The sequence below is a fragment of the Xanthomonas sp. WHRI 10207 genome, assembly GCF_040202975.1.
Lineage (GTDB): Bacteria > Pseudomonadota > Gammaproteobacteria > Xanthomonadales > Xanthomonadaceae > Xanthomonas.
This window is the reverse complement of the sequence record NZ_JBEGDX010000001.1, coordinates 115344-229613: the sequence shown is the minus strand read 5'-3', so window position 1 is coordinate 229613 and position 114270 is coordinate 115344. Positions and strand designations below refer to the sequence as shown.

The window sequence follows — 114270 nt, the reverse complement described above, 5'->3', positions numbered from 1 at the left end:
CGGAATGATGCGTACGCGTCGTAGGAGCGCACCTGGGCGCGACCGGGCTTTGCCGATAAACGCCCGCGCAGGAGCGCACCTGGGCGCTGTGAAGCTTTGCCGATAAACGCCAGATCGCGCCCGGGTGCGCTCCTACGGGTGGCGCTGCGCTGCTTCAACGCTATAGCGCGCGGGTGACTTCGCCGCACAGGCCGATGTCGGCCAGCACCGCCTGCGCCTGACTCAGCTGCAGGTCGGACACGCACACCTGCAGCACGCCGAAGGCCGGCAATTCGCCGGCGCCGCCCAGCAGCGATTCGCCGAACACGAAGGCGGTGATGCCGGCATCTTCCAGCGCGTGCTTGGCCAGATGCGCATCGATGATGTGACTGGCGCGATAGGCGATCTGCATCAGCCGCGCTCCGCGCGTTCGCGTTCTGCGCCGTTGCGCCATTCGCGTAGCGCCGGCAGCGCATCCAGGGCGGCCAGGTAATCGCCAGCAGCCTCGAACAGCGGTACGCCATAGCTGGCAAAGCGCAGCGCCACCGGGGCGTACATCGCATCGACAATGCCGAATTCGCCGCACAGGAAGTTGCCGGCATGGCCGTGCTCGGCACGCAGGCTGGCCCACAGGGCCTGGATGCGGGTGATGTCGCGCTCGGCCGCTGCATCCCACTGCGCCGGGCCGGGGGGACGGGCCAGATCCATCGGCAGCTGCGTGCGCAGGGCGGCAAAGCCCGAATGCATTTCGGCCGCAGCCGCGCGTGCCTGGGCCCGCACCGCCAGATCCGCCGGCCAGCCGCGGCCGTCGAGCCAGCGCTCGTTGATGTATTCGCAAATCGCCAGCGAATCCCAGACATGCAGGGTGTCGTCCCACAACACCGGCACCCTGCGAGTGGGCGAATAACCGGCGATGCGCGCCTGGAACTGCGGCGTGTCCAGCGGCAGGCAGACTTCCTCGAACGGCACCTGGAAATGCCGCAATAGCAGCCACGGCCGCAACGACCAGGAAGACAGGGTTTTGTCGCCGATCACCAGACGGGGCAAGGGCATGCGCAGCTCGCTGCAGAGGGTCGGCGCAGCGTACGCGTCGGGGCCGGCCACCGCCAGCCGTGGCCGATCGGGTGCTGCCAGCGCCCTTCACGCACGCTCGCGATGGCACCACCGCCTGCCACCGCTTCCTTCGATAAGGTCTTGAGACTGGCCCTTGACCACCGGATGTCGCTGCTGGCCAGCCGCGCGGAGCCCACTGACGGCGCCGACGGCGGTAAAAACATCGCAAAACGCGCCGCACTGCCCCACCGCCTACCCCTAACCGGTGCCACCGCCTAAACTTGCGGTTTACTTATTGCCGATGCCCCGCATGTCCGAGATTCCAGCCACCGACGCCACCGCCCCGGCGGAGAAGAAAGACTTCATCCGCCAGATCGTTCGCGAGGACCTGGCCAGCGGCAAGCACACGGTCATTCGCACCCGCTTCCCGCCCGAGCCCAATGGCTACCTGCACATCGGCCACGCCAAGGCGATCTGCCTGGACTTCGGCCTGGCGGCCGAATTCGGCGGGCTGTGCAATCTGCGCCTGGACGACACCAACCCGGCCAAGGAAGACCCCGAGTTTGCGGCCGCCATCCAGGACGACGTGCGCTGGCTGGGCTACGAATGGGCGCAGCTGCGCCACGCGTCGGACTACTTCGATGTGTATTACCTGGCTGCGCAGAAGCTGATCCGCGACGGCCACGCGTTCGTTTGCGATCTCAGCGCAGAGCAGGTGCGCGAATACCGCGGCACCTTGACCGAGCCGGGCCGCAATTCGCCGTATCGTGAGCGCAGCGTCGAAGAAAACCTGGACCTGTTCGGCCGCATGCGCGCCGGCGAATTCCCCGATGGCGCACGCACGCTGCGCGCCAAGATCGACATGGCCAGCGGCAATATCAATCTGCGCGACCCGGCGCTGTACCGCATCAAGCATGTGGAGCATCAGAACACCGGCAACGCCTGGCCGATCTATCCGATGTACGACTTTGCGCATTCGCTGGGCGATGCAGTGGAAGGCATCACCCACTCGCTGTGCACGCTGGAATTCGAAGACCACCGCCCGCTGTACGACTGGTGCGTGGACAAGGTGGACCTGGCCGGGCATCCGGCGCTGCTGCAGCCGCTGCTGGACAAGGGCCTGCCGCGCGAAGCCGCCAAGCCGCGTCAGATCGAGTTTTCGCGCCTCAACATCAACTACACGGTGATGAGCAAGCGCAAGCTCACCGCGCTGGTGGAAGAACAGTTGGTGGATGGCTGGGACGACCCACGCATGTACACGCTGCAGGGCCTGCGTCGTCGCGGCTATACGCCAGCGGCGATGCGCCTGTTTGTGGACCGCGTGGGCATCAGCAAGCAGAACTCGCTGATCGACTTCTCGGTACTGGAAGGCTGCCTGCGCGAAGATCTGGATACCACCGCAGCGCGCCGCATGGCGGTGATCGACCCGCTCAAGCTGGTGCTGACCAACCTGCCCGACGGCCATACCGAGACACTGCAGTTTTCCAATCATCCCAAGGACGAGAGCTTCGGCACACGTGAGGTGCCGTTCGCACGCGAGCTGTGGATCGATCGCGAAGATTTTGCCGAAGTCCCGCCCAAGGGCTGGAAGCGGTTGGTGCCGGGCGGCGAAATCCGTCTGCGTGGCGCCGGCATCGCGCGCGTGGATGAGGTGATCAAGAACGACGCCGGGCAGATCGTCGAGCTGCGCGGCTGGCTGGATCCGGAATCGCGCCCGGGCATGGAAGGCGCGAACCGCAAGGTCAAGGGCACCATCCATTGGGTCAGCGCAGTGCATGCGGTGGAAGCGGAAATCCGCCTGTACGACCGTCTGTTTTCGGTGGAAAAACCCGACGACGAATCCGAAGGCAAGACCTACCGCGACTATCTCAACCCCGAGTCCAAGCGCAGCGTGCGCGGCTATGTGGAACCGTCGGCGACGCAGGCGGCACCGGAGCAGGCATTCCAGTTCGAACGCACCGGTTACTTTGTTGCCGACCGCCGCGATCACAGCGCGGCCACGCCGGTGTTCAACCGCAGCGTGACCTTGCGCGATACCTGGGCCAAGTAAGTGCGGCAGCCACTTCGGCGATGCTTGCGGCAACGCAGGCGTCGCCGAGTGGTTGGAGCGGCCAATAAAACGTAGCGAGCAATCGTGATGGTGGATGCGGACGGCGCACTCATAAGCGGTGTGTACGAGTGGTCCATGCCGCACCGGGCACTGGCCTCGCCCGCCTTGCGGCTGCACAGGAGTGTTGCTAGCTGCTCTGAATGTGCGCATGCAAGCGTTCACCCACGTTGTTCGAACAGCCAGCGTGCGGCCATCCGGCTGCTGATCGCTGCGGTGTCGTAGTCGCAATGCCCACCCGTGCACGCGGCGGCCAATCGTCCGGCGCGACGTCGGCAATCGAACGATCGCTGAGGGAATGCCAGATCGCATAGGGCACGCTGTTTACGGGCGTACCGCTTTGACGGCTTCATCGCGAAACAGCCATCTCAGGGCGGCAGGCATGCGTGATCGGCGAGCTTGATCAACGCCACGCTGCACTGCACGCTGCGGTGGATGGCATGAAGGAGACGCACGATGCGTGAGCGCATGATGATGGGCGTTGCCTGCGGCATCGGTGCGGGCGCGTTGTGGGGACTGGTGTTTCTGGCGCCGCAGTTGTTGTCGGCGTTTACCCCGCTGCAATTGGCGGTGGCGCGCTACCTGTCGTATGGCGCGGTCGCCGCGCTGGTGCTGGCACCGCGTGCACGACAAACCGCCGCCCGGTTGGGCCGCGCCGAGTGGTGGGCGCTGGTTCGTCTGAGCCTGATGGGCAATCTAATTTATTACGTCTTGCTGGGCAGCGCCGTGCAGTGGGCCGGTAGCGCGGCGACGGCGCTGATCATCGGGTTGCTGCCGGTGGTGGTCACCATCATCGGTACGCGCGCTGCCGGCGCGGTGCAACTGCGGCGGCTTGCCGCGCCGTGCGCGCTGTGCGTCATCGGCGTGGCGCTGGTCGCGCTGGACACCGTGCAGGACGACTCCGGGCAACAGGCGAGCGACCGCCTCACCCGCATTGCCGGCTTGCTGTGCGCAGTTGGTGCACTGGTCTCGTGGTCGGCATATTCGATCGCCAATGCGCGCTGGTTGCGTCGCCGTCCCGACCTCTCCGGTGGCGACTGGTCGCTGCTGACCGGTGTGGTCACCGGCGCACTGGCCGCGTTGCTGGCGCCGGCGGCGATGATTGGCAGCGCAGCGCATGCAACGATCGATTGGGCCAGTTTCTGGGGTGTTTCGCTGCTGCTGGGCATCCTGGCATCGGTGATCGGCAATGCCTTGTGGAACCGCGCCAGCCGCGTGCTGCCACTGACCCTGGTCGGGCAGATGATCGTGTTCGAAACCGTGTTTGCGCTGCTGTACGGGTTTGCCTGGGAAATGCGCCTGCCCACGCCACTGGAGCTGGCCGCGATCGCCTGCTTGCTGGTCGGCGTGCTGTGGTGCGCAGCGCTGCATGCGGAAGCGAATTGACGCAACCGGCCTGCGCGCGCATCGGCCTAGATTGCACGCTGTCTTCAATGGAACACCACCATGTGCCTCCCACGACAAGGCAAGCGAGCGCTCTACGGAGCGGTCTTTTCTCTTTCGATCGGCTTGGCGGGCTGCTCGCAGCCGCAGCAAACCGTACAAGCGGTCACTCCGGCCGACGTGCTGTGCATGTTCGTCCCCAACCCGCCCGACGCCGAGCTGCCCAACGCCGACCGCGATGAAAGCATGCAGCAGTTAGCGCTTGCCAACCGTTGCAGCTCTGCGCTGCGTCGGCGCCGATGATGAGGTCGCAAGAACCGGCAGTCCCCACCAGCGAATGGCGATTGCCTGTGACGGCGCCCGCCACTGCGATGACCAACGCGCGTTTCACCACTGCATATCGGCGCGCGCTTCTACGGTCGGCTCGCTCGCGCGCGCGTCGTGACCGGCAAATGGCGCAGTGCGTCACCCGGCCAGGCACTCTGCGATGCGTCAGGTGTCATACGGACCACATTCGCGGCGGCCAGGGCTTACCATGAAACTCACTTACCGTGATCGGAGCAGCCACATGTCCCGTGCCTTGTCCTGGTGTCTGAGCAGTCTGTTCCTGATCGCATCCCTGGTTCTGATGGGCTGTGTGACTGCCCCGCCCACCGAAGCGGCAACCCGTCCGGCGGTGTCGCCGATCAAGCTCGCCCAGGTGAATACCACCTGCCGCACCGATGCCGACTGCATGGTCAAGGACGTGGGCAGCTGTTGCGGCAAGTTGCCGGCCTGCGTCAACGTCAACAGCCCTACCAACCCCAAAGCCGTTGCGGCGCAATGCCAGGCTAGCGGGATGGTGGGTGTCTGCGGCTTCCGCCCGATCGACGCCTGCCAGTGCGTTTCCGGCCAATGTGCCGCAACGCGGGCAACGACCGATACACTGAGACCTTGATTCGTCTCAGCAACCGGTCCACTGATGCTCTACGCGCAAGTCCACCTCACCCTGCCCGCCTGGATTCATGAGTTTGTAGACGCCAGCCGCGCCTATCCCGGCGACGACGACAAGGTGGCGCTGGCCATCGCGCTGTCGCGGATGAACGTGGAAGCGCGCAGCGGCGGCCCGTTTGGCGCTGTCGTGTTCGGCCCGGATCATCACATCATCGCGGCTGCGGTCAACCGCGTGGTGCCGCAAAACACCTCGCTGGCGCATGCAGAGAACATGGCCTACATGCTCGCGCAGCAGCGCCTGCAGACGCCACGCTTGAACGACGTGCTGTCGCCGGTAACGCTGGCCACTTCTGCGCAGCCATGTTGCCAGTGCTATGGAGCCACGGTATGGGCCGGTATCGACCGCCTGTTGATCGGCGCACGCGCAGAAGACGTGATGGCACTGACCGAATTCGATGAAGGCCCGCTGCCTGCCGACTGGGTGGGCGAGCTCACCCGCCGCGGCATCGAGGTGGTCCGCGATGTGCAACGCGAACAGGCTTGTGCGGTGCTGCGTAGCTACGGCGAGGGCGGCGGTGATCATTATTGACCTGTCCTTGCGAGTGCTGCGATGAGCGGACTGCTGTGTTATTGCCGCCAAGGCTTCGAGCCAGAACTGGCGGCCGAACTGAGTGCGCGCGCCTCGTTTATCGGCATCGCCGGCTATGCGCGTACGCAGCGCAACGATGGCTATGTGCTGTTCGTCTGCGATGAGGCCGCGCAACTGGCTGCAAAGCTGCACTGGCGCGAGCTGATCTTTGCGCGACAGAAACTGGTGGTACTGGCCGAGCTCAAGGGCATCGACCCCAAAGACCGCATAACCCCGATCCTGGCCGCACTGGAAGGGCAGCAGCGCTTTGGCGATCTGTGGGTGGAGCACCCGGATTCGGATGCTGGCAAACCGCTGGCGGGCCTGGCGCGCAGCTTCGGCAATGCGTTGCGCCCGGCACTGCGCAAGGCCGGCCTGCTCACCGACAAGCCGCAACCGCGACTGCCGCGCTTGCATGTGTGTTTTCTCGATGGCGACCACGCACTGCTGGCGGTAGCCGATGCCGACGACAGTGCGCCATGGCCACTGGGCATTCCGCGCCTGAAGTTGCTGCCGGAAGCGCCATCGCGCTCGGCACTGAAGCTCGACGAAGCGCTGCTCACCCTGCTCACGCCCGAGGAACGCGAGCGCCTGGTCAAGCCCGGCATGCGCGCGGCCGATCTGGGCGCCGCTCCCGGCGGCTGGACCTGGGTGCTCACCCGCCAGCATGTGCATGTGACCAGCGTCGACAACGGCCCGCTACGCGAGCATGTGCTGGAAACCGGTCTGGTCGAACATCTGCGCGCCGACGGCTTTCACTGGAAGCCGGCGCAACCGCTCGACTGGATGGTCTGCGACATGGTCGAGCAACCGCGCCGCGTGGCCGAACGCATGGCCACCTGGGTGCGCGAAGGCTGGTGCCGCCACACCATCTTCAACCTCAAGCTACCGATGAAAAAGCGCTGGGACGAGACGCGGCTGTGCCTGGACCTGTTCGAACAGCAGGCAGAAAAATCGCTGACCGTGCGTGCCAAGCAGCTGTATCACGATCGCGAAGAGATCACCGTGCTGGCGATGCGTGACTGAGCTGGGATTGGGGAGTCGGGATTGGGGAGTGGTAGAAGCGGTTGATCGGCGCGTTGCCGGCACATGTTCGCCATGAATTCCAGCAATCGTTGCGCGATGAGCTCTGTGCCTAGCGTGCACAGGTGTTGGAATGGAATTGGAGCAGCGGTGGCTGGTGGTGGATCTTGAAGGCTGTTGGCAGCTTCCAGCCCCATGCTTCGGCCGCATATTCCTGCGGCTTGTTGCCTCACTATGTCGGCGGCCTGTCGACCGCCGACACCTGCCGACTTACAGCACGATGCGCTTGCTGCCTTCACGCGCGGAGCGGTAGATCGCATCGACGATACGGATATCCCGCAAGCCTTCTTCGCCTGGCGCACGCAACGGCGTGCCATTGATGATCGCCAAGGCGTCTTCGTCCATCTGCAATGCCTGCTGATGCGGCACTTTGACATCGAAGACGCGGCCGTCGCTGGCCTTGCCGGTGACGCCTTGATAGCTCTGAAACGGCGACAGCTCATACCAGCCACGCTCGCAGTCGGCGCGCAGCACGTTCATGTTGGCACCGAAGCTGGTCTTGCATGCCGCACGCACGGCATTGGGAAATTCCAGCGTGAAATCCATATGTTCGTCGACCTCGTCGAACAACTCGGGACGGTCGGTCCAGCGCTTGGCGGTCACCGCCAGCGGCTCGGCGCCCACGGTGTAACGCGCGGCATTGAGCGGATATACGCCCATGTCGTACATCGCACCGCCGCCGAATTCCGAGCGTAGCCGCCACGGGCGATCGGCCTTGGTCGTATCGCGATAGCCGTTGTAACCGGCCTCGGCACGCACGCGTTGCATCGCGCCGAACGGCTTCTCGCCTGCCATCGCAATCAGACGCCGCGTATTGGGTTCGTGCTGCATGCGGTAGCCGATCGTCAATGCAACCTTGTTACGTTTGCAGGCGGCAATCATCGCCTCGCATTCGCCCGCATGCATTGCCATCGGCTTTTCGCACCACACGTGCTTACCGGCCGCCGCCGCACGCAATGCAAGCGGTGCATGCATGTGAGTCGGCGTGACGATGTAGACCACATCGATGTCGTCGTTGTCGGCGATACGGTCGAAGTTGTCGTAGTTGTAGACGTTGCGATCGGCAATGCCGTACTTGGACTGCCACTGCCCAATCTTCGACGGCGTGCCGGTCACGATGCCCGCCAGCTTGCAGTGTTTGGTCAAAGCCAGGCCCGGCGCGAGTTGCTCGCTGGCATAACTCCCCAACCCTGCCAGTGCAACATTGAGCGGTTTTCCCGGCTTCTTTTTCGGCAACGCCCATGCAGGTGCGCCAAGCAGGATGCCGGCACTGCCGAAGGCGGCAAGCAAGCGGCGACGTGTCAAGGATTCCACGGACATGCAAACCTCCTTCTTAGAGAGAATAGCGACCAGCGTTTGCCAAGCGGCATCGTGCAGACGGCATTGGCGCAGCGGACATTGCGATGCACGCGCGACATGGCACGCATCAGCCACATCGGCTCGACGACACGCCGTCATGTATCGGCTGCTCCGATCCACTACTGCCCGCGCACCTTACTTGATCGCACGTGATCATCGCCATGGTCGCGCTGCACGGTCTGGCACACTGCCGACGATCATCTCTGGAGGATTTCGCATGACCGCTGCTGCCCGCCATCGTTTCCTGCCACTGGCGCTGTTGTTGTCCAGCTCGCTCGCCAGCGCTGCCGATCCGCCGTTCGTTACGCGCGACCTGATCGGAGATGGCGCATTCACGCATAACGCCGAGGGCCCGGCAGCAGGCCCGGACGGCGCGCTGTATGCGGTGAATCTGGGCAAGGACGGCACCATTGCACACATCGCGTTGCAAACAGACGGCAGCGCAATTGCCGAGGTGTTTGTCACCTTGCCTGCCGGCAGCACCGGCAACGGCATTCGCTTTCGTGATGGCGCGATGTACGTGGCCGATTACACCAGCCACAAGATCTTGCGAGTGAATCTGCAGACGCGCGCGGTGAGCACCTTCGCCTCGCTGCCCGATTCCGATGGTCCCAACGATCTGGCACTGGCACCCGATGGCAGTTTCTATGCCAGCGACCCGAACTGGAAAGACAACAGCGGCCGCTTGTGGCACATCAGTCGCGATGGCGCAGTGCGGCTGCTGGAATCGGGCATGACCACGCCGAATGGACTGGACGTCAGCCCGGACGGCACGCACCTCTACGTCAACGAAAGCATGTCGCGCAAGGTGTGGGTGTACGACCGCCTGGACGATGGCAGCGTGCGCAACAAACGTCTGCTGATCGCGTTCCCCGATTTCGGTATGGACGGTATGCGCTGCGATGCCGACGGCAATCTTTATATCGCCCGTTACGATGCCGGACAGATCGCGGTGGTGTCGCCGGCAGGCAAGTTGCTGCGCACGGTCGCGCTGAAAGGCCGCAAGGCCAGCAACGTCGCCTTCGGTGGCAGCGATGGCAAACAGGTGTTTGTTACCTTGCAGGATCGCGGCGCAGTTGAAACGTTCAGATCCGATCGCCCCGGGCGCGAAACCGGACGCTGAAACTGCTGCGCGCGTCGCATTGGTTCTCAGGCCGCGCAACAGCATCCTGGCATCCTGCAGGTCACCCGCGGAGGACTCCCCCATGCAACCCATCGAACTCAAGGACGCGGCCGCCTTTGGCAGCGAATTCCTGCGATTGACCCTGTTGCAGGGGTTTCAGTCGCTGACCAAACGCGACCTGGAACTGTTGATCTTCGTGCTGCTGGAGCGCGATGGCGCCATCTCGCGCAATAGCTCCAACGCCCTTGTCGCACTGCAGTTACGTGTCACCTCGGCCAAGGTCAAGGCCTTGCGTCGCGATGGCTATGCGCGCTGGCGCGCGTTGGTGCCCGAAGAAGGCGACGCGGCGATGCAGCGCATCGTGGCCAACGTGCTCACCGAAGACAATCTGCGCTCCGGTGCCAAACACGTCAGCGAACGCAGCCGCAAAGAAGGGTTCCTGGCGGTGCGGATCGAACATCCCGACGACGCACAGCAATTCGAGCAAGCCATTCTCGATGTCGGCGCGTTGCCGGTATACGAACGCAATCGCGAAGTGGTGGCGGTGCGCTTCGACACGCTGCTGAAAATCGCCGAACGCTGGGGCTATCTGCAGCAGGATCCGCAGGCGGCGGTACGCGAATTGCAGAAGCTCACGCCCACCGCCGAAGAAGTGGCGGATTTGCTGAAAAAGGACATTGCGCAGCTGCGCTGGGACGATGTGCGTCGCGCACTCAACAGTCTGGGCGCCAAGGCAGTGGCCAGCACCGCCGAAGGCGGCTTGAAGGGCTTGCTCAAGATCGTGTTTCCCTTCATCCCCGGCTGAGTGACCTGCAAGGCGACGGCAACGTGCCGTCGCCCCGCCAGATCCAGCGTTGATGCCGACGCCGCTGCGCCCAGCTTGCGCAAAGGATCTGGCGATGCGCCACATCCCACCCGCATGCCACCCACCGCAAGCTGCCCGCACCCTCTATCCTTGCCGGCTGTTCCACATCAGGGGGATCTGATGACCATCCGCCGTATCGCCACACTCACCGCACTGCTGCTCGTTTGCGGCATCGCCTCCGCCCAGCAGGCACCTACGCCGGCCAGCAGCATGCCGCTGATCGATGTGCCCAACGTCATCCGCACCCAACCGCTGTCCAGCGGCGAAGTCACGCACCAGACCCAACTGGAACGCCCGCGCGGCGAATCGAGCGTGATCGTGCGCTCGATCCAGCCCAGCAGCGTGGTCGGGAGCTACCGCATCGATTTCCAGGCGATGGACGTGGATGGCGATGGCCGCATCAGCCGTGCCGAAGCCCAGGCCAACCCCGCGCTGGCCGATGAATTCGATGCGCTCGACACCCGCCACAGCGGCTATCTGACCCGCGAGCAGCTGGCCGGCTGGCTGACCCAGTAATCACGTCGCACACCTCCGCGGCACGCAGGCGCACCGGTATTACGCGGGCGCGCACCGCACTTCAGTTTTTGAGGCCCGTCCCCCTTGCAGCGCCCGCTTCGGTCGGCTAGATTGTATTTAACGGATACAATTTGGATGGATCGATGACCGCTCGCCTGGCACTTGCCAAAGACCTCGGCTACCAACTGCAACTGGCCGCCTTGGCGTCCAGCCATGCCGCCCGCCAGGAACTGGCCGAGCTGCATCTCACCCCGGCACGCGTCACTGCGTTGATCCACATCCGCGACCAGCCCGGTTGCGACCAGACCGAACTCGGCAACCGCCTGCTGGTCAACCGCGCCGCCGGCATGAAGATCGCCAACGCGCTGGCCGAGCAAGGCCTGATCGAACGCCTGGCCGGCCGCGACCGTCGCAGTAAAGGCCTGTATCTGACCGAGCAAGGCCACCGCACGCTCGAGGTGGCACAGGCCTGCCTGGCGCGCGCCGTCGCGCGTACCTGCACCGGCCTGCAGGCCGCCGAGCAACAAACCCTGCTCCGCCTGCTCTGCAAATTGAACGCCAGCGCCACGCTGGAGCGGACAACCGTGGCAGAGACCGCGTTGGCCGAAGACCTCTGAACCCGCAGCCCCCGACTTGAAGGAGACGCCGCTTGAACGAGCATGACGTGGTATCGGTTCGCATCGAAAACCGCATTGCCTGGGTGAAGTTTGCACGCCCGGACAAGCGCAACGCGATGAGCCCGGCGCTCAACCGCCGCATGATGGATGTACTGGACGAGCTGGAATTCGACGACAGCGTCGGCGTGCTGGTGCTCGGCGGCGAAGGCACTGCCTGGTCGGCCGGTATGGATCTGAAAGAGTACTTCCGCGAAACCGAAGCACAGGGCCTGCGCGGCGTGCGCCGTTCACAACGCGAGTCCTACGGCTGGTTCCGGCGCCTGCGTTGGTATCAAAAGCCCACCATCGCGATGGTCAACGGCTGGTGCTTCGGCGGCGGCTTCGGCCCCTTGTTCGCCTGCGATCTGGCTATTGCCGCCGATGAAGCGCAGTTCGGCCTGTCGGAGATCAACTGGGGCATCCTGCCGGGCGGCGGCGTGACCAAGGTGGCGGTCGAACTGCTGTCCATGCGCGATGCGATGTGGATGACGCTGACCGGCGAAATGGTCGACGGCAAGAAAGCGGCCGAATGGCGCCTGGTCAACGAAAGCGTGCCGCTGGAGCGACTGGAAGCACGCACGCGCGAGGTGGCCGAGTTGTTGCTGCGCAAGAACCCGATCGCGCTGAAATACGCCAAAGACGCCGTGCGCCGCGTGGGCACCATGACCTACGACGAAGCCGAAGATTATCTGGTGCGCATGCAGGAAGCGGCCAACTCGTTCGACAACAACGCCCGCAAGGAAGGCATCCGTCAATTCATCGACGAGAAAAGTTACAAGCCTGGCCTGGGCGAATACGACCTCAAGAAAAACAGCGCCTAAGCACGTCCTACGGCGCCTGAAGCGATGCGTGCAACCCACGCATCGCTGGCGCTGCCAGTGGTTTTCTGCACCGAGGAGGGAGTATGGAAGCCTTATCCGCAACACTGCGCGGGATTGCCGCGCGTGGGCCGTTGGGCCTGTTCATCGACGGCCAGTGGCGCGCAAGCACCGGCGATCGCCATGTCGATGTGATCGCCCCGCATACCGAAGAACGCCTGCTGCGCTACACCGAACCATCGCACGCAGATACCGAAGCCGCGGTGGCTGCGGCGCGTGCCGCCTTCGACACCGGCCCCTGGCCGCAGCTGTCGCCACCCGAGCGCGGGGTGATACTCAAGCGCGTCGCCTACCAGCTGCGCGCACGCATGCCGGAGCTGGCTGAAGCCTGGACCGGCCAGGTTGGCGCCACCATCGGTTTCAGCCGACGCGCCTCGCAACAGGCGCCCGGCCTGTTCGACTACTACGGCGATCTGATCGCCATGCATCCGTTCGTCGAGCCGCGCGCACGCTCCAGTGGCGGCCGCGTGCATGTGGTGCAGGAACCGGTCGGTGTGGTCGTGGCGATCACGCCCTGGAACGCGCCACTGGTCTTGCTCTGTTACAAGGTCGCCGCTGCGCTGGCTGCCGGATGCACGGTGGTGGCCAAGCCCTCGCCGGAGACCCCGATCGATGCGTACATCCTGGCCGAATGCATCAGCGCCGCAGGCGTGCCCGATGGCGTGTTCAATCTGTTGCCGGCCGGTCGCGAGGTCGGCGAACAGCTGATCCGGCACCCGCTGGTCGACAAGGTCAGCTTCACCGGCTCCACCCAGGCCGGGCGACTGATCGGCGTGGCCTGCGCCGAACGCCTGGCGCGGGTCGGCCTGGAGCTGGGCGGCAAGTCGGCCGCCATCGTGCTCGAAGACGCCGACCTCGCCAAAGTGCTGCCCAGCCTGGTGCCCTACTCCATGCCGATCACCGGGCAGGTATGTTTCGCGCTGACCCGCGTACTGGTGCCGGCGCAGCGGCGCGACGAAGTCTTGCAGGCATATTGCGCGGCACTGAGCGCAGTTAAGCTCGGCGACCCGTTCGCCGCCGACACCGGCATGGGTCCGCTGGCGCTCGGCCGGCAACTGGAACGCGTGCAGTCCTACATCGCACAGGGCAGCGCCGAAGGTGCGCAACTGGTGATGGGCGGCAACCGCCCGACGCATTTGCCGCGTGGATTCTTCATCGAGCCGACGGTGTTCGCCAACGTCACGCCGGACATGACCATTGCCCGCGAAGAAATCTTCGGCCCGGTGGTGAGCTTCATCGACTATCACGATGAGGCCGACATGATCGCCAAGGCCAATGCAAGCGACTACGGCTTGCACGGCACCGTCTATAGCGAGGATGTTGATCGCGCGTATCGCATTGCACGACGCGTGCGCAGCGGCAGCCATTCGATCAATGGCATGTGGGTGGATATCGAGATGCCGTTTGGCGGGGTCAAGCATTCCGGAATTGGTCGCGAAGGCGGCATCGAAGGACTGCATGCATTTCTCGAAACCAAGACCGTCTATCTCGGTTGAGTTTTACGTCATCGGCTACGCGGCGAGCATGCCTGCGTCGCCGCAATGCAACGTGCCGTACACCACGGCACGTCATCTCCGCTGGTGTGTTGGCAACGTGTCTGTGAACGCCTAATGCGTGGTTGCGCGCACGCGTCAACCTTCCTGCCATCTCCGTCGCACTCACGCACGTCACTCCCCCATTCTGCATTCGGAAAGACAGCGCCATGACCATGCCGACCGACTCGATTTCCTTCCATGCCCGCCTCACACCGCACCGGCTTGCCGCGCGCGACCTGTTGCTGGAGCAGGAATGGACATATGCCGAACTGGACACCTTGATCGGCCAACTGGCCGCCCTGCTGCAGATGCGCGGCTGTGTCGACGGCGAACGGCTGGCCGTGCTCGCCCGCAATTCGGTCTGGCAGGTCGCGCTGCACTTCGCCTGTGCGCGGGTCGGCGCGATCTATGTGCCGCTCAACTGGCGGCTGAGCGGCACCGAGCTGGACACCTTGCTGCAGCGTGCGCAGCCGCATCTGTTGCTGGGCGACGATGTCGCTGCCGGACGCGCGCATGCCGAAGCGCTATCGAGCTTCATCGACAGTGCCAAGGTGCTGGCACCCGCCGAAACGCCCTACATCCCGCCCGAGCGCGTGAGCCTGATCCTGTTCACCTCGGGCACGTCCGGCCAACCCAAGGGCGTGATGTTGAATGAGCAAAACCTGCAGCAGGTGGCCCACAACTTCGGCGTGACCACACGTGTGGATGGCAACAGCAGTTTCCTGTGCGAAGCGCCGATGTTCCACATCATCGGCCTGGCGACCAATGTGCGGCCGGCGCTGGCGCTGGGCGGGTCGATCCGGGTGTCGAGCGGCTTCGAACCGAAGCGTACCTTGAGCTGGCTCGGCAACCCGGCGCTGGGCATTACTCACTACGTCGGCGTGCCGCAGATGATGCAGGCGTTCCGCAGCCAGCCCGGTTTCGATCCGTCAACGCTGCGTCACCTCACCGCGCTGGTCAGCGGCGGCGCGCCGCATGCCAGCGACGATCTGCTCGGTTGGCTGGACGATGGCATCCCCATGGTCTGCGGCTTCGGCATGAGCGAAGCCGGCACGGTGTTCGGCATGTCGGTGGATTGCGACGTGATTCGTTGCAAGCTCGGTGCGGCGGGGATTTCGTCGCCGGGCGTGCAAACGCGGGTGGTGGATGGCGATGGCAACGACTGCCCGGCGGGCATGCCTGGCGAACTGTTGTTGCGCGGCCCCAACCTCAGCCCCGGCTATTGGCGCGACCCGCAGGCCACTGCGGAGATGCGCGACGCACAGGGCTGGTTCCGCACCGGCGATATCGTCAAGCGTGATGCCGACGGCTTTTTCTGGGTGGTGGACCGCAAGAAGGACATGTTCATTTCCGGCGGCGAAAACGTGTATCCCGCCGAGATCGAAGCGGTACTGGCGGATCACCCGGACATCCGCGAATGCGCCGTGGTCGGCATCGCCGACCCACAATGGGGCGAGGTGGGCTACCTGGCGATCGTGCCAACCGCTGAGGCGACGGATCTGGAGCAGATCCGCAACTATCTGGTCGAGCGCCTGGCCAAGTACAAGGTCCCCAAACACCTACGCCTGGTCGAGGCCCTGCCACGTACGGCAACCGGCAAGCTGCAGAAGGCGCGGTTGAAGGATGCCTTGGCCAACGACGCCTGAGAGCGGTGGCAACCGTGCGGCGTGGGCGTGGGCGTGCGTATTGCCGCCACACTTGGACTTTGCTTACTCGGATCACCGCGATGAATACCGCTCGAGTACTCCGGCGCGAGACCAGCCGGGCACCATGCAGCGTTCAATCCAGCGCGCCTCGCATCCCTGCGCACTCCGCGAATACGGCCGAACAGTGCAATTACCCAAGCCAGTACTGCATCGCATCCGCCCCGGGCGACGATGCAGCTCCCGCTTGTGGGATTCCATCGTCGGTTATGCAGACGCATCCAGCAGAATATCGTGCTCGCCAATCTGGTCGTCCACCCAGACCGCGCCTTGCTGGGCCATGAGCGCCAGCTGGTGTTCCAGCTCACGCATCAACAACCGCACACCGGGTTTGAGGATGGCGCTGCTGTCGCGATAGATCACGCCACCTGCGCGCGCCTGCGACGGCTGCTGCAGCTGGAAGGCCCGCAACTCGCCGCGTGCGATGTCGCCGGCCACCATCATGCTTGGCATCACCGCAATGCTGTCGGTGCCGAGCAGAATCTCGCGCGTGAAGCTTGCAGAGCTGGAACGCAGTTGATCGCGTGTGGCCAGCCCATGTTCGCGCATGACCTGCGCCACGTCGCGCTCCACATGCTGACTCAGCGTCGGCAATACCTGTCGGTACGCGGCCGCTTCGGCGATGCGCACCGGGCCATTGGCAAACAAGGGATGGTCGCTCCGCGCCACCAGCGCAATCGGATCCTGGTACAGCACCTTGCGGACCAAGGCATCGTAGCGGGCCAGCGGATACAACCGGCCAACGACCAGATCCACCTCGTTTCCGGCGAGCTTGGGCAGCAATTCATCGGTACGGCCATGCAGCAGGCGCACACGCAGCGTGGGCTCGGCACGGTACAAGGCAGCCAGCACCGACGGTAGCAGGCCGCTCGCTGCCACCGGCAACGCGCCGACGGTGATGGTGAGCGCATCGTCCTGCAGCAGCCCTTCGAAGGTGTCCTGTGCGCGGCGCAGCTGGCCGAGCACGACGTGCGCGGTCTGCACCAGCACCTCGCCCATCGCATTGGGACGCACGCCACGCGAATGGCGTTCGAACAGGGGCGCACCGACGATCTCTTCGATCTCCTGCAAGGCACGCGTGAGTGCAGGCTGGGTGACATTCAATACGCGTGAGGCGCGGAGCAGGCTTTTTTGCCGATCCAGCGCCTCGATGACACGTAGATGCCGGACCTTGATGCGGTGTTCGAAGAACACGGAGGACATGGTCATAGGGGGTGGGCCTTACGTTGGAAAGTCGGGTGGCAACGCCCGGCCAGCGACCGGGACGCGCAGCTCAGCGTGCCTCGGGCACACGCCGGGTCTGCATGAAGTCTTCGAACGACTCGCCGCGCATGATGGCGTAGACCTGCAGATTGGTCGTGCGCACCACGCGGGCGAACTTTTCGATCACAAAAAAATTGGCGCCGTACTGCACCAGTCCGAGCCAGTCGCGCGCACGGATCAGCGCTTTCTCGTGTTCGGTGAGCTCGGCTTCCTGCATCAACACTTCCGCGTCCTGCAAAAAACGATCGCGCCACGGGGCGCGGATCATATGCCAGAAAAAACGATTGAGGCGCAGCGCGCGGTTGCTGGTGCGCAGATCGAACAGGTAGGTGCCGTCGATCTTGTCCATGCCGTGTACTTGCGGATTCATATGCAGGCCCTCATGCCGCGTTGGCAGTGCGTGCCAGCAGCTCTGCCGAGCGCGGCGCATCGGCGCGTTCTTCGCCCGGCTCGTACAGCACCACGGTCATCGCGGTCGTCGTCATCAGGTAGTAGTTCTGATGCAGTTTGCGGATCGGCCCATCCAACGCACCGCGCATGGCCAGCCACATGATCTGCTCCACGCTCTCGGCACCACCCAGACGCACATAGTCGGTATGGGTCAGATCGGTCAGCGTTTCCGGCGCGTGCTGAAAGCGGTCCAGAAACTCCATGTCCCAGTCCGTGTTGTTGAAACCGGTGCGCTCGCCATGGATCTGGTGCGACAACCCGCCGGTGCCGACCACCACCACTCTGAGATCTTCCGGGTATGACTCGATCGCACGGCGCACCGCCTGGCCCAGGCGAAAACAGCGGCGCGCGGTCGGCAGCGGGTACTGCAGGACGTTGATCGCAATCGGCACCACCGTGCCCGGCCAGTCCGGCACATGCGGCCACAGCAGCGGCAACGGCGCCGCACAGCCGTGGTCGATCGGCTTGTCCTGAAATACGGTCAGGTCGAATTCGTCGTTGACCAGGCATTCGGCGATATGCGCCTGCAGCTGTACATCGCCACGGATCGGAGGCAGGTTGCGCAGCCCTGCGCCCTCGTCGGCGACCGGAAAGCGCTCACCCACGCCCAGGGCGAAGGTCGGATAGAGATCGAAGAAGAAGGTCGTGCAGTGGTCGTTGTAAAAAAACACCAGCACGTCGGCCCGTTGTTCGGCCAGCCACTCGGCCACCGGCGTGTAGCCGTCGAACAACGGCTTCCACACTGGATCCTGTTGTTTGCCCTTGTCGTAGGCCACCCCGATGGTGGGAACGTGCGAGGTTCCGATGCCGCCGATGATGCTAGCCATGCTTTGCTCCTGCTGCGCACCACTGCCAGGAGAGGCAGAGCGCACGTCATTGATTGAGTCAGGATCGACGATGCAATGGATCCCAACACGGACGACCAACCACTGCGGATCTCCAAAACGGTATCCTTGGGATCCAAAGTGCCATCAAGCGATCTCATCCGCAAGGTTTTTATACAAGTAATTGCTAGTTTCCCCTTCGAAGGAACGTGCGCTGCGGTACGGCGCGAGAGAATGGAGCCAATGGCGAACAACCACCGATTGCAAGCGGTCCAGCAGCTACGCGAATTGATCCTGTGCGGCGCCTTTGCCCCGGGCGAGCGCATCACCGAGGCGGCCCTGGCCGAGCGCCTGGCCATCTCGCGCACGCCTATTCGCCAGGCATTGCCGGCGTTGTGCCAGGAGGGTCTGCTGGTGCAGGTCGGCAACCGCGGCTATGCGGTACGGCGTTTCAGCCAACAGGAAAGCCTGGATGCACTGGAGGTGCGCGCACTGATGGAGGGCATGGCGGCACGCACGGTGGCCGAACAGGGCGCGTCGGCCGCATTGCTGTCCACCCTGCACGCCTGTCTGTGCGAAGGCGACCGGCTGTTTGCCAAGCGCAGCCTCGATGCCGGCGATGAGCAGACCTACGGCGCGATCAATGCCCGTTTCCATCGCGCCATCGTGGTGGCGGCGAACAAACCGATCCTCACCGAGACGGTAGACCGCTGCACGCTGGTGCCGTTCGTCAGCCCGGTCAACGTGGTGTTCGGTCAGCGCTCGGCCACCCTGGCTTACGACGATCTTTATTACGGCCACCGGCAGCATGGCGCGATTGTCTCTGCCATCGAACAACGCGATGGCGCGCGGGCGGAGTTACTGTTCCGCGAACATGCCAATACGCAACGGCACAGCATGGGCATGTGATGCCTCGGGGTGCGCGGGACCGCGCGCCGAGCAGTGGCAATGGCGTCGATGCGCGTGGAGCGGATGTCGGCCGTACCTGCGACGCAGGACCACGCATAGAGCAAGACATGGCTACATTCGACCCTGCACGCTGACCAAGACGGTCGGCGTGCAGGGCAGCTTGCCTGCGCTATAGCGAGTGCACGAACATCAGGTTGAAGGTGTTTCCGGCCACCGAGTTCTTGACCTCGACCGGCAGGTAGACATTGAAATTGAGCACGTTCTTCGGGTCCAACCGCCACGAGAGCCCTGGCCCCATGTAGAACTGCGTGCGTTTGCTGTCGGGCACGCGCTGGCCATTGGTCCGGTTGTCTTGCAGCTGACGTAGGTAGAAGCCGTTGACACCGACCCGCAGCTGCTCGGTCACCTTGACCGAGCTGGCAAAATTCAGCCACGCCAGATCGCCTGCCTGGCCGTTGCGGAACTGGAAACCGGGAATTGGCGGCACTCCACCGGCACGGTCGGTGCGGAAGTTGTACATGTAATGCAGCCGCATGCTGACCTCCCAGTTATCGGTGGGCTGTACCGTGAATGCCCAATGCGGCGAGAACGACCAGTAGCCGGTGCTCTGGTTGATCGCGATGTCGCGATCGAACTTGCCCACCGGTGCAAATGCCACCAGGGCGAAGCGCTGAAACAGCAAGATCCGGTCGTTGCGCATCACCGGCGGCATCTGCAACGCCGCCCCGACCGCAATATCGCCAACGCCGAATCCGTTGTCGCTCAACCGCACCGGGCTGTCTGCGGCAAACGAGGCATTCTGGTTGACCAACGGCACGATGGCATCGACGGAAATCGTGCCGCCCAACCATTTGTAGGGCGTCACGTAGATGAGCTGGGTCAGCGCTGCCGAGCTGCTGATCTTTGGATCACGAAACGCCGGCGAATCGTTGCCTTGCGCATCCAGCACGGCATTCAGGTGCGCATGGCGCAGATATTCGATCACCGTCCACCCAGGTTGGGTGGAGCCAAAACCATCGAAAAAGCTGGTGCCCCCCAGGTTGATGCCTTGCGGCACCGGAACTGTGTCAGGCACCGCCTGTGCGAAGGCCGCCGCCGGCGCCAGCGCACCCAGGAGCAGAGTCAAGCTGCCGGCGCGCAGGCGATGCGACCGGAGCGATGAGCGACGACGACCAACAGACGAACATGCGCGTTCCACTAGGCGATTCTCCAACGAAGATGGGCGATTGAGGCAACGCGACTGGGGGGAGAGCAGTGTCGAGATGTCGCCTGTAAGGGCCGGCGGCATCGTTGAACAGACAGACAGCGATCAATCTCGGTCAGGGCGCCTCGACGCGCAGCAGCAATGCGCCGAGGCGTTGCTTGAACAACCATTGGTTGTCCTGGTGCACCAGCACATCGTCGAAGGTGCCGATCAGTGCAGGCGCCTGCGCCGTCCAGGGGACAGACGCGTCGGCCTGCGGTGCGCTATAGAGCAGCACATGGCTATGCGCATGGGCCAGCGTGCTCGATTGGACGCTGACCAGCGTATTGAGCATCAAATGACAGGTGTTGCGTGGCGCGCGAGCGCGGAAGGCCTCCAAGATCGCTTCGCGTCCATGCACGGGCACGTCCGGCGCGCTCGGTCGTGCAAAGACGCCGTCGGCAGTAAACAGCGCAGCCAACGCCTGGTGCTCATGGCGGTCGTTATGCAGGGCGAACCGGCGAATCAGTTGTTCGCACGCAACGATGATCGAAATATCTGCAGACACGCAGCAGCCTCCCTTGGCGGTGGAATGACACAGATAAAGCGCTAGCGATACTTCAGCGCAGGACAATGACCGAGACGACCGAACTGCCGCCGCCTGCGGTACGGCCGATCACGTGCTCAGCCACTCGCGCAGCGCGGTGCTGACTGCAGCGGGCGCTTCCACCGGCGCCATATGCCCGCAATCTTCGAATACGACCAGGCGCGCCTGCGGAATCTGCCGCGCCATGTCCTGATGCCGTACCAGCGGGCTCCAGGCATCCTGGCGCCCGACCCCTAGCAAGGTGGGGCAGCGAATCTGCGCAAGCACCGGCGCGGCATCCGGGCGCTCCAACAACGCGTTGACCTGGCCAGCGAAACTCTGCGCGCTTTGCCGCTGCACCATTGCGCTGAGGTCTTGCATCAAACCGGTATCGGCGCTGCGTGCGGGGTGCAGCATCGGGGGTAACCAGGCCAGCGCCAGCGCATGCATGCCTTGCGTCTGCGCCAGATCCACCAGCGCTTGGCGCTCCTCGCGTTCGCCATCGCGACGCGGTGCAATACCGGTATCGAGCAGTGCCAGCTGCGTCACCCGCTCGGGCGCCTGACGCATGATTTCCAGCGCAACCCGCCCGCCCATCGAATGCCCGACCAACGCAAACTGTGGCGGTGCGCCAGCCAGCACGTGGGCCGCCATCTGCCCGATGCTGTCGAATCCGGGGAAATCCAGCACCTGCACATCGGCCAGATCCGCCAGCGCGTCGCGCTGCGGTTGCCAGATGGCGGCGTCGCAGAGCAGGCCGCAGAGCAGCAGCAAGGTGGGTCTGGAGGTGTGCGAAACGGAAGTCATGGCGCGACTGTAGCCACGCCGGCCGCGTGCGTCGTATGGAAGATGCGGCCTACGCTATAAGCCCAGAGACATAGAACGTCAGCTATGCCTGCCAGCCACAGCGCAGGCCGGCAGACGCAAGGTGGCTTACGCGCCGCCGGAGGCGCGCTTCCACAGCACATCGACCAGCGGCGGCAACCTGCCGGCGAGGCCAAGCGCGGCACCGCGCAACAGGGTCAGGTGCATTTCGTCGTTGGAGAACACCGTATTGATCGCATCGAAGCCATAGGCGGCCACGGTATTGTCGCTGCGGCGGGTGCGCGCCCAGCGTTGCAGGCGATGCGGCGCGGCCCAGTCCGCACGTTTGGCGAGCGCACTGCGCACTTCCTCGCGCAGCGCAGCGACATCGCGCAGGCCCAGGTTGACGCCCTGCCCCGCCAACGGATGCACCACATGCGCAGCGTCGCCCAGGGTCAGCACGCGGCCACTGACGTACTGCTCCACCAACTGCCGTTGCAGCGGGAATGCAGCGCGTGCGGATGTCACACGCACCTCGCCCAGACGCGCGGCAAAGGCTTGGGTCAGCTCTCGCGAGAACGCCGCATCGTCGAGCGCCAGCACGCGCTCGGCCTCGCGATCGGGCAAGGTCCAGACAATCGAACTGCGGCCTTCGGCAAACGGCAGGAATGCCAGCGGCCCGGTGGTCAGAAAGCGCTGCCAGGCCGTGGCCTGGTGCGGCTGTTCGGTCTCCACGAAGGCAACCACGCCGCGTTGTGCGTAGGCGTGCCGCGACACTGGCAAGCCGGTCAAGTCGCGCAAGGTGGACGACGCGCCGTCGGCGGCGATGGCAATCGCCGCTTCCAGCCGACTGCCATCGTCCAGACGCAGGCGCACGCTGTTGGTGTCCTGCTCCAGTTCGGCCACACGCGCCGGGCAGTGCACTTCGATCCCCGCGCTATGCACGGCCGCCCACAGGCGATCGACCAGCAGCGCATGCTCGACGATCCAGCCGAGTTGTTCGCGGCCCAAGGTGTCGGCGTCGAAGCGCAGCTCGCCGCCACCGCCGGCATCCCAGACCCGCATGCGCCGATACGGCTGCACGCGCCCGGTGCGCACGCTGGCCCACACGCCAAGACTGTCGAGCAGCGCGGCGTTGTCGGCGGCGAAGGCATAGACACGCAGGTCGGGCTGATCGGCATGCCAGCGCGCGGACTCGCGCCCTTCCACCAGCGCAACGCTCAAACCCGCGTCGGCCAGCGCCAGCGCGCAGGCAGCACCGACCACGCCACCGCCGACGATCACCGCATCGCGCGTACCGCGGCGGCTCATGCGATCCCCCGGCACAGCTGCGGCACATCGCCACGGAACCCCATCGCCCCGCCGACCAGCATCGATTGCAGCGGCGCGGCCTGCGAGGTCGCGAGCAATCCCAGGCTGCGCAGCGGCCGCAGCAACGGTGCCGGATTGCCGGTCAGCCGCGCCAGCCCGCTGGAGAAGCCGATCGTCTGCTCGCGGTCCGCGCGTCGACGCGCCACATAGTCGGCCAGCAGCGCGCCGGCCCCGGCATCGCTGCGATCGTGTTCGATCAGCTCTGCCAAGGTGAGCGCGTCGCGCAATCCCAGATTGAAGCCCTGCGCACCGATGGGGTGCAGCGTCTGCGCGGCGTTGCCGAGCAACACCACGCGCTCGGCGATCAGGTTGTTGGCCAGCACCTGCACCAGCGGATATGCACTGCGTTCGCCGCTGGCGACAAAGCGCCCGGCGCGCCAGCCGGCCGCGCGCTGCAGCCGGGCCAGCCAGCCAGCCTCGTCGAGCGCGGCGACCGCATCGGCCTCGGCGCGCGCCACACAGTGGATTGCGCCGTAATGACGGTCGCCCCGCGGCAACAGCGCGGTCGGCCCGTGCTCGCCGAAGCGCTCCCACGCGGTGCCATCCGGCGGCCGGGAGGCGCGCACGCGCGCCACGAACAAGGTCTGCAGGAAATCGTGCGTGTCGGTCTCGATATGCAGCAGTTCGCGCACTGCGCTGTGGCTGCCATCGGCACCGACCACCAGCCTGGCACGGACGCGCTGCTCGCCGTCGTCGGTCGCCAGCCGTAGCGTGCGCACGCCATCCTGCACCGGTTCCACGCCGATGCAGCGCGCCGGGCGATACCGGCGCAGCCGCGTCAATTCGTCCAGGCGTGCCTGCAGGGCGTCGCCGAAGTCGCGAGCCACCACCACTTGCCCAAAGCTGTCGCGCCCGTAGTCGGCGGCGTCCAGTTGCACGCGCCCGAAATCGCCGGCGCGGCTGACGTGGATGCGCCGGATCGGCCCGGGCGGGCTACGCAACTTGGCCATCACGCCCAGCACGCCCAAGGCGTTGACGGTGGCGGCGGCGAAACTCAGATTGCGTTGATCGAACACGGCCGGCGGCGTGCCGGCTGGCGTGGCTTCCACCAGCCCGACATCCAGGCCGAGGCGGTCCAGCGCAATCGCCAGGCTGGAGCCGACCAGGCCGCCGCCAACGATCAAAACGTCATGTGGATGTGTCATTCGCCCATGATAAGCCCTCGCCCGCAGCACATCGTGCGCGCCGGATGAGACACGTTGACGCGTCCAGCCGGTCTGCCGTTGTCATGCCTGCCGATGCCGGGCGCAGCGCAGGCCAGGCAGTGGCGCGGGCACGCCAGGTTCCACGCTACACTCCTGCACCTGTAATCCGGCAACCCCAGCGCATGACTTCTCGCTCGCACGACACCCTGATTTTGAGCCTGCTCGCCGTCCTGATGGCGGCCACACGGATCAATCACTTCGCGCCGGTCCCGGACGCGTCCTGGGCGGTGTTTTTCATCGGCGGGTTTCATCTGGCTGCACGCAGCAAACTGGCGTTCCCGCTGCTGATGGGCCTGGCGGTCGCGGTGGACTGGCTGGTCATCACCCAGCAGGGCATGAGCTTCTGGCAACACTACTGCGTGTCGCCGGCGTACTGGTGCCTGATCCCGGCGTACTTCGCGCTGTGGGCCGGTGGTATATGGCTGCGCCGGCACTATCACGGGGCCCAATGGACTGCGCTGGTCGCGCTGGTTCCTGCCCTGCTCATCGCCGTGGCGCTGTGTCAGCTGATCGCCCAGGGCAGCTTTTACTGGATCAGCGCCAGCGTGAGCGAACCCACCCTCGCCGGCTGGTTCAAGAACTACAGCGACTGGCTCTGGCCGTACCTGCGCAGCGCCGCGCTGTACGTCGCGGCCGCAGCCGTCATCCAGGTGGTTGCCGAGCGTCTGGCTGCGCCCCATCGCCAGCGCCAGGCCGGCTGAGCCATGGGCAACCGGCTCTCACGTATCTATACGCGCACCGGCGACGACGGCAGCACCGGGTTGGGCGATGGCAGCCGGACCGGCAAGGACGCCTTGCGCGTCAACGCCTACGGCACCGTGGATGAGGCCAATTCGGCGCTCGGCGTGCTGCTGGCCGCGCCCGGCGTGCCCACCGCGATTGCCGAGCTGCTGACCACCGTGCAGCACCAGCTGTTCGACCTAGGCGGCGAGCTCTGCATCCCCGGCCATGCCGCCATCGAGGCGGCCGACATCCAGGCCCTGGAACGCCACCTGGACCACTTCAACGACAGCTTGCCGCCGCTGCAGGAGTTCATCTTGCCGGCCGGTGGCGAAGCGGCCGCGCGCTGCCACCTGGCGCGCACCATCGTGCGCCGGGCCGAGCGCGAGACCGTTGCGCTGTCGCGCCAGGAGTCGGTGCGCAGCGAGGCGATCGGCTATCTCAATCGGCTCTCGGACCTGCTGTTCGTACTGGCCCGCGTGCTGGCACGCGTGGATGGTCAGCAGGAAGTGCTGTGGCGGCACGACCGCCGGCGCGGTTGAGCATGTGCCTGGCGCGGCGGACAGGCTAAAGTCATCTCATGTTGGTCTTTACCCATCCCGCCTGTCTCGGTCACGACGCCGGCCCTGAGCACCCCGAAAGCCCTGCCCGCCTGGAGGCGGTCGTCGACGCCCTGCGTGCGGCCTTTCCGGACCTGGACTGGCGCGAGGCGCCGCTGGCCAAGCTGGGCGACCTGTGCCGCGTGCACGAGCGCGAGCAGGTGGACGCGGTCCTGGAGACCGCGTTCGAAGGCTATCGCCAGCTGGATGTGGACACCCGCATGGTGCCGGCCTCGCGCGCGGCCGCCCTGCGCGCCGCCGGCGCCGGCATCGCCGCCGTGGACGCGGTGATGCAGGACCTCACCCGTACCGCCTTTTGCGCTGTCCGCCCGCCCGGCCATCACGCCACCGCGCAGGTGTCGATGGGGTTCTGCCTGTTCAACAACATCGCCGTGGCCGCCGCCCATGCACGCGACCGGCATGGCCTGGAGCGAATCACCATCGTCGATTTCGACGTGCACCACGGCAACGGCACCCAGGCGATCTTCGAACGCGACCCGACCGTGCAGTATCTGAGCACGCATCAGTCCGGGCTCTACCCGCACTCGGGCAGCGTCCATGAGCGCGGCGTTGGCAATATCCACAATCTGTTGCTACCGCCCGGCAGCGATGGCTTGCGCTTCCGCAACGTGTGGGAAGACGAGATGCTGCCGCTGATCGACGCCTTCCGCCCGCAGCTGATCCTGATTTCGGCCGGCTTCGATGCGCATCTGCGCGATCCGCTGGCCGATCTGATGCTGGACGACGATGATTTCGCCTGGCTGACCGGCGCGCTACGCACCCTGGCCGAGCGGCATGCGCGTGGCCGGGTGGTGTCCATGCTGGAAGGCGGTTATGACCTGCAGGCCTTGCGCGAAAGCAGTGTTGCCCACGTCGCCGCACTGCGCTGACCCACAGCGGCACGCCGGTCGCGCCACGGTTTGCGATGAACCTCGTCCTCTTCACGCTGGCGCTCTTCATTGCCCCTATGCGGGGTATGCGGCAAGCTAGTCGCCATTTTACTGGTTGAATCCACGCGTGCGCCGAGTTCTCCGCCTGCTGCCCCTGCCCTTGAGCATCGCCATCTGCCTTCCGGCCATGGCTGCCGACAAGCCGTTGAATTGGGGACTGTGCCCGGCCGTGGACCCGCTGCCTGGTTTCGATGGCGCGCCCGCTGCCGACCCCAAGGCCGCCGAAGTGCGCCAGCAGCTGCCAACCGACATCGAAGGCGACCAGCTGTCCGGCACCAGCACTACCCCGCAGTACCAGGGCAACGTGGCGCTCAAGCGCGGCGACCAGTTCCTGGGCGCGGACAACCTGCGCATGGATACCGAGACCGGCAATTACATCGCCGAGGGCAATGTCCGCTACCAGGACACCTCCTTCCGCATGGTCGCCGACCGCGCCGAGGGCAATCAGGACACCGATGCCCACAAGGTCTCCAACATCCAGTATCAGATGGTGGACCGCCGCGGCAATGGCGTGGCGGAATCGGTGGACCTGCAAGGCCAGGTCGGCCAGATGCATCGCTCGACCTACACCACCTGCGATCCCTCGCAGCCGATCTGGCGGGTGCGCGCGCCCGAGATCGACGTCGACAACGAAGAAGGCTTCGGCACCGCGCGTAACGCCGTGCTGCAGATCGGCAAGGTGCCGGTGCTGTACTTCCCGTGGTTCAAGTTCCCGATCGACGACCGTCGCCAGACCGGCCTGCTATTTCCGCAGTTCGGCCTGTCCGGGCGTAACGGGTTCGACTACCTGCAGCCGATCTACCTGAATCTGGCGCCCAATTACGACGCCACCTTGTTGCCACGCTATATGAGCAAGCGTGGCTTCATGTTCGGCACCGAGTTCCGGTATCTGTACGACGGCGGTCGCGGCGAAATCACCGGCAACTACCTGCCCAACGACAAGTTGCGCGAGAAGGACCGTGGTAGCGTTTTCTATAGCGGCTACCACAACGTCAACAGCCATTGGCAGGCCCGCAGCAGCATTTCCTGGGTCAGCGACACGCGCTATGTGGAAGACTTCACCAGCCGCTTGAACGGCATGGGCTCGGCGTCCAGCCTGCAGAGCACCATCGGGATCTACGGTACCGGCGAAACCTGGACCGCCGGCCTGATGGCCGACCGCTGGCAGCTGACCGACTACACCCTGGACGAGCGAGCCCTGCCCTATAACCGGCAGCCGCGTGCCTTTTTCACCTGGGAAAAGCCGTTCGGCATTTTCGAAGCCGGTGTCTATGCCGAGGCGGTGCGGTTTACGCATGACGACTCATACCAGGTGAACTTCGTCCCGAACACCAACGGCAATAACAACAACAACGGCGACGAATACGTCCGGACCAATATCCGTAACTTTGACTATGGCAGCGGCTCGCGCCTGGACGTCAAACCCTATATCTCGATGCCGTTGTCGGGTGCGGCCTGGTTCGTGACCCCGACGGTGGCCTGGCGTTACACCGCCTACCAGTTGGACTCGACCTTGGCCAACACGGCGCCACTGACCGGCGACCGTTCGCCCACGCGCAGCCTGCCCATTGCTTCGCTGGACGCCGGCTTGTACTTCGATCGCGAGACCTCGCTGTTCGGCACCAACTATCTCAATACGCTGGAACCGCGCATGTACTACCTGTACGTGCCCTACCGCGACCAGGACGACCTGCCGGTCTTCGACACCCGTCCGTTTACCTTCAGCTATGGCCAGCTGTTCCGCGACAGCCGCTATACCGGCGCCGACCGTCAGAACGATGCCAACCAGCTGACACTGGCGGTGACGTCGCGTTGGCTGCGCCAGGACGACGGCCGCGAGAAATTGTCGCTGAGCGCTGGCCAGATCCTGTACTTCAACGACTCGCTGGTCACCATCAACAACAGCACCAATTCCGCTGCCGGCAGCGAACAGCCCATCGAGCAGGGTAAGTCCGCCTGGGTGGCCGATGCCAACTACATGATCAACGACCGCTGGTCGATGGGCGCCACCTATCAGTGGAACCCGAACTCGCGCAAGGAAGATCTTGCCAGCCTGCGCACCCGCTATTTGCTCAACAACGACGGCATCATCAACCTGGCCTACCGCTACCGTCGCAACCTCATCGACAACAGCGACCAGCTCAAGCAAGCCGACTTCTCGTTCCTGTATCCGATCAATCCCACCTGGAGTGCGGTCGGTCGCTACTACTACTCGCTGCTGGACCGCACACCGCTGGAAATCATCGGCGGCGTGCAGTGGGACAGCTGCTGCCTGGCAGTGCGCGCGCTGGTACGCCGGTTCGTGCGTAACCGCGACGGCGAGATGGACAACTCCATCCAGTTCGAGTTCGTGCTCAAGGGCTTGAGCTCGTTTGGCCAGAACACGGACCGCACTTTGCGCCGTGCTATTCTCGGCTATTACCGCGACGACCTGTACCTGGTCCCGCCCAGCAACACCACGACCAATCCGGACGATTACGATCCGAACCTGATTCCATGACCAAGCCTTTCTCTGTTCTTCTTGCCTCGTTGCTGGTAATCACCAGCACGGTCTCGCCGGTGGCATCGGCGCAGCAATCCCAGCCGCTGGATCGTATCGCCGCTATCGTGGACGAGGACGTGGTGCTGCAGAGCGAGCTTGATCGCGCTGTGCGCAACGTCAAGTCGCAGTACGCCGGTCGTGAAAACCAGCTGCCGCCGGACGATGTCTTGCAGCGGCAGGTGCTCGAGCGCCTGGTACTGGTCAAGCTGCAGATCGGCCGTGCCGACGGCAGCGGCATCCGCGTCAGCGACGAGGAACTCAACCGCGCCGTTGCCAGCATCGCCCAGCAGAACGGCACCACCGTGGATGGCTTGCGCCAGAAGCTAGCCGCCGACGGCATGGCCTACGGCGATTTCCGCGCCTCGGTGCGCGACGAAATCATCGTGCAGCGCCTGCGCCAGAGCTTTGCGCAGAGCCGTATCAGCGTGAGCGAAGGCGAGGTGGATACCGCACTGGCCCAGCAGGCCACGACCGGTAGCCAGTACCACCTGGCGCATATTCTGGTGGGCTTGCCGGAAGGCGCGAACGCCGACCAGATCGCCACCGGTCAAAAGAAGGTCGATGGCGTCAAGGCCTTGATCGACAAGGGCGAGTTGGACTTCTCCGCCGCAGCGGTGCGTTATTCGGATAGCCCGAATGCACTGGAAGGCGGCGACCTGGGCTGGCGCAGCCTGGACGAAATCCCCAACGCATTTGCTCAGCTGATCCGCGACATGCAGCCTGGCCAGGTGGCCGGCCCGCTGCGTGGTCCAAGCGGTTTCCAGCTGCTCAAGCTGGTGGAAATGCGCGACGCCAATGCCGGCGGCGAAAAGAAGATGGTCACCGAGTACAACGCGCGCCACATCCTGGTCCGCATCGGTGACAACCAGACCGACGCGCAGGCCAAGGCCAAGATCGACACGCTGCGCGCCCGCGTTGCCGGCGGCGCTGATTTCCAGGCGACTGCCAAGGAGTCCTCCGAGGACACCAACAGCCGCGGTCAGGGTGGCGACCTGGGTTGGTTCCCTGCCGATGCGTTCGGCCCGGATTTCGGCAAGCAGGTTGAGGGCTTGGCCGATGGCGCCGTGTCCGAGCCGTTCCGCACGCAAGCCGGTTGGCATGTCGTGCAGCGCGTCGGCAGCCGCCAGACCGACGTCAGTGCCGAAAACCAACGTGCGCAGGTCCGTGAAACGATCGGCCGTCGCAAGCTGGAAGAGGAATACAACCGCTACCTGCAGGAACTGCGTGGCGAGGCCTATGTGAGCTACCGCACCGGCGATCGCGCCGACGGCAATGCCACCGCCGAGCCGACCAAGAGCGCAGAACCCGCTGCCCCGACCCCGCCGCCGGCACAGCCGGCGCGCTGAGTCGATGATGGTCCCGTCGCTCGCGCTGGTGCCAGGCGAGCCGGCCGGGATCGGGCCGGAGCTGTGCATCCGGCTCGCCCAGCAGCTGCGCTCCGATGCACAGCTGGTTGCATATGCCGATCCCGACACCCTGAACAGCGCCGCAAAGGCGCTGTCTTTGTCTGTGCGCCTGCTCGACCCCGATCAGCCGGCACGCATGCCGGGCGACCTACCGCTGTTTCCGATTCGCCAGCCCGTCCCGACCCGCTTCGGCATTGCCGACCCGGCCAATGCAGCGGCCGTCATTGCCGGCCTGCGTACCGCTGCCGGCGACTGTCTTGCCGGCCGACGGCAAGGCATCGTGACCGGCCCGGTGCACAAGGCAGTCATCAACGCCGGCGGGATCGCCTACACCGGCACCACCGAATTGCTGGCCGAACAGGCCGACTGCCCGGTGGTGATGATGCTGGCCAACAGCATCGTGCGCGTGGCACTGGTGACTACACACCTGCCGCTGCGTGCAGTGGCCGATGCGATCACCGCCGACGCCGTTGCGCGCTGCCTGCGCATCACCCACGCCGCGATGCGTCGCGACTTCGGCCTGGAGCACCCACGTATCGCCGTGCTCGGCCTCAATCCCCACGCGGGAGAAGACGGCCACCTGGGCCGCGAAGAACTGGACATCATCATCCCGTTGCTGGAGCAGCTGCGCGGTGAAGGCATGCAGCTGATCGGCCCGTTGCCGGCGGACACTGCCTTCCTGCCACAGAAACTGAGCGGCTTCGACGCGGTGGTGGCGATGTACCACGACCAGGGCCTGCCGGTGCTCAAGTACAGCGGTTTCGAGCAGGCGGTGAACATCACCCTTGGCCTGCCCTACCCGCGCGTGGCGGTGGATCACGGCACCGCACTGGAACTGGCCGGACGCGGCATCGCCGATCCATCCAGCCTGATGGCGGCAACCGCGTTGTGCGCACGCTTGGCGGCACGCGGCTGAGCGCGCGCCCCACCTGCGCGATCGCCGCAGGTTATGAGCGTCCTACCTTACTGTTACAGCCTGGACGCGCAGCACCGACACCGCGTGCAGCCGCCGGCTCCGTTAAACTGCGCGCATGAATTATTCCTTCAGCGCACCGGCCAAGAAGTCGCTTGGCCAGCACTTTCTTGCCGACCGGTATTACATCGACCGGATCGTCCAGGCGGTGGACCCGCGCGCCGGCCAACACCTGGTCGAAATCGGCCCCGGTCAGGGCGCGATCACCTTCCCGCTGCTACGCAAGCATGGCGCGTTGACGGTGATCGAGTTCGATCGCGACCTGATCGCACCGTTGACTGAGGCCGCTGCACCGATCGGCGAACTGAGCATCATCCATCGCGACGTACTCAGCGTGGATTTCACCGAACTGGCCAACGGCACGCCGATCCGGTTGGTCGGCAACCTGCCTTACAACATCTCTTCGCCGATCCTGTTCCATGCGCTGGACCATGCCGCTGCGGTGGCCGACATGCACTTCATGCTGCAGAAGGAAGTGGTCGACCGCATGGCCGCCGGTCCCGGCAGCAAGGTCTACGGCCGGCTCAGCGTGATGCTGCAAGCGTACTGCGAGGTCACCGCGCTGTTCGTTGTGCCACCTGGCGCGTTCCGGCCGCCACCGAAGGTGGACTCGGCAGTGGTGCGGCTGGTGCCGCGCGACCCGGCCACGGTGATGATCAACGACCGCCGCCGCTTCGCCGATGTGGTGCGCGCCGGCTTCGGGCAGCGCCGCAAGACCCTGCGCAATGCCATGTCCACCGTCTGCGAACCCGCGCATTTCGAGGCAGCCGGCGTGCGTCCGGATGCCCGCGCCGAACAACTCGAGGTCGCCGATTTCATTCGGCTGGCCAATGTCGAGCTGGCTTGAGCGCCGCTCCCACACCGTTTTATTTAGACTTTTCCCATGCAAGATGATCCGCGCTATCGGGTCGAGGTCGAGGTGTCGCCGCGCTTCCTCGCTCATCAATCGACCCCGGAAGAAGGCCGCTATGCCTTCGCCTACAGCATCCGCATCCATAACGCGGGCGCCGTGCCTGCACGCCTGATCGCGCGCCATTGGCAGATCACCGACGCCAACGGCCGCACCGAGCAGGTGGATGGCGAAGGCGTGGTCGGCGAGCAGCCATGGCTGCGCCCCGGCGAAGCCTTCCATTACACCTCCGGTGTGCTGCTGGAAACCGAGCAGGGACAGATGCAAGGTCACTACGACATGGTGGCCGACGATGGCACCGAATTCACCGCCCCGATCGCCGCCTTCGTGCTGAGCGTACCCAGGACGCTGCACTGATGACTGCTGGATTGATGGAGCGCACGCGATGAGCGTCTGGGCAATTGGCGACCTGCAAGGGTGCTACGACATTACCCAGCGGTTGCTGGAAAAGATCAATTTCGACCCCGCACAGGACACGCTGTGGTTCTGCGGCGATCTGGTCAACCGCGGCGGGCAATCGCTGGAAACGCTGCGGCTGGTGCATTCGCTGCGCGCGCACAGCGTGGTGGTGCTGGGCAATCACGATCTGTCGCTGCTGGCGATCGGTGCGCGCTCGGAGGAAGAGCAGCGCAAGGTCAATCCGGATCTGCAGCGCGTGGTGCTGGCCGAGGACCGCGACGTGCTGCTGGACTGGCTGCGCATGCAGAAGCTGGCCCACGTGGACCGCGAGCTGGGCTGGATGATGGTCCACGCCGGGCTGGCGCCGAAGTGGACCACGCAGCTGGCCGAAAAGCATGCGCATGAAGTCGAACAGCAGCTGCAAGGCGGCGGCTATCGCAAGCTGTTGCGCAACATGTACGGCGATCAGCCGGGATGGTCGCCAGGCCTGAGCGGGTACGACCGCAGCCGCGCGATCATCAACCTGTTCACGCGCATGCGCTATTGCACGCCGCGCGGCCGCATCGCCACCGACGACAAGGGCACGCCGGGCACGCAGGCACAAGGACTCTACCCGTGGTTCGAGGTACCGGGCCGGGTCGAGCGCGATCTCAAGATCGTGTGCGGGCATTGGTCCGCGCTGGGGTTGACGATTACCCAGGGCGTGCATGCCATCGATACCGGTGCGGTGTGGGGCGGCAAGCTCACCGCCCTGCAACTGGATACCGACGAATTGCGCGTGGTGCAGGTTCCGGGACGCGAAGTCACTGCCCCGACCGCACCTGCCGCGAATGCTCCACGGCGTCCACGCGAAGGTCAGGGCCGCCCGCGCGGGCGTGGCCGCGGTCGTGGCAATGGTGGCGGCAATGGTGGCGGCAATGGCGGTGGCGGCAACAACGCGGGAAATGCAGGTAGCGGCACTGCCGCACCGGCCAAGCCACAGGGTGGCGTCGTTCCTGAGTAAGAGCGACTCACCAACCGGCTGCGCCCCCATGCGGGCGCAGCCGTTGCTCGGACCGGCATGTGCCACGCGTACGCTGCGCTCAGGTGCGCCGTGCAAGGCCAACGGGCAACCGCTCGCTAGGTTTTTCTTTAGCGGCGCTTAGTTGTATGGAATCGGGTGCGCTGATCGCGCGCTGCGTCCTTGCCGGCTTAGCGACGCAGGTAATCCACAAAGGAAAACGCAAACGCATGGCGGTCATCGGCCGCATGCGTCTGGCGATGCGCTGGCACCCATACCGCCGGGTCGATCGGTGGGAAGTGCGTGTCGGCCCCATCCACCGCGGTGTCGACCTCGGTCACCGCCAGCACGTCGGCACGCGCCATCGTCAGGCGATACACCTCGCCGCCGCCGATCACGCATAACTCCTGCGCGCCCTCCTGCTCGGCACGTTCGATCGCCTGATCGACCGACGCCACCGCCTGCATGCCCTCGAACGGCACTTGCCCCGAGCGCGTCAGCACCAGGTTCAAGCGCCCCGGCAATGCGCGCCCGAGCGATTGCGCTGTCTTGCGCCCCATCAGGATCGGCTTGCCCATCGTCAACGCCTTGAAGCGCTTGAGATCGTCCGGCAGTTTCCACGGCAGATCGTTATCGCGACCAATGGCGTTGTTGCGGTCCAGCGCCACGACGAGCGAAAGCTTCAACATCACTGGACCTTCTTGTTTTCAGCCATGGAACCGCACAGGAGTTTGATCCCGGAGATGGCATCCAGCACGTCCTGCTGCAGTGGCGCTGCGCCCGGCCTGTCGAATTTGATCCAGGCAAACGAGGTACCCAAGGGCACCAGCCACTGCGTCAGCCGCGTGCCATCGGCACGCGAAGCATCGGTACGGTAAGTCTGCTGCGCATCGAGCTCGACCCACTCGGCCTTTTCACGTGTCAGCTTCTTGTCCAACTGAAACGTCACGGCGGCCAATCGCTCCATGCCCTTGGCCGAATTCAGTTGGCCGATTGCCTGTGGGCAACTCATTTCAATCGTGACCGGCCCAATCGCACCGGGCTGCACGTTGGTCAGCGTGATGATCGCGCTGGCGTCGACATTCGGATGCGTCGGATTGGATGGCGCGATCGTCGCAGTCACACCATCGGGCAGCTGCAGGCGACCGGCCGGACCACGCACGGTTTCGGCGAACGCCACTGCATTCGTCGACGCCAGCCCGATCAAACCGATGAAAACCAGCAAACGCCTCTGCATACGTTCCTCCTTGATGACGTGATTACTAGACCGCCACCGGCGCCTTGATCGCCGGATGCGGGTCATAGCCTTCGATTGCGATGTCCTCGAAGCGGAACGCGAACAGGTCGGTGACATCGGGATTCAGGCGCAAGGTCGGCAATGCGCGCGGGGTGCGCGTCAGCTGCTCACGTGCCTGTTCGAAGTGATTCGAATACAGATGCGCATCGCCCAGCGTGTGCACAAAATCGCCCACGCCCAGGCCGGTGGCCTGCGCCACCAGATGGGTCAGCAGCGCATAACTGGCGATATTGAACGGCACGCCCAGAAAGATGTCGCCGCTGCGCTGGTAGAGCTGGCAACTGAGTTTGCCGTCGACCACGTAGAACTGGAACAGGCTGTGGCATGGCATCAATGCCATCTGCGACAACTCGCCGACATTCCAGGCGCTGATCACCAGCCGGCGCGAATCCGGGTTACGTTTGATCTCATCGACCAGCCACTGCATCTGGTCGATCTCTACGCCGTCCGGGCCGGTCCAACGCCGCCACTGCTTGCCATACACCGGGCCAAGGTCGCCATTGTCATCGGCCCATTCGTCCCAGATGCGGACCTGGTTGTCTTTCAGATACCCGATGTTGGTATCGCCCTGCAGAAACCACAGCAGCTCGTGGATGATCGAGCGCAGATGCAGCTTCTTGGTGGTGACCAGCGGAAAACCGGCATTGAGATCGAAGCGCATCTGCCAGCCGAACACGCTGCGCGTGCCGGTACCGGTGCGGTCGGACTTTTCGGCACCGTGTTCCAGCACATGCTGCAGCAGATCCAGATACGGCTTCACTTCGCCGCCTCCACCGTTACGGCGGTCGGCACCACCGGCTGCAACACCGGTGCACGGCGCGACATCGCCAGCAAGACCAGCCCCACCGCTATCAACGGCAAGCTCAGAATCTGGCCCATCGTCAGCCAGTTGAAGGCCAGATAGCCGATCGGTGCATCCGGCACACGCACGAATTCCACGATGAAGCGGAACACGCCATACAGCAGCGCAAACAGCCCCGACACCGCATAGCGTGCGCGCGGCTTCATCGAGAATGCCCACAACACGACGAACATCACCACGCCTTCCAACGCGGCTTCGTACAGCTGCGACGGATGGCGCGCGAACCGATCCAATGCGCCGGCGGCGTATTGCGCGTGAATCTGCGCTGGCGCGATATCGGCCAGTTCCGGCGCATGCGGGAAGATCACGCCCCAGCCGGCCTGTGTGAACTTGCCCCACAACTCGCCGCCGACAAAATTGCCGAGCCTCCCGAAACCAAGGCCCAACGGCACCAGCGGCGCGACAAAATCCATCACGTCGAAGAAGTGCAGGCGATGCTTGCGCGCCCACAGCCAGCAGGCGATCAACACGCCCAGCAGTCCGCCGTGGAAGCTCATGCCGCCTTCCCACACCTTGAACAGGATCAGCGGATTGGCCAGGAAGGTCTCGAACCCATAAAACAGCATGTAGCCGATGCGCCCGCCCAGCACCACGCCGAGCATGCCGTAGAACAACAGATCGGAAAAACCGTCCATGTCCACGCCGGGCAGACGGCCGCGCAGGATGCGCGAGCGGCCCAGCGCCCAGGCCGAGAAGAAGGCGGCCAGATACATCAAGCCGTACCAGTGCACCTGCACCGGGCCAAGCGAGAAGGCGATGGGGTCGATGGCGTGCAGATAGATCATGCGGACCGCGTATCACAAAAAAGCGAGGCGTCTATTCTGACACCTCGCACGCCTTCAGCCTAAGAGCTGGGGCCGATCGGGCAGCTCGTCTTCATGCTGCATCTCCGCGCCACGCGGGAAATGCTCGACCAGCAGCTCGGTCACCGCTTCGATCCCCGCCAGGACGGCCACCTCGTACTGGCGCTCGCGCAGGAACTGCTGCATGCGCCGGCACACTTCCGCCCACTGCGCCTCCGGCACCTGGCTGCGCAAGCCGCGGTCGGCAACCACTTCGATGGCGTGGTCGGCCAGCAACAGATAGATCAGCACTCCGTTATTGGCTTCGGTGTCCCAGGTGCGCAGCTGCGCGAACGCCTGATCGGCGCGCTGACGAGCGGTGTGGGCGCTCCACAGCGCCCCGAGCGGCAGGTCCGCTTCGACCGCCACCATGATCTGGCCGGTATGACTGCGCTCACTGGCGGCCACCGCCGCGGTGATCGCATCCATGCAACTGGTCGGAAACCTGCGTTGCGCCGACGGCGCGAAAAGATGCCTGAGCCACCGCATTACCAACTCCCCGAGGCGCCACCGCCTCCCGATGATCCACCGCCGCCGCCCCAGCCGCCGCCGCCAAAACCACCACGGCCACCACCCCCGAATCCTCCGAATCCACCACCGCCCCAGCCACCGCCGCCGACAAAGCGCCCCGGCGAGCCAGAGACCAGGCCCGCCAGCAGACCGATGACGGCTGCACCGGCGCTGGCGAACAGCAACGAGGTAAACAGCAAGGCGGCGCCCCCGGCCGCGACGCCGGTCAGCACGGCGCGCAGCGGACGCGGCAGGGCGCCGAGGATGCCGCGCGCCACCATCGCGACCACAAAGCCGATAAACAGCGCCATGATCCAACCGCCCCCACCTACCCCATTGCCGACGCCACCATCGGCGTGACCGCTGACCGGTTCCGGGAGAGCTTCTCCTTCAATCAGGCCCGCCAGCGTCGCGGTCGCATCGCGGATACCGCCGCCGTAGTCGCCCTCGCGGAACCTCGGCGCCAGGTACTCCTGGATGATCCGGTTGGCCACGATGTCGGGGATGGCGCCTTCCAGGCCATAACCGGGCTGGATGCGCACGCGGCGATCGTCCTTGGCCACCAGCAGCAGCACGCCGTCGTCCACGCCCTTGCGCCCGATCTTCCATTGATCGAACACGCGCTGGGTGTACTGCTCGATCGTCTCCGGTTGGGTGGTCGCAACGATCAGGATCTGCAGCTGCGCGCCCTTGCGTTGCTGCAATGCCAGCGCCTGCTGCTCAAGTTGCTGGAGCTGCGCCGCATCCAAGGTGCCGGTGACATCGACCACCGGCGAGCGCAGTGGAGGGATGGCAGCAAGATCCTGCGCCAGCACCGAGGCGGGCAGCAGCAGTAGCGCCATGATCCAAAACACCCACATGTGCGTTTTCCGCATTACCAACTCCTAGCTGATAAGTACTGACAGTGAATCAGCAATGACACTTAGCTTGGCTCACACAACGTAGCGAGCAGTCGTCAGGTGGATATGGACGGCACGCTCAGAACCGGAGTGTACGAGTGGCACATGCCGCACCAAGCACCGGCCGCGCCCGCCTGGCGGTGAGCACAGTCGTTGTGCTGGCCGCTCTTGGCTTTCCCTTCTCCCTGCGGGGAAGGTGCCCCGAAGAGATAAATGAAGGAACGAGCGAAGCTACGTGCAGTGTCGTTACACGACGGCTTCGTCCCTCACACCCACCCCGCTCCTGAGGGAGAGGGGCTTGATGCCGCGCATTTGAACGTTGGTTGATCACGCAGGCGATAGGTTGCTTGCCATCGCACACGTAACGATTACCTCGACATGCCGTGCAGCACACCGCGCAGTAGTTGAGACTGCGCAGGTGCATGTATCTACTGTGCCGGCTGCGGCTGTGGCGGTTGTTGCTGCGGCGCTTGCTGATTGCCGAAGTCCACTTGCGGCGCGCGCGAAATCTGCGCTTCGTTCTCCACGCTGAAATTCGGCTTGGGCTGGTAGCCGAAGATCTTGGCAGTGATCACCTGCGGAAACGAGCGGATATAGGTGTTGTAGTCCTGCACGGTCTGGATATAACGGCCGCGGGCCACGGTGATGCGATTTTCGGTGCCTTCCAGCTGCACCTGCAGATCGCGGAACGACTGGTCGGACTTGAGCTGCGGGTAGTTTTCGCTGACCACCAGCAACCGCGACAGCGCACTGCCCAGTTCGCCCTGCGCCTGCTGAAAACTCTTGAGCGAGGCTTCGTCATCGGCATTGACCTGAATCTGCCCGACGCGTGCGCGCGCATTGGTGACTTCGGTCAGCACCTGACGCTCCTGCTGCGCATAGCCCTGCACGGTGCGTACCAGGTTGGGAATCAGGTCGGCACGACGCTGGTACTGGTTAAGGACTTCCGACCAACCGGCTTTGACGCCTTCTTCTTTTTGCTGGATCGCGTTATACCCGCAACCCGACAGCGAGGCTGTCAGGATCAGCAACACCACAGCGCGCATCAGGACAGACATGCAGGCGATTCCGTTGAAAGAGAGCCGCAGCATGCCACGCGCCAAGTCAAACCCGCATGCACATGCGCCTGCCAGGCGTGCGAGGGGTAGTGCGCCCCGAAACGACCGGCAGTCCCTGATGAGCAACCACGTCGATCTGCGGTCCGTGGCGACGGCGCTCGCACCCTGAGGCGAGCCCGTCGACGCATGGCGCCGCGTATTGACAGGCCATGCGTGCCGCGCGAGCTCACGCCCCGCTCCACCCTGAGTGCACCAAACGCAAGGTGCGAATGTCGTGTGCTGGAGCAACACGTGGGGCTTGGTCGAGGAAGACATGTCCAGCGCAGCCGAGCGCAGCAGCGCGCGGCTGCCGACGCAGGAGATCGCCTTGCGTCGGGGTGTCTGCGTGCCTGCGTGCCTGCGTGCCTGCGTGCCTGCGTGCCTGCGTGATCAATCAGGATGTGGCGCGCAACCGGATGACCGTCAAGATCGCACCCGTTTCAAAACACCCGCGGCAGCAGAATCAACCCCCAGCACAACAGCACATTGATCAGCAGCAGAAACACCGCTGCCGATCCCATGTCCTTGGCGCGACCGGCGAGCACGTGGTGCTCGGGGCCATAGCGTTCGATCACCGCTTCGATGGCCGAATTCAACAGCTCGGCGGCCAACACGATCAACAACGGCGCGATCAGCGCGATGCGTTCCAGCGGCGACTGACCGAGCCAGATGCCCAATGGAGCCATCACCACGGCCAGGCAGACTTCCAGCCGGAATGAAGATTCATGCAGCCAGGCTGCACGTAAGCCCTGCCACGACCAGATCGCGGCCTTGAGCATGCGGCGCGGTCCGCGCGGCACGTGTCCCAATTGATCGGCCATGCGTCAGTGCTTCCGGCCGCAAGGGCACGTCAGGGGACAAGAAGAACGCATGGCATGATCGCTGCTGGGGAAAGTGCGAATCTTGCACCGTGACGCTGCGCATCGCCAGCCACGGCCCGGTTTGCCCTCAGCTCGCAGACTGCTGCACCATGGGCAGCCCGCTCTCTCGCTGCAGGTTTCCGTATGACTCGACGCGTCTTGCGCACACTGCTGTGCACCCTCGCACTGCTCTCCAGCCAGGCCATCGCGCAGGCCCATCAGGCCCCACACACCGCGCCTACGGTGCCCGCGCAGGTGTCCAATGCGGCCTGGGAAGACGATATGCAGCGCTTTGCCGCCAGCGATGCGCGCCAGCCGCCGCCCAAGCATGGCATCGTGTTTGTCGGTAGTTCGTCGATCCGCTTCTGGGACACGCTGGCGCAGGATTTCCCCGGCAAACCGGTGATCAATCGCGGCTTCGGCGGCTCGGAGGTGCGTGACAGCACCTGGTACGCCGACCGCATCGTGATTCCGTATGCGCCACGCCAGGTGCTGCTGTATGCCGGCGATAACGATCTCAACAGCGGCCGCACGCCCGAGCAGGTCCGCGATGACGTAGTGGCGTTCGTGGCGCGCATTCGGCGCGACCTGCCCGATACGCGCATCAGTTATCTGTCGATCAAACCCAGTCCCTCGCGTGCGCAGTTGCTGCCGTCGGTCATCGCCGCCAATCGCCTGATCAAGGACGCACTTGCGCCGCTGCCGCGCGTGGATTTTGTGGATGTCTACACGCCCATGCTCGATGCCAATGGCAAGCCGCGCCCTGCGCTGTTTCGCGAGGACATGCTGCACATGACTGCAGACGGCTATGCCCTCTGGCGCAAGGCCGTGGCGCCGGTGTTGGAGCAAAAATAAGGATCAGCGAAGCGATCTGGTGGAACAGCTCACGCCGACGCTATCGAACGGCGACAACGCGCCTGGCAAGCACCACCCGACCTACGCCACCACCACCGCCACCGAGGTCCCTAGACCTGCCTCGCTGTGCAGCTCGATCCGCCAACCGAAGCGGTCGCAAAGACGCCGTACGATCGACAAGCCCAGCCCGGTGCCCTGCGGGCGCGTAGGGTCGGCACGAAAAAACGGCTCGAACGCACGCGCACGCGCCTCTTCGCTCATGCCGATGCCGGTATCGCGCACCACGATGCGATCCTGGCTGACTTCCACTTCGATGCTGCCGGTGTCGGTGTAGGCGCAGGCGTTGCGCAGCAAATTGCTGAGCACCACCCGCATCACCCGCGGCGGCGCGAACATCTGCAGGCTGCCGTCGCCGATCATCCGCAGCGATACCGGCTTGTCGCCAAGTAACTCGCGGGCGCTTTCGACCTCTTCGCCCGCCAGTTCGGCCGCATCGAAGGTCTCGCTTTGCGGATCGATCTCCGCTTCGCGCGCCAGGATCAGGAACGCATCGATCACCGCTTCCATGTCGCGGCCAGCGCGCTGGATGCGGCGCAGGCTGCGCTGCGTGCGTTGCGACAGCTCCTCGTCGGCCAGCGCCATGTCGCTGGCCACACGGATCACCGTCAGCGGCGTGCGTAATTCATGACTGGCATCGCGGGTGAAGTTGCGCTCGCGCGCGACGTGGTCGCTGACCTTTTGCCCGAGCGTGTGCAAAGCCGCAGCCAATTGCCGCGTTTCGCCCTGCAGTTCCGCAGGCAGCCGCTCGGGTGCCAGTTCGTCCACATCGGGGTTGCGTGGATCCCACTGCGAAACGCGCCGCGCCAGCCAGCTGATCGGCGACACCAGGCGCTTGGAAAGCCGGTAAGTAAACCAGGACACCCCGTAGATTCCCAACAACACCACGATCGCCGGCACCACGCCAAACCACAGCGTCAGGTGGGCCGCGCGCGCGCGCGGAAACACCAGATACAACCGGCCTTCGGGGCGTTGATCGACATACACCAGCGCATCGGCTGCGGCCACTTCGCTAAAGCCGGGCGACAACCGCTGCAGCACGCGCGGCGCGGTGTCGCGGCCCGTACCGGCTGGCGAGAAATACCCTTGAATATTGCGCGTATCCGGCGGCGGATGATCCGGCGCGCTGCGCTGCATGCGCCAGAAGTGCACGGCCTCATCGGCGAGCACGGTGCGCACCAGGCTGTACTTGATCACGAAGGAAATCAGATACCCGCCCAGCACAATCGCCAAGCTCGCCAGCGCGACCTGCAGCAGGAAGGCGAGACGTATTTTTCGCGGGAGCCCGTGTGGCATTGCTGCATCCAGGGGAGAGCGCCGGATTATAGGCAACGCTTCCGTGAGTCCGTCGTGCAGCCAAACGGCAGCACGGGAGAACGAGCGGCGCGTGTGCGCCTACAGGATCGGCCGGCAGCCAGTCGGCAGCCGGCCGGCGACATCAGGCCATCGGTTGGGCGATGTCGGCAATGCGATAGCCGGCGCTCTGCACGGTGTGCAGCAGCGGGCGGTCGAACGGCTTGTCGATGATCTTGCGCAGGTTGTACAGATGGCTGCGCAGGGTGTCCGAATCCGGCAGCCCATTGCCCCAGATCTCGCGCTCGATTTCCTGGCGTGTCACCACGCGCGGCGATTCGCGCATCAGGATGGTGAGCAGGCGCAGGCCGATCGGCGAGAGCTGCAGCTCGGTGCCGGCACGGGTGGCGCGCATGCTGACCGGGTCGAGCACCAGGTCGGCGACCTTGAGCACTTCCGAGCCCACCTGACGACGCTCGCGGCGGATCAGCGCACGCAGGCGCGCTTCCAGTTCCTGAATCGCGAAAGGCTTTGTCAGGTAATCGTCGGCGCCAAAACCCAGGCCGGTGAGCTTGTCGTCCAGCGTGTCGCGGGCGGTCAGCATCAGCACCGGAGTGGACTTGCGTGCGTCGTTACGCAGACGGCGGCACACTTCGATCCCGTCCAGGCGTGGCAGCATGAGGTCCAGCACGACCACGTCGTAGCTGTTCTCGGCGGCCAGACGGTAACCGTCCAGTCCGTCCTGCGCATAGTCGACCTCGAAGCCACGGCCTTCCAGGTACTCGCCGATCATTTCGGAGATATTGCGGTTGTCTTCAACGACCAGCACGAGGCCGGACGTTTCCTTGGTCTGACGCATGGACTTTCCTCGGTCTTCAGCTTTGTGAAACATGCCGGATCGGCGGTGGAAAGCATGTGAAGACCAAATAACGTTACATGACGCGCCTGGTTCAGCGCGCCAGCAGCGGGCGCAGCGCGGGCCACACCGTTTCCAGCACCTTGGGCTGCGCCGCCGCGGTCGGATGCAGGCCGTCGGCCTGCATCAAGCCGGGCTGCAATGCGACCTTCTCCAGGAAGAACGGCACCAACGCGGTTTTGTACTGTTTAGACAGGTCGGCGTAGGCAGCTTTAAGGCGCTCGCGATAGGCCGGGCCGTAGTTCGGCGGCACATCGATGCCCAGCAACAGTACCTTGGCGCCGGCCTGCTGGCTAAGCTGGATCATCTTTTCCAGGTTGCCCTTGAGCTGGGCCGGGGTCAGCCCGCGCAGGGCATCGTTACCACCCAATTCGATCACCACGACGCCGGGGTGGTGCTTTTGCAGCAGGCCAGGCAACCGGGTCAGCGCGCCCGATGTGGTCTCGCCGCTGATGCTGGCATTGACGACCGGCGGTGGCGTCGCCATGTCACGTTTCAGGCGTTGGTCGAGCAAGGTGACCCAGCCGGACTGCACCGGGATGTTGTGCGCAGCGCTGAGGCTGTCGCCGACCACCAGGATCGGTGCGGTCGCAGCCGGACTTTTGGCAGAGGCAATTCCCGGCGCAAGCAGGGACAGTGTCAGCAGCCACAGGGCCAGCGCGCCATATCGCAGTGTTCTTTCACGCATTCGGAGATTCCTCATCGACAGTCTGGCCCCCCGCTCCAGCACCCGCACCGCCATCGACGTCCGCGAGGTCGGCAAATCCGTCAGTGGACCGGAGGGAACACTTCACATCCTCGACAACGTCAGCTTGACGGTCAGTGAAGGCGACAGCATCGCCATCGTTGGGGCGTCCGGTTCGGGCAAGACCACCCTGCTCGGCCTGCTCGCCGGGCTGGACCTGCCCACCCGCGGCAGCATTGCGCTGTCTGGCCAGGACCTGGGCCAGCTCGACGAAGAAGCGCGCGCAGCCTTGCGCGCCCGCGAGGTCGGCTTCGTGTTCCAGAGCTTTCATCTATTGCCGGCGCTCACCGCCGAGGAAAACATCGCGCTGCCACTGGAACTGGCCGGGCGCGAAGATCCGGCGCGAGTGCGTGAAGTGCTGGAGGCGGTCGGCCTGAGCGCACGTGCGCGGCATTACCCGCGCCAGCTGTCCGGCGGCGAGCAGCAGCGCGTGGCGCTGGCGCGCGCGTTCGTGGCCAAGCCGCGCATTCTGTTTGCCGACGAGCCCACCGGTAGCCTGGACCAAACCACCGGCGCGCAGATCAGCGACCTGTTGTTCGCGCTCAACGCCACCAGCGACACCACCCTGGTGCTGGTGACCCACGACATGACCCTGGCGCAGCGCTGCCATCACATCTACCGCATCGACAGCGGCCGTTTGCACGCACAGACCGGCCCGACCGCATGAACGTACTGCGGCAGGCCGCACGTGCGGTACGGCGGGAATTCCTGGCAGGCGACCTGCTGACCGTGTTCGCCGCGTTGGTACTGGGCGTGGCGGTGATGACTGCGGTCGGGACCCTGGTGGACCGGGTGACCCTGGCGCTGACCTCCAGCGCGGCCGAAGTGCTGGGCGGCGATCTGGGTGTCACCGGACGCCAGGAGATCCCTGCCAACTTCACCGACGAGGCGCAGCGACGTGGGCTGCAAAGCACGCGCATGGTCAGCTTCCCGAGCGTGTTGTTTCATGGCGAGGCCAGCCAGATGGCCAATATCCGCGGCGTCGGCGCCGGCTACCCGCTGCGCGGTCAGTTGCTGGTCTCAAAAGGCGCTAGCGACCCGGAAGGCACTCCCGCCACCGCACCGCCGCCGGGCCAGGCCTATGCCGACCCGCGCCTGCTGGAAGCCCTGGGCCTGCGCGTAGGCGAACAGCTGGAGTTCGGCGCCGGCCATCTGACCATTACCGGCGTGCTGCGCGCCGAGCCGGATGCCTCAGGCGAATTGATGCAGCTGTCGCCGCCGCTGCTGGTCAACCGCACCGACATCGAGGGCGCCGGTCTGCTGGGGCCGGGCAGTCGCGCCTCGTACCGGTTGATGTTTGCCGGTGCGCCGAACGCGATCGCCGACCTGCGCACGTGGCTCAAGCCCCGCGCCAGCGAGTACCGCCTGGTCGGCATCGAAGACACCCAGCGCGGCATGCGCGCCGCGTTCGATCGCGCCGGGCGTTTCCTGGCCCTGTCGGCATTGCTGGCGGTGTTGTTGTCCGGCGTGGCCACCGCACTGGCAGCCAATCGCTTTGCGATGCGGCGCATTGACACCGTGGCGGTGCTGCGCTGCCTGGGCGCAAAACAGCGCGACATCCTGGCGATGCTGTCGCTGCAATTGCTGTTGACCGCCATCCCGGCCTGCCTGGTCGGCATTGGCTTGGGCATGCTGGCGCAGGAAGGCCTGGTGCAGGCGCTGGGCAGCCTGATCCCGAACCGGCTGCCGCTGCCGCAGGCCACCCCTGCGCTGGCAGGTGCAGGCATCGGCCTGGTGCTGCTGCTGGGCTTCGGCCTGCCGCCACTGCTACGGCTGCGCAACGTGCCGCCGATGCGCGTGCTCAACCGCAGCTTTGCCGCGGTGCCGCCGAGTTCGTTGCTGGTGTATGCGGCCGCGTTGGCCGCCACGCTGGCGCTCACCGTATACGCAACCGGCAACCTGGTGCTGGCCGGCTGGGTGTTGGGCGGCCTGGCCGCGCTGGCGGTGGTAGCGATGCTGCTGGGGCTGGGATTGCTGACGTTGCTGCGGCCAATCCAGCACCGCCTGCGCGGGGCCTGGAAGTTGGGCCTGGCCTCGCTGACGCGCCGACGCGGGTTGAGCGTGGTGCAGTTGGTCGGCCTGTCGCTGTCGCTGTGCGCGCTGTTGCTGCTGGCGGTGGTCGGCCCGGGCCTGCTTGGTCAATGGCGCGACCGCTTGCCTGCGGACACGCCCAACTATTTCCTGATGAACATCCAGCCCGAGCAGACCGAGCCGGTACTACAGACTTTGCGCGGCCTGGGCGTGGACAACGCGGCGGTGGAGCCGTTTTCCACCGGGCGGCTGATCGCGATCAACGACAAGCCGCCGGTGCGCGGCGATCGCGACCCGCAGGACGATGGCGATGGCGACAACCGCCCGGTCAATTTTTCCTGGCGGCATGCGTTTCCGCCGGCTAATACCTTGCTGCAAGGCAAATTCTGGAGCGCCGACAGCACCCAGGCCGAGGCATCGGTGGAAGAAGGCTGGGCACAGCGCTATCAGCTCAAGCTCGGCGACCGCATCACCTTGTTGCTGGGCGAACAACAGCGCAGCTTCACTGTCACCAGCATCCGCAAGGCCGATTGGGATTCGTTCCGGGTCAACTTCTTCCTGCTGCTCAACCAGGGCGCGGTAGGCGATGCGCCGTACAACCTGATTTCCGCCTTTCATCTGCCACCCGGCAATGCACCCAAGCTGGCATCGCTGAGCCGCGACTACCCCAATATTTCGGTGTTGGATATCGACGCGATTCTCGGCCGCGTGCGCGAGGTGATCGACCAGGTGGCGCAAGCCGTGCAACTGGTGATGGGCTTCAGCCTGCTGGCCGGTGTGCTGGTACTGCTGGCCGCGTTGCAGGCCACGGCAGGCGAGCGCCGCTACGACAGCGCGGTGCTGCGCACCTTGGGTGCGCGGCGCGGTCAGCTCCGTGGCGCGGTGTTGGTGGAATTCGGCGCATTGGGGCTGCTGGCCGCGGGCCTTGCGGTGACGGCTGCCGCCGTCATCGGCGCGGTGGTCGGGCAGCAGGCGTTCGACATCGCACTTGCGCCGGATTGGCCGCGGTTGCTGCTGGGCGGCGCATTCGGGCTGGCGTTGAGCCTGTTGGCGGGCTGGTCGGGCACCCGGCGCATTCTGTCCACGCCACCTGCGTTGGCGCTGCGCACGGAGTAACGCCGGCGATAGACGCGGCCGAGTGTTGGCCAATGGCCGCGTGCTGCGACGCGAGATGCGCTGCATGACCCACTGTCATGCAGCGCTGCGCCTTACGACGCGATCGGCAGCGCCCGTTTCGCAACGCATATACCTGCAGCGCATAAGCACCTTGCCAATCGTACGTTCGCAGCGGCGGCACGACTGCCTAGAGTGACCAGTCCGGCCGCCGTTCGGGCGGCCTTTAGCTGTCGTCGAGGTGCCACCGTCATGGCCAGCGTGAGTTCTGCAGCGCGCGTGCAATCGCCGCGCAACGATGCCGCCGCCGTGCAGACGTCCGGTGTGCGAATCGTGCCATTCGATGCGCCACTGGGTGCTGAAGTCCTGGGGCTGGATCTGTCGCAGCCGCTGGATGCCGCCACCTTTGCGCGCATCCATCAGGCGCATCTGGACCATCACGTATTGGTGTTCCGCGATCAACGCATCACGCCCGCGCAGCAGGTGGATTTCAGCCGCCGTTTCGGGCCGTTGCAGATCCATGTGCTGCGCAACTTTCAGCTGCGCGGGCATCCGGAAGTGCTGGTGGTGTCCAACATCAAGGAGAACGGCGAACCGATCGGGCTGGGCGATGCCGGGCATTACTGGCACTCGGACCTGTCTTACAAGGAAACGCCCAGCCTGGGCTCGCTGCTGCATGCGCAGGAACTGCCCAGCGACGGCGGCGACACACTGTTCGCCAATCAGCATCTGGCCTGGCAAACGCTGCCCGAGCCGCTCAAGCGCCGCGTGCAGGACCTGCGTGCCGAACATAGTTATCTCGCCAAGTACGAAGCGCTGCGCGCACGCAACCCGTGGCGCCCGGCGCTGACGCCCGAACAGATTGCCGAAGTCAAACCGGTGCAGCACCCCATCGTGCGCACGCACCCGGAAACCGGGCAAAAAGCGCTGTTTGTCAGCGAACACTTCACCACCCGTGTCGTCGGCTTACCCGACGAGGAAAGTGCTGCGTTGCTGCAGACCTTGTTCGAACACAGTACCCGCGATGCATTGGTCTACCGGCATCAATGGCAGGCGCACGACATGGTGTTCTGGGACAACCGCTCGGTGATGCATCTGGCTGCAGGCACGCCCGACCACCTGCGCCGCCGGCTCAACCGCACCACCATCGAAGGCGACGCGCCGTTCTGAGCGTGCGCCTGTCCCCTCCTCCCCCTTTCGACTGGAGCGCCGCATGCGTTTGACCGTCACTTCTCACGCACCTTCGCAGCGCCGCACAGTCTCAAGGCGCGTCGCGGTGTTGCTGCTGGCAGCACTGCCGTTGCTGCTGAGCGCCACCGCGCAGGCAGAAGGAAAGCTGCGCATCGCCAAGCAGTTCGGCATCGTCTACCTGCTGCTGGATGTGGCACAGGACCAGAAGCTGATCGAGCAGCAAGGCAAGGCTGCTGGCGTGGACATCGATGTGCAGTTCCTGCAGTTGTCCGGCGGCGCGGCGGTCAACGATGCCCTGCTCACCGGTTCGATCGATATCGCAGGCGCAGGCGTCGGGCCGTTGTTCACCATCTGGGACCGCACGCGTGGTCGGCAGAATGTGCGTGGTGTGGCCTCGCTGGGCAATTTTCCGTACTACCTGATCAGCAACAACCCGCGCATCAAGAGCATCGGCGACTTCACGCCGCAGGACCGTATTGCGGTGCCCGCCACCGGCGTGTCGGTGCAATCGCGCTTTCTGCAGCATGCCTCGCAACAACGCTGGGGCGACAAGGGCACCCATCAGCTGGATCCGTTGCAGGTGGCATTGCCGCACCCGGATGCCGCCGCAGCGATCATCCGTGGCCGCACCGAAATCACCGCACATTTCGCCAGCCCGCCGTTTCAGGAACAGGAACTGGCGCGCAACCCGGCCGCGCATATCGTGACCAGCTCCTATGACATCGAAGGCGGACCGTCGTCGGCCACGGTGTTGTACGCCACCGAAAAATTCCGCCGCGATAATCCCAAGACCTATCGCGCCTTTGTCGCCGCACTGGATCAAGCGGCGAAATTCGTCACCGCGCATCCGGAACAGGCGGCGGATATCTTCTTGCGTCGCAATGGTTCAAGCATTGATCGCGCGCTTGTCTTGCAGATTCTCAAGGACCCCAAGGTGCAGTTCACCGTGGCGCCGCAGAACACGCTGAAGCTGGGCAAGTTCATGCAGCACAGCGGTGCGATCAAGCAGGCGCCTGCCAAGGTGGGCGATTACTTCTTCGATGATCCGCTGATTGCAGGCGGGAGCTGAGCGATGAGCACACCGTTGCTGCAAGTCGATCATGTCAGCCTGGAATATGCGTCCGTGCAGCGCGTGGTGCGCGCGACGCATCGGGTGCGCTTTGATGTGCATGAAGCCGATCGTTTTGTTCTGCTGGGGCCGTCGGGATGCGGCAAGTCCACCTTGCTCAAGGCGGTGGCCGGCTTCGTCAGTCCGCGCGAAGGACAGATCCGTCTGGACGGGCGCGCAGTGACCGGACCAGGGCCGGATCGAGTGGTGGTATTCCAGGAGTTCGATCAACTGGCACCGTGGAAGACCGTGCGCGAGAACGTGATCTTCGGCCTGCGCGCAGCGCGCAAGCTCAGCCGCGCAGAAGCGCGCGAGCGTGCCGACGAAAGTCTGTCGCAGGTCGGGTTGAGTGCGTTTGCCGAGGCCTACCCGCACACCTTGTCCGGTGGCATGAAGCAACGCGTTGCCATTGCACGTGCACTGGCGATGCGTCCGCGTGTGCTGTTGATGGACGAGCCGTTCGCTGCGCTTGACGCGCTGACGCGCTCGCGCATGCAGGAGCAGGTGCTGGAACTGTGGGAGCAATTGCGCTTCACCCTGTTGTTTGTCACCCACTCCATCGAAGAAGCGCTGGTGGTCGGCAACCGTGTGTTGCTGCTGTCGCCGCATCCCGGTCAGGTACGCGCCGAACTCAACGCGCACGCATTTGGCCCGCACAGCGCCGGCAGCGTGGCGTTTCAACAGACCGCGCAACGCATTCACCGCTTGCTGTTCGACCTGCCCGACGCCACGCTCGACAACGACAAGGTGGCGCCTTTGCGTCGCCCGCCCATGCGTCAACGCGAGGCGCTGCCATGAGCCGCAGTCCTGCCGCCAGGCTGCCGCGGCTCCCGCCGGTGCGCGCCGAGTACGAGCTGGCCGTCCAGCCGCTGGACCCCGCGCTGATTGCCACGGCGGCGCCCGCGCGCTGGCAGGCGCCGCCATGGCTGCGCAAGGCGCTGGTGCTGGCGGTGCTGGTAGCGGTGTGGGAAATCGCCGCGCGCGTGGTCGGCGACGATCTGATGTTGCCCAGCGCATGGCAGACCGCACGCGCGTTTTTTGAGGGGTTGCTGTCGGGCGAATTGCTGCGCCGCGTAGGTGCGTCGCTAAAGGTGCTGGCGCAGGGCTATGTGCTCGGCGTGGTGCTGGCTTTCGTGTTGACCGCCCTGGCCGCCTCCACACGCTGGGGCCGCGATGTGCTGGGCACGCTGACGGCGATGTTCAACCCGCTGCCCGCCATCGCGCTGCTGCCGCTGGCCTTGCTGTGGTTCGGGCTGGGCACCGGTAGCCTGGTGTTCGTGCTGGTGCATTCAGTGCTGTGGCCGCTGGCGCTGACCACCTACGCCGGCTTCCAGGCGGTGCCTGAGACCTTGCGCATGGCCGGCCGCAACTACGGCTTGCGTGGTCCACGCTATGTGGCGCAGTTGCTGATCCCGGCCGCGCTGCCGGCGATCCTGTCGGGCCTGAAGATCGGCTGGGCATTCGCCTGGCGCACCCTGATCGCAGCGGAGCTGGTGTTCGGCGCCACCTCCGGCCAGGGCGGCCTGGGCTGGTACATCTTCCAGAACCGCAACGAGCTGTACACCGACAAGGTGTTCGCCGGCCTGGCCATGGTGATCGTACTGGGCCTGCTGGTGGAAGGCGTGGTGTTCCAGGCCATCGAACGGCTCACCGTGCGTCGCTGGGGTATGCAGCGCTAGCAGGGTGAGCGTGGGAGCCGCGACGTAAGGCGAGTCGTTTTGCATGGCCCTGCTGCAGACCAGCGTTTCGCACAGGCCTCCGGCCGCCTTAGCCTGCGCCCGGCGCATCGAAACGGTCGCGTGCGCTTAACGGCGCTGGCTTATGCTGCCGGCCCCTTTCCTGCCGTCCGCCGTCATGCCCACGACCGCCTTCACTGCGTACCTGTACCCAATCCTGCTGCTGCTCGTCAGCAACGTGTTCATGACCTTCGCCTGGTACGGGCATCTGAAGTACAAAAGCACGCCGCTGATGATCGCGATCCTGGTCAGCTGGGGTATCGCGTTTTTCGAATACTGCCTGCAGGTTCCGGGTAACCGCATGGGCAGCGCGGTGTATTCGGCGCCGCAGCTCAAGGGCATGCAGGAAGTGATCACGTTGCTGGTATTCGCCGGTTTCTCGACCTTCTACCTGGGCCAGTCGCTGAAGTGGAATCACTGGGCCGCGTTCGGCCTGATCCTGGTAGCGGCGTTTTTGATGTTCAAGGAATAACGTCTGCCTTGCCCGTAGGAGCGCACCCGGGCGCGACGGGCATTACCAGGAAACCCGCATCGCGCCCGGGTGCGCTCCTACGATAGCCGGTGGTTAGTTCGCAGGTTCCACCCACTGCGCAAAGACCGCGTCGAGTTGCGCGTCCTTGACCGGCTTGCCCTTCTGCACGGTGTTGGCCTGTTCGAACATCGGCATGATCATAGCCATGCCATCGGGTTTGGTTTTCAGATGCAGGCCCGGTGGCGTGTCCAGGAAGGTGGCCCAGCGCGTGCGCACTTTGGCCCAGTAGCCTTGCGTGCCCTTCCAGTAGGCGTAGGCCGGAGCAAAGTCGACCTCGCTGGTCTTGCGGTAATCGTTGAAGCCGAACTCACGTGCGATGGCCTGCTGGCTCCCATCGGGCTTGCGCAGCACCTTGGTGTTGAACTGTTCGTGCGTCCAGCCGTTAGGCGTGAGCGTGTGGCGATTGATCACCGACAGCGCGTTGTAGTCGCTGCGCTTGGTGTATTCGCGGCGCGGTAACGGGCGCCAGCTCAGATCGCTGGTCCAGGTCGGGTGACCATCGGCGTAGTCCCAGCGTCCGGTGCCGCAATAACGCGGCGCATCGCTTACCTCGAACACGCATTGCGTCCATGCACCTGCAGTCGTCGTCGCCGGCACTGCGCGCACCCGCCAGGTCTGGTCGGAGCTGAATTCAAAACGCTGCGGCGCTTCGTAGACCCAATCCTGCCGCCAGTGCTTGGTCACATGCTTGGTCTTTTCATCCACCAGCAAATGTTGCAACACGATCTTGTGTGGCGTGTCTTCCACCACGATCACCACTTCGTTGGCAGCGCTGCGCATCGCCGATGCGCGCTCGTAACCGGGCTTGAGCAACACGGTTTCGTCGAAGGCGAAATCCACCGCGTATTCGCCCTGCATCGCCAAAATGCTCTGGCGATCGCGTTCGGGCTCTGCGGCCGCAGTGGCGACCACCGGTAACAGGCTCAGCATCACTGCAGGGAAACACGGAAACAATCGGCTCATCGGAATTCTCGGTCGTGGTCGTGGGAACGTCAGCGGCGCAAGCGCAGCAGCGACGTGGTCATGTCGGTGGGATCGGTACCGCGTGAGGTGGCCTGCGCAGCGCGCGAGGCGGCAGCGCGTGCGCAGCAACAATCGTCCACTGCCACACGTCCGTCGATGCCTTCTTCGCGGGCCAGGCGCGCGGCGACGTCCGCACCCAGCGCAGACACGGTCGCAAGATTGGCGGCCAGCGACTGCTGGCGGTTGGCGATGGACTGCAGGCGCAGTGCGCTCAAGCGCCAGCTCTCACCGCGCAGGCGTCCGGCCAGACGACGCCATAAGCGTTCGCCGACGCCCAGGCCGTGCGTCTCCGCCGGCAGTGGCGGCAAGCGCGAGACCAGGCGATCCCAACTCAAAAAATCGCTGTCCGGCAACAGATACAGCCGCCAGCAACATTGGCCGTCGGCGCCGAAGAACCAGATGCTTTCGCGCACGCCATCGCTGTCCACCTGGCGCGAGGCGGCGGCATCGACGGCGTGCTGCCAGCCATCGAGTTCATTGCCCAGCGCGGGACGGTACAGGCATAGCACCGTGCCCAGCGCCGATAACTGCGGTGCGCGCGGCAGTGCGGCGCGGTCGGCACGTGCAGCCGAGGACAACGGGAGTGAGCGGGCGATAGGCATGGCGGCTACCAACTCACCGCCAGGCTGACCGACGCCGTGCGTCCGGCGCCGGTGAAACGATCCAGCACCGTGCTACTGCCCAGCGTGCCATTGGGTAGCGCATTCCAGTCCACGTAGCGGCGGTCGGCCAAATTAAAAATGCCTGCAGTGACCTTGGCGCCGGGTGCGAATTGCCAATGGCCCATCAAGTCCAGCGTCACGTAGCCGGCCGGCGTGTAATAGCTGGCAAGCTGCGGCCGGCGCTTGCGTGCGACAAAGGTGCCGATCAATTCCGCACCCCAAGTATCGCTGTCGAAAGCGACGCCCAGCGTGCCGCGCAACGGGTCGACCGAATTGAGTGGCGTGTCGTCGGTGAGGTTGTCGCCTTCCGAATAGGCCACCGCGCTGTTCAACGACCAACCCTGCCAGCCGGCCAGCGCGCCCAAATCCAGCCCGCCACGCGCTTCGGCGCCCTTGATCACTACATCGTCCACATTGCGCGACTGGAACAGCAGTAAACCCTCCGCGTTGACGCCAGCCGGCGCATACGATTCGATGAAGTTGCGGTAGTCGGTGTAGTACACGCTCACCCCAAGATAGCCGACGGCATCGTTGAGGCGCAGCCCCAGCTCGCCGCCGCGACTGGTCTCCGATTTCAACTCCGGGTTGGCGATGGCGGTGTAGCGCGCCTGCAGATTGGTAAAGCCGATATTGACATCGTTGTACGGCGGCGCGCGAAAGCCGTGCGCATAGTTGGCATACGCCGACCAGGCTTGCGAGAACCGCCACACCGCGCCGAATTTCGGCGACACCTGCGTCTGGTCGATGGTTGCCACCGCCACGCCGGGATTGTCTTCGCGAAAGATGTCATCCAGCTGCGGCGCCAGACGGAAATAATCCACGCGCACACCCGGGGTCAGCGACAACCTGCCATCCAGCAGATCGATTTCGTCCTGCGCATACAGACCGAGCTTGGTGGTTTCGCTCTTGGGGAAATCACGCACCGGGAACACGTCCTGGCCAACGCGGTTGGTGATCGCGCCACTGGCCAGATTGACCGAATACCCATCGCGCTTGGCGCGCGTGTCGGTCCAGGTGCCGTCCAGGCCGTAGGTGATGTCGTGGGTCAGCGCCGCGGTTTCGATGCGCTTGTGCGCATTGACCAGCAACCCGTACACGCGCTGATCGAAAGTGTGTTCGTTGTGGCGACGCGTGTTGTTGCCACGCAATTCATCGGTGCGTTGCAGGCTGTCGCTGTCCTGGCGATAGAACTGCCATTGCAGATCGTCGGCGAGCACCGCGTCCAGCGCGTCCAGCTCATGCCGCAACGACACCCGCGCACGGGTCTGATGATCGCGGCCGTCCTGCGACAGGATGCGCAGCGATGGCGTGGTCACACGCGGGTCGATGCCGCTCAACGCTTCGATGCTGCCATAGTCCTCGTTACCTTCGACAGTGAGCTTGAAACGCTGCTGCGCGTTCGGTGCGTACACCAGTTTGGCCAGCACGCTGCGCCCGTCGATGGTCTGCGGATTGGCGGCGGTGCGTGTGAAATCGCGACTGCGGTTATCGCCCTGGTTTTGCGCTTCTTGCCCCTGGCGATGCGCTACGGCCACCATGCCGCTCCAGCGCTCGCCACCGAATGCGGCAGTGGCACCGGCAAACAGGCCGTTCCAGTCGCCTTCGTAACCGAACTTCAGCCCGACATAGCTGCGCTTATCGGCGCTCAGATAATCCGACGGGTCCTTGGTGACAAAGGCCACCACGCCACCCAGCGCATCGGAGCCATACAGCGAGCTGGCCGGCCCACGGACGACCTCTACCCGCTTGAGCGTTTCGAGGTCGACAAAATTGCGGTTGGCATTGAGATAGCTGCCGAAGGCGAAGGTGTCCGACACCGGCACGTTGTCCACCAGGATCGCGACGCGGTTGCCATCCAGTCCACGAATGCGAATGCCGCTGGCGCCGGCAAAGCGACCGCTGTTGCTGGTCACCGACACCCCGGGCGTGTAGCGGAACAGGTCCTTGAGTTCGCGCACCAGCTGGTTATCCAGTTGTTCGCGGTCGATCACATCCACCGTGGCCGGCACATCGATCAGTGCGCGCTGGGTGCGCGTGGCGGTGACCTGCAGGCGATCGAAGTCGTGCACCTCGCGCGCAGCATCGCCGCCGGCGTCTGAGTCGGCAGCGTGGGCACACAACGGAACAGCAGGCAGCGCAAGCGACAGCGCGACCACCAGCGGATGCAGGCGAATCATCTAGGAACCTTTGTGGGAGCCCCCCGGCAGCGCACGCTGCGGCATGCCGCATGCGGCAACCGGGGGTGGAGAGGTCAGCGGTGGGCAGCGGCGGCGTGCCCACATCGGTCGTGTTGTGCGGATGCCGGTCGGCACGGCCGCACTGCGCAGCGCAACGTCGGCTGCGAACACGCAATCACTGCGTGGCGCGCCTGGAGCGGTTGCGCGACGCGTCTGCCTCAGGGCCGTGGCCGGACGACCCGCATCGGGTCGCCCGCGTCGGCTCGGCAGGACTTACTTGGTCAAAATGAGCTTGTCGTTACTGGTATGGCGTAGGCGATAGACGCGGTCGCCATGCTGGATCAGCACTTCGCGACGGCCCTTGAGCAGCGCCTCGCTGCTGATGAGGTCTTCGGCAGGCACAACACGCGGCACGGCGCGGTCGCGCAGGTTGACCGGTTCGGAGCGGAGCAGCACGGGATGAGCGGTCATGATCTGGTTCTCCAGTCGGTTGGCCAGACAAATAATAACCATTCTCATTTAATGATCAAGAGCCATTCTCATTTGGAACTCTCGATCTTTGCATCGCTTTACACCTTTCGATTGACCTAACCAATCGTTAGCGGCGCATCGCTCAACGCGTCGTCGCGTCCACCCGCTCCCAGCCCGCGGCATCCACCTGCACCAAGGTTTCCAGCGCCCCCAGGTTTTCTTCCAGTTGAGAGACCCGGCTCGCGCCCAGGATCACGGTGGACACATGCGGGTTGCGCAGGCACCAAGCGATGGCCAGCCGCGCCGGGGACTGCCCGAGCTCGGCAGCCACTGCGCAAAACGCGCGGGCCCGCTCAAGACGGCGCGACTCGGGCGTCCCCAGCACTTCGTCCTGCAGCCAGGCGTTCTCCGGCTGGCCCAGGCGGCTGTCGGCCTCAACGCCGCCGTTGTATTTGCCGGTCAACAAGCCCGACGCCAGCGGCGACCAGATGGTGGTCCCCAGCCCGGCTTCGCACAGTGGCGCGTACTCGCGCTCCAGCCGCTGCCGGTGCAGCAGGTTGTACTGCGGCTGCTCCATCGCCGGGGCATGCAGGTGTTCCTGCTCGGCGATGGCGATGGCCGCACGCAACTGCTCGGCGCTCCACTCGGAGGTGCCCCAGTACAGCACCTTGCCCTGGCGGATCAGCGCGTCCATCGCACGCACGGTTTCCTGGATCGGCGTGTCCGGGTCGGGCCGGTGGCAGAAATACAGATCCAGATAGTCCACACGCAAGCGTTTGAGCGCCGCGTGGCAGGCGTCGGTGACGTGCTTGCGCGAGAGCCCGCGCTGGGTCGGGCGCGGGCTGTCCACCGCACCGAAGAACACCTTGCTCGACACGCAGTAGCCATCGCGCGGCAGGCGCAGGTCGGCGATCACATCGCCCATCACCTCTTCGGCGCGGCCACGTGCGTAGACCTCGGCGTTGTCGAAGAAATTGATGCCGTTGTCCCAGGCGGCGGCGATCAGGTTGCGCGCCTCGCCGCGCCCGATCTGCTTGCCGAAGGTCACCCAGGCCCCGAACGACACGGCCGATAGCTGCAGCCCGGTGGAACCCAGACGACGGTAAAGCATGGCGAACTCCTGCGACCTCCAGGGCACCTGCCCCGGACCGGCTTGCGCAGTTTACCGGGCCGGGCGCCCGCGCAACCCTGTGCCGGCCTTCTGAATGCCGCTCGCCTTGCCCGCCGACACCCCCTGCTCTAGGCTTCATCGTTTTGCCGTTGGCAGCCCGGGGAATGGAATGGTCGAAGGTTTAGGAAGGATCGGTTTCGGCCTGTTCGGTCTGGCGGTGCTCATCGGCATCACCTGGCTGTTTTCGACCAACCGCCGCGCGATCGACTGGAAGCTGGTCGGCACCGGCCTGTTGCTGCAGATCTCGTTCGCCTCGCTGGTGCTGCTGGTACCGGGCGGGCGCGACGTGTTCGACTCGCTGGGCAAGGGCTTCGTGAAGGTGCTGAGCTTCGTCAATGAAGGCTCCACCTTCATTTTCGGCAGCCTGATGAACATCGAAAGCTACGGCTTTATTTTTGCGTTTCAGGTGCTGCCCACCATCATCTTCTTCTCCGCGCTGATGGGCGTGCTGTACCACCTGGGCGTGATGCAGGTGGTGGTGCGTGCGATGGCCTGGGCGATCACCAAGGTGATGCGCGTGTCTGGCGCAGAAACCACCAGCGTCTGCGCCAGCGTCTTCATCGGCCAGACCGAGGCGCCGCTGACGGTGCGCCCCTACATCCCCAAGATGACCCAGTCCGAATTGCTGACGATGATGATCGGCGGCATGGCGCACATCGCCGGCGGCGTGCTGGCCGCATACGTGGGCATGCTCGGCGGCAGCGATCCTGCGCAGCAGGCGTTCTACGCCAAGCATCTGCTGGCCGCCAGCATCATGGCCGCACCGGCCACCCTGGTGGTCGCCAAGCTGCTGGTGCCGGAAACCGGCACGCCGCTGACCCGCGGCACGGTCAAGATGGAAGTGGAAAAAACCACCAGCAACATCATCGATGCGGCTGCGGCCGGCGCCGGCGATGGCTTGCGCCTGGCGCTGAACATCGGCGCGATGCTGCTGGCCTTCATTGCGCTGATCGCCTTGATCAACGCACCACTGACCTGGCTGGGCGAGGTGACTGGCGCGGCTGCGGCGCTGGGCCGGCCGACCAACCTGTCGACGATCTTCGGTTACGTGCTGGCGCCGATCGCCTGGGTGATCGGCACGCCGTGGGTGGATGCCACCACGGTCGGGTCGCTGATCGGCCAGAAAGTGGTGATCAACGAGTTCGTCGCCTACAGCGAGCTGTCGCGGATCGTGAAGGGCGAAGTGCCGGGCGTGGGCCTGAGCGACGAAGGCCGCCTGATAGCCACGTATGCCCTGTGCGGCTTTGCCAACTTCAGCTCGATCGCGATCCAGATCGGCGGCATTGGCGGGCTGGCGCCGGAACGTCGTCACGATCTGGCCAAATTCGGCCTGCGTGCGGTGCTCGGCGGTTCGATCGCCACCTTCATGACCGCTACCATTGCCGGCGTGCTCTCGCACTTCGGTTGAGGCGGCGCGGGTTCATCGGCGTCACGGTCTAATCGCCGGACGCCACGTTTCTTCAAGTCATTCAAGCAAGCAGGTATTTATGAGTTCGGTCGTCGTTGTCGGGTCTTTCAATGTCGATCACGTGTGGCGCTGCGATGTGCTGCCTGCGCCGGGTGCCACCATCGCCGGCCGCTACAGCACCGGCCCGGGTGGCAAAGGGTTCAATCAGGCGGTCGCGGCCGCACGTGCCGGCGCCAAGACGCACTTTCTGTGCGCGCTGGGCGACGATGCCGGCGGCGCGCTGGCGCGCTCGCTGGCGGCGCACGACGGCTTTACGCTGATCGCCGAACCGAGCAATGAACCCACCGGCACCGGCGGCATCTATGTCGACGGCCACGGGCGCAACACGATTGTGATCGGCGCCGGCGCCAACTCGGTGCTGAGCCCCGGCTTCGTCGAGAACCAGCGCGCGCTGGTCGCCTCGGCACGCGTGCTGCTGGCGCAGCTGGAATCGCCGGCCGAGACGATCGAGTCGGCGCTGGCGCTGGCCCGCGAATGCGGCGTACTGACCGTGCTCAATGCAGCGCCGGCCAACGCCCCTACGTCGATCGGCCTGCTAAAGCTGTCCGACGTATTGACCCCCAACGAAACCGAATTCGCCGCGCTGCTCGGCCGCCACGTCGGCGAGCGCATCAACGCCGACGATGTCGCGGCGCTGGACGGCAACACGCTGCATTCGCTGTGCCGCAAGTTGCTGCCGGGCGGCACCGTAGTGGTGACATTGGGCGCGGTGGGCGCCTTCATCTCGCACGCCGAAGAACAGCTGCGCGGCGACACCGCCGCGCATTACCGCGTGGGCGCAGAAAGCGCGCAGACGGTGGACACCACCGGTGCCGGCGACGCCTTCAACGGCGCGTTGGTGGCCTCGCTGGCGCAGTCGCCGGGCGCCAGCTTCATTACCCACGTGCGCTTTGCCACCCGCTACGCAGCGCGCTCCACCGAAGTGGAAGGTGCGGCCGCGTCGATGCCGCGACTGCTGCCGGACGCCGGCTAACTGCCTGCGCCTGTGGCGGCATCGGTTTGCGTTCACTCGCCCCGCCACGCCATAACTGACCGCCCGTCAACGCGACGGGCCTGCATTACGACAAGGAGTGTTCGATGCGTCGTTGTTCCCTGATTCCGTTGGTTGCGCTGTGCGCCCTGCTTGTCCCGCTGTCGGCCGCTGCGCAGCGCTGCGACTGGAACGGTACTGCCAGCGATGCCGACCGCGCCGCGGTAACCGTATCTGCAGACAGCCTGCAACAGGCCATCGCGCCGCACTACGACGATGCCGAGCAGGAAGACGGCGCCGCGCTGGCGCGCACGCTGCTGCAGCGTGCACAGTCGCCGCAGCTGCCGGGCAAGCTGGACGGCCGCTGGAAGGTGCGCTCGATCCAGGTCGACCAGCGGTTCGCCTATGCCTACGCGTACTTCAAGGCCGAGATCAGCCGCGATGCCTGCGGCTATCGTTTCAGCAAGGTCAGCGGCTCGCAGCGCCGCAGCGGCACGCTGTATTCGCTAGCCAAGGACAGCCGCGAGTTCGCATTCCTTGGTGCCAGCACGGTCAACGACGAGCCGGAAGGCCGCTACGCGCCCGGCAACATCTCCGACGGCACCAACGGCAACAGCGTCGGCCGCTTGGTCGCACTGGGACCGGACGAACTACTGCTGATCCTGGACGGCGGCGCCAAGGGCTTCGAGCTGTATCAGCTGATCCGCTGATCCTGGAATGTTCGGCCCGGTCGCCTTCGCGCGATCCGGCTGACGCATGCGCTGGATTGCTGCAATCTAGGTCAGCGTTCGCTACTTCATGCGCCCCTCCGGCGGCGCCCGAGTTGGCAGCAGCGGCAACCGCAGCGACAATGCCCGCATGCAGATCGGCCCCTACTCCATCGCCCCCAAGGTGATCCTCGCGCCCATGGCGGGCGTCACCGACAAGCCGTTCCGGCTGCTGTGCAAGCGGCTGGGTGCCGGGCTGGCAGTGTCGGAGATGACCATTTCCGATCCGCGCTTCTGGGGCACGCGCAAGTCGCTGCACCGCATGGACCATGCCGGTGAGCCCGACCCGATCAGCGTGCAGATCGCGGGTACCGAGCCGCAGCAGCTGGCCGACGCGGCGCGCTACAACGTGGACCATGGCGCGCAGCTGATCGACATCAACATGGGCTGCCCGGCCAAGAAGGTCTGCAATGCCTGGGCGGGCTCGGCGTTGATGCGCGACGAGGCGTTGGTGGCGCGGATCCTGCGCGCAGTGGTGCAGGCGGTGGATGTGCCGGTGACGCTGAAGATCCGCACCGGCTGGGATTGCGACCATCGCAACGGCCCGACCATCGCACGCATCGCGCAGGAGTGCGGCATCGCTGCGCTGGCGGTGCACGGACGCACCCGCGACCAGCATTACACCGGCAGCGCCGAGTACGCGACGATTGCGCAGATCAAGGCCGCGTTGGAGATCCCGGTGATCGCCAACGGCGATATCGATTCGCCGCAGAAGGCGGCGCTGGTGCTGCGCGAGACCGGCGTGGATGCGGTGATGATCGGCCGTGCCGCGCAGGGGCGGCCGTGGATCTTCGGCGAGGTGGCGCATTACCTGGCCACCGGCACGCTGTTGCCGGCGCCGACGCTGTCCTTCGTACGCGACACCCTGCTCGAGCATCTACACGCGCTGCACGCGTTTTACGGCCAACCGCAGGGTGTGCGCATCGCGCGCAAGCATCTGGGCTGGTACGCAAAGGATCACCCGCAAAGCGCCGACTTTCGCGCCGTGGTCAATCGCGCCGAAACGCCCGAAGCGCAGCTGGCGCTGACCCGCGATTACTTCGACGCCTTGATTGCCGGCGTCGCGCCACCGCTGCCGAACGCCGCCTGAGCTAACCCAGCTGCGCTCGCACGCGCGCCTGCACGATGCGTGCGCCGCGTGCTGCCATCCGTTGCGCGCCATGGCGTGACGTGGCTAACCCGCCTGGCGCGCAGGCGTCAGCTGGGCGTAGCCGGCGCGCTCAAGCGGAGTGCGAGCGCCACATGCCACAACGAACACGTGTGCACCGCCCGCCTGCCGGCTGCACAGTCGTTTTGTGAGCGACTCTTATTGCGTCGACGCTGCCGGTGTAGCCACCGGCGTATCGACCTGTTCCAGATCGCCGGTTAGCGCCGTGCCGGCCGGCGCATGCCAGATGCGGTGCCACATCTGCGCCAGCACCGCACCGATCTGATCGCGTGCCACCGGCGCGCGATAGGCCGCCTGGACCTGACGCGGGACGATGGGCTGCCACTGCCGGCCGTCGCGATGCGCGACCACGAAGTTGAAGTTGTAGTCCGGCTCCAGGCCCATGCGCAGATCGCTGAGCATCAAATCGTCGTCGACCAGGCGTGCACGCATGAAGCCGCGATTGAACCAGGTCAACCGGCGCACCGAATCGAATGCCGCCACTTCGCCCAGTGCCTGGGTATTGCTGGAAAACCCACGGAACTGCATCGGTCCGGTGTCGGCCACCAGCGAACGCTCGCCGATCACATAGCCATTGGGCGTCATCGCCACCACCCGCCACAGCAAGGTGTTGAGCGGCATTGGCACCGAGAAGCGCGGCGCATCGACCAGCCCCATCGCCGCCAGCGCGCGGTCGGCTTCCTGATCGACCAGATGCTTGGCGATCAGCGACCAGCCCAGATAGGCCGAACTTGCCACCAGCCCGATCACCAGCACGTGCTGCGCAAGCGGGCGCGCGCGCGCGAACCAGGCAACCGCGCAAGCCAGCAGCAGCCATAGCGTGTACGCCGGGTCGATGATGAAGACGCTCGACCACATGGTCGGATGCGGCTGCAGCGGCCACCACAACTGCGTGCCGTACACGGTGAAGGCGTCCAGCAGCGGATGGGTGATCAAGGCCAGCTGGATCGCCCAGAACCAGCGCGTGGGTGCGCTGGCCACGCGCCCGTTGCCGTAGCGCCGGAACATCCACCAGATCAGCCAGCCGACCAGCGGCAGCACAAACAGCGAATGGCTCACGCTGCGATGCACGGTCATCAGGGTGACCGGGTCGTCGGTCAGCGTCAGCAGCGCCAGCGCATCGAGGTCGGGCAAGGTGCCCAGGGCCGCGCCGGCCAACAACGCGGCACGCCGCTGTCCGGGCGGCGCAATGGCAGCGGCGATTGCGCCACCAAGAACGATCTGGGTCAGGGAATCCATCGGCCGATGCTAGCAGGCCCGACATGCACGGATAGGCATCGACCCACGCGCTTTCGGTCGGCACACAACTGCGTCTGCGCAGGCGTGTCTTGAAGAGACGCGCCGAGGCGACCAGCATCGCATCGCAGCAGCCGGCACGCTGCGCTGCTGCAGTGGATAGGCGTACGCAAGCGCGGCCTGGACGAGCGGCAGCCATTCGTGGGGAACGCTACGCACCTATCGCGAAAGATGCGCAGGAAGGCCCTCGCCCTGCTACACGGCGACCCCGCACCATTGACCCTCTGCTAGCTGGAGCAGACCGAGAAAGAGATGTATCGGCGTCACGGCCAGCGCGACAGCGCGACAGCAGCCTGCGCAACAACGACCTGGCGCGGCTGGTCCACCGTTGGGAAGTGCCGCCCCCGGTAGAGGCCAGGGCGGTCGAGTACCCTGGCTGTCAGGGTTGAAGGGCGCACCCTGTGCGACGCAGACAAGGAGTGCGGCAATGCCAGACAAACAGCACCAGTACAGCGTGAAGGTCACCTGGACCGGCAACCAGGGCAGCGGCACCTCGGGGTATCGCGCCTACAGTCGTGACCACCGTATCGAGGCCGAGGGCAAGGCCAGTGCGATCGACGGCTCGTCAGATCCGGGCTTCCGCGGCGACCCGGCACGCTGGAACCCCGAAGACCTGCTGGTCGCCTCGCTGTCGGCCTGCCACAAGCTCTGGTATCTGGGGTTGTGCGCCGATGCCGGCATCATCGTGCAGGCCTACGAGGACAACGCCGAAGGCGCCATGCTGGAGCAGGCCGATGGCGCCGGGCAGTTCACCTCGGTGGTGCTGCGCCCGCTGGTGACCCTGGCACCGGGCAGCGACCTCGCGCAAGCCAGGGCGCTGCACCACACCGCGCATGAAAAATGCTTCATCGCCCGCTCGATGAATTTTCCGGTCAGCCACGAACCCCAGCTGCAATTGGCCGAATCGAACTGAGCGGTGGGTTGCTCAAGGCTGTAGCGGTTCCTGTCGGGGGTAGCTGCCCACCGCCGACCACGGCGTTTGCCGCGCGACACCGGTGCCGGCCAGATGTTCGAGCAGATCGTGCAGTGACAGACGCCCCCATTGCACGCCGTGCCGTCGCAGGGACGGCAATGGCCTGTGGGATCGGCATGCCTCGCTCGCGCATTGCCGCCTTTGCGTGATGTAGACAACTCATTGCCGGCTGCCGGGGCGTTTTGTCGGTTGTGCTTAACCCCACGGCATCGCGTTCAGGCGCACAATGCAACGGACACACGGGGCGTGTATCATCCGCAGCCATCTTTTCATCCGAATTAAGGGATATAAGCCTGATGTCCAGCTACCTGTTCACCTCCGAATCGGTCTCCGAAGGCCATCCGGACAAGATCGCCGACCAGATCTCCGATGCCGTGCTCGACGCCATCCTGGCCCAGGACAAGCGTGCCCGCGTGGCCTGCGAGACCATGGTCAAGACCGGTGTTGCGATCGTTGCCGGCGAAGTGACCACCAGCGCCTGGATCGACCTGGAAGCGCTGACCCGCAAGGTGATCCTGGACATCGGCTACAACAGCTCCGACGTCGGCTTTGACGGCGAGACCTGTGGCGTGCTCAACCTGATCGGCAAGCAGTCGCCGGACATCAACCAGGGCGTGGACCGCAAGAACCCCGAACAGCAGGGTGCCGGCGACCAGGGCCTGATGTTTGGCTATGCCACCAACGAAACCGACAGCTACATGCCGGCCGCGATCCACCTGGCGCACCGCCTGGTCGAGCAGCAGGCCAAGATCCGCAAGAAGAAGAACTCGGCGCTGTCCTGGCTGCGTCCGGATGCCAAGTCGCAGGTCACCCTGCGCTATGAAGACGGCGTTGCGACCGCGATCGACGCGGTGGTGCTGTCGACCCAGCACGACCCGGGCATCAAGCAGAAAGACCTGATCGAAGCGGTGCGCGAAGAGATCCTCAAGCCGGTGCTGCCGGCCAAGTGGCTGCACAAGGGCACCAAGTTCCACATCAACCCGACCGGCAAGTTCGTGATCGGCGGCCCCGTGGGAGATTGCGGCCTGACCGGTCGCAAGATCATCGTCGACACCTACGGCGGCTGGGCCCGTCACGGTGGCGGCGCGTTCTCGGGCAAGGATCCGTCCAAGGTCGACCGCTCGGCCGCCTACGCCGCACGCTATGTGGCCAAGAACGTCGTGGCCGCCGGCCTGGCCGACCGTTGCGAAGTGCAGGTCTCCTACGCCATCGGCGTGGCCGAGCCGACCTCGATCTCGGTCACCACGTTTGGCACCGGCAAGATCGCCGACGAGCAGATCGAAAAGCTGATCCGCAAGCATTTCGACCTGCGTCCGTTCGGCATCATCCAGATGCTCGACCTGATCCACCCGATGTATCAGCAGACCGCGTCTTACGGTCACTTCGGCCGCAAGCCGAAGGACTTCACCTACACCGACGCCACCGGCGCGCAGCACAGCGCGACCGCGTTCTCGTGGGAAAAGACCGACCGCGCCGACGCCCTGCGCGCCGATGCGAAGCTGAAGTAAGCCACGCGCTCTTTGGAGCGTGGGTGTGTCGCAATGGGCCGCTAACGCGGCCCATTGCGTTTTAAGGCCTAGCGCCAGCATTCGTCCCGTGTGGGGGCCTTCTCCCGAGAGGAGAAGGGATTCAAAGACTTTGTCCCTGTGGGAGAGGAGTTGGAGTGAGGTGCGGAGCCAAGCCGCGCTGCACGGAAGGTCCATTAGGCTGCGCTCGTACCCTCATCCGCCCCTGCGGGGCACCTTCTCCCGAAGGGAGAAGGGATTCAAAGCCCCTCGCCCTGCGGGAGAGGGGTTGGGGTGAGGGTGCGAAGCCGCGCTGCATGGCACGTCCATTAGGCTGCGCGCGCACCCTCATCCGCCCCTGCGGGGCACCTTCTCCCGAGGGGAGAAGGGATTCAAAGACCTTCTCCCTGTGGGAGAGGGTTGGGGTGAGGGTGCGGAGCCAAGCTGCGCTGCACGGAAGGTCCATGAGGCTGCGCGCGTACCCTCATCCGCCCCTGCGGGGCACCTTCTCCCGAGGGGAGAAGGGATTCAAGGCCCCTCTCCCTGCGGGAGAGGGGTTGGGGTGAGGGTGCGGGGCGAAGCCGCGCTGCACGGCACGTCCATGAGGCTGCGCGCGTACCCTCATCCACCCCTGCGGGGCACATTCTCCCGCAGGGAGAAGGGATTCAAAGCCCCTCTCCCTGCGGGAGAGGGGTTGGGGTGAGGGTACGGGGCGGAGCCGCGCTGCACGACACGGCACGTCCATTCGGTTGCTTCAGGTAGAAAGGCGCGCTTCAACCTGACGTCGCACTACCGCACCTACGGATCCAGCTTCAGCTGTTGCTCCATTGCCTGCGCAAACGCGAGCAATGGGCACGCCATGCGCTGTTCGGGCGCGCAGACATCCAGAGCCAGTTCCTGTTGCAGCGGTGGGTGTGCCAGGTCCAGCGGTGCCAGGGTGCGCAGTTGATCCAGCGATTGCGCCAGGTAGCGGGCACGCACCACGCGCGTTCCGTCAGGTTGCCGCCACAGACCGAGCAGCAACGCACCGCCTGGTGGTGGATCGTCGGCGCCGTAGCCGGGCAGATGGAAGTGCACACCGAGCAAACTGCTCAGCGCGGCGATATGCGTGTCGCTGCCGACGAACACCGACAACCTGGGCGACTGCGCGTCGCCAAACCGTTGCAGCACCTCGCGTGCCAGCGGTGCGCCGGAACGCTGCGCCATGTAATGCGGGCGCGCGTAGATATCGAACAGCAGCGCATGCAGGCGCGAGACCTGCGCCAGGCGTTCGGGGGTGGCGCGGCCCCAGCCGACCTGCGACAGCGGCAGACCGTCGGCGTACTGCAGCAACAGCACCTCGCCGGTGCCGGAGGTCAGGTCGATCGGCCCGCCCAAGGCCAGTCCACGCCCATTGGCCGATGGCGCCAGCGTGGACGGCATGCGCGCAAAGTCGCAGGGCGTGCGTGTGCAGCCCAGGATCTGCTGCATCGCCTGCAACTCGGCCGCATGGCCCTGCAGCACTGCGGCAGGGCCGCCGGTCTGCTGCTGGATCGATGCCACTGCGGCAGCCGCATCGAACGGCACCGCGCCTGCCTCGATCGGCCGGAACAGCGGGTCGTTACTGCCCGCCTCGCGGTGCCCGGCGACGATGCCGCAGCCCGGCGCCAATGCGTCGGCCAGCAAGGCACCGCTGTCGATGGTGCGCTGATCGGTATTGGCCCAGACCGACACACTCCCTGCCGCCGGGCATCCCGTGTGCGGCAGCAACGTCTGCTGCGTCAACCATTGACGCAGATACGCGCCGCTCAATCGCACCGCCTTGCGTCCGCGCGGAGTGAGCAGGCTGGCCGGGGTGGACCACTGCGGCCAGGCTTGGTCGGCGTACTGCGCGGCGGCCGCTTCACCCTGCAGCGGCGCACGCACGCCGTGGCGGAACACCACCACCACGCGTTCCAACTGCTCGGTCTGCCCCGGCTGCCGATCCGCGACGGCAGCGGTAACGCGGGAGTCAGCGGGCAATCGATCACTCGCACGACCTGCCAATGCGCTGCGCGTCGGCGATGCACAGCCACCCAACACCGCTGCAAGCGTCAGCAGCAGGCAGACACCGGTGATCGCAAGCGCGCCACCACCACGCCGCCCCGGCGCTGCGCGTAGCGAAGGCGACACGATCCCCATCGCGTCACGCCCGCCCGCGCCGCATCGCGCGGACCACAGCGGCTCCCCATCGCCAGCCAACGTCCCGCAGCGCGATGCGCCCTGCCCCGCGCTGTCGACGCTTCCCGCAGCGGGCTTGTCGTGCTGCTGCACCTGCGCTGAGATGCCCCACCCTGCACGATCAGACTCAGAACACATATTTGGCGGTCACCAGGCTGGTCATGCCCGAATCGACGATGTCGGAAATCGCCGTGGTGTCGTGCCCCACATGCGCCCAATAGCTGTGCTGTTTGGTGAGGTTGGCAACCGACAGGTCCACGCGCAGATGCTCGCTCGGCGCATAGCCCAGGTGCAGGTCCACGCGGGTGATCGGCTTGATCCACAGGTTGTCCCAGCGCGCGCCCTGGTTGAGATAGTCGTACACCGACACGTATTCGCCAGAGTAGTGGTAGCTCAGATTGATCGACCACGGCCCCTTTTCGTAGAACAGCTCTGCGTTGGCGAGCAGGTTCGGGGCGTTCTGGATGCGTTCGTGCGCAAAGCCTGCTACGCCCAGATCCACGCGCGTGCTCTGTCGGGTGACATTGGCGCCGATGCCGATGCCATCCAGCGGTGCGGGCAGGCCCTGGAAGGTCTGCCGCACGGCAGCTTCCATGCCCAGCACGCGGCCGTCGCCACCATTTTGCGGACGTACGAAGCGCGTACTCGCAGTGCCGCTTTCGCCGGCATTGGCCGCATTGGAACCGCTCTCGTAGATGTAGTCGGTCAGGCGCTTGTAATAGCCGGCCAGCATCGCGTGACCGCCGGTGTCGTTCTGCCATTCGCCGGACAGATCCACATTGAGCGACTTGATCGGTTTCAGATCCGGGTTGCCTTCGGTGATGATGGTCTGGCCGTCGCTGGAAATATCCGTGGAGCGGCCACCGCCCAGCTGCACGAACGCTGGACGGGTGTAACTGGTCCACACCGAGCCGCGATACACCGCGCTGTCGCCCGCGGGCCGGTAGTTCACGAACACGCTCGGCAAGACCACGTTGTAACGCGTGTGGTTGTTAGCGAATGCGCCGACCTGCTCGGCCCCGTTGACGGCCGACGGCTGCGCCCAGAACGTATTGGTGATGGCGGTATGTTCGAAGCGCACACCCGGCAGGATTTCCCAATCGCCGGTACGCAGTGTCGCCATCGCATAGGCAGCACTGACTGCTTCGGTGGCGCGCATGGTGTTGCAGTTGAGGTTGTTGACCGCCAACTGCCCGCAACTATCGAAGCTGGCCGGCGTCAGCGTGCGTGCGATCAGGTCGTTGAGCGCGGCGTTGCTCAAGCGCAGCGTGGGCAGTGCGTATTGCCCCGGATACACCGCGTCGTAGCGCTGCGCGATCAACCCGGTGTCGCGCAACAAGGTGCCGTCGGTGTACTTGGCATTGGTCCAGTCGCGATCAGTGAAGCTGCGCGAGCTGTCGACATACTTCACGCCGAACGCGATGCGGCTGAGCAGACCGTCATCGAAATCGTAGCCCACATCGAACTTGCCGCCGCCCTTGTCCTGGCCGCTGTACTGTTTGGAAAGTTGACCGGTGCGGCGCGCGAACAGGCCGCCCACATCGGACGCCTGCGCCTGCATCGCCGGGGTCAGCAGCGGGATCGGGAAGCCGTCGCCGTCGTAACTGATGAAGCGGTTGGCGCCGTAGGCGAAGTTGGTCGAGGTGTATTGATCGTTGCGTGCGGAAATTTCCACGTGATCCGGGCGATCGTTGTTGCCGGTGCCGTAGAAAATGTTCGGCGCGAACGTCCAATGCCCCAGTTGTTTTTCCGCACCCAGCTGGATGGTGGCAAGGTCTGCTTCTTCCGGGTTGGTTTCGTACCAGTAGCGCACTGCCACGCGATTGATCTGCGGCTGATACACACCACTGCTGCCGATCTGGGTGAAGCTGACATTGGCCGGCACGAACTGCGTGTAACCGGTGTTCTGTTCGGTCTTGGCAAACGCGTAGGTCATGCGCGCATACAGATGCAGGCTGGGGTCCACACGCCAATCGAAGGCGGCATTGCCACCGTAGCGGCGGGTGTCGCCTTGCGAATACCCGATATTGATGCCCGTGCTCTGCAGCACCTGTTGCGGGTCGCTCCCGGCGGCCAGATTGCCGCTGGCATCGGCACGCGCGAATTCCCAGGACCCATCGTTGCGCGCCGCCGACGCGCCGGCCACTTCGCTGTTGACGAAATGACGCTCGTCGTAATACGCGCTGACCGCTACACCAAACTGCCCGGCATCGCCAAAACGTGCATGCCAATCGCCGGCTGCGCCGCTTCCCAGTCCGGAATCGCCGTAGTCGCGTGCGCGGCTTTCCATGCGTCCGCTCAAGGTCACGCTGCCGCCCTGGCGATCGGACGAGTCGAAGGCGCTGGGCGTGCGGTAGTCGATGGTGCCGCCGATCGCATCGCCATCCATGTCGGCGGTGGACGTCTTGTTCAACACGATGGTCTGTAGCCCGGAGGGCGGCAACAGACTCAATTGCACGCCACGGCTATACGGCATGCCCTGTGCCACGTTGATGCCATTGATCAGGTTGACGTTGTATTCGGCATTGAGACCGCGCACCGACGAAAACATGCCTTCGCCACGCGCCGCGCCATCGATGCCGCCGAAATACGACTGCCCGGTGTTGATCACGTTGACGCCCGGCATCAGGCCCAATGCTTCGGCCACGTTGTGTACCGCAGTGGTCTTGAGATCGTCGGCCGACAACACGTTGACGGTGTTGGTCGCGGCCATCTGCATGTCGGTCGCGTTGTAACGGGTGGCGGCGACGGTAACCTTGTCCAACGTGGCCATTTCGCCTTGCGCAGGGGTTGCGGCAGCCTGTGCGGATTGCGCGGCAGCATGGCCGCAAAAAATCGACAACGACACGCATAAGGCCTGCGACAAGCGCGAAGGACGCAGCAACGAACAACGAGCGATCATGATCAAATCCGATGGGTGCAGCAACGCGCCACGGACTCAAGCCACGGCAGCGCCACCACGATGTGTGAGAGAGCGACGTGGCCTTTGGCAGCGGACCTGCGTCACACCTGCAAGCAGGCGCCGCGCATGGTGGTGACGGCATATTTCAAAACCATGACGTACGCTACAGACATGACAAATGCGCGCAGCAAGCGCGCAAGTCGGCATAGTCGCTGGCGTATGGAAGCGTGGATCGCTGCCGGCATGCGCATACGGTTACTGGCGCGGGCGCACACGCGTCTTCGCAAAACGCGACATGACAACGCATGCTGCCGAGGCGGCATGAATTGTCAGCGATGCCTCTCGCAGCAAGTCGCCTGCCGTGTTTGCAGACAGCACCCGAAACGCGGTTGAAGGTGTCTGTGGGCGCAAGCGATTACGTCACGCGCTGCGTCGCGGCCGACACCACGATGACGTTACGACCACCCTGCGCGGCAGTGCGCGAAACCAGCATCGAGTGGCCGATGCCGGCGCCAGTGCAACGCGCACGCCCACCCGATACCGCTTACCTGATGCTGCAAGCCTCATTCACGAGCGCAAGAAGATCTCGACCCGCCGATTGAGCTGACGCCCCCCCGGATTGTCCTGCCCGTTGACGGTGTTGGGCGCCACCGGTTGCGATTCGCCATAGCCCTTTGCGCCGGCGCCCTTTGCGGCGCCGCGCGTGCGCAACGCGGCCAGTACCGCATTGGCCCGGCGCTCGGACAGCGCCTGGTTGTAGGCGTCATCGCCCTTGGCATCGGTGTGCCCGCGCACTTCCATCTCTTGGGTTGTCACCTTGCCGAGCGCGGCGGCCAGCGTGTCGAGCACGCGCGCGGCATCGGGGCGGATGTCGGACTTGTCGAAGTCGAACAGGATGCGGTCGTTCAAGGTGATCAGATAGCCGCACGCTGCGCCGGGCGGGGCGAACTTTTGCAGCGGCGGGAAGCGGCCGGCCGGCGGTACTTTCGGCAGCGGCGGCATGCGCACTTCGCGCGGCGGGGTGCCGACCGTGCCGGTGCCGTCGCCGCGGTTCTGCACCAGACCATCCGGTCCGTTCCAGGTGCCGGAGCCATCGGCGTTGATGGTGACCAGGCCGCGCGGCCCATTCCAGGTGCCGCTGCCATCGCCGTGATTGTCGATCAGGCCGCTCTTGTCGCTGTTCCAGGTGCCTGCACCCTTGCCATTCAAACTGATCAGGCCGGCCGGGCCGTTGTAGGTGCCGCCGCCGTTGGACTGCACGTCGATGAGGGCGTCGTCGCCATCCTGCCCGGACGCGTTGATGGTGCCGCTGCCATCGGCATTGACGTTGACCAGGCCGCCATCGAAGTTGGCGGTACCACTGCCGTCGGCCTTGAGGTTGAACAGGCCGCCGTCGCCGTTGCGCAGCAGGTTGCCGTTGGCGTCCATGCTGGTAATGCCGGCATCGTTGATCAAGGTGCCGCCATCGCCGCAGCGCGCAGGTGCGACGCTGACGCCTTCTATCGGGTCGAGGATGTCCTGCAGCGAGGCCTCCAGCGCGCGTTGCGCCGGGGTCACGCCGACGATCTCGGGGATGACGATGGTGGGGATGGCCGGAAATTCCGGCACGCTGTCATCCGCTGCTGCCGGCGCATCCGGAGCGCGCGCAGCCTCGCTCGCCGCAGGTGCGGCAGCGGCAACACGGGCTGCATCCTTTGGACCTTCGCCACGGCCGCAACCAACCAGCAACAGGGGCACCCACAGCACTGCCGACAGCTTGCGCATCGTCTCTTCCTTGTTCGAGTCTGTACGAGACGTGCCTGATAGCACGAGCGCGGTAAACAAGGTGCTAAGGCCAGTGCGGATGCGTGCCGAGAGCAATGGCAGCGCTATCGGCGACTGCCTGCGCACTATTGCTGCGCGACCGGAGACCGACCGGGCAGTGGCACGGCAGCGCGACAAGCGACAAGCGACAAGCGACAAGCGACAACACAAGGATGTTGTCAGAGGGCTATCTGCTGGATGCAAGGCGGGCCACGACCATCAGGCGTCCGTCACGGATGTCGCACGCGTCACCAGGTGCAGTAGACCTGGCGCGCAGCTGCATTGCTGCTTCACTGCGTTTGTCGGCAACTGCCCGCAGTGTCCACCGATCGCGCGTGGCGCCCCCTTACAACATCGCAGGCGTCGCCGCGGGCACGGGCGCGGGCGACTGACCCTGCGAAGGTGCCTCGCCGGCCTCCGCTTGCAGTTGCGCGTGCAGGATGCGGCGAATCTCCAGAATCGCCTGCGGGGTTTCCTGCACGCTGTGCCAGGAGGTCACCACCAGTTCGGACGCAGCGCCGTCCAGATGCGCGCTGCGATACGGCACCAGTCCATCGTCGGACTCGGCCAGCGGAACCTGCGGTTTTTCGCGGCCGATGATGGTGTGGTACTGCACCTGTGGCGAGATCGGCAGATCCATCGTGGCGCGGACGAACGGGTCGGTATCGCGCAGGTTGTCGATGCTGGTGGGCGGCAGCAGGCGGCCCTTGCGCTGGTATTCGCCGCCGTGCCCCTCACGCTCGCTGTTGGCCAGATCCTGCAGCACATCGCCGAAGTGATCCAGCACGGCAATCGGCAGCCGCACCAGACGGCCGACGAAGCGCCCCAGTCCACCTTCGGCCAATGGCGTGCCGCGGTGCGGTGCGGCGATGAAGATCGCGCGGTCGATCTGCGGCATTGGCGAAAAATGCAGCAATGGCGACAATTTCGCGCGCACCCGTGCGCCGCGCTCGCCCTCCAGCCGATAGTCCTGCAGCAGCGAATTCCACAGCTGTTCGCCGGACGCAGATACCAGCAAACGCCCGATCACCCCGCCCATGCTGTGGCCGACCAACACCATGTCGTGCGAAGCGATCGCGGTGCCGGACGGATCGAAGTGGCGCAGGCTGCGCTCCACCAATGCCTGGATCTCCGCACGATTGACCGCAATCGGCGCGTTGGTCGGGTAATACACCTGCCAGATCTGATAGTGCTGACGCAGGGTTTCATCGCCCATCACTTCATTGGCCACGTTGACCCACGCTTCCGGGCTGCTGGCTAGCCCGTGCAGCATCAGCAGCACGCGGCGGTTAGGGTCGTAGGGCTGCATCAGATACAGATGCGGGCGATCGATGCCACGCGCGCTGCCCAGCATCGAGCGCAGCGATTGCGCGGCAAAGCCCGACTTGGCCAGCCACAGCCCGTAGGCGGCGGTGAAGTTGGCCGCCAGCGGTACATGCTGACCATGCAGCACCACCTCGTTCTGGCGATACGGGTCGTACGGCACCACGGTCACCGCATCGGTCCGCAACACCGTATCCAGGGTGTCGCCATCGAAGCGCAACAGCAGCGTTGCCGGTGCGTACGGCATCTCGCTGAAGGTCGGCAGCGGGCGTTCGGGCGAGGCACTTGCGGAGACGGCTTGCTGCAAGGCCAGCCCGGCCGGGTCGCCGACCACCTGGGGGTCCACTTCGGCCACCAGTTCGGCACCGAAGCCATCGCGGCGGTAAGTGCTGCGCAATCCATTGAAGCGCAGCGCCGAAGCGGCAAAGATCGCACGCGGCGTGTTGCCGCCACCGGGCAGCCGATATGCGGACATGTCGACGGCCACCTGCCAACGGCCGACCTGCGTCGGTGTGGGCACGGTGACGCCGGCCTGCTGGGCGCGCGCAAACAAACGCTCGACCACCTGCTGCACGGCGTAGTTGTAGTAGTCGCGCACCTGCGTCTGGCGGTTTTCGAATGCACGCGCGCTCGGCGCACGTGCGGTAAAGAACAGATAGGCATAGGCATGCCGCGCGGCTTCCAGCCAGGCCTGCACCGCTGCGTCGCTCATCTGCGCCGGGTGGCGACCGCTCAGGTCGATCGCGTGCGCGGTCCACAATTCGGCTTGCGTGGCGAGGCGGCGCTCATCGGCGATACCCGCCACATTCGTGAGCTGCTGCACGCAAGGCAGCGGTTGCTTGCGGCACGTCTTGGGTTGCAGCCCGGCCACCTGCAAGGTCTCGCTGCCTGCCTGACTGAGCGCGCCGGTGCTGAGCACATCGCCACGCGTCTGCGCGATGTAGTCGCCACTGTTGCGCGATTGCACTGTGACCATCGCGCAGCCACTCAACCACATGCACGTCAGTACCGCCGCCAACCCCATGGCGGTGCCACGCAGACGCCTGTGCAACATCACCGCGCTGCACTCGTCGACGCGCCGGGCGCTGGCGCCTGCGGCATGCCGGCGCGGATGCGTTTGGAAAAGTCCACCGCGGTGTCGGCGGCGATGGCACGCGCGGTGAAATGTCCACGCTGCTTCAACGTCGCAAAGTCGTAACCCGGCATCAGCCCGTGATGGTCGTACGCATATTCATCGGCGTAGCCGGACAGCAGCAAGCGGTGATCCAGCGGCAAGGTGGGCTGCAGCTGGCGCACCAGGGCAAACACGATCGTGGTGCAGTTGCTGGTCAGCGTGTTGTAGAAGGCCGGCTTGCGATTCAAATCGTTAGCCAGCCCCACGTAGCCCATGAACATGCGGCGCAGGCCGGCCTTGGGAATGGCCAGGCGATACAGATACATGTCTTCGCCGCGCGCATTGGTGCGCACGCGCAGGATGTCGCGCTCGTCGGCGGCCACCAGAGTTTCTTCGAAGCTGCGAAAGAACCCACCCACTGCAGAAAACGACTCGCCGCGTTCCTTGCGGATTTCCAGCGAAAACACCACGTGCGAGCCGTCGTCGAAACCGAACGACACCAGCGTGTGCGCAATCGCCGGGCCCATCCAGTACGACAACGCCAGATCGGCGCTGACCAGGCGATCCAGATCGTACTGGCGGGTTTCCCAACGCGGGACGTAGTTGGTTTCGCTATGCCAATCGAAATTACGCACGTTGTGCAGGGTGACGATGTTGCCGTGCACCTCCGGTTGCAGACGCTGGGCGACATCGTCGTCCCAGTCGCGGTCCTGGCTGGGCTGCATTAACCCCCACGACACCGCCAGCACCACGAACGCGGCACCGAAGATGCCCACCAGAGCCCAGTTCTCGCGGCCACGGCGCAGGCCCCACAACGCGGCCAACGCCATCGCGCACCACGATGCCACCCAGCCGCCACGCACCAAGGCGTTGCCGGTAAGCGCGAAATAAATCGCCAGGCCGCCCCACAGCGCCGCCAGCACCAGCAGCGCGCGCAGCGCCCAGCGGCCGATCACCGCGCGGGTGGCCGGTGTCATCGAGTACCGCCTTCCGGCACGTGCATGCCCAGCGCGTGCATTAGCAGGTCTGCCGAGCGATGCGCCAGACGTTTGCGTTCCGCTTCGTCGTGACCGCGCAGGCAGCTGCCCAGCATGTCGATCACCAGCAGCAGTTGCTCGTCGTCGACATCGGCCCGGCACAGGCCGGCGTCGCGGGCGCGGTGCACGAACGGCAGGAAGATCGCCACCGCGCGCCGGTCGGCCGCTTCCACCGCCGGGTTTGCGCGCTCCATCGAGCGCCAGAAATCCACCAGCGGCGCAGACTGGGCGATGTGCTCGGCCACATCGTGCAGCAGCACGGCCAACCCATCCGGGCGGTCGGCCAGATCGGCGGCCAGCCGCTCCAGGCCATCCAGCCCGCGCGCCATCAAGGCGGTCATCAGTGCCTCGCGGTCCGGGAAATTGCGGTACAGGGTGGCGCGGCCAAGGCCGGCGCGCTCCACCACCAGTTCCAACGGGGCATTGACGCCGTGTTCGCTGAACACTTCGTCGGCTGCATCGAGAATCTGCCGGCGGCGAAGCGCGGCATCAGGGCGGGGAGTCGTCATCCCGGCATTATCGGACAGATTTGTCCGTTAATGCCAGAGTCCGCTTGACGATTCCGCCCCTTCTCCGACCAACGGTCGGATCAGCCGGTCGGATCAGCCGGTGTTCTGCACGCCTTGCGAGACGCCGTTGACGCAGGCGACCAGCGCGCGCAGCAAGTCGTCGTCTTCGCCATCGGTGGCACGCCAGCGTTGCAGCAGGTCGACTTGCAACACGCTGATCGGGTCGATGTAGGGGTTGCGCAGGCGGATCGACAACGCCAGCCGCGGGTCGTGCTGCAGCAACGATTGCTGTTGCAGCAGCGCCTTGACCCAGCGCTTGGTCAGCGCCAGTTCGTCGCGAATCTGCGGGAAAAACCGCGTGTGCAGATCGCCCGACAAGCGCGAGAACAGTTCGGCGATATTGAGGTCGCCCTTGGACAGCACCATGGCGATGTCGTCCAGGAAGGTGCGGAAGAACGGCCAGTCCTGCGCCATCTCGCGCAAGCTGTCTTCATGCCCGGCATCCACCGCCGCCTGCAAGCCGCTGCCCACGCCGTACCAACCCGGAATCACCGCGCGCGCCTGGCTCCAGGCAAACACCCACGGAATCGCGCGCAGATTCGACAGCGCCGCGTCCTGGCCCAAGCGACGCGATGGACGCGAGCCCAGCGTCATACGCTCGATCACATCGATCGGCGTGGCCAGGCGGAAGTACTGCATGAAATCCGGCGCACCGACGAAGGCGCGATACGCCACAGTGCTGCGTTCGGCAACCAGATCCATCACCGGCCGCCAGTTGTCTTCGCGTGGCTCGGGTGCGCGCGGACGCAGGCTGGATAGCAACACCGCGCCGGTCATCTGCTCCAGCGAGCGCAATGCCAGCGCACGAATGCCGTACTTGCGATGGATCACCTCGCCCTGCTCGGTGACGCGCAAACGACCATCGACGCTGCCGCGCGGCGCGGCATCCAGCGCACGACTGGTCTTGCCGCCGCCACGGGCGATCGAGCCGCCGCGGCCGTGGAAAAACGTGAGCCGCACACCAAGCTCGGCGGCTGCTTCCAGCAGCTCGACCTGCGCACGCTGCAGGCCCCAGCGCGAGGCCGCGATGCCGCCGTCCTTGCCGCTGTCCGAATATCCCAGCATCACCATCTGTGTATCGCCACGCGCGGCCAAGTGCTGGCGGTACACCGGGTCGGCCAGCAGGTCCTGCACGGTGCCGGTCCCGCCCCGCAGATCGTCCACGGTTTCGAACAGCGGCACGATATCCAGCGGCACTGCATCGGCGTCATCGACCAGGCCACCACGCCGCGCCAGGGCGAGCACGGTGAGCACATCGGCGCGGTTATGCGCCATCGAGATGATGTAACTGCCCAGCGCATCGGCGCCGTGGCGCGTGCGTGCATCGGCAAGTGCGGCGAACACCGCATCCAGCCGCGCATTGCCTTCATCGTCCACTTGCGGCAATGCCTGTTCGCCGGACGCGTACGGGCCCAGCAGCGCGGCGCGCTGTGTGGCGTCCTGCGCGTCCCAGTCGTCCTGGCCCAAAGCATCGGCCACCGCGCGTGCATGCACGCTCGATTCCTGACGCACATCCAGCCGCGCCAGATGGAACCCGAAGCTGCGCACGCGCCACAACAGCCGGCGCACCGCAAACCACCCGGCGTGCAGACCCTTGTTGGCCTGTAGGCTGTCCAGGATCAGTTGCAGATCGTGTTCCAGCTCCGATGGTGCGCTGTAGGCACCATCGGCATCGTCCAGCGTGGCCTGCAGCCGCGCGCGCATCAGATCGTTGAGCAGCCGGTACGGCATGTCGCCGTGGCGCGGGCGCGAGCGTGCGGCAGCGTCCGGCAACAAAACGCGGTAACGCTCCAGTTGCGCGTTCAACGCCGGACTCACCGCCACCAGTGTGGTCGACTGGCTGAGCAGGCTGGCCAGTTGCCAGAGTTCTTTCTGATAGCGGTCCAGCACCGCGCGGCGCTGCGCATCCAGCGTGCCGGCGATGGTGGTGGCATCCACATTGGGATTGCCGTCCATATCCCCGCCCACCCAGGTGCCGAAGCGCAGCAGGCGCGGCAAGGTCGGCACGCTGCCGTAGGTTTCTTCGATGGCGTGTTCGAGGGTTTCGTACATCACCGGGATGACGCGATAGAGCACCTGGGTGAGATAGAACCCAACGTGCTCGCGTTCGTCGTCCACGGTGGGACGCACCGGCGAGGAGTCGGCGGTCTGCCACGAAGCGGTCAGAGCCATCCGGAAGCGCGCCGCATCGCTGGCGCGCTCGTTGGGCGTGCGCATGCCGTCGAGGTTGTCGACCAGGCTGGCGACCATCAGCTGTTCTTTTTCCAGCAGCGCGCGGCGTACCGCTTCGGTGGGATGCGCGGTGAACACCGGCTCCACGTCGATGCGCGGCAACCACTCGCTGAGTTCTTCCAGCGTCACGCCCTGCGCCTTGAGCCGGCGCAGGGCATCGTGCAGGCCATCGGGCTGCGGCGTATCGATGCCGCTGCGCTGGTACTCGCGGCGGCGGCGGATGCGATGCACGCGCTCGGCGATGTTGACCACCTGAAAATACGTGCTGAAGGCACGCACCAGCGACTCGGCATCGCGCGGCTCACGGCCGGTCAGCTGCTCGCTCAGCGTGGAGGGCGGCGCATCGCTCTCGCGCCGCGCAATGGCGGTGGTACGGACGCGTTCGATTTCATCGAGGAATTCCGCAGACACCTGCTCGGCGAGCAGATCGCCAACCAGTGCACCCAGGCGACGCACATCGTCGCGCAAGGGAAGATCGGGGGTAGCGAACACAAGACTGCTGCGGTACTCGTTCATCGGAAACGCACACCCTCATCAAAGCGCGAAGTCGTCGAAGACTAACCCAAAAGGATTAGAGGGTTGCGACAAGCGCGACGGTTTCAGCACGAACCATCGCACCCAAGCACGACGACTTGCGTAGCAGCGCACCCGGCTGCGATGAGGCGTGATCGACGCACTCTCCGATCACGCACGCCGACGCACGCGTGCAGCGCCCCTCCGCACTGCACCACACGCATACTGCGACCACATAGGCAACGCCCTCGTAGGAGCGCACCCGGGCGCGACGGAGCTTGACCGACGCACTCTACGATCGCGCACGCCAACGCAAGCGTGCAGCGCCCCTCCGCACTACACCCCACACGCATCCTGCGAACACATAGGCAACCGCCCTCGTAGGAGCGCACCCGGGCGCGACGAGGCTTGATCGGTAACACCTCATCGCCCGCGGCTCCGCACCCTCGATCAACGCGGGCGCGGAGCGCCCTTCTCCTTCACCGGCTCGCCAAGATTGCTCTTCAACCACTGCTCGCTCTCGGCCAGCATCTGCAGGATCGATTGCCGCGCGCGATACGCATGCGATTCGTTGGGCAGCATCACCAGCTTCGCGGTGCCGCCCAGGCCCTTGATCGCGGCGAACATGCGCTCGCTCTGGATCGGGAAGGTGCCGGTGTTGTTGTCGTCCTGGCCGTGGATCAGCAGCAGCGGGTCCTTGATCTTGTCGGCGTAGTTGAACGGCGACATCGCCTGATACACCGATTGCGCCTGCCAGTAGTTGCGTTCTTCGGCCTGAAAACCGAACGGGGTGAGCGTGCGGTTGTACGCGCCGCTGCGTGCGATGCCGGCCTTGAACAGGCGCGTGTGCGCGAGCAGATTCGCGGTCATGAAGGCGCCATACGAATGCCCGCCGATGGCGATGTGATCGCGGTCGGTAACCCCGCGTCGCACCACTTCATCCACCGCCGCCTGCGCATCGGCGATCAGCTGCGGCACGTAGGTGTCGTTGGGTTCGGCATCGCCTTCGCCGACGATCGGCATGGTCGGGTTGTTGAGCACCACATAGCCGATCGCCAGAAATGCCTGCGGGCCCCAGTAGCTGATCGCATTGAAACGATACGGCGAGTCGGTGACCTGGCTGGCGGTGTCGGCGCTTTTGAACTCGCCCGGGTAGGCCCACATCAGCAGCGGCCGCGGGCCGTCGCGTTTGGGGTCGTAACCGGGCGGCAGCAACAGCGTGGCGGTGAGATCCACGCCATCGGCACGCTTGTAGCGGATCTGCTCTTTCTGCACGCCACGCAACTGCGGCAATGGATGCGCGAACTGCGTCAACGCACGCGGTGCAGGCGCCGCATCGCCCAGTGCCTGCACGAAGTAGTTGGCCGGTTCTTCGGGCGATTCGCGGCTGAGCAGCAGCTGCGTGCCTTGCGCATCCAGCAGCGCCAATGGCGCGGAGTAGGTGGGCGCCTGCGAATGGAACAACCGCGTGGCGCGCTTGCTGTGCAGATCGAAGCGATCCACAAACGGGCGATCGCCTTCCGGCGAGGCACCCTTGCCGAGCAGGAACAGGCTATTGCCGTCGGCGCTGGTCTGCAGCAGCGGATGGCCCTTGCCGTCGGCCACCGTCGCCAGGGTTCCCGGGTCGTTGTAGCGGTCCTGCGAGGAGCGGTCCCACAGCAGCTCGGGCGCTTGCTTGGGCTGATCGGGGGCGATGCGCCATTGTTTGATGCGGCGGGTCTTCCACCAGCTTTCGCTCAGGATCGCCAGATCGCCACGGCCCCACTGGATGCCTTCGAATCGGCTTCCCAGTTGCGCCAGCGTCACCGGCGCACGCGTGAACGGCGCGGCCTGCATCCGCACCGCATCGCGGATCTTGCTCTCGCGTGCCGGGTCGCCGCCGTCCTGTGCCTCGGCCCACACCAGCGTGGCCGGCGCATCGGCGCGCCAGGCGATATCACGCACGCCGGTGGGCACCGCGTCGTTGCCGGTCGGCAGGCCTTCCACCAAGGGCAACTGGGCGATCTGGCGCACCAGCTTGCCCTGCAGATCCAGCACCTCGATACGTCGGGCGAAGTTGTCCACCGGCACCAGGTACGAGAACGGCCGCTCGCTGCGTTCGCTCAGGATGTAACGGCCATCCGGCGATACCGAGAGGTTGAGGTAGATGCCGGGCGCGGCAATCGGGCGCACCTGCCCGCTCACCGTGACGATGATCGGCTGGCCGGTGGCGTAGTACTCGAACACGCGCGCATCGGCCTCGTTGCGCAGCAGGTCCTGATAGGTCGGCAGCGAGCGCACTACGGCCGCGGCGCTGGTCTGCTGAATCGCCGGGCCGTCCGGTGTCGCATCGCGCGCGGGCGGTGCACCCTGCCCGTCCACTTGCCGTTGCAGCAGCAACCCGCTGCCATCGGGCAACCAGCGCAGCTCGTCGTTGACGCTGGTGTTCAAGCCGGCCACCAGGCGCCGCGCCTGCCCGGCGGCCACGTCCACCAGCCACAGCTCGTTGGCGCCGCTGGCGGCATCTTCGCGACGGAACGCCAGATAGCGCTGATCCGGCGACCAGCTCTGGTCCGCCAGCGACAACGGCGACGGCAGCCCGGCAATCTGGCGCTCGCTCCCGTCCGCCACCGCCAGCAGCCACAGCTTGCTGGCGAAGGAGAAGCGGCTGGCCGCATGGGTCTTGGGATGGATGCGCACGCCCGCCAGCTTGAGCTCGGGCTGGGCCACTTCGGCGATATCCGGCAGTGCCGGCAATTGCAGCATCGCGGCCAGGTCGCGTTTGGGCGACAACTGCAGAAGCGGCGCGCGCGGCGCATCCACTACCGCTTGCAAGGCCTTGGAGGGCAGCCGATAACCGCTGCTTGCCGCTGCCGCTGGCGGTGATGCCGGCACGCCGGCCGCCGAGACCAGCAGCGGCGCACTCAGGACCGTCAGCAACAGCGCACGCGCCAGCGCCCGGCCGGTCACCACACCATCGAGCAGATGGCCGCCGGGCCTGGCGAGCGGCGACGCATCGAGCGCCGGCATGCCGCGCCCTTCATCACCGTGCCGATACCCGTGGTGCGCTTTCCGTTTGGCCTGCATGTCCGTTCCCCGCTCTGGATCAACCCCGGACCATAGCAGCCGTCCGTCGGCCGCTCCCCCTGCCGTTGGTTGGGGTGTGCGGCAATTCATGCCGGACGGGGGTGCTGCCGATATAATCAGACCCTCGTCGAGGGGCGCTGCGACCGCTATGGCAGATCGATCTGCCAACTGCACCAACCGTGCAGATACATACGGCCAGGCTCGACAGGGATTTCTCGTTCAACGGCGCCCGGAATTGCAGACATTCGTCTGCCTACCGGAGCAATTGCATGAACGCTGTCGCAAAAACCGCTGCAAACGACGACTTCAAGGTCGCCGACCTCTCCCTGGCCGATTGGGGCCGCAAGGAGCTGGACATCGCCGAGCACGAGATGCCGGGCCTGATGTCGATCCGCCGCAAGCACGCCACCAGCAAGCCGCTGAAGGACGTGCGCATCACCGGCTCGCTGCACATGACCATCCAGACCGCCGTGCTGATCGAAACGCTCAAGGACATCGGCGCCAACGTGCGCTGGGCCTCGTGCAACATCTTCTCCACCCAGGATCACGCTGCTGCCGCCATTGCGGTGAGCGGCACGCCGGTGTTCGCCTGGAAGGGCGAGACGCTGGAAGAGTATTGGGACTGCACCCTGGATGCGCTGACCTTCACCCTGCCCGACGGCACCCAGACCGGCCCGGAGCTGGTGGTAGACGACGGCGGCGACGTCACCCTGCTGATCCACAAGGGCTATGAGCTCGAAAACGGCAGCACCTGGGTGGACGAGCCGGCGTCTTCGCACGAAGAAGGCGTGATCAAGGCGCTGCTCAAGCGCGTGGCCGTCGAGCGCCCGGGTTACTGGGCCCGCGTGGTCAAGGACTGGAAGGGCGTCTCCGAAGAGACCACAACCGGCGTGCACCGCCTGTACCAGATCGCCGAAGCCGGCAAGCTGCTGATCCCGGCCATCAACGTCAACGACTCGGTCACCAAGAGCAAGTTCGACAACCTCTACGGCTGCCGCGAGTCGCTGGCCGATGGCCTGAAGCGCGCGATGGACGTGATGTTGGCCGGCAAGGTCGCTGTGGTCTGCGGCTACGGTGACGTGGGCAAGGGCAGCGCCGCGTCGCTGCGTAACTATGGCGCCCGCGTCATCGTGACCGAAATCGACCCGATCTGCGCCCTGCAGGCGTCGATGGAAGGCTACGAGGTCAACACCATCGAATCCACCCTGGGCCGCGGCGACATCTATGTCACCACCACCGGCAACAAGGACATCATCACCGTCGAGCACCTGCAGGCGATGAAGGACCAGGCCATCGTGTGCAACATCGGCCACTTCGACAACGAGATCCAGGTCGATGCGCTGAATGCACTCAAGGGCGTGGAGAAGATCAACATCAAGCCGCAGGTCGACAAGTACGTGTTCGGCAACGGCAACGCGATCTTCCTGCTGGCTGATGGCCGCCTGGTGAACCTGGGCTGCGCCACCGGCCACCCGAGCTTCGTGATGTCCAACTCGTTCGCCAACCAGACTCTGGCGCAGATCGACCTGTGGGAAAAGCGCGACACCTACGAGAAGAAGGTCTACATCCTGCCCAAGCACCTGGACGAGGAAGTGGCCCGCCTGCACCTGGAAAAGATCGGCGTCAAGCTGACCACCCTGACCAAGGACCAGGCCGATTATCTCGGTGTGGACGTGGCCGGCCCGTACAAGCCGGATCATTACCGCTACTGAGTGATCGGGCGAGTGATCGCCCTTGCAAAGATTTGAAACAGACGGGCGCCGCGAGGCGCCCGTTTTTTATGAGATCAGCAGACCAAACGCGCCGTGATTGATCTGCCAGCAGCGCTGCCCAAAAGCGGAAGGAGTACCGCGCGCCCCGGCGCCTGTCGAACGGCAGTGCGACCTTGCGCGTCGATGGCCAAGAGATGATGTACATGCAGCGCTAATGCGCGACGGTCTCCAGGAACGCGCTTCAATCGCCATCCCCGCGCACCGGCAACACCTCCTCGATATAAAGCGTCTCCGGGCAATCCTGCTGCGCGAAACCGCGTTCTCCGGCCCGCTGACTGAGCGCTCGGCCCCCTGTATCACATCCGTGCGACGTTTCACGCGAACCGCAACGCCTTGGAGCCCCGCATGGGCACCACCACCATCCGCCTGCCGGACGCGCTCAAGGCTCGCGTCGCCAAGGCCGCGGAAGCGGCCGGCACCACGGCGCACAACTTCATCCTGGAAGCCATCGTCTAGAAGGCCGAACTGGCGGAGCGTCGCGCCGACTTCCACGCCCAGGCCGATCAGCGTTGGCCCGAATTTCTGGAGACGGGTGAGGCCATTCCGTGGGACGAGGCGCGCACCTATTTCAAGGCCCGGGTGGCAGGAAAGCCTGCGAAGCGGCCGGTGGCGCGCAAGCTGGAAAGCTGAGGTGACATATATCCGCCTTGTCCCATGCGTGATCGAGGATCTGAAGCGGATCGCCGCGCATTTGCGCGACCACGAGATCGTGCATGCAACAGAAAGAGCCGAGGAGATCGTCAGCGCGTTCGATGTGCTGGCAGGCAATCCGTTGATCGGCCGACCGGTGCATGCAGACCACAGCGAACTGGTGATGGGCCGCGGCTCGCACGGGTACGTGGCGGTGTATCGCTATGTGGATGTGACCGATACGGTGATCGTGATGGCGCTGCGCGCGCAACGCGAGGCCGGCTATGCACGCGACGCATGAAACCGAGGCCGACATCCGTAGTGCATTCGTTGGCATGCAGGCGCACTTGTTTCGCCGATCCCCGGATGCATGAAACACCAGCACCGTGACCACCAACATGGTTGCCGATTTATATTGTTCTGCCAGAATTCCACGACGCACCTGTAGCAGTCGCGGTCAAACGGTACGGCCAAGCCGCCTTCTGCTCCAGCGCGTCACACAGCGTGACCCGCGCCGTAGGGATCTCTTCCGGCGCCGTGGTGTAACGTACAGCCCAGGAGTGGCGTGGCCTTGCCTGCACACCACTGCGGCAAAGCGAGTCGCCCGCTTTCATCCCATCTCAAAAAGGACATCGCATGGGTAACTTCAGCATCTGGCATTGGATCGTTGTTCTGGTATTTTTTGGCATGATCGCTGCCGTCATCAGCATCATCGTCTGGGCCGTCAAACGCGCATCACGCAAGCCTGATGCAATTGCAGGAAATACGACAGCGGCGACGACCACGCAATCCCGGCTGGACGAACTCAATCGGCTCAAATCGCAGCAGCTGATTACCGACGCCGAATACACCCAGCGCCGCGCCCAGATCCTTAGCGAACTGTAAGCGAGGGTCGCACCCGGTGAATCATGTCAGTGCGGTGCTGGATCACCAGATCCATGTCGTATGCGCGCCCGGCGCCGTCTATCAGCAGCTACTGATGCAAGGTACTGCAACGAATGACGGCATCGCACTGGACTTTCGTACACCCCAGCAGCAGGCCGCAATGTTCAGCCTGCTGCATTCGCTGCAACTTCCGTTTGTCTATGCACCCGCGGGCTGGCCACGGCCACCGGCCGCCATCTTCGCGCAGCTCAGATAGCAGGGGTTGGTGCATGGCGCCATGATCACGGTGACCTGGGCTGCGCCTCACATACCTGTGCTGGGCATTGGCTGATATTGCATCTCAGCAAAGAAGGGCACCTTTAGCCGCTCATTTTGCGGTTTGGGTAACCGATCAACGTGCCGTCAGACAGGCGACCTCCTCGCATGTAGGTCCTGCAATCTCGACAAAGATGATCGCGTCCGGGTGGTAGGCTAATTGGCTCGCCACCGGGCGCGGTAGCCATGGCGCTTACGTCCGAAAGTTCGACCGATACCCCGCCGCCCACAGGATGCGCCAGGACGCCCACCACCAAAGGAAAGACAATGCAGCGCAGCACAACCCAACACATTACCCGGGCAAGCAAACCCGTGATGTCCCTTTGCCTGCTGGCGCTGTTGGCGGCCTGCACATCGCCGTCCACCGACGCCCAGGCGACCAGCACCGCCGACAAGACCGGCAGCGTCGCCGCAGATGCCAGTACCGCCCCCCCAGCCTGCGCGGCTGCAACTAACGCCTCACCAGTGCAGGCAATGGTCTGCAAGGACCCGGCCCTGGCGCGTCTGGACACCGACTTGGCCAAGGCCAGCGCTACCGCGCGTGACACGCTCGATGCAGCAGGCAAGGCGAAACTGCAGTCAGAACAAGAACACTGGCAGCAGCACACCCGTGACCTCTGCGCTGACGCACAGTGCCTGAAGCAGGTCTACGCCGACCGCATCCAAATCATGTCGGCCACCCGCACCGCGTTGGCCGACCAGGCTAGCTGTGTTGCAGTGGAAGGACAGAAGGACTGCGTGGACGTGATGAAACTGCGCGACGCCAACAGCCAATTAGCCAATTTCAACACACTGATGGGCCAGAATTCCCAGAAGGGCACTCTGATTGGCTGCACGGCAGCGACCAACCTGTCTGCGGGGACTGCGGGCGGCAATGATCTGTTTGCCGCCAATTGCACACTGCAGAGCGCGGCCGGCAAGAGCAACGTACAGGTCTGCAGCAACCAAATGATAGGAAACTTTGTAGTCGAACCGGCCCCGGCCGCCTACGGCGACAAAGCCGTCGCGCAACTGGTGGCTTTCACACAGCAGCACTGCGCCGGCTGAACCCCGCTCCCGCCCACCCGAAGGAACACCACCATGGCAACGGAATCCACGATCACTCGCGAGCAGCTGAGCACGCTCTATCTGAATACCGAACTGGGAGGCAATACGCGCCACCTAGACCACTTCTCGTACGCCCAGAAGGGCAGCAGCACGTACTCCTTCGGGCTGGTGCAGTTCGATGTGGGCAGGAACCCTCAGGCGCAACGCTTCCTGCGCGACAACGGTTTCAACACCGATGACATCGCCCTGCTTTCCCAGCAAGGCGGCCTGAGCAGCCAGCAACTGAGCGCGCTGGATGCAAAATTGCAGGCCATTCCCAAGGCCACCATCGACCAGTTCACCAACACCAAACTGGACAGTGCGATCGAACGCGTGGACGACGCGATTACACGCGTTCGTGCAACCAATCCTGCCGCTGCCGATGCCATCGCTGCGAACCCGGAATTGCAGCTGGCCATGGCTGACTACGACAACCAGTTCGGCAGCATGGGGCCGCAGTTCGTCAGCTACCTGGCCGGCAATGAAGTCACGCTGCAAGGCGGCAAGATTCACGCCGGCAATCCGCCGACCCGCGCCGATGTGCAGACCTTCGTTGAATCGACCAAATACGGCATCGAGTCGCCGGGCGCAGTCACTAGTCGTGATGCACGCTTCGACACCGCGATGACCCAGATGGGTATCACGCCCACTGCCACACCCTCGCATGATTCACCCTCAACGCCAGGCGCGCCGGCGGCGGGCGCAGTGCTGGTCAGCGGTGCGCGCGGTGACAACGTACAGGCCATGCAGCAGAAACTCGCCGACCTGGGCTACCTGGGTAAGGATGGCGCGCCACTGGTGCCCGACGGGCACTTCGGTTCCAGCACCTTGCAGGCGGTGCAGCAGTTCCAGAGCGACCATCAGCTGACCGTGGACGGCAAGGTCGGGCGCGGCACGCTCAGCGCCCTGGATGCCGCCGTCCAACAACAGGCGGAGCAGGCACAGAAAGTCGCCGAGCCGACCATGGCAACCCCGGGACATCCAGACAACCCCCGCTTCCAGCAGGCCGCGGAAAAACTCGAAACGTTGGAAGAGCAGCGTCGCCAGGGCGGCCTGACGCCGCTGTTCAAGGATCGCGACCAACTGGAGAACGCGGCAGGACAGGTGGCCTTTGAATCCAAGGTCGCCGGCATGAGCAGAATCGATACGGTGGTAGCGCGCCTGGATAACCAGGGCTTGTTCGCAGTGCAGGGCCAGCCGAACGATCCTGCTGCCCAGCGTACCTATATCGACTTTTCGCAGGCGGTGAATCACGACCTGCAGTCGAGTACACGGCAGAGCCAGGCACTGGATGCAGACCCACAACAGCGGCAGGCACAGGAACAGATGCAGACCCAGCACGCGCCATCGCGCTGACAAGCCGGGTCTCGATTGAACACAGAACGGGCGCTTGGGGCGCCCGTTCTGTGTTTACGTCACATGCCATGCACTGCGTATCTGCAGTTAAGGCTAAGCACTGCGGGTCTGGTGCAGGTTCACGCGCTACGGGGATGTCCTTGCTCCAATGCTGCTACATCGCTATATGCCCGTCCGGTGGGCGCGTTGCTAATGCGGCATCGCGCCACAAAATCTGCGCTGCGCAGTTGCACACAAAGTTCTCACGGCCGCCAGTTCGCGTTAGCCTCCCAAAATGCCACGCTGCGCCGATACGCGTCGCGGTCCAGCGGCACGCCCGAGCCGCCCTCTTCCACGCCTAGCGCATTGCGCAACATGGTGATCGGCGTCATCGGGATTTCGTCCGGCTCAGCGGTGTAAAGACAACCGACCACGCCCCAGTCCGCATCGATGGGTGCGCCTTCCTTGGCCAGCTGATCGCGGCTGTACAGGATCGGCAGCATGTACTGCGCGATCGGCGGCTCGACGCCTTCGAACCAGCGCACCAACACCGGCAATTCCTGCGTGTTGCGCGCTTCGTAACCGGAGCGCAGCAGGTGACGGTTTTCTGCGCTGATCGGTACCGTCAGGCAACGGGTGCTGGTCCAGTTGCGGTGCACATGCAGCTGGCAGAACGCCGCGTAACCTTCGATCACGCGCAGTGGTGGCGTGTCGTTGAGATGCTGGATGAACTGCTCGGCGGTACAGTCCTGGATCGCATTGCGACGGCCATCGCGCGGAAACAAACGGGGGCGGGCAAACGGCGTGAGAACGATCGACATGGCAACGAGGTCGGCGGCAAAGAACGCCAGGGTAACGCGCAGTACTGCGCGCGACCACTTACCAGATCAGATCGTCAGGCACCTTGAACTGGCTGTAGTAATCATCGTCGCTATCGCCCGATGGCGGCGCGGGGTTGCGCGCGTGATCCAGCACCACAGTGCCTGGATCGCGGCTGTAGACCTTGTCGGCAGCCACGCGCGGAATCAGCTCGACACCCTCGCCATGTCGCACGATCACCAATGCGCCACTGGCCAATTGGCTGCGCAACGCCGGATTGACCAGCACGCTGCGGATGACGCTGCCATCGTTGAAGCGGTAGTCGATCTCGCCTTCGCGCTTGACCTTGCTGGTCTCCACGATCTGGCGCACCTGCGCCAGCACTTCCTGCTTGCGCAGCTGCGCATTGCGTTCTTCTGCCAGCGCACGATCGCGCTCGGCACGCTCGGCCTGCAACCGCGCCGCATCCACCTTGTCGGTATCGGCAGGCGTGACCGCCCCGCCCTTGGCGTGCCGTTGCTTGACCTGCTCACGCGCAACCTTGTCCACCTGGGCTTTTTTGACCAGGCCAGCCTTGAGCAGCTGTTCTTGCAGTGGATTACGCATGGGCGACATCGGCAGTGGACTAGCCGCTAGTTTAACGCGGTCGGCGCCAGGCACCTGCGTCGTCGGTCCGGGCCAGCGTGTGCCACCCGTCGCCGCTAGGCAGCCGGGCAGGTGCGCAACCAGCCGAGCAGCGTTTATCATGCATCACTACCATATAGTTCAAGGACGAATGATGATCATCTGGGGATCGGGCGGCGACGCCATCGCACTCGGAGCCGCCGACGGCGCGCATTGCGACCAATGCGCGCAACAGCGCAGTTTTCGCAATGTCCTGCATTACCGCTACGCGCACCTCTGGTACATCTTCAGCTGGGTCACCAAGAAGCAGTACCTGCGTGTGTGCGACGGCTGCAACCACAGCACTGTGCTGGACACCAAAACCTTTGAAGCGGCTAAGGGCAAGCCACCGATTCCTGCCTATCGCCGGTTTGGCGGGCTGGTCCTGCTCGGGCTGATTGCGGTCCTGGTGGTGTTTGGCGCCTACAGCGCCTCGCAGACATCGAAGCAGGACAACGCACTGCTGGCGCAGCCTGCGGCAGGCGACTTGTACACCGTGGACCTGCAGACGGTGGCGCCTGGCGCCTACGATGGACACGCCTACGGTGTGGTGCGGGTGCAAAGCGTCAGTGGCGAAACCATCACCTTGGCACTGCCGCAAAAGGGCTTCAACAAGTGGAAAGGTGCCGAGCGCGATGCGGGCGGCAGCACTGCGAAGCAACCGACTTATTACACCGACGAACACATCGAGCTACCGCTGGCCAAGCTGCAGGAATTGCATACGCGCGATGAGCTCCGCCACGTCTATCGTTAAGCACGCCTAGCCAGCCGGTGCGGCCTACGCTGCACCGGCTGCACTACGCGGCAACGCATGCTGCCCGCGATGTCTTGCCGCCCCGTTTTGCCGTATCGCTCGCTCAAGGCAGCGCCCACCGTGTTGCAACGTCGAGCGCACTCACGTCGTCCAGCAGCACACGCACAGACAGCGCATTGCCTGCTGCGCGTCACGCCTGCAGTGGCCGTCGTCGATAGCGGCGCACACCAGACCAAACGCGTTAGCCGCTGAAAACACACTGGCCCGATGCCCAGTGTTCCAGCAGGAGGGGATCGCGCGCATTTGTGCGACCGACCGCCCTGTTGCCACCGAACTCCACACGCAGTTTCGCGGTTGGCGGCATTGAATACGTATGCACAGCACCGATGTTGCGGCGCGATGCGCGCTTAGCATCACCGCGCGCTGCACGCCGTGCGCGCGCTTTCCGGAACAGGGGCCGGAGGCCTTGATGTGGGCATCGCAGACTGCGCGCGTGCTCGCTCTTACCGACTGGAGAACCATCCGATGCGCAACACGCTAGCTCACGCTCCACCCTCGCTCATGCAGCGTTGCGGCCGCCTGCTGCTGACAGCGCTGGTCTTGCTGCTGACCACCGCCAATGTGCAGGCCGATGTCATCCTGCATGCCTTCAACTGGCCCTACGCCACCGTGGAAGCACGCGCCAAAGAGATCGCCGATGCCGGCTATCGCAAGGTGCTGGTGGCCCCCGCCTATCGTTCGCAAGGCAGTGCATGGTGGGCGCGTTATCAGCCGCAGGATCTGCGCGTGATCGACGGCCCGCTGGGCGACACCGCTGCGTTCTCACGCATGGTGCAGGCGCTGGCCAACAATGGCGTTGAAACCTATGCCGACGTGGTGCTCAACCACATGGCCAACGAAGCGGCGACGCGCTCGGACCTCAACTACCCCGGCAGCGCGGTGTTGTCGCAATACGCAGCCAACCCGGGACGTTACGACTCGCTGCGCCTGTTCGGCACCTTGCAGTCGAACTTTCTGAGCGCCAGCGACTTTGGCCCGGCGCAGTGCATCACCAACTACAACGACGCCTTCCAGGTGCGCAATTACCGCATCTGCGGCGGCGGCAGCGACCCGGGCTTGCCGGATCTGGTCGGTAACGACTGGGTGGTGCAACAGCAGCGCGCCTATCTGCAGGCACTCAAGGGCCTGGGCGTGACCGGCTTCCGCGTGGATGCGGCCAAGCACATGACCTTCGATCATCTGAACCGCGTATTCGATGCCGGCATCCGCTCCGGTGTCTATGTGTTCGGCGAAGTGATCACCGGCGGCGGCACCGGCAATGGCGATTACGATCAGTTTCTGGCGCCATATCTGCAATCCACGCCGCATGCGGCCTACGACTTTCCGTTGTTCAACGCAGTGCGCAATGCGTTTGCGGTCGGTGCCAGCATGCAGCAGCTGGTGGACCCAGCGAGCGGCGGGCAGGCATTGCCGGGCAATCGCGCAGTGACTTTCGCCATTACTCACGACATCCCCAACAACGCCGGCTTCCGTTACGCCATTCTCGACCCGGTCGACGAAACCCTGGCCTATGCGTATCTGATCGGCCGAAATGGCGGCATGCCGATGGTCTACACCGACAACAACGAGAGCGGCGACAACCGTTGGGTCAACGCCTACCAGCGCGACGACCTGCGCCGCATGATCGGCTTCCACAATGGTGTGCAGGGCACCGACATGCAGGTGTTGTCGTCCAGTTCCTGCCACATCCTGTTCCGTCGCGGCAGCCTGGGCATCGTCGGCATCAACAAATGCGGCAATCCGGTCACCACCACCGTCGGCATGAACAACAGCGTGTTGTACTGGAATGCAGACTACGTGGACGCACTGGGCTCGGGCAACGTGGTGCGCATTACCAGCGGCTCCTACACGTTTACCCTGCCGGCGCGTGGCACACGGATGTGGCGGCGCTGATCCCGACCGCAGCCATGTGCCCACCGGCGTCGCCTGCATGTGCAGGTGATGGAAGAGCGGCTGACAGCACGTAGCGAGCAATTGTCAGGTGGGTGTGGACGGCGCGGAGGAACCGGCATGTACGCGTGGTACATGCCGCACCGAACAACGTCCGCGCCCGCCTGGCGGTGAGCACAGCCGTTCTGTTGGCTGTTCTAAATCGCACCTGCACACCTGGCAGTAACCAGATCTCGCAAGCAGGCTACCGAGAAGACAACTGCGTGATCGTCAAGCTGTTGACCGCATCAGCCAACGCCTGTGCCGCATTTCGCGTACACAGGCGTTGTGCGTCTGCGGGCAACAGGATCGCTTCGTATCGCGCAACGACACTGCGCGCATGCCGTCGCACTCAATGACACGCGCACACTATGCAAACAGGTGCGATCGACACATTCTTGGTCAGCAGATGAATCGATCGATAAAAACAGTGTTCGCGTCGCAACGAAACGCTCGGCTCGCCGGACCTACTGGCAATCGGATGCATGCTGCCCCACCTGCCCACATGGCGTGCAACCGGTTGACCGCGAGCCGATGGCCTTGCCGCATGAGCAATGATCGACACAACGTCGCAAGCAACCGTCACATGGACTGACGGCGCGAGGCACCGACGGATACGCGGCCTATGCCGCATCCATCAGCGGTCGCCTGGCAGCTGTGCAGGCGCCGCGTCGGCAACTCGTGTTGCAACGCTACCGGACTCACCGATCAGTGGTGCATTACCGGAGCCCAGCCCATGCCTTTGTACTTCGTCCGTCATGGCGAGTCGCTCGCAAACGAACAGAACTATTTTGCAGGCGCGCAGAACTCGCCACTCACCCCGCTGGGCCGTCGTCAGGCGCGCCAGGCAGCCGACGACGTTCGTCAACGCGGGCTGCACTTCGATCAGGTCCACGTGTCCACGCTCGAACGCGCGCAGGCAACCGCGGCCATCATCCTGGAAGGCGTCACCGGGACACCGCAGGTGATCTCCAGCGCTGCATTGGTGGAACGCGATTTCGGCATCTTCGCCGGCAAGAACAAAACGCTGATCAAGAAGTCGATCGGCCACCGCCTCTACGACGCCTGCTTCCACGATGCCGACGGCGCGCCGCCCGATGGCGAACACTGGATGGACATGTATGCCCGCTGCAAGCATTACTACGACACCGTGCTTGCGCCATTGGACCGGCAAGGCAAGCAGGTGCTGGTGGTGGCACACAAATACATCGTCGAGGTGTTTGCGCTGATCGCCTCCGGCCTGCCACCTGCCGACTATATCGATTTCCGGCTGCCCAATTCCCGGCCGCTGTCGTGGGACGAGCTCAAGCAGATGACTGCGCGCAGCTCCTCGCGCATGAACTATCTGGGCGAGCAAACCGAAATCCATCTCCTGCAATGGATGTTGCTCGCCGCGCTAGGCGGCTTCGCGCTGTCGTGCGCAGGCGTCCATGTGCCGCATATTGCCAGCACCACAGCCATCGTCGTCTTGCTGGCAGTCAATGCGTTCTTCCTGTCGGTACGCATCGAGGCCGGCGCCTTGCGGCTGACGCAAGGGCCGGAAAACATTGCGCTGTGCGTGATCAGCGTGGCACGCGCGCTCTGCGCCATGCTGTTGCTCACACAGTTCCAGAACGAATGGATCCATGTGATTGGTTTGCTGTTGATCGTGCCGCCGGCGTTATCGGTGCCGACCTTCTCGCTGGCGCGCGGCGGCGATTACTTTTTTGCAGCGCGCTACACGCTGGTGTTGTCGGTGCTGCTGCCGCTGCTCTTGCTGGTATTGGTTGTGGATCACCGTGAGCTGCTGGGCAACGCACATGCGCTGGAGCGGTTCTTCGTGGTGCTGCTGCTTGCCTTGGCACTGCCCTCGCTGGCCGCACAGGGATGGCGGCGCGCGCGGCCGATCGCAGCCGGCAAGCTCGCGACAAACTGGGGCTGGGTGGGCGCATTGACGATGGTGCCGATGGCCTTGCTGGTCGGGCTACGCACCGAAGGAACCGCACTCGTACACGCATTGATGGATGGCGGTTGGCACGCCTGGGGCGCATTGCTGCTGCCGTTTACACTATTGCTGGCGTGCCGCGTGGGCAGCGCCTTGTACTTAAGCGCGCACCAGCGCGTGACCGGCAAGCGGATCGACGCCGGCATTGCGGCAGACATTCACCTGCTGCAGACCTCGCCCAATATCTTCCTGTGGCTCAGTCTCTTGTTGCCTGGCACGTTTACGCATGCGCCCACACTGGTCGCCGGCACCTTGCTGGGTTTCTTCGCGTTTGCGTTGCTCGATGAGACGTGGGTGGTCAGGCGCTTCCGCGCGCAGATCACCCCAGCGCTGCGCAGGCCGGCGAGTACTCCCCTCTCGGTGGCGGATGTCCGCAATGCCGAAAACGTCGAGCAAGACGACGTGGCACTGGAAAGCCGTTGATCGGCACATGCGCAGCGGCGCTGCCACTGCGCATGTGGCGCGATGGCATTGCAGTCATCGTGCAAATGCGCGATCAAGGCGAAACAACACCGACCAGTGGTCGGTGTTGTTCTTCAGCAAGGTCACCGTGAAAGCGCGACCGACTTACCAGGCAAACGGCGCGGTGACCGTGCGTGCCCCAAGCAAAAACGCATCGGCCACATGCACGAACGGAGCGACATCCACCTCCGATTCGCCGGCACGCACCAACTGCACAAACCGTCGATACAGACCGTCGTATTCGCTGGACGCGGGCACGGTCTGCGCCTGCCCGTCGAGGTGCAGTTTGGCACCGCCTTCGCTGAGCATCAGCACGCCCTGGGTGGTTTCCACTTCGATATCCCAGCGCTGGTGGCCGGTCTGCAGGAAGTCGAACTCCGCCGTCACCGGTACGCCGGCGGTATCGACAAACGCAAGCCTGGCGTACAGCGGCGCCTGTCGGTTTTGCGGTGTGTGCAGCTCGGCCTCGCGCAATGCGAAGCTGCGCGGCAACAGGTGGGTGACGATGGACAACGCATTGATGCCGGGATCGAACACGCCCATACCGCCGGGTTCGAGGATCCAGTCCTGCCCGGGATGCCAGTGGCGGATGTCTTCCTTCCAGGTGATGTGCGCACGCACGATCTGCTTATCGGCCAACCACGCGCGTGCAGGCTCCACGCCAGCCGCGCAACGCGAATGCCAACTGGTGAACAGGCTGCGCTGCGCGTGCTGCGCCACCTTGCGCAGGTCGTCGATCTCGGCAAGCGTGGCGGCCGGCGGCTTTTCCAAAAAGACATGCCGGCCAGCGCTCAACGCCGCCTGCGCCAGAGCATGCCGCCCGACCGGTGGCGTGCATAAGGCGATGGCTTCAAGCTCCGGATGCGCGGCAAACGCTTCATCCAGGGTGTGATACGCCGGGACGCCATCGACCGTGCCATGCCGGCTCACCGTGGCCACCAACTGCACGTCCGGGCGCGCGGCGATGGTCGGCACGTGCTGGTCGCGGGCGATCTTGCCGATCCCGACAAGGGCAATGCGCAATGCGTCTGGATGCTTCATCGAAACCTTCGTGCTGATAGGGGAGTCGTGCTGGTTGCTTTGCACTGCCTGCTGCGACGGCATCGGGCCGACGCAACCTGTGGTGCGACCTCCGGCCACACGTGTGCGACGGCGCAGTGTAAGGTCAGGCCATGGCCCGCTGCGAGACATCGCTCCTGCTTGTTTTGCTATACCTGCATGGGCGCCATGCAGCGGCTCCGTCGGCATTCCGCGGCGCGGCGCCTGGCTGACAGATGCGATGCAGGCCACTGCGTCGATTTCTGCAAGCGCCTTGACGGGCTGCAATCACTGCAGGCGATTGACCCAAGGCATCCGCATACACCAGGATCGCCAGCCGGCACACGCGCGCCACTCATCCCAGGACTGCATCGATGCTGCATCACGTATCCATTGGCGTTGGCAACATCGAAACCTCAGCCGCGTTTTACGACGCCGTGCTCGGCGCACTGGGCTATGTGCGGGTGTGGTCGGACCTGGAACCCGGCACGTTCGATCAGGCGGTCGGCTATGGCCGCCCCGGCGGCGAGGATTGCCTGGCGTTGAAACAGCAACAGGCAACGCACTGCTCGGCGGGCAGCGGATTCCATCTTGCATTCGCAGCCAGCACCGTCGCTGCGGTGGACGCCTTTTATCTGGCCGCACTTGAGCACGGCGGTCGCAGCAACGGCGTGCCTGGTTTGCGACCCGACTACGGCGATACGTATTACGCCGCGTTCGCCATCGACCCCGATGGCCACCACATCGAAGCGGTGGTCGATCGCAGCGCATAAGCGCCTGCCAGCGGTATCGGCTCGCATCGTCATGCTGCTGCGTTTCGGTCGTCCGTTGTCTGCGCAACTCGCAGCGACGACCGAGTGCGGACTACATCTCCAGCACCACCTTGCCCAGATGGCTGCCCTGCTCCAGATAGCGATGCGCCGCGGCCGCCTCACCGAGCGGGAAGCGCTTGTCGATCAGCACGCGGATCTTGCCTTGTTCGATCCACGGCCACACCACACGCTCGACCTCAGCGGCAAGGCGCGCCTTTTCGTCGGCATTGCGCGGACGCAGGGTCGAGCCGGTGAGGATGGCCTGCTTGCGCATCAGCTGCGGAATCGGCACCTCGATGGTCGAACCGGCCTGCGAAGCGATGTAGACGATGCGCCCGCGCGGGTTGAGCGCTTCCAGCGTATCGGCAAAGACCGCAGCGCCCACCATGTCGAGCGCCACGTCCACACCGCCATGCGCCTTGGCCACGGCCACAAACGACTCACTGGTGGAATCGATTGCCACATCGGCGCCCAGCTCGCGCGCCTGCGCCGCCTTGCCGGCCGAGCGCGCAGTGGCCAACACGTGCGCACCGGCGGCCTTGGCCATCTGGATGGCGGTGACGCCAATCCCTGAAGTCGCACCATGCAGCAACAGCCATTCGCCGGCCGCCAAGCGGCCATGCTCGAACAGGTTGGTATAGGCAGTGAAGATGGTTTCCGGCAACGCGGCCGCCTGCACCAGATCCATGCCGGCAGGAATCGGCAGCACATGCCGCGCATCGACCGCCACATATTGGGCATAGCCACCGCCGCCCAGCAGCGCACAGACACGGTCGCCCACCTTCCAGCGACCGGCAGGCTCGACGATCTCGCCGGCCACTTCCAGACCCAGCGTTTCCGGCGCGCCCGGCGGCGGCGGATAGTGCCCGGCACGCTGCAGCAGATCGGGGCGATTGATGCCCGCCGCATGCACGCGGACCAGCACCTGCCCCGGCGCCGGACGCGGGCGCGCCTGCTCGGTGGCATACAGCGCGTCGGCGTCGCCCTTGCCATCGCGGATGGCGATGGCGGTCATCGTGGTGTCGGACATGAAGGCGCTCCGTTAAAGGGCGCCCAGTGTAGGCAGGCAGATGTAAATACGTGGCGTAGAGCGTGCGACGCCGCTGCACACCAGGCCTGCATCACGCGCGCCTGCGTGCAGCGGACGCGCGTGGCGATGCTCACTCCTGGTCGGGAGCGACGCCCTGGTCGATGTATTGGCGGATCGCTTCGAACACCTTGGACGTGCCGTCGTCCTGGCCCGACGGCAGACGCGCGGCAAAGTCGCTCAGCAACTTGCTGCCATCCACACCGGGCTGTTAGAGCGTGTTATGCACTTTGAGATGAGATGCGTTGGCTGTCAGCGGTGCGGAGCGGGTGCTGCGTGGCGCCGGCTTGGCTGGCGCCAAGGCAAGCCGCGCGGCGCCCGCTCCGTGCCGCTGACGGCCAACCCTCCGGGAAGCGCCCTGTGGCGCGCCGATACCGCGTTGCGCGCCTTGTCTCGACGCGCCACAGGACGCTTCGCACTCACCTCAAAGTAAATAACACGCTCTAGGCCAAGGCGAGCGCCAGATCGCCGACGCTGCGCGCCAACGCCACCCAGATGCGGCCCAGCGATTCGGCGATAACGTCCATTTCCTGCTCTTGCATGTCGCGCTCCGATCAAGTGGCGTGGGGTAGCCGAGCTTACCGCGCGCGCCGCGCCGCGCGACAAGCGCACGCAAGCAGACCCGACCATGCCACCGCTGCGTTGCGCACCTGCACGCTGGCATCGCCGCCAGGCAATCGAGACACTCGCAACCAAATATGCATTCATCGCGATGAAGCGATATTATGCAAGCACGATCCGCCGGACCCGCCGCGATGACGCATCTCAGTTTCGAATTTTACCCGCCCAAGACCGACGACCAGCGCGCGCAGCTGGACCGCACCGCTACCAAGTTGAAGGGTTATGCGCCCGAGTATGTGTCGTGCACCTTCGGCGCCGGCGGCTCCACGCTCAGCTACACCTCCGAGACGGTGCGCCACCTCAAGCAGAAACACGGCTTCGAATCGGCACCGCATCTGTCCTGCGTGGGCGGCAACCGCCAGGAGATTCGCGAACTGCTCAAGCTGTATCGCGCCATCGGCTGTACCCGCATCGTCGCGCTGCGCGGCGACCTGCCCTCGGGCATGGGACATCCGGGCGACCTGCGCTACGCCTCGGACCTGATCGCCTTTATCCGCGCCGAGCACGGCGATGCCTTCCGGATCGAAGTCGGCGCGTATCCGGAAACCCATCCGCAAGCGGTCGATGCGTTGAGCGATCTGCGCTACTTCAAGGCCAAGGTCGATGCCGGCGCCGATGCGGCGATCACCCAGTATTTCTACAACGCCGATGCCTACTTCCATTTTCGCGACGCGGTGCAGCGTATGGGCGTGGAGGTGCCGATCGTTCCCGGCATCATGCCGATCTCTAATTTTTCGCAGCTGCGGCGTTTTTCCGAGCAATGCGGGGCCGAGATCCCGCGCTGGATCGGCAAGAAGATGCAGTCGTATGGCGACGACGCCGATGCGGTGCGCGCCTTCGGCGCGGAAGTGGTGGCCAGTTTGTGCGAACGCCTGATCGCCGGCGGCGCACCGGCGCTGCACTTCTACACGCTCAACCTGGCCAAGCCCACCACGCAGGTACTGCAACTGCTGGGGCGCTGAGCGCAGCTACGCGCTCGGCCCATGTGCGGCAATTCACCGGTACAAACGATTCAACTCCGGCAGGCGCGGCCAGCTACGTCACGCGTGCAGGCGCGCGTTCTTTCGCGTTTCTCGCCAGCTCACGCGCGCCCGGCTACGCTGCGCGGATGTCTCGCCTCCTGCCAGTGATGTTGCTGCTGCTTTGCCTGCCTGCCGCCAATCGCGTACAGGCACAGGAGATCCGTCGCTGCGTCACGCCGGACGGGCAAACCATGTTCACCGACCGCCGTTGCGAAGACGTGGGCGCGGCAATGCGTGCGCCGCCGGCCCCGCGCACACAGGGCAATACCGGGCTGCACCGCTATGGCTGCCCACGCCGGTTGAGCGAGCTGGTGTCGCTCCTGCAAAGCGCCGTGGACAGCCGCGACGTCAATCGACTGTCCAGCCTTTACCTGTGGAGCGGGCAATCCGACGCGGCGGCCAACCAGGTACTGAGCCGGCTGGAAGCCATCGTGCAACGCCCGCTGCTGGACATCGCACCGATGTATCCGCAGACCGATACACCGACCTGGGAGGCAGACACCGCCGCAACAGCCCCGTCGCTGGATGGCAGCGCGATCGATGCGCCATTGCCCACGCCCACACGCCCGCGGCCATGGGGCCTGCGCCTGGAACAGAACCTCGCCAGCGGCACGCCTGCGCGCAGCGTGTTGCGCTTGCGGCGGCAGTACAACTGCTTTTGGGTGACGTTTTAAGTCCGCTTGCAATAAAGACTGCACGCAGCGCAGCGCGGTCGCCGCCGATGCCCGGAATCTGCATGCAACACCGGGGTTTATGAGCACGCCGCCTGAGCCGCGCGACGACGACTCGTTCCGTCTTGTCAGCCGGCCTCACGATGGCAGCGAGATTGCATATCGCATCCTTGGGCGATGGCGGCGATGACCACCGCTGTTCCGAACAACCCGCCGACCTAAAGGCAGCCGGCACACAGGGACTAAGCGCGGCTGACACAACCTAGCGAGCAGTTGTCAGGTGGGTGCGGCGGAACCGGAGTGTACGAATGGGTAGAGGCCACAACGAGCAGCGGCCGCACGCGCCTGGCGGCTGCACAGTCGTTTTGGTAGCCGCGCCAGGGTCACGATGCGCCTGAAGGCTGCGCGGCAAGCCGGTGCATGAGCTCTGCGACCGCCTGCTGCGGGCTCAGCAAAGCGCTGTCGATCACCAAATGCGGCTCTGTCCATGCCACATAGTCGTGCGCCAGGACGGAAGACCACTCCGGCACACGCAGTCCGGGGATCTCGCTACGCCGCGATTCAACGCGCTGCCGGTGCACCGCGCGATCGCTGCAGATCACTTCGATCTCCAGCAAGTGGCTCTGCGTGCGCTGCGCCACCGCGCGCCAGGATGCACGGGTGACCGGCAACGGATTCACGCAGTCGGCGACCACCACATGGCCTTGGCGTAGATTGGCCTGCGCAAGTGCGTAAGCGATCAGGTAGCCGGCCGCCCCGACCTCGGTGGCGAGTTCACCGCTCTCGCGCAGTGCCTGCTCGATCGTATCGATGCGCAGATAAAACGCGGGCCACTGCGTCAGCAACGCCTGTGCAATAGCGCTCTTGCCCACGCCCGGCAATCCACCGAACACCACCAGCGTCGGTAGCCGTTCGCTTACTGCGGCCACAGCGAGCGAATGGCCGCAATGCCTTGCGCGCCATGCGAGCGTGCTTCGCGTAGGTCGGCCGCCTGCATGCCGCCGAGCGCGTAGATCGGCAGCGATACCTGCTCGCGCAGGGTTTCGAATCCGTCCCATCCCAGCGGTGTCGCACCCGGGTGCGATGCGGTGATCTGCACCGGCCCCAGCACCGCAAAATCGCAGCCCAGCCGCTGCGCATGACGCAAATCTTCCAGTCCATGGCACGAGGCGGCAACCAGTTGTTCTGTGGGCAGCGGGCGCTCCTGCAAACCGGCCAACTGCTCCGATCCCAGATGCACGCCGATACCAAGTTCCGCAGCCAGTGCGACATCGCGATTGAGCAGCAACTGCGCGCGCGCACGACCGCGCAGGCGCATCACCTGCTGCAACAACGCCTGCCAACGCGCAGGCGCAACCTGCCGCCCACGCAGCTGGATGCGGGTCACGCCGTCCTGCAGCGCGCTTTCCAGACCTTCCAGCCAGCGCGCGTCGTCCTCGGGCTCGGGCGTGATCAGATAGCGGTCGGGCTGACGCAGTACGCCCACTACCGGCACGTCGGCCGGCGGCATCGAATAGCGAGCCAGCTTGTCGGCCGCCACCCAGGTCATGGCCTGGCCTTCGCGGCCGCGCGGGCTGCCTTTCCAGGAAGCGATGTGGCGCACTTCCAGGCGCAAGCGCTTGTCCGGATACAGCTGCGGCACATCCATGACCCACTCGCCGACCTGGGCCTCGATGCCGAGTTCTTCATTGAGTTCGCGCACCAGCGCCTGCTCGGAGGTTTCGCCGGGCTCGCGCTTGCCGCCGGGGAATTCCCACAGGCCGGGCATGTCGCGGGTTTCGGTACGCCGCGTCAGCAGGATGCGGCCGCGCGGGTCGGTGATCACGCCAGCGACGACGTGAATGGATCTTAGGGAATCGGGCATGCAATAAGAGTGCCGCGAGTGAGCGGTTCAACGCAATCACTCGGACCGCAGCCGAATGGGAATGCGAGGCTAGAGATACGCCAAGGCAAACCTGGCGCACGCTTCGACCACTCCCGAATCTCCAATCACAAATCCCCGACCCTACAACGGATGCCCGATGCGCCAGAGCACCCCGCTGGGATCGTGCAAGGTGAAGTCGCGCGCGCCCCATGGCCGGTCTTCCGGCGCACTGCAGCTCACCCCGAACTGCTCGTCCAGACCGGTGTCGTGCACGTGCTGCCACCAGCCATCCGCGTCGTCCACCCACAGGTGCAGCATCAGGTTCTCGGCCAGCTCACGCAGATAAAAATCCTGCAGCAAAAACGCGCAATGGGTGCCATGCCGGAAACAGGTCACGTTGCCCACCTCGTCCTCCTGGACGAAGCCCAGTGCGCGATAAAAGCGCTGCGACAACGCGTAGTCGCGCGCAGGCACGAACACCTTCAGTTGCTGGCTGGACAACGACATGACCGCACTCCACGCAGGACGTGGGCCTGAGCATACGCCCGCAGTCGCACAGGCGGAAAAGCATGTCTACGGTGGGAACAATGACCGCAAGAGATGCGGGCGCGTGGAGCGGACCTCGCCGTACTGGCACTCATCGGAAGAGCGCTCGCCAAGCGTGCTCTCTCTCCACACTCTAGTTTCTTGAAAATGCCGTCGACTCTCCGCGAGCAACGCCCGGCAGGAGGCGCCAAAGGCGCGGGGATCGGAAACCAGGCCGTGCACCCGCATCCGCATCCGCTACACGTGTCCGGCTTTCCAGGAAACCCACGAATACGCGTCGTCAGCAGAGCTCGCTTGGTAGAGGGCGCATGCCGAAGGCGCAAGCATCAAACGCGAAGACGTATCCCCTGCGTACGCCATTCCGTCCCCGAACTTTCGAGAACCCCGAGAATCCCTTTCGTAGGTAGAGCCCCCCCTGGTAAAGGGGCGCATGCCGAAGGCGCAAGCATCAAACGCGAAGACGTATCCCCTGCGCGTACGCCATTCCGTACCCGGACTTTGGAGACCCCCCAAGAATCCCTTCGTAGGTAGAGCCCCCTTGGTAAGGGGGCGCGCCGAAGGCGCGGGGATCGGAAGCAATACCGTGAGCCCGCTATCCGCGTTGCGAATAGCGGGTGCGCAGCCCGCTTCGCGGGCTGCGCCACGGTCAGCTCAGCATCAGCTGAGCTGACCGTGGCAGTGCTTGTACTTCTTGCCGCTGCCGCACGGGCATGGGTCGTTACGGCCTACCTTGGGTTCGTCGCGGGTGACCTGCGACACCGGTACCGGCGCACTGCCACCCTGCATCTGCTCCACTTCCTCGTCGGCGCCATAACCGCCTACGTCCTGATGCTGGAACTGCGAGGCCATCAGGCGTGCTTGCGCCTGAAGACGTTCCTGCTCTTCCAGCTCGGCCACTTCTTCTTCGCTGCGGATGCGCACGCGCGCCAGCAGGTTGACCACTTCGCGCTTGACGTTCTCCAGCATCTCGGAGAACAGCTCGAAGGCTTCCTTCTTGTATTCCTGCTTGGGCTGCTTCTGCGCGTAACCACGCAGATAGATGCCCTGGCGCAGGTAATCCATCTTGGCCAGATGCTCCTTCCAGCCCTGGTCGAGCACCGTCAGCATCACATGCTTTTCCAGCGCGCGCATGGTGTCGTTGCCCACCGCCGCTTCCTTCTCGGCGAAGTGCGCATCCACCGCAATCTGCACCTTGGCGGCAATCTGCTCGGCGTCCAGTTCTTCCTGCGTGCTTGCCATTTCGCGCAACGCCATCGGCATGCCCAGCTCCGATTCCAGCGTGGCTTCCAGGCCCTGCAGGTCCCACTGTTCGTCCACTGAATTGGGCGGCACGAAGCGGGCGACCAGGTCATAGATCACATCGCCGCGGATGCCATCGACGTTGTCCTTCACCGACTCGGCGTCCAGCAACTCATCGCGCTGCGAATAGATCACCTTGCGCTGATCGTTGTTGACGTCGTCGAAGTCCAGCAGGTTCTTGCGGATGTCGAAGTTGTGCGCTTCCACCTTGCGCTGCGCTTTTTCGATCTGCCGGCTGACCAGGCGATCTTCGATGACGTCGTCTTCCTTCATGCCCATCATGCGCATCGCCTTCTGGACCCAGTCCGAGGCGAAGATGCGCATCAGGTTGTCTTCCAGCGACAGATAGAAACGCGACGACCCCGGGTCGCCCTGACGACCGGCACGGCCGCGCAACTGGTTGTCGATACGCCGCGATTCGTGGCGCTCGGTACCGATGATGTGCAAGCCGCCGGCCGCCTTGACCGCGTCATGGCGACGCTGCCAATCGGTCTTGATCTTGAAGCGCGCTTCCTCGGTCGCATCCTCGCCCAGCGCGTGATACTCCGACTCAAGCGAGCCACCCAGCACGATATCGGTACCGCGACCGGCCATGTTGGTGGCGATGGTCACCGCACCCGGCTGACCGGCGTTGGCCACGATGGTGGCTTCGCGCTCGTGCTGCTTGGCATTGAGCACTTCGTGCTCCACGCCCGCCTTGCGCAGATGCTCGGACAGCATCTCCGAGGTTTCGATCGAGGTGGTTCCCACCAGCACCGGCTGACCGCGCTTGGCGCAGTCTTCGATGTCGGCCAGCACCGCATTGAACTTGCCCTTGCGGTTGAGGAACACCTGGTCCGGATGATCCTTGCGCACGGTCGGGCGATTGGTCGGAATCACCACCACTTCCAGGCCGTAGATGCTCTGGAATTCGTACGCTTCGGTGTCGGCCGTACCGGTCATGCCGGACAGCTTCTTGTACATGCGGAACAGGTTCTGGAAGGTGATGCTGGCCAGCGTCTGGTTCTCGCGCTGTACCGGTACGCCTTCCTTCGCTTCGACCGCCTGATGCAGGCCGTCGGACCAGCGACGCCCGGACAGGGTGCGGCCGGTGAATTCGTCCACGATCACCACTTCGCCATCGCGCACGATGTAATCCACATCGCGCTGATAGATCGCATGCGCACGCAGCGCCGCGTTGAGGTGATGCACCACGCTCAGATTCTGCGCGGCGTAGAGGCCGTCTTCGGCGTTTTCCAGGATGCCGGCCTGCATCAGCAGTTCTTCGGCGTGGCCCATGCCCGCCTCCGACAGATGCACCTGCTTGCCCTTTTCGTCGATCCAGTAATCGCCCTCGCCTTCTTCGCTTTCCTGCTTGGTCAGCTGCGGCACGATGCGGTTGACGCGGATGTACAGCTCCGGCGATTCGTCGGCCGGGCCGGAAATGATCAGCGGGGTGCGCGCTTCGTCGATCAGGATCGAGTCGACTTCGTCGACGATCGCGTAATGCAGATTGCGCTGATAGCGGTCGGCACGCGACAGCGCCATGTTGTCGCGCAGGTAATCGAAGCCGAACTCGTTATTGGTGCCGTAGGTGATGTCGCTGCCGTAGGCCTCGCGCTTGTCGCTATGCGGCATGCCCGGATACACCACGCCCACGCTCAGGCCCAGCCAGTTGTACAACTTGCCCATCTGCGCGGCATCGCGGCGTGCCAGGTAGTCGTTGACGGTGACCACGTGCACGCCCTCGCTCTGCAGCGCGTTGAGGTACACCGGCAGGGTGGCGACCAGGGTCTTGCCTTCGCCGGTGCGCATCTCGGCGATCTTGCCCAGGTGCAACACCATGCCGCCGATCAGCTGCACGTCGTAATGGCGCATGCCGAGTACGCGGCGACTGGCCTCGCGGCAGACCGCAAACGCCTCGGGAAGGATCTTGTCCAGGGACTCGCCGGCGGCAAGCCGCTGCTTGAACTCCGGGGTCTTGGCTTGCAGCTCGGCGTCGGAGAGCTTCTCGATCGTCGGCTCCAGCGCATTGATCTGGGTGACGAGGCGGGTGAGCTGGCGCAGCTGGCGTTCGTTACGACTGCCAAAGACACGGGTAAGCAGACTGTTGATCATTGAAGAAACCGGTTGAAAAGGAACGGTTTGACCGACGCCGGTCCCCAAGACCCGACCGCCGTAAACGAAACAGGGCGCACTGCGCCCTGTCATGGCAACACCCTATTGTAGCTTGGGGCGAGCCTTCACGAATCAAGCACCTCCATCGGAGCGTGCCATGCCTTCGTCAACCGCGCCCTCGGCGCCCTACTGGTGTATTGGTATCGCCCAGGAACTTGCGCGGATTGACCACACGTCCATCGGCCCATACCTCGAAATGCACGTGCGCGCCGGTCGAACGACCGCTGGAACCGGCCCTGGCCACCTGCTGGCCAGCGCGGACCAGATCGCCCACCTTCACCACCAGCCGCGAGTTGTGCGCATAGCGGGTGACATAGCCATTGCCGTGATCCACTTCGACCACGTTGCCGTAACCGCCCCGCACACCGGCGTAGCTGACCACGCCGTCGGCGACCGACATTACCGGGTCGCCCACGTTGGCGTGGAAGTCCACGCCCTTGTGGAAGGCCGAACCGCCGTCGAACGGATCGGCGCGGCCGCCAAAGCCCGAGGTGATATAGGTGTTGCGGATCGGCATCCGTGAGGGCACCGAATTCTGCTCGAGCTGATGGTCGAACATCAGCGACGCCAGTACGTTCAGTTGTTGGCCGGAGGCGGAAAACTGCTGTTCGACTTGCCCTAGCGTCTCCTTGAGCGATTCGACCGGCATGTCGCTAACCGGCTCATCGCCGCCACCGACGCCGACCGGTTCGTCGAAGTCGAACTCACCGTCCTTCAACTTGCCCATTTCGGTCAGCCGCTCGCCCAATGCGTTGAGGCGGGTGGCCTGCGCTTGCAGCTCGCCCATGCGTGCGGCCAGTGCATTGACCTGTGCCTGCGAGGCGCGCTGCGCCTGGGCCAACTCGGCCTGCTGCTGCGCGACCTTGGCCTGCAGCGCGGAATTGGTCACCATGCCGGTAGCGGTGCTTGCACCGACGCCGATCAGCATGCCCAGACCAAGTACGGCACCGAGCACCACCATCGGTCGATCCGACGCAAAGCCCTGGAACTGTCGAGCCACACGCTGGGCCCGGGTTTCGCGAGATTTGATTACAACTTTTTTTAACGCCATATGAGTGTCATGTCCAAGCCCAAGTCCAACGCACGTAACCCTTCCGCTCCGCAGCAGGCCATCGAGGCCGCGCTGGGTGAAAAGGCTGGCGACCCCTTGCGCCGAGCCTTGTGGCTCGATGCGCTGGACCGGCAGTTGCGCCCCCTGTTACCGCCCCATCTGGCCACCCGTTGCCGGTTGGCCAATGTTCGAGGCGAACAGCTCGTTTTTCTGGTTGATTCGCCGATCTGGCATGCCAAGGTGCGGCTTGCCGAGACCCAACTCCTTGATGCCGCCCGATCCATCGGGTTGAAGGCCACCGCAGTGACCGTCAAGACGGCAAGCACTCCGCTGCATTCCCCAACACAGCAGAACCGCGACCGTCCACGGCCGGTGTCCGAAGCCACGCACAAGGGTCTGCGCGAGGCACTGGCATCATTGCAGGACGTCGTGCCGACCAAGCGGTGACGTCCCTGCCGCCGTTTCGGGGCGGCCAGCAGTGCGTGAAAAGATTGCGAAGATCACGCACGACCCGACGCATCCTAGCGGTCATGGCGCCCGCAGGAGTTAGAGAAGTCTTAAAAAAGAGTTAAGAACGGAACCCAAATCCGACCTGGTTCACGCTTTCGGTGCCGATTGCGGCATTCCCTGACACATAGCCAAGGGGTAGACACAGTCGGCGAACGGTCGTCAGCGGGGTGCGGTGGCGTTTAGCCGATCTCATGCAGCGGCCCATCACCATCAGGCAGAGGCCGCACGAGCCGGAAGGCTGCGCGGCGGGTCTTGCCTGCCTCAGGCATAGACGGGGCTGGCGTAGGTCACCGGCGGCTGCTCGGTTCCTTCGGGGAAGCTGACCCATTCCCAGGCGGCCTGATCCGCCAGCAGCGCGCGTACCAGCTTGTTGTTGAGCGCGTGACCGGATTTGAAGCCTTCGTAGGCGCCCAGGATGGCGCCGCCGGCCAGATAGAGGTCGCCGATAGCGTCCAGGATCTTGTGGCGCACAAATTCGTTGGTGTAACGCAGGCCGTCCTCGTTGAGCACGCGGAACTCGTCCAGCACGATGGCGTTGTCCATCGAACCGCCCAGGCCCAGATTGCGCTCGCGCATGTACTCGAGATCGCGCATGAAGCCGAAGGTGCGGGCGCGCGAGATCTCCTTGACGTACGCCGAGGTGGAAAACTCGATTTCCTGGCGCGACTGCTTGGCCGGGATCATCGGGTGGTTGAATTCGATGGTGAAGCCCAGCTTGTAGCCGTCATACGGCTCGAAGCGCGCGACCTTGTCGCCCTCGCGCACTTCCACCGGCTGTTTGATGCGGATGAAGCGCTTGGCCTTGTTCTGCTCGACGATGCCTGCCGACTGCAGCAGGAACACGAACGGGCCGGACGAACCGTCCATGATCGGCAACTCGGCCGAGGACAGCTCGACGATGACGTTGTCCACACCCAGGCCGGCCAGTGCCGACATCAGGTGTTCGACGGTCTGGATCTTGGCGCCGTTGCAGGTCAGACCGGTGCACAGCGTGGTCTCGGTGACCAACTCCGCATCGGCGGGGACTTCGACGACCGGCTCCAGGTCCACACGCCGGAACACCACGCCGTGATCGACCGGGGCCGGCCGCAGCGTCATGTACACCTTGTCGCCGCTATGCAAGCCGACGCCGGTGGCGCGAATGGTGTTTTTGAGAGTGCGTTGCTGGGTCATATGCGAAGTCTGGGGGAACGATGCAGACAGACGCTGAACCGACCGTCTTATCTGATGAACATTATCCGAATTTTAACAAGTTGCGCGTGACGAAAGGTGTCATGCCCCGGTCTTGCCATTGTAAAAGCTGCCGGATCGTGACCGATCCGGCAGAAAAGGACATGGCATTACAGCCCCGACAACAGCGTCGGGTGGGACGGGCTACGCCGCCGTAGCGACGCAGCCGACGCCCATCAGTCGGCCTGGCGGCGCAGGAACGCCGGGATATCCAGGTAATCGTTGGGCAGGTCTGCCGCCGGCGGCGCAGCATTGCCGGCGCTGTGGCTGCTGCCGACCGAGTCGCTGCTCGGACGACGCAGGCCCAGGCCCATGCTGCCGCCGACGGCCTTGGACACCGCGTCGCCGCTGGTGGTGTCGAAGTCGCCGAATTCCGGCTGGCCGGTGGTGGCATTGCGTACCAGCTTGATCGGCGCGCGCTGGTCCGGACGCTGGGTCTGGCGGGAAACCGCACGGTTCAGGCCAGTGGCGACCACGGTGACGCGCACTTCGTCCTGCATGTCCGGGTCAAGCACGGTGCCGACGACCACGGTCGCATCTTCCGACGCGAACGCTTCGATGGTGCGGCCGATCTCGTCGAACTCGGCCATGGTGAAGTCCGGGCCGGCGGTGATGTTGACCAGGATGCCGTTGGCACCCGCCAGGTTCACATCGTCCAGCAGCGGGTTCTGGATGGCAGCTTCGGCAGCGGCCTGCGCGCGATCGTCGCCGCGTGCCGAACCGGTGCCCATCATGGCCAGACCCATTTCCGACATCACGGTGCGCACGTCGGCAAAATCGACGTTGATCAGACCCGGACGCACGATCAGATCGGCGATGCCCTGCACGGCGCCCTGCAGCACGTCGTTGGCAGCGCGGAAGGCCTGGATCATGGTGGCGTTGCGGCCAAGCACGGTGATCAGCTTTTCATTGGGAATGGTGATCAGCGAATCGCAATGCTGGCTCAGTTCCTCGATGCCCTTCAACGCCACCTGCATGCGGCGACGGCCTTCGAACGGGAACGGCTTGGTAACCACGGCCACGGTCAGGATGCCCATTTCCTTGGCCAGCTGCGCAACCACGGGGGCCGCGCCGGTACCGGTGCCGCCGCCCATGCCGGCGGTGATGAACACCATGTCCGCACCCTGCAGCGCGTCCATGATGCGTTCGCGATCTTCCAGCGCCGCCTGACGGCCGACTTCCGGATTGGCGCCTGCGCCCAGACCCTTGGTCACGTTGGTGCCGAGCTGCAGCTGCAACTTGGCGCCGCAGTTCTTGATCGCCTGCGAGTCGGTGTTGGCGGTGATGAATTCCACGCCATCGACATTGGTGTTGACCATGTGCGCAACGGCATTACCGCCGCCGCCGCCCACGCCAACGACCTTGATTACCGCGTTGGGAGCCATCTTTTCGATCAGTTCAAAATGTGCCATGTCAGTGTCCTTTTTAGATGCCGTGAATGGGGAATCGGGAATGGGGAATCGGATTGCTCCGTTCGCCAGCCCAACACCCGCATGTCGGCGAATGTTGTTGTTTGAATGCCGGGAAATGGGGAATGGGGAATCGCAACAGCGAATCACCTCCACGCCAACCACTGTTTCCTCGGTGTCACCACAAAAAAACTACGCCCTGCCCGCTCTCACCGCTCTCCACTCAAACCTGCAGCAACCGCTTTGCCTTTGCTTCAACCAATTCTCGAATCCCGATTCCCGATTCTTCAGAATTCGCCGCGATACCAGTTCTTCAATTTCTTGAACAAGCTTCCCGCGCGCCCGGTCGGGATCGACGGGCGGCGCGGGTGTTCGATCTGGCTGCCCATCAGCAACAGGCCCACGCCGGAGGCGTGCACCGGGTTGCCGACAACTTCGCCCAGGCCGGTCACGTGCTGCGGAATGCCCACGCGCACCGGCATCTGCAACATTTCTTCGGCCAGTTCGACCACGCCTTCCATCTTCGACGCGCCACCGGTGAGCACCATGCCGGCGCGCACCATTTCTTCGAAGCCGGAGCGGCGCAGTTCGGCCTGCACCATTTCAAAAATTTCTTCGTAACGGCCCTGCACGGCCTGCGCGAGTGCATGACGCGGCATACGGCGCGGCGGGCGGTCACCAACTGACGGCACCTGGATGCTTTCTTCGGCGGTGGCCAGCTGCGCCAGGGCGCAGGCGTAGCGCACCTTGATCTGCTCGGCTTCCGGCGTAGGCGTACGCAGCATGTGCGCGATGTCGTTGGTGACGTGGTCACCAGCGATCGGCAACGACGCGGTGTGGCAGATCGCGCCCTGCACGTACACCGCCAGATCGGTGGTGCCGGCGCCGATATCCACCAGTACCACGCCCAGCTCGCGCTCGTCGGCGGTCAGCACGGCAACCGACGAGGCCAGCGAGGACAGCACCAGATCGTCCACCTGCAGGCCGCATTTCTGCACGCACTTGGTGATGTTGGCGGCGGCCGACTGCGCGCAGACAACCAGATGCGCATGCACCTCCAGGCGCACGCCGGTCATGCCGACCGGGTTGCGGATACCTTCCTGCGAATCATCCAGCACGTATTCGCGCGGGATCGCATGCAGGATGCGTTGGTCGGCAGGAATGGCCACGGCCTTAGCGGCGTCGAGCACGCGTTCCAGGTCGCTCCAGGTCACTTCGCCGTCGCGGATCGGCACGATGCCGGGCGAGTTCTTGCACTGCACGTGGTTGCCGGAGATCGATGCGTACACCGAGCGGATTTCGCAGCCGGCCATCAGTTCGGCTTCTTCAACCGCGCGCTGGATCGACTGCACGGTGGATTCAATATCCACCACCACGCCGCGCTTGAGGCCGCGCGACTCATGCGAACCGATACCGATCACTTCGATCGGATTGCCGGGCGAGTACTCGCCGACCAGCGCGACGACCTTGGAGGTGCCGATGTCCAGTCCAACGATGAGGGATTTGTCGCCTTTGCGATTCATGTATGCAGACTGCGTTGAAGAGTGAATGACGGAAGCGCAGAGGCCAGACGATCGATCAGGCGATGCGGAAAGCGCGCGGCGATGGGATGTACCTCAGCCGGCGGCGCGCCGGGTGTCGCCGGCGCAGTGGTCTTGGATTTTTTGGCGTCGTGCGGGGTCTCGCCCGGCGCGCGTTCGACCGTAAAGCCATTGGTGTAACGCAGGTCGGCGCGCGCGATCGGGCGCTGCGGGTCGGCCAGCTGCGGCAGCACGCGGGCGAACCGCTGCAGGCGCGCACGCGCATCGTCGCGGCCGATCACGATCTGCAGCCCATTACTCAGACCCAGCGACCAGCTGCCGCGTGCGTCCATCTCCAGACGCTCCACGTCCAGCCCGGTCGGCGCGAACAAGGCGCGCGACTCGTTGTACAGCGCCACCACATCCTGGGTCTTGCTGTCCGGTCCGCCGAGTTGCGGCAACTTGAAATCTTTCAACAACGGTGGGGTGCGGAACAACCGGCCCTGTTCGGACAGCATGCGGTCGGTACCCCAGCGCGCGAACGGCTTGTGTTCGGTCACATGCACTTCCAGCACGTCCGGCCAACGCTTGCGTACCTGCGCGCTTTCCACCCACGGCAAGCGCGCGATGGCGTCTTGCGCCTGTTGCAGCTTCACCGCAAAAAAGCCCGAGCGCGCATACGGCAATACCACCGCGCGCAATTCTTCGGCCGGCACCCGCTTGAAATCGCCGGACACTCGCAACTTCGCCAACGGCCAGCGCTCGGCACCCACCCATCCATTGAGCACGGCCACCACCGGCAACGCGACCAGCGCCACCGCGATCAACCAGGCCAGGATGCGCAGGGTGGCGTTCATGGGCACGCTCCGCGTGTGGGAATGGGGAATTGGGAATAGGGAATCGCAACGGCGACAACGCGGCCGCTGTTACCGATTCCCGATTTCCGATTCCCCATTCCCGGCGTCATAGCGTCTGCTCCAGCACGCGCCAGACCAGTTCTTCGAAATCGATGCCGAGCTGACGCGCAGCCTTGGGGACCAGCGAATGGCTGGTCATGCCCGGAGCGGTGTTCACTTCGAGCAGATATAGCTGGCCGCTGCTGCGATCGCGCATGACATCGACGCGGCCCCAGCCGCGTGCGCCAGCGGCGCGGAACGCGTCCAGTGCCAGCTGACCGATCTGCGCTTCGGCATCGCCGTCCAGACCCGGGCACAGGTACTGGGTGTCGTCGGCCACGTACTTGGCGTTGTAGTCGTACCACTGGCCCTTGGGCACGATGCGGATCGACGGCAGCGCGGTCTCGCCGAGCACGGCCACTGTGAGTTCGTCGCCTTCGATCAGTTGCTCCATCAACAGCGCGCCGTCGTAGCGCGCAGCCAGCAGCACCGCTTCTTCGAGCTGGGCCTGATCGAACACGCGGCTGATGCCGACGCTGGAGCCTTCGTTGGCCGGCTTGACGATCACCGGCAAGCCGATCTGTCGTGCAGCGGCGTGGATCTGGTCTGCGCTGGCGCCGGCGGCCAGACGCGCGTAACGCGGCGTCGGCAAATCCAGCGACAACCACACCTGCTTGGTGCGGATCTTGTCCATACTCAACGCCGAGCCGAGCACGTTGGAGCCGGTGTACGGAATGCCGAAGGCTTCCATCAAGCCTTGCACAATGCCGTCTTCGCCGCCGCCGTTGTGGCCATGCAATACGTTGAACACGCGGTCGAAGCGCTGCGCGACCAGTGCTTGCGCCAGTGCGGGAATGCCGTCGACCGGCTGCGCATCGACACCGCGCGCGCGCAGCGCGTCCAGCACGTTGCTGCCGGAATTCAACGACACTTCGCGCTCGGACGAGGTACCGCCGAGTAGCACGGCGACGCGGCCGAACGCGGCGGGGTCGCTGGTTCGCGATGGTGCGGGACCGGGGACCGGGGACCCGGGACCCGTAACAGCAGAAGACGCGGGCTGCACGATCTGCTCTTCACCGGTCCCGGTTCCCGGGTCCCGGGTCCCGATAGAGGACGCGCTCATGCCTGCTCTCCAACAAAACCGTGATTGATGATGTGCTGCGCCACATAACCGATGTCGCCGGCACCCATCATCAACAGCAGATCGCCGTCCTGCAGCACGTCCGGCAACACTTCGGCCAGGCCGGCAATCTGACCAACCACGACCGGCTCGCTACGGCCGCGCGCACGGATGGCACGCGCCAGGGCACGCGAGTCGGCACCGGGAATCGGCGCTTCGCCGGCCGGATAGACTTCGCTCAACACCAAGGCATCGACGGTGCTAAGCACGGCGGCGAATGCGTCGAACTGATCGCGGGTACGGCTGTAACGATGTGGCTGGAATGCGACGACCAGGCGCTTGTCCGGCCAGCCACCGCGGGCGGCGGCGAACACCGCTTCCAGCTCGCGCGGGTGGTGGCCGTAATCGTCGACCACCCGCACGCGCGCACCGGTGCTGGTGGTGACTTCGCCCAGATCGTTGAAACGCCGGCCGA

The 114270-nt window shown here is 64.9% G+C and carries 101 protein-coding genes, 4 other RNA genes, 1 pseudogene and 1 riboswitch (2 of these 107 running past the window's edge); of the genes and pseudogenes, 50 read left to right on the top strand and 56 right to left on the bottom strand.

Annotated elements, in window-relative coordinates; translation table 11 throughout:
- Positions 1 to 8 carry the 3' portion of a response regulator gene (locus ABQU90_RS00985; protein ID WP_055851215.1) on the top strand. 457 nt of this gene lie to the left of the window's left edge, so only the last 8 of its 465 coding nucleotides appear in the window; its start codon lies off the left edge, out of view; its stop codon occupies positions 6 to 8.
- Positions 9 to 160: 152 nt separating this feature from the next.
- Here ABQU90_RS00985 and ABQU90_RS00980 read toward each other — a convergent pair whose 3' ends face one another.
- Together ABQU90_RS00980 and ABQU90_RS00975 are read right to left on the bottom strand one after the other, a co-directional pair.
- Positions 161 to 391: a putative signal transducing protein gene (locus ABQU90_RS00980; protein WP_323521730.1), complete on the bottom strand. Its 231-nt coding sequence runs from the start codon at positions 389 to 391 to the stop codon at positions 161 to 163.
- The gene (locus ABQU90_RS00975; protein ID WP_115561484.1) at positions 391 to 1032 is read right to left on the bottom strand and encodes a glutathione S-transferase family protein; all 642 of its coding nucleotides are present in this window, start codon (positions 1030 to 1032) and stop codon (positions 391 to 393) included. Before ABQU90_RS00975 ends, ABQU90_RS00980 begins: the two co-directional genes overlap by 1 nt.
- Before the next feature lie 310 nt (positions 1033 to 1342).
- Between ABQU90_RS00975 and ABQU90_RS00970 the strand changes: the two genes are divergently transcribed.
- A complete protein-coding gene (locus ABQU90_RS00970; RefSeq protein WP_055851208.1) occupies positions 1343 to 3082 on the top strand; it encodes a glutamine--tRNA ligase/YqeY domain fusion protein in 1740 nt (579 codons plus the stop codon).
- Between the two features lie 59 nt (positions 3083 to 3141).
- Here ABQU90_RS00970 and ABQU90_RS00965 read toward each other — a convergent pair.
- A non-coding RNA gene (locus ABQU90_RS00965) (sX9 sRNA) lies at positions 3142 to 3219 on the bottom strand.
- A gap of 376 nt (positions 3220 to 3595) precedes the next feature.
- Between ABQU90_RS00965 and ABQU90_RS00960 the strand changes: the two genes are divergently transcribed.
- The 4 genes from ABQU90_RS00960 to rlmM all read left to right on the top strand — a co-directional run bounded on the left by ABQU90_RS00960 (position 3596) and on the right by rlmM (position 7109).
- Positions 3596 to 4525 carry a DMT family transporter gene (locus tag ABQU90_RS00960; protein ID WP_323521729.1) on the top strand — a complete coding sequence of 310 codons (930 nt, stop codon included), beginning with the start codon at positions 3596 to 3598 and terminating at the stop codon, positions 4523 to 4525.
- A 565-nt stretch (positions 4526 to 5090) separates the two neighbouring features.
- A complete protein-coding gene (locus ABQU90_RS00955) occupies positions 5091 to 5459 on the top strand; it encodes a hypothetical protein (protein ID WP_082473551.1) in 369 nt (122 codons plus the stop codon).
- A 24-nt stretch (positions 5460 to 5483) separates the two neighbouring features.
- On the top strand, positions 5484 to 6044 hold the full coding sequence (locus ABQU90_RS00950) for a nucleoside deaminase (protein ID WP_055851196.1): 561 nt from the start codon (positions 5484 to 5486) through the stop codon (positions 6042 to 6044).
- A 21-nt stretch (positions 6045 to 6065) separates the two neighbouring features.
- On the top strand, positions 6066 to 7109 hold the full coding sequence (rlmM, locus tag ABQU90_RS00945; RefSeq protein ID WP_323521728.1) for a 23S rRNA (cytidine(2498)-2'-O)-methyltransferase RlmM: 1044 nt from the start codon (positions 6066 to 6068) through the stop codon (positions 7107 to 7109).
- Positions 7110 to 7376: 267 nt separating this feature from the next.
- Here rlmM and ABQU90_RS00940 read toward each other — a convergent pair whose 3' ends face one another.
- A complete protein-coding gene (locus tag ABQU90_RS00940) occupies positions 7377 to 8486 on the bottom strand; it encodes a Gfo/Idh/MocA family protein (protein WP_115527161.1) in 1110 nt (369 codons plus the stop codon).
- Between the two features lie 256 nt (positions 8487 to 8742).
- Here ABQU90_RS00940 and ABQU90_RS00935 point away from each other — a divergent pair, with 256 nt between their 5' ends.
- From ABQU90_RS00935 to ABQU90_RS00905, 7 genes are all read left to right on the top strand, one after another.
- Positions 8743 to 9648, top strand: coding sequence for an SMP-30/gluconolactonase/LRE family protein (locus tag ABQU90_RS00935; protein WP_323521726.1), 906 nt, complete (start codon positions 8743 to 8745; stop codon positions 9646 to 9648).
- Between the two features lie 82 nt (positions 9649 to 9730).
- Positions 9731 to 10453 (top strand): hypothetical protein, encoded by a 723-nt coding sequence (locus ABQU90_RS00930; RefSeq protein ID WP_115512455.1) that lies wholly within the window; start codon positions 9731 to 9733, stop codon positions 10451 to 10453.
- 180 nt (positions 10454 to 10633) lie between these two features.
- Positions 10634 to 11029, top strand: a complete 396-nt coding sequence (locus tag ABQU90_RS00925; RefSeq protein ID WP_323521724.1) for an EF-hand domain-containing protein — start codon at positions 10634 to 10636, stop codon at positions 11027 to 11029.
- 143 nt (positions 11030 to 11172) lie between these two features.
- The gene (locus tag ABQU90_RS00920; protein WP_323521723.1) at positions 11173 to 11646 is read left to right on the top strand and encodes a MarR family winged helix-turn-helix transcriptional regulator; all 474 of its coding nucleotides are present in this window, start codon (positions 11173 to 11175) and stop codon (positions 11644 to 11646) included.
- Positions 11647 to 11678: 32 nt separating this feature from the next.
- Positions 11679 to 12506, top strand: a complete 828-nt coding sequence (locus tag ABQU90_RS00915) for a p-hydroxycinnamoyl CoA hydratase/lyase (protein ID WP_055851179.1) — start codon at positions 11679 to 11681, stop codon at positions 12504 to 12506.
- A gap of 83 nt (positions 12507 to 12589) precedes the next feature.
- Positions 12590 to 14059 carry an aldehyde dehydrogenase gene (locus tag ABQU90_RS00910; protein ID WP_323521721.1) on the top strand — a complete coding sequence of 490 codons (1470 nt, stop codon included), beginning with the start codon at positions 12590 to 12592 and terminating at the stop codon, positions 14057 to 14059.
- A 206-nt stretch (positions 14060 to 14265) separates the two neighbouring features.
- Positions 14266 to 15744: an AMP-binding protein gene (locus ABQU90_RS00905; protein ID WP_323521720.1), complete on the top strand. Its 1479-nt coding sequence runs from the start codon at positions 14266 to 14268 to the stop codon at positions 15742 to 15744.
- Positions 15745 to 16008: 264 nt separating this feature from the next.
- Here ABQU90_RS00905 and ABQU90_RS00900 read toward each other — a convergent pair whose 3' ends face one another.
- The 3 genes from ABQU90_RS00900 to ABQU90_RS00890 form a co-directional block, all read right to left on the bottom strand.
- Positions 16009 to 17010 (bottom strand): LysR substrate-binding domain-containing protein, encoded by a 1002-nt coding sequence (locus ABQU90_RS00900; RefSeq protein ID WP_055851169.1) that lies wholly within the window; start codon positions 17008 to 17010, stop codon positions 16009 to 16011.
- 64 nt (positions 17011 to 17074) lie between these two features.
- Positions 17075 to 17434 carry a protocatechuate 3,4-dioxygenase gene (locus tag ABQU90_RS00895; protein ID WP_115512460.1) on the bottom strand — a complete coding sequence of 120 codons (360 nt, stop codon included), beginning with the start codon at positions 17432 to 17434 and terminating at the stop codon, positions 17075 to 17077.
- A gap of 10 nt (positions 17435 to 17444) precedes the next feature.
- Entirely contained in the window at positions 17445 to 18341 is an 897-nt protein-coding gene (locus ABQU90_RS00890) for a gallate dioxygenase (RefSeq protein ID WP_055851163.1), read from the bottom strand.
- Positions 18342 to 18572: 231 nt separating this feature from the next.
- Between ABQU90_RS00890 and ABQU90_RS00885 the strand changes: the two genes are divergently transcribed.
- A complete protein-coding gene (locus ABQU90_RS00885; RefSeq protein ID WP_055851160.1) occupies positions 18573 to 19247 on the top strand; it encodes a GntR family transcriptional regulator in 675 nt (224 codons plus the stop codon).
- A gap of 169 nt (positions 19248 to 19416) precedes the next feature.
- Here the strand turns inward: ABQU90_RS00885 and ABQU90_RS00880 are convergent, their stop codons facing one another.
- From ABQU90_RS00880 to ubiH, 5 genes are all read right to left on the bottom strand, one after another.
- Positions 19417 to 20373, bottom strand: a complete 957-nt coding sequence (locus tag ABQU90_RS00880; protein WP_238151781.1) for a SphA family protein — start codon at positions 20371 to 20373, stop codon at positions 19417 to 19419.
- Positions 20374 to 20566: 193 nt separating this feature from the next.
- On the bottom strand, positions 20567 to 20998 hold the full coding sequence (locus tag ABQU90_RS00875; RefSeq protein ID WP_323521719.1) for a nuclear transport factor 2 family protein: 432 nt from the start codon (positions 20996 to 20998) through the stop codon (positions 20567 to 20569).
- A 108-nt stretch (positions 20999 to 21106) separates the two neighbouring features.
- The gene (locus ABQU90_RS00870; RefSeq protein ID WP_115553081.1) at positions 21107 to 21823 is read right to left on the bottom strand and encodes an alpha/beta fold hydrolase; all 717 of its coding nucleotides are present in this window, start codon (positions 21821 to 21823) and stop codon (positions 21107 to 21109) included.
- 126 nt (positions 21824 to 21949) lie between these two features.
- Entirely contained in the window at positions 21950 to 23131 is a 1182-nt protein-coding gene (locus tag ABQU90_RS00865) for a UbiH/UbiF family hydroxylase (protein WP_115553080.1), read from the bottom strand.
- On the bottom strand, positions 23128 to 24336 hold the full coding sequence (gene ubiH, locus ABQU90_RS00860; protein ID WP_323521716.1) for a 2-octaprenyl-6-methoxyphenyl hydroxylase: 1209 nt from the start codon (positions 24334 to 24336) through the stop codon (positions 23128 to 23130). Before ubiH ends, ABQU90_RS00865 begins: the two co-directional genes overlap by 4 nt.
- 182 nt (positions 24337 to 24518) lie before the next feature.
- Between ubiH and ABQU90_RS00855 the strand changes: the two genes are divergently transcribed.
- The 9 genes from ABQU90_RS00855 to ABQU90_RS00815 all read left to right on the top strand — a co-directional run bounded on the left by ABQU90_RS00855 (position 24519) and on the right by ABQU90_RS00815 (position 33898).
- Entirely contained in the window at positions 24519 to 25097 is a 579-nt protein-coding gene (locus ABQU90_RS00855; RefSeq protein ID WP_323521714.1) for a hypothetical protein, read from the top strand.
- A gap of 3 nt (positions 25098 to 25100) precedes the next feature.
- Positions 25101 to 25658 carry a cob(I)yrinic acid a,c-diamide adenosyltransferase gene (locus tag ABQU90_RS00850; protein ID WP_115561359.1) on the top strand — a complete coding sequence of 186 codons (558 nt, stop codon included), beginning with the start codon at positions 25101 to 25103 and terminating at the stop codon, positions 25656 to 25658.
- 38 nt (positions 25659 to 25696) lie between these two features.
- Entirely contained in the window at positions 25697 to 26605 is a 909-nt protein-coding gene (locus ABQU90_RS00845; RefSeq protein WP_115553076.1) for a histone deacetylase family protein, read from the top strand.
- Between the two features lie 127 nt (positions 26606 to 26732).
- Positions 26733 to 29165, top strand: a complete 2433-nt coding sequence (gene lptD / locus ABQU90_RS00840) for an LPS-assembly protein LptD (protein ID WP_349780871.1) — start codon at positions 26733 to 26735, stop codon at positions 29163 to 29165.
- Positions 29162 to 30553: a peptidylprolyl isomerase gene (locus ABQU90_RS00835; RefSeq protein WP_115512467.1), complete on the top strand. Its 1392-nt coding sequence runs from the start codon at positions 29162 to 29164 to the stop codon at positions 30551 to 30553. Before lptD ends, ABQU90_RS00835 begins: the two co-directional genes overlap by 4 nt.
- A 4-nt stretch (positions 30554 to 30557) precedes the next feature.
- On the top strand, positions 30558 to 31529 hold the full coding sequence (pdxA, locus tag ABQU90_RS00830; RefSeq protein WP_323515182.1) for a 4-hydroxythreonine-4-phosphate dehydrogenase PdxA: 972 nt from the start codon (positions 30558 to 30560) through the stop codon (positions 31527 to 31529).
- 115 nt (positions 31530 to 31644) lie between these two features.
- A complete protein-coding gene (rsmA, locus tag ABQU90_RS00825) occupies positions 31645 to 32433 on the top strand; it encodes a 16S rRNA (adenine(1518)-N(6)/adenine(1519)-N(6))-dimethyltransferase RsmA (RefSeq protein ID WP_055851119.1) in 789 nt (262 codons plus the stop codon).
- Positions 32434 to 32469: 36 nt separating this feature from the next.
- A complete protein-coding gene (gene apaG, locus ABQU90_RS00820; protein ID WP_046964432.1) occupies positions 32470 to 32853 on the top strand; it encodes a Co2+/Mg2+ efflux facilitator ApaG/CorD in 384 nt (127 codons plus the stop codon).
- A 28-nt stretch (positions 32854 to 32881) separates the two neighbouring features.
- On the top strand, positions 32882 to 33898 hold the full coding sequence (locus ABQU90_RS00815; RefSeq protein WP_323521710.1) for a symmetrical bis(5'-nucleosyl)-tetraphosphatase: 1017 nt from the start codon (positions 32882 to 32884) through the stop codon (positions 33896 to 33898).
- Between the two features lie 188 nt (positions 33899 to 34086).
- Here the strand turns inward: ABQU90_RS00815 and ABQU90_RS00810 are convergent, their stop codons facing one another.
- The 9 genes from ABQU90_RS00810 to ABQU90_RS00770 all read right to left on the bottom strand — a co-directional run bounded on the left by ABQU90_RS00810 (position 34087) and on the right by ABQU90_RS00770 (position 40223).
- Positions 34087 to 34581, bottom strand: a complete 495-nt coding sequence (locus ABQU90_RS00810; RefSeq protein WP_115528209.1) for a dihydrofolate reductase — start codon at positions 34579 to 34581, stop codon at positions 34087 to 34089.
- Positions 34582 to 34583: 2 nt separating this feature from the next.
- The gene (locus ABQU90_RS00805) at positions 34584 to 35198 is read right to left on the bottom strand and encodes a PLP-dependent aminotransferase family protein (RefSeq protein WP_323521708.1); all 615 of its coding nucleotides are present in this window, start codon (positions 35196 to 35198) and stop codon (positions 34584 to 34586) included.
- Complete coding sequence (locus ABQU90_RS00800) at positions 35158 to 35952, bottom strand: thymidylate synthase (protein WP_323521707.1); 795 nt, start codon at positions 35950 to 35952, stop codon at positions 35158 to 35160. The genes ABQU90_RS00805 and ABQU90_RS00800 overlap by 41 nt, the downstream gene beginning before the upstream one ends.
- Entirely contained in the window at positions 35949 to 36839 is an 891-nt protein-coding gene (gene lgt, locus ABQU90_RS00795; protein ID WP_323521705.1) for a prolipoprotein diacylglyceryl transferase, read from the bottom strand. The genes ABQU90_RS00800 and lgt overlap by 4 nt, the downstream gene beginning before the upstream one ends.
- Positions 36840 to 36893: 54 nt before the next feature.
- The gene (locus tag ABQU90_RS00790) at positions 36894 to 37385 is read right to left on the bottom strand and encodes a TPM domain-containing protein (RefSeq protein WP_055851097.1); all 492 of its coding nucleotides are present in this window, start codon (positions 37383 to 37385) and stop codon (positions 36894 to 36896) included.
- Entirely contained in the window at positions 37385 to 38281 is an 897-nt protein-coding gene (locus ABQU90_RS00785; RefSeq protein ID WP_323521703.1) for a TPM domain-containing protein, read from the bottom strand. Before ABQU90_RS00785 ends, ABQU90_RS00790 begins: the two co-directional genes overlap by 1 nt.
- A gap of 54 nt (positions 38282 to 38335) precedes the next feature.
- A non-coding RNA gene (locus ABQU90_RS00780) (sX9 sRNA) lies at positions 38336 to 38412 on the bottom strand.
- A 321-nt stretch (positions 38413 to 38733) separates the two neighbouring features.
- On the bottom strand, positions 38734 to 39363 hold the full coding sequence (locus ABQU90_RS00775; protein ID WP_115527138.1) for a LemA family protein: 630 nt from the start codon (positions 39361 to 39363) through the stop codon (positions 38734 to 38736).
- A 479-nt stretch (positions 39364 to 39842) separates the two neighbouring features.
- Positions 39843 to 40223, bottom strand: a complete 381-nt coding sequence (locus ABQU90_RS00770) for a diacylglycerol kinase (RefSeq protein WP_055851088.1) — start codon at positions 40221 to 40223, stop codon at positions 39843 to 39845.
- A 183-nt stretch (positions 40224 to 40406) separates the two neighbouring features.
- Here ABQU90_RS00770 and ABQU90_RS00765 point away from each other — a divergent pair, with 183 nt between their 5' ends.
- On the top strand, positions 40407 to 41117 hold the full coding sequence (locus ABQU90_RS00765) for an SGNH/GDSL hydrolase family protein (RefSeq protein WP_323521700.1): 711 nt from the start codon (positions 40407 to 40409) through the stop codon (positions 41115 to 41117).
- Positions 41118 to 41198: 81 nt separating this feature from the next.
- Here ABQU90_RS00765 and ABQU90_RS00760 read toward each other — a convergent pair whose 3' ends face one another.
- The 3 genes from ABQU90_RS00760 to ABQU90_RS00750 all read right to left on the bottom strand — a co-directional run bounded on the left by ABQU90_RS00760 (position 41199) and on the right by ABQU90_RS00750 (position 44086).
- The gene (locus tag ABQU90_RS00760; RefSeq protein WP_323521698.1) at positions 41199 to 42470 is read right to left on the bottom strand and encodes a sensor histidine kinase; all 1272 of its coding nucleotides are present in this window, start codon (positions 42468 to 42470) and stop codon (positions 41199 to 41201) included.
- A 142-nt stretch (positions 42471 to 42612) separates the two neighbouring features.
- A complete protein-coding gene (locus tag ABQU90_RS00755) occupies positions 42613 to 43326 on the bottom strand; it encodes a response regulator transcription factor (protein WP_002811889.1) in 714 nt (237 codons plus the stop codon).
- Positions 43327 to 43417: 91 nt separating this feature from the next.
- Positions 43418 to 44086 (bottom strand): arylesterase, encoded by a 669-nt coding sequence (locus ABQU90_RS00750; RefSeq protein WP_193552430.1) that lies wholly within the window; start codon positions 44084 to 44086, stop codon positions 43418 to 43420.
- Positions 44087 to 44177: 91 nt separating this feature from the next.
- On the opposite strand from ABQU90_RS00750, the gene ABQU90_RS00745 reads away from it, so the two are divergent.
- The 7 genes from ABQU90_RS00745 (at position 44178) to ABQU90_RS00715 (ending at position 51779) form a co-directional block, all read left to right on the top strand.
- Positions 44178 to 44795, top strand: coding sequence for an ABC transporter ATP-binding protein (locus tag ABQU90_RS00745; RefSeq protein WP_269079390.1), 618 nt, complete (start codon positions 44178 to 44180; stop codon positions 44793 to 44795).
- Positions 44792 to 47275 (top strand): ABC transporter permease, encoded by a 2484-nt coding sequence (locus ABQU90_RS00740; protein WP_323521696.1) that lies wholly within the window; start codon positions 44792 to 44794, stop codon positions 47273 to 47275. The genes ABQU90_RS00745 and ABQU90_RS00740 overlap by 4 nt, the downstream gene beginning before the upstream one ends.
- Positions 47276 to 47524: 249 nt before the next feature.
- Positions 47525 to 48442 carry a TauD/TfdA dioxygenase family protein gene (locus ABQU90_RS00735; RefSeq protein ID WP_115527134.1) on the top strand — a complete coding sequence of 306 codons (918 nt, stop codon included), beginning with the start codon at positions 47525 to 47527 and terminating at the stop codon, positions 48440 to 48442.
- A gap of 43 nt (positions 48443 to 48485) precedes the next feature.
- Positions 48486 to 49532 (top strand): ABC transporter substrate-binding protein, encoded by a 1047-nt coding sequence (locus ABQU90_RS00730; protein ID WP_115527133.1) that lies wholly within the window; start codon positions 48486 to 48488, stop codon positions 49530 to 49532.
- A gap of 3 nt (positions 49533 to 49535) precedes the next feature.
- Positions 49536 to 50369 carry an ABC transporter ATP-binding protein gene (locus ABQU90_RS00725; RefSeq protein ID WP_323521693.1) on the top strand — a complete coding sequence of 278 codons (834 nt, stop codon included), beginning with the start codon at positions 49536 to 49538 and terminating at the stop codon, positions 50367 to 50369.
- Positions 50366 to 51250, top strand: coding sequence for an ABC transporter permease (locus ABQU90_RS00720; protein WP_115553063.1), 885 nt, complete (start codon positions 50366 to 50368; stop codon positions 51248 to 51250). The genes ABQU90_RS00725 and ABQU90_RS00720 overlap by 4 nt, the downstream gene beginning before the upstream one ends.
- 175 nt (positions 51251 to 51425) lie before the next feature.
- A complete protein-coding gene (locus tag ABQU90_RS00715; protein WP_323521691.1) occupies positions 51426 to 51779 on the top strand; it encodes a DMT family protein in 354 nt (117 codons plus the stop codon).
- Between the two features lie 93 nt (positions 51780 to 51872).
- Here ABQU90_RS00715 and ABQU90_RS00710 read toward each other — a convergent pair whose 3' ends face one another.
- From ABQU90_RS00710 to ABQU90_RS00690, 5 genes are all read right to left on the bottom strand, one after another.
- A complete protein-coding gene (locus ABQU90_RS00710) occupies positions 51873 to 52802 on the bottom strand; it encodes a DUF6607 family protein (RefSeq protein ID WP_323521689.1) in 930 nt (309 codons plus the stop codon).
- A 29-nt stretch (positions 52803 to 52831) separates the two neighbouring features.
- Positions 52832 to 53464: a Hemin transport protein gene (locus ABQU90_RS00705; RefSeq protein WP_323521687.1), complete on the bottom strand. Its 633-nt coding sequence runs from the start codon at positions 53462 to 53464 to the stop codon at positions 52832 to 52834.
- 5 nt (positions 53465 to 53469) lie between these two features.
- Entirely contained in the window at positions 53470 to 55701 is a 2232-nt protein-coding gene (locus ABQU90_RS00700) for a TonB-dependent hemoglobin/transferrin/lactoferrin family receptor (protein ID WP_323521686.1), read from the bottom strand.
- Between the two features lie 273 nt (positions 55702 to 55974).
- Positions 55975 to 56214: a hemin uptake protein HemP gene (gene hemP, locus ABQU90_RS00695; protein ID WP_005991480.1), complete on the bottom strand. Its 240-nt coding sequence runs from the start codon at positions 56212 to 56214 to the stop codon at positions 55975 to 55977.
- 100 nt (positions 56215 to 56314) lie between these two features.
- A complete protein-coding gene (locus ABQU90_RS00690) occupies positions 56315 to 57283 on the bottom strand; it encodes a potassium channel beta subunit family protein (RefSeq protein WP_323521684.1) in 969 nt (322 codons plus the stop codon).
- 169 nt (positions 57284 to 57452) lie between these two features.
- Here ABQU90_RS00690 and ABQU90_RS00685 point away from each other — a divergent pair, with 169 nt between their 5' ends.
- The 4 genes from ABQU90_RS00685 to dusB all read left to right on the top strand — a co-directional run bounded on the left by ABQU90_RS00685 (position 57453) and on the right by dusB (position 61638).
- A complete protein-coding gene (locus ABQU90_RS00685) occupies positions 57453 to 58751 on the top strand; it encodes a NupC/NupG family nucleoside CNT transporter (protein WP_055851040.1) in 1299 nt (432 codons plus the stop codon).
- A 79-nt stretch (positions 58752 to 58830) separates the two neighbouring features.
- A complete protein-coding gene (locus ABQU90_RS00680) occupies positions 58831 to 59784 on the top strand; it encodes a ribokinase (RefSeq protein ID WP_115512485.1) in 954 nt (317 codons plus the stop codon).
- A gap of 104 nt (positions 59785 to 59888) precedes the next feature.
- Positions 59889 to 60491 carry a DUF4893 domain-containing protein gene (locus tag ABQU90_RS00675; RefSeq protein ID WP_323521683.1) on the top strand — a complete coding sequence of 201 codons (603 nt, stop codon included), beginning with the start codon at positions 59889 to 59891 and terminating at the stop codon, positions 60489 to 60491.
- Between the two features lie 148 nt (positions 60492 to 60639).
- Positions 60640 to 61638 carry a tRNA dihydrouridine synthase DusB gene (dusB, locus tag ABQU90_RS00670; RefSeq protein WP_323521682.1) on the top strand — a complete coding sequence of 333 codons (999 nt, stop codon included), beginning with the start codon at positions 60640 to 60642 and terminating at the stop codon, positions 61636 to 61638.
- Positions 61639 to 61854: 216 nt separating this feature from the next.
- On the opposite strand, the gene ABQU90_RS00665 is transcribed toward dusB, so the two are convergent.
- On the bottom strand, positions 61855 to 62955 hold the full coding sequence (locus ABQU90_RS00665) for a metal-dependent hydrolase (protein WP_323521681.1): 1101 nt from the start codon (positions 62953 to 62955) through the stop codon (positions 61855 to 61857).
- Between the two features lie 484 nt (positions 62956 to 63439).
- On the opposite strand from ABQU90_RS00665, the gene ABQU90_RS00660 reads away from it, so the two are divergent.
- Entirely contained in the window at positions 63440 to 63925 is a 486-nt protein-coding gene (locus ABQU90_RS00660) for an OsmC family protein (protein ID WP_323521680.1), read from the top strand.
- A 356-nt stretch (positions 63926 to 64281) separates the two neighbouring features.
- The gene (gene metK, locus ABQU90_RS00655) at positions 64282 to 65493 is read left to right on the top strand and encodes a methionine adenosyltransferase (RefSeq protein WP_055851016.1); all 1212 of its coding nucleotides are present in this window, start codon (positions 64282 to 64284) and stop codon (positions 65491 to 65493) included.
- 795 nt (positions 65494 to 66288) lie between these two features.
- Here metK and ABQU90_RS00650 read toward each other — a convergent pair.
- The 8 genes from ABQU90_RS00650 to ABQU90_RS00615 form a co-directional block, all read right to left on the bottom strand.
- Entirely contained in the window at positions 66289 to 67827 is a 1539-nt protein-coding gene (locus ABQU90_RS00650) for a histidine-type phosphatase (RefSeq protein ID WP_323521679.1), read from the bottom strand.
- Positions 67817 to 70591 (bottom strand): TonB-dependent receptor, encoded by a 2775-nt coding sequence (locus ABQU90_RS00645; protein WP_323521678.1) that lies wholly within the window; start codon positions 70589 to 70591, stop codon positions 67817 to 67819. Before ABQU90_RS00645 ends, ABQU90_RS00650 begins: the two co-directional genes overlap by 11 nt.
- Positions 70592 to 71158: 567 nt before the next feature.
- A complete protein-coding gene (locus tag ABQU90_RS00640) occupies positions 71159 to 72355 on the bottom strand; it encodes an OmpA family protein (RefSeq protein ID WP_503064407.1) in 1197 nt (398 codons plus the stop codon).
- Positions 72356 to 72740: 385 nt separating this feature from the next.
- Positions 72741 to 74771 carry an esterase/lipase family protein gene (locus ABQU90_RS00635; protein WP_323521675.1) on the bottom strand — a complete coding sequence of 677 codons (2031 nt, stop codon included), beginning with the start codon at positions 74769 to 74771 and terminating at the stop codon, positions 72741 to 72743.
- Positions 74771 to 75808, bottom strand: coding sequence for an Lnb N-terminal periplasmic domain-containing protein (locus tag ABQU90_RS00630; protein WP_323521673.1), 1038 nt, complete (start codon positions 75806 to 75808; stop codon positions 74771 to 74773). The genes ABQU90_RS00635 and ABQU90_RS00630 overlap by 1 nt, the downstream gene beginning before the upstream one ends.
- Positions 75805 to 76377 carry a TetR/AcrR family transcriptional regulator gene (locus ABQU90_RS00625; protein WP_115512493.1) on the bottom strand — a complete coding sequence of 191 codons (573 nt, stop codon included), beginning with the start codon at positions 76375 to 76377 and terminating at the stop codon, positions 75805 to 75807. The genes ABQU90_RS00630 and ABQU90_RS00625 overlap by 4 nt, the downstream gene beginning before the upstream one ends.
- A 93-nt stretch (positions 76378 to 76470) precedes the next feature.
- Positions 76471 to 79185: a phosphoenolpyruvate carboxylase gene (gene ppc / locus ABQU90_RS00620; RefSeq protein ID WP_323521672.1), complete on the bottom strand. Its 2715-nt coding sequence runs from the start codon at positions 79183 to 79185 to the stop codon at positions 76471 to 76473.
- A gap of 447 nt (positions 79186 to 79632) precedes the next feature.
- On the bottom strand, positions 79633 to 82089 hold the full coding sequence (locus ABQU90_RS00615; RefSeq protein ID WP_407078752.1) for a S9 family peptidase: 2457 nt from the start codon (positions 82087 to 82089) through the stop codon (positions 79633 to 79635).
- A gap of 282 nt (positions 82090 to 82371) precedes the next feature.
- Positions 82372 to 82486, top strand: a riboswitch (S-adenosyl-L-homocysteine riboswitch).
- A 31-nt stretch (positions 82487 to 82517) separates the two neighbouring features.
- Here ABQU90_RS00615 and ahcY point away from each other — a divergent pair.
- The 6 genes and pseudogenes from ahcY to ABQU90_RS00585 all read left to right on the top strand — a co-directional run bounded on the left by ahcY (position 82518) and on the right by ABQU90_RS00585 (position 88292).
- Entirely contained in the window at positions 82518 to 83960 is a 1443-nt protein-coding gene (gene ahcY, locus ABQU90_RS00610; RefSeq protein ID WP_055850993.1) for an adenosylhomocysteinase, read from the top strand.
- A 405-nt stretch (positions 83961 to 84365) separates the two neighbouring features.
- Positions 84366 to 84650: pseudogene (locus tag ABQU90_RS00605) on the top strand (CopG family transcriptional regulator).
- A 1-nt stretch (position 84651) separates the two neighbouring features.
- Complete coding sequence (locus tag ABQU90_RS00600; RefSeq protein ID WP_349780869.1) at positions 84652 to 84951, top strand: type II toxin-antitoxin system RelE/ParE family toxin; 300 nt, start codon at positions 84652 to 84654, stop codon at positions 84949 to 84951.
- A gap of 335 nt (positions 84952 to 85286) precedes the next feature.
- Positions 85287 to 85535 carry an SHOCT domain-containing protein gene (locus tag ABQU90_RS00595; RefSeq protein ID WP_115527119.1) on the top strand — a complete coding sequence of 83 codons (249 nt, stop codon included), beginning with the start codon at positions 85287 to 85289 and terminating at the stop codon, positions 85533 to 85535.
- 582 nt (positions 85536 to 86117) lie between these two features.
- The gene (locus ABQU90_RS00590) at positions 86118 to 86897 is read left to right on the top strand and encodes a lysozyme inhibitor LprI family protein (protein ID WP_115527118.1); all 780 of its coding nucleotides are present in this window, start codon (positions 86118 to 86120) and stop codon (positions 86895 to 86897) included.
- A gap of 33 nt (positions 86898 to 86930) precedes the next feature.
- On the top strand, positions 86931 to 88292 hold the full coding sequence (locus ABQU90_RS00585; protein ID WP_115553047.1) for a peptidoglycan-binding domain-containing protein: 1362 nt from the start codon (positions 86931 to 86933) through the stop codon (positions 88290 to 88292).
- Positions 88293 to 88534: 242 nt separating this feature from the next.
- Here the strand turns inward: ABQU90_RS00585 and ABQU90_RS00580 are convergent, their stop codons facing one another.
- Positions 88535 to 89092 (bottom strand): DUF3228 family protein, encoded by a 558-nt coding sequence (locus ABQU90_RS00580; protein ID WP_323521669.1) that lies wholly within the window; start codon positions 89090 to 89092, stop codon positions 88535 to 88537.
- A 58-nt stretch (positions 89093 to 89150) separates the two neighbouring features.
- Positions 89151 to 89696, bottom strand: a complete 546-nt coding sequence (locus ABQU90_RS00575) for a DUF2058 domain-containing protein (RefSeq protein WP_323521668.1) — start codon at positions 89694 to 89696, stop codon at positions 89151 to 89153.
- A 172-nt stretch (positions 89697 to 89868) separates the two neighbouring features.
- On the opposite strand from ABQU90_RS00575, the gene ABQU90_RS00570 reads away from it, so the two are divergent.
- A complete protein-coding gene (locus tag ABQU90_RS00570; protein WP_323521667.1) occupies positions 89869 to 90507 on the top strand; it encodes a hypothetical protein in 639 nt (212 codons plus the stop codon).
- Positions 90508 to 91089: 582 nt separating this feature from the next.
- A complete protein-coding gene (locus ABQU90_RS00565) occupies positions 91090 to 92460 on the top strand; it encodes an alpha-amylase family protein (protein ID WP_161963089.1) in 1371 nt (456 codons plus the stop codon).
- 58 nt (positions 92461 to 92518) lie between these two features.
- Here ABQU90_RS00565 and ABQU90_RS00560 read toward each other — a convergent pair.
- Positions 92519 to 92594, bottom strand: a non-coding RNA gene (locus ABQU90_RS00560) — sX9 sRNA.
- A gap of 638 nt (positions 92595 to 93232) precedes the next feature.
- Between ABQU90_RS00560 and ABQU90_RS00555 the strand changes: the two genes are divergently transcribed.
- Positions 93233 to 94903, top strand: a complete 1671-nt coding sequence (locus ABQU90_RS00555; RefSeq protein ID WP_323521666.1) for a histidine phosphatase family protein — start codon at positions 93233 to 93235, stop codon at positions 94901 to 94903.
- A 144-nt stretch (positions 94904 to 95047) separates the two neighbouring features.
- Here ABQU90_RS00555 and ABQU90_RS00550 read toward each other — a convergent pair whose 3' ends face one another.
- Positions 95048 to 95983, bottom strand: a complete 936-nt coding sequence (locus ABQU90_RS00550) for a Gfo/Idh/MocA family protein (protein WP_323521664.1) — start codon at positions 95981 to 95983, stop codon at positions 95048 to 95050.
- A 371-nt stretch (positions 95984 to 96354) separates the two neighbouring features.
- On the opposite strand from ABQU90_RS00550, the gene ABQU90_RS00545 reads away from it, so the two are divergent.
- On the top strand, positions 96355 to 96753 hold the full coding sequence (locus ABQU90_RS00545; protein WP_323521662.1) for a VOC family protein: 399 nt from the start codon (positions 96355 to 96357) through the stop codon (positions 96751 to 96753).
- Positions 96754 to 96844: 91 nt separating this feature from the next.
- Here the strand turns inward: ABQU90_RS00545 and ABQU90_RS00540 are convergent, their stop codons facing one another.
- Positions 96845 to 97822, bottom strand: coding sequence for an NAD(P)H-quinone oxidoreductase (locus tag ABQU90_RS00540; RefSeq protein ID WP_323521661.1), 978 nt, complete (start codon positions 97820 to 97822; stop codon positions 96845 to 96847).
- Positions 97823 to 97952: 130 nt separating this feature from the next.
- On the bottom strand, positions 97953 to 98081 hold the full coding sequence (locus ABQU90_RS00535; protein ID WP_267191093.1) for a hypothetical protein: 129 nt from the start codon (positions 98079 to 98081) through the stop codon (positions 97953 to 97955).
- 553 nt (positions 98082 to 98634) lie between these two features.
- Here ABQU90_RS00535 and metF point away from each other — a divergent pair.
- Both metF and ABQU90_RS00525 read left to right on the top strand, forming a co-directional pair.
- Positions 98635 to 99462, top strand: a complete 828-nt coding sequence (gene metF, locus ABQU90_RS00530; protein ID WP_055850966.1) for a methylenetetrahydrofolate reductase [NAD(P)H] — start codon at positions 98635 to 98637, stop codon at positions 99460 to 99462.
- A gap of 146 nt (positions 99463 to 99608) precedes the next feature.
- The gene (locus tag ABQU90_RS00525; RefSeq protein ID WP_323521659.1) at positions 99609 to 100196 is read left to right on the top strand and encodes a hypothetical protein; all 588 of its coding nucleotides are present in this window, start codon (positions 99609 to 99611) and stop codon (positions 100194 to 100196) included.
- 247 nt (positions 100197 to 100443) lie between these two features.
- Here the strand turns inward: ABQU90_RS00525 and ABQU90_RS00520 are convergent.
- The 6 genes from ABQU90_RS00520 to ABQU90_RS00495 all read right to left on the bottom strand — a co-directional run bounded on the left by ABQU90_RS00520 (position 100444) and on the right by ABQU90_RS00495 (position 107110).
- A non-coding RNA gene (locus tag ABQU90_RS00520) (sX9 sRNA) lies at positions 100444 to 100511 on the bottom strand.
- Between the two features lie 65 nt (positions 100512 to 100576).
- Positions 100577 to 101122 (bottom strand): P-loop nucleotide/nucleoside kinase family protein, encoded by a 546-nt coding sequence (locus tag ABQU90_RS00515; RefSeq protein WP_311239791.1) that lies wholly within the window; start codon positions 101120 to 101122, stop codon positions 100577 to 100579.
- Positions 101110 to 102057: a Nudix family hydrolase gene (locus tag ABQU90_RS00510; RefSeq protein WP_311239792.1), complete on the bottom strand. Its 948-nt coding sequence runs from the start codon at positions 102055 to 102057 to the stop codon at positions 101110 to 101112. Before ABQU90_RS00510 ends, ABQU90_RS00515 begins: the two co-directional genes overlap by 13 nt.
- 141 nt (positions 102058 to 102198) lie before the next feature.
- Positions 102199 to 102564 (bottom strand): VOC family protein, encoded by a 366-nt coding sequence (locus tag ABQU90_RS00505; RefSeq protein WP_055850954.1) that lies wholly within the window; start codon positions 102562 to 102564, stop codon positions 102199 to 102201.
- Between the two features lie 696 nt (positions 102565 to 103260).
- Positions 103261 to 105999, bottom strand: coding sequence for a preprotein translocase subunit SecA (gene secA / locus ABQU90_RS00500; RefSeq protein WP_323521658.1), 2739 nt, complete (start codon positions 105997 to 105999; stop codon positions 103261 to 103263).
- Positions 106000 to 106165: 166 nt separating this feature from the next.
- Complete coding sequence (locus ABQU90_RS00495; RefSeq protein ID WP_055850947.1) at positions 106166 to 107110, bottom strand: M23 family metallopeptidase; 945 nt, start codon at positions 107108 to 107110, stop codon at positions 106166 to 106168.
- Here ABQU90_RS00495 and ABQU90_RS00490 point away from each other — a divergent pair, their 5' ends adjacent.
- On the top strand, positions 107111 to 107557 hold the full coding sequence (locus ABQU90_RS00490) for a DciA family protein (RefSeq protein WP_082473545.1): 447 nt from the start codon (positions 107111 to 107113) through the stop codon (positions 107555 to 107557).
- A gap of 324 nt (positions 107558 to 107881) precedes the next feature.
- Here the strand turns inward: ABQU90_RS00490 and lpxC are convergent, their stop codons facing one another.
- From lpxC to murC, 6 genes are all read right to left on the bottom strand, one after another.
- Complete coding sequence (lpxC, locus tag ABQU90_RS00485; RefSeq protein ID WP_055850944.1) at positions 107882 to 108793, bottom strand: UDP-3-O-acyl-N-acetylglucosamine deacetylase; 912 nt, start codon at positions 108791 to 108793, stop codon at positions 107882 to 107884.
- Positions 108794 to 109026: 233 nt separating this feature from the next.
- Complete coding sequence (gene ftsZ, locus ABQU90_RS00480) at positions 109027 to 110262, bottom strand: cell division protein FtsZ (RefSeq protein WP_055850941.1); 1236 nt, start codon at positions 110260 to 110262, stop codon at positions 109027 to 109029.
- Between the two features lie 284 nt (positions 110263 to 110546).
- The gene (gene ftsA / locus ABQU90_RS00475; RefSeq protein WP_003485272.1) at positions 110547 to 111782 is read right to left on the bottom strand and encodes a cell division protein FtsA; all 1236 of its coding nucleotides are present in this window, start codon (positions 111780 to 111782) and stop codon (positions 110547 to 110549) included.
- Positions 111779 to 112636 (bottom strand): cell division protein FtsQ/DivIB, encoded by an 858-nt coding sequence (locus tag ABQU90_RS00470; protein ID WP_115553036.1) that lies wholly within the window; start codon positions 112634 to 112636, stop codon positions 111779 to 111781. The genes ftsA and ABQU90_RS00470 overlap by 4 nt, the downstream gene beginning before the upstream one ends.
- 106 nt (positions 112637 to 112742) lie before the next feature.
- Entirely contained in the window at positions 112743 to 113738 is a 996-nt protein-coding gene (locus tag ABQU90_RS00465; protein WP_323521820.1) for a D-alanine--D-alanine ligase, read from the bottom strand.
- A 56-nt stretch (positions 113739 to 113794) separates the two neighbouring features.
- Positions 113795 to 114270, bottom strand: the 3' portion of a protein-coding gene (murC, locus tag ABQU90_RS00460) for a UDP-N-acetylmuramate--L-alanine ligase (protein ID WP_055850935.1). The gene runs 958 nt beyond the window's last position; only the last 476 of its 1434 coding nucleotides appear in the window; the start codon falls outside the window, past its right edge — the gene reads right to left on this strand; the stop codon is at positions 113795 to 113797.

Excerpts from the sequence above, each read along its gene's own strand:
- ABQU90_RS00980 (WP_323521730.1), bottom strand. The coding sequence starts at position 391 with ATGCAGATCGCCTATCGCGCCAGTCACATCATCGATGCGCATCTGGCC.
- ABQU90_RS00975 (WP_115561484.1), bottom strand. The coding sequence starts at position 1,032 with ATGCCCTTGCCCCGTCTGGTGATCGGCGACAAAACCCTGTCTTCCTGG.
- ABQU90_RS00970 (WP_055851208.1), top strand. The coding sequence starts at position 1,343 with ATGTCCGAGATTCCAGCCACCGACGCCACCGCCCCGGCGGAGAAGAAA.
- ABQU90_RS00960 (WP_323521729.1), top strand. The coding sequence starts at position 3,596 with ATGCGTGAGCGCATGATGATGGGCGTTGCCTGCGGCATCGGTGCGGGC.
- ABQU90_RS00955 (WP_082473551.1), top strand. The coding sequence starts at position 5,091 with ATGTCCCGTGCCTTGTCCTGGTGTCTGAGCAGTCTGTTCCTGATCGCA.
- ABQU90_RS00950 (WP_055851196.1), top strand. The coding sequence starts at position 5,484 with ATGCTCTACGCGCAAGTCCACCTCACCCTGCCCGCCTGGATTCATGAG.
- rlmM (WP_323521728.1), top strand. The coding sequence starts at position 6,066 with ATGAGCGGACTGCTGTGTTATTGCCGCCAAGGCTTCGAGCCAGAACTG.
- ABQU90_RS00940 (WP_115527161.1), bottom strand. The coding sequence starts at position 8,486 with ATGTCCGTGGAATCCTTGACACGTCGCCGCTTGCTTGCCGCCTTCGGC.
- ABQU90_RS00935 (WP_323521726.1), top strand. The coding sequence starts at position 8,743 with ATGACCGCTGCTGCCCGCCATCGTTTCCTGCCACTGGCGCTGTTGTTG.
- ABQU90_RS00930 (WP_115512455.1), top strand. The coding sequence starts at position 9,731 with ATGCAACCCATCGAACTCAAGGACGCGGCCGCCTTTGGCAGCGAATTC.
- ABQU90_RS00925 (WP_323521724.1), top strand. The coding sequence starts at position 10,634 with ATGACCATCCGCCGTATCGCCACACTCACCGCACTGCTGCTCGTTTGC.
- ABQU90_RS00920 (WP_323521723.1), top strand. The coding sequence starts at position 11,173 with ATGACCGCTCGCCTGGCACTTGCCAAAGACCTCGGCTACCAACTGCAA.
- ABQU90_RS00910 (WP_323521721.1), top strand. The coding sequence starts at position 12,590 with ATGGAAGCCTTATCCGCAACACTGCGCGGGATTGCCGCGCGTGGGCCG.
- ABQU90_RS00905 (WP_323521720.1), top strand. The coding sequence starts at position 14,266 with ATGACCATGCCGACCGACTCGATTTCCTTCCATGCCCGCCTCACACCG.
- ABQU90_RS00900 (WP_055851169.1), bottom strand. The coding sequence starts at position 17,010 with ATGACCATGTCCTCCGTGTTCTTCGAACACCGCATCAAGGTCCGGCAT.
- ABQU90_RS00895 (WP_115512460.1), bottom strand. The coding sequence starts at position 17,434 with ATGAATCCGCAAGTACACGGCATGGACAAGATCGACGGCACCTACCTG.
- ABQU90_RS00890 (WP_055851163.1), bottom strand. The coding sequence starts at position 18,341 with ATGGCTAGCATCATCGGCGGCATCGGAACCTCGCACGTTCCCACCATC.
- ABQU90_RS00885 (WP_055851160.1), top strand. The coding sequence starts at position 18,573 with ATGGAGCCAATGGCGAACAACCACCGATTGCAAGCGGTCCAGCAGCTA.
- ABQU90_RS00870 (WP_115553081.1), bottom strand. The coding sequence starts at position 21,823 with ATGACTTCCGTTTCGCACACCTCCAGACCCACCTTGCTGCTGCTCTGC.
- ABQU90_RS00865 (WP_115553080.1), bottom strand. The coding sequence starts at position 23,131 with ATGAGCCGCCGCGGTACGCGCGATGCGGTGATCGTCGGCGGTGGCGTG.
- ubiH (WP_323521716.1), bottom strand. The coding sequence starts at position 24,336 with ATGACACATCCACATGACGTTTTGATCGTTGGCGGCGGCCTGGTCGGC.
- ABQU90_RS00855 (WP_323521714.1), top strand. The coding sequence starts at position 24,519 with ATGACTTCTCGCTCGCACGACACCCTGATTTTGAGCCTGCTCGCCGTC.
- ABQU90_RS00850 (WP_115561359.1), top strand. The coding sequence starts at position 25,101 with ATGGGCAACCGGCTCTCACGTATCTATACGCGCACCGGCGACGACGGC.
- ABQU90_RS00845 (WP_115553076.1), top strand. The coding sequence starts at position 25,697 with ATGTTGGTCTTTACCCATCCCGCCTGTCTCGGTCACGACGCCGGCCCT.
- ABQU90_RS00835 (WP_115512467.1), top strand. The coding sequence starts at position 29,162 with ATGACCAAGCCTTTCTCTGTTCTTCTTGCCTCGTTGCTGGTAATCACC.
- pdxA (WP_323515182.1), top strand. The coding sequence starts at position 30,558 with ATGATGGTCCCGTCGCTCGCGCTGGTGCCAGGCGAGCCGGCCGGGATC.
- rsmA (WP_055851119.1), top strand. The coding sequence starts at position 31,645 with ATGAATTATTCCTTCAGCGCACCGGCCAAGAAGTCGCTTGGCCAGCAC.
- apaG (WP_046964432.1), top strand. The coding sequence starts at position 32,470 with ATGCAAGATGATCCGCGCTATCGGGTCGAGGTCGAGGTGTCGCCGCGC.
- ABQU90_RS00815 (WP_323521710.1), top strand. The coding sequence starts at position 32,882 with ATGAGCGTCTGGGCAATTGGCGACCTGCAAGGGTGCTACGACATTACC.
- ABQU90_RS00805 (WP_323521708.1), bottom strand. The coding sequence starts at position 35,198 with ATGACCCGCATCCGGCGATCAAGGCGCCGGTGGCGGTCTAGTAATCAC.
- lgt (WP_323521705.1), bottom strand. The coding sequence starts at position 36,839 with ATGATCTATCTGCACGCCATCGACCCCATCGCCTTCTCGCTTGGCCCG.
- ABQU90_RS00790 (WP_055851097.1), bottom strand. The coding sequence starts at position 37,385 with ATGCGGTGGCTCAGGCATCTTTTCGCGCCGTCGGCGCAACGCAGGTTT.
- ABQU90_RS00785 (WP_323521703.1), bottom strand. The coding sequence starts at position 38,281 with ATGCGGAAAACGCACATGTGGGTGTTTTGGATCATGGCGCTACTGCTG.
- ABQU90_RS00775 (WP_115527138.1), bottom strand. The coding sequence starts at position 39,363 with ATGTCTGTCCTGATGCGCGCTGTGGTGTTGCTGATCCTGACAGCCTCG.
- ABQU90_RS00770 (WP_055851088.1), bottom strand. The coding sequence starts at position 40,223 with ATGGCCGATCAATTGGGACACGTGCCGCGCGGACCGCGCCGCATGCTC.
- ABQU90_RS00765 (WP_323521700.1), top strand. The coding sequence starts at position 40,407 with ATGACTCGACGCGTCTTGCGCACACTGCTGTGCACCCTCGCACTGCTC.
- ABQU90_RS00760 (WP_323521698.1), bottom strand. The coding sequence starts at position 42,470 with ATGCCACACGGGCTCCCGCGAAAAATACGTCTCGCCTTCCTGCTGCAG.
- ABQU90_RS00755 (WP_002811889.1), bottom strand. The coding sequence starts at position 43,326 with ATGCGTCAGACCAAGGAAACGTCCGGCCTCGTGCTGGTCGTTGAAGAC.
- ABQU90_RS00750 (WP_193552430.1), bottom strand. The coding sequence starts at position 44,086 with ATGAGGAATCTCCGAATGCGTGAAAGAACACTGCGATATGGCGCGCTG.
- ABQU90_RS00740 (WP_323521696.1), top strand. The coding sequence starts at position 44,792 with ATGAACGTACTGCGGCAGGCCGCACGTGCGGTACGGCGGGAATTCCTG.
- ABQU90_RS00735 (WP_115527134.1), top strand. The coding sequence starts at position 47,525 with ATGGCCAGCGTGAGTTCTGCAGCGCGCGTGCAATCGCCGCGCAACGAT.
- ABQU90_RS00730 (WP_115527133.1), top strand. The coding sequence starts at position 48,486 with ATGCGTTTGACCGTCACTTCTCACGCACCTTCGCAGCGCCGCACAGTC.
- ABQU90_RS00725 (WP_323521693.1), top strand. The coding sequence starts at position 49,536 with ATGAGCACACCGTTGCTGCAAGTCGATCATGTCAGCCTGGAATATGCG.
- ABQU90_RS00720 (WP_115553063.1), top strand. The coding sequence starts at position 50,366 with ATGAGCCGCAGTCCTGCCGCCAGGCTGCCGCGGCTCCCGCCGGTGCGC.
- ABQU90_RS00715 (WP_323521691.1), top strand. The coding sequence starts at position 51,426 with ATGCCCACGACCGCCTTCACTGCGTACCTGTACCCAATCCTGCTGCTG.
- ABQU90_RS00710 (WP_323521689.1), bottom strand. The coding sequence starts at position 52,802 with ATGAGCCGATTGTTTCCGTGTTTCCCTGCAGTGATGCTGAGCCTGTTA.
- ABQU90_RS00705 (WP_323521687.1), bottom strand. The coding sequence starts at position 53,464 with ATGCCTATCGCCCGCTCACTCCCGTTGTCCTCGGCTGCACGTGCCGAC.
- ABQU90_RS00700 (WP_323521686.1), bottom strand. The coding sequence starts at position 55,701 with ATGATTCGCCTGCATCCGCTGGTGGTCGCGCTGTCGCTTGCGCTGCCT.
- hemP (WP_005991480.1), bottom strand. The coding sequence starts at position 56,214 with ATGGTTATTATTTGTCTGGCCAACCGACTGGAGAACCAGATCATGACC.
- ABQU90_RS00690 (WP_323521684.1), bottom strand. The coding sequence starts at position 57,283 with ATGCTTTACCGTCGTCTGGGTTCCACCGGGCTGCAGCTATCGGCCGTG.
- ABQU90_RS00685 (WP_055851040.1), top strand. The coding sequence starts at position 57,453 with ATGGTCGAAGGTTTAGGAAGGATCGGTTTCGGCCTGTTCGGTCTGGCG.
- ABQU90_RS00680 (WP_115512485.1), top strand. The coding sequence starts at position 58,831 with ATGAGTTCGGTCGTCGTTGTCGGGTCTTTCAATGTCGATCACGTGTGG.
- ABQU90_RS00675 (WP_323521683.1), top strand. The coding sequence starts at position 59,889 with ATGCGTCGTTGTTCCCTGATTCCGTTGGTTGCGCTGTGCGCCCTGCTT.
- dusB (WP_323521682.1), top strand. The coding sequence starts at position 60,640 with ATGCAGATCGGCCCCTACTCCATCGCCCCCAAGGTGATCCTCGCGCCC.
- ABQU90_RS00665 (WP_323521681.1), bottom strand. The coding sequence starts at position 62,955 with ATGGATTCCCTGACCCAGATCGTTCTTGGTGGCGCAATCGCCGCTGCC.
- ABQU90_RS00660 (WP_323521680.1), top strand. The coding sequence starts at position 63,440 with ATGCCAGACAAACAGCACCAGTACAGCGTGAAGGTCACCTGGACCGGC.
- metK (WP_055851016.1), top strand. The coding sequence starts at position 64,282 with ATGTCCAGCTACCTGTTCACCTCCGAATCGGTCTCCGAAGGCCATCCG.
- ABQU90_RS00650 (WP_323521679.1), bottom strand. The coding sequence starts at position 67,827 with ATGTGTTCTGAGTCTGATCGTGCAGGGTGGGGCATCTCAGCGCAGGTG.
- ABQU90_RS00645 (WP_323521678.1), bottom strand. The coding sequence starts at position 70,591 with ATGATCGCTCGTTGTTCGTTGCTGCGTCCTTCGCGCTTGTCGCAGGCC.
- ABQU90_RS00640 (WP_503064407.1), bottom strand. The coding sequence starts at position 72,355 with ATGCGCAAGCTGTCGGCAGTGCTGTGGGTGCCCCTGTTGCTGGTTGGT.
- ABQU90_RS00635 (WP_323521675.1), bottom strand. The coding sequence starts at position 74,771 with ATGTTGCACAGGCGTCTGCGTGGCACCGCCATGGGGTTGGCGGCGGTA.
- ABQU90_RS00630 (WP_323521673.1), bottom strand. The coding sequence starts at position 75,808 with ATGACACCGGCCACCCGCGCGGTGATCGGCCGCTGGGCGCTGCGCGCG.
- ABQU90_RS00625 (WP_115512493.1), bottom strand. The coding sequence starts at position 76,377 with ATGACGACTCCCCGCCCTGATGCCGCGCTTCGCCGCCGGCAGATTCTC.
- ppc (WP_323521672.1), bottom strand. The coding sequence starts at position 79,185 with ATGAACGAGTACCGCAGCAGTCTTGTGTTCGCTACCCCCGATCTTCCC.
- ahcY (WP_055850993.1), top strand. The coding sequence starts at position 82,518 with ATGAACGCTGTCGCAAAAACCGCTGCAAACGACGACTTCAAGGTCGCC.
- ABQU90_RS00595 (WP_115527119.1), top strand. The coding sequence starts at position 85,287 with ATGGGTAACTTCAGCATCTGGCATTGGATCGTTGTTCTGGTATTTTTT.
- ABQU90_RS00590 (WP_115527118.1), top strand. The coding sequence starts at position 86,118 with ATGCAGCGCAGCACAACCCAACACATTACCCGGGCAAGCAAACCCGTG.
- ABQU90_RS00585 (WP_115553047.1), top strand. The coding sequence starts at position 86,931 with ATGGCAACGGAATCCACGATCACTCGCGAGCAGCTGAGCACGCTCTAT.
- ABQU90_RS00580 (WP_323521669.1), bottom strand. The coding sequence starts at position 89,092 with ATGTCGATCGTTCTCACGCCGTTTGCCCGCCCCCGTTTGTTTCCGCGC.
- ABQU90_RS00575 (WP_323521668.1), bottom strand. The coding sequence starts at position 89,696 with ATGCGTAATCCACTGCAAGAACAGCTGCTCAAGGCTGGCCTGGTCAAA.
- ABQU90_RS00570 (WP_323521667.1), top strand. The coding sequence starts at position 89,869 with ATGATCATCTGGGGATCGGGCGGCGACGCCATCGCACTCGGAGCCGCC.
- ABQU90_RS00555 (WP_323521666.1), top strand. The coding sequence starts at position 93,233 with ATGCCTTTGTACTTCGTCCGTCATGGCGAGTCGCTCGCAAACGAACAG.
- ABQU90_RS00550 (WP_323521664.1), bottom strand. The coding sequence starts at position 95,983 with ATGAAGCATCCAGACGCATTGCGCATTGCCCTTGTCGGGATCGGCAAG.
- ABQU90_RS00545 (WP_323521662.1), top strand. The coding sequence starts at position 96,355 with ATGCTGCATCACGTATCCATTGGCGTTGGCAACATCGAAACCTCAGCC.
- ABQU90_RS00540 (WP_323521661.1), bottom strand. The coding sequence starts at position 97,822 with ATGTCCGACACCACGATGACCGCCATCGCCATCCGCGATGGCAAGGGC.
- metF (WP_055850966.1), top strand. The coding sequence starts at position 98,635 with ATGACGCATCTCAGTTTCGAATTTTACCCGCCCAAGACCGACGACCAG.
- ABQU90_RS00525 (WP_323521659.1), top strand. The coding sequence starts at position 99,609 with ATGTCTCGCCTCCTGCCAGTGATGTTGCTGCTGCTTTGCCTGCCTGCC.
- ABQU90_RS00510 (WP_311239792.1), bottom strand. The coding sequence starts at position 102,057 with ATGCCCGATTCCCTAAGATCCATTCACGTCGTCGCTGGCGTGATCACC.
- ABQU90_RS00505 (WP_055850954.1), bottom strand. The coding sequence starts at position 102,564 with ATGTCGTTGTCCAGCCAGCAACTGAAGGTGTTCGTGCCTGCGCGCGAC.
- secA (WP_323521658.1), bottom strand. The coding sequence starts at position 105,999 with ATGATCAACAGTCTGCTTACCCGTGTCTTTGGCAGTCGTAACGAACGC.
- ABQU90_RS00495 (WP_055850947.1), bottom strand. The coding sequence starts at position 107,110 with ATGGCGTTAAAAAAAGTTGTAATCAAATCTCGCGAAACCCGGGCCCAG.
- ABQU90_RS00490 (WP_082473545.1), top strand. The coding sequence starts at position 107,111 with ATGAGTGTCATGTCCAAGCCCAAGTCCAACGCACGTAACCCTTCCGCT.
- lpxC (WP_055850944.1), bottom strand. The coding sequence starts at position 108,793 with ATGACCCAGCAACGCACTCTCAAAAACACCATTCGCGCCACCGGCGTC.
- ftsZ (WP_055850941.1), bottom strand. The coding sequence starts at position 110,262 with ATGGCACATTTTGAACTGATCGAAAAGATGGCTCCCAACGCGGTAATC.
- ftsA (WP_003485272.1), bottom strand. The coding sequence starts at position 111,782 with ATGAATCGCAAAGGCGACAAATCCCTCATCGTTGGACTGGACATCGGC.
- ABQU90_RS00470 (WP_115553036.1), bottom strand. The coding sequence starts at position 112,636 with ATGAACGCCACCCTGCGCATCCTGGCCTGGTTGATCGCGGTGGCGCTG.